Origin of the sequence: Alteromonas sp. MmMcT2-5 (assembly GCF_022348315.1) — a bacterium.
Taxonomy (GTDB): Bacteria; Pseudomonadota; Gammaproteobacteria; order Enterobacterales; family Alteromonadaceae; genus Alteromonas; species Alteromonas macleodii.
On record NZ_JAKRFB010000006.1, the window covers coordinates 1 to 97927 of the forward strand.

Annotated in this window: 73 protein-coding genes, 1 other RNA gene and 1 pseudogene; 24 read left to right on the forward strand and 51 right to left on the reverse strand. The window is 45.2% G+C overall.

Annotated elements, in window-relative coordinates; all coding sequences use genetic code 11:
* Positions 1 to 24 precede the first annotated feature (24 nt).
* The 4 genes and pseudogenes from MHN09_RS05060 to MHN09_RS05075 all read right to left on the reverse strand — a co-directional run.
* Positions 25 to 495: an ABC transporter permease gene (locus MHN09_RS05060; protein WP_239239445.1), complete on the reverse strand. Its 471-nt coding sequence runs from the start codon at positions 493 to 495 to the stop codon at positions 25 to 27.
* 3 nt (positions 496 to 498) lie between these two features.
* Positions 499 to 3231, reverse strand: coding sequence for a ribosome-associated ATPase/putative transporter RbbA (rbbA, locus tag MHN09_RS05065; protein ID WP_239239448.1), 2733 nt, complete (start codon positions 3229 to 3231; stop codon positions 499 to 501).
* Complete coding sequence (locus MHN09_RS05070) at positions 3231 to 4283, reverse strand: HlyD family efflux transporter periplasmic adaptor subunit (RefSeq protein WP_053103809.1); 1053 nt, start codon at positions 4281 to 4283, stop codon at positions 3231 to 3233. Before MHN09_RS05070 ends, rbbA begins: the two co-directional genes overlap by 1 nt.
* 146 nt (positions 4284 to 4429) lie before the next feature.
* Positions 4430 to 4668: pseudogene (locus MHN09_RS05075) on the reverse strand (DUF6444 domain-containing protein); the annotation flags it as partial.
* 312 nt (positions 4669 to 4980) lie between these two features.
* On the opposite strand from MHN09_RS05075, the gene MHN09_RS05080 reads away from it, so the two are divergent.
* The gene (locus MHN09_RS05080; RefSeq protein WP_230962272.1) at positions 4981 to 7302 is read left to right on the forward strand and encodes a TonB-dependent receptor; all 2322 of its coding nucleotides are present in this window, start codon (positions 4981 to 4983) and stop codon (positions 7300 to 7302) included.
* Positions 7303 to 7371: 69 nt separating this feature from the next.
* Here MHN09_RS05080 and MHN09_RS05085 read toward each other — a convergent pair whose 3' ends face one another.
* Positions 7372 to 7758 carry a DMT family transporter gene (locus MHN09_RS05085; protein ID WP_168462645.1) on the reverse strand — a complete coding sequence of 129 codons (387 nt, stop codon included), beginning with the start codon at positions 7756 to 7758 and terminating at the stop codon, positions 7372 to 7374.
* Between MHN09_RS05085 and MHN09_RS05090 the strand changes: the two genes are divergently transcribed.
* Positions 7745 to 8320 (forward strand): outer membrane beta-barrel protein, encoded by a 576-nt coding sequence (locus tag MHN09_RS05090; protein WP_049585932.1) that lies wholly within the window; start codon positions 7745 to 7747, stop codon positions 8318 to 8320. The two genes, MHN09_RS05085 and MHN09_RS05090, sit on opposite strands and share 14 nt — an antisense overlap.
* An 82-nt stretch (positions 8321 to 8402) precedes the next feature.
* Here MHN09_RS05090 and MHN09_RS05095 read toward each other — a convergent pair whose 3' ends face one another.
* From MHN09_RS05095 to MHN09_RS05105, 3 genes are all read right to left on the reverse strand, one after another.
* Entirely contained in the window at positions 8403 to 9506 is a 1104-nt protein-coding gene (locus tag MHN09_RS05095; protein WP_061094348.1) for a mechanosensitive ion channel family protein, read from the reverse strand.
* Positions 9507 to 9820: 314 nt separating this feature from the next.
* Entirely contained in the window at positions 9821 to 10750 is a 930-nt protein-coding gene (locus tag MHN09_RS05100; RefSeq protein ID WP_049585930.1) for a PA2778 family cysteine peptidase, read from the reverse strand.
* A 4-nt stretch (positions 10751 to 10754) separates the two neighbouring features.
* Positions 10755 to 11135 (reverse strand): PA2779 family protein, encoded by a 381-nt coding sequence (locus MHN09_RS05105; RefSeq protein WP_239239451.1) that lies wholly within the window; start codon positions 11133 to 11135, stop codon positions 10755 to 10757.
* 656 nt (positions 11136 to 11791) lie between these two features.
* Here MHN09_RS05105 and MHN09_RS05110 point away from each other — a divergent pair.
* The gene (locus MHN09_RS05110) at positions 11792 to 13384 is read left to right on the forward strand and encodes an ABC-F family ATPase (RefSeq protein ID WP_014951404.1); all 1593 of its coding nucleotides are present in this window, start codon (positions 11792 to 11794) and stop codon (positions 13382 to 13384) included.
* A gap of 96 nt (positions 13385 to 13480) precedes the next feature.
* On the opposite strand, the gene MHN09_RS05115 is transcribed toward MHN09_RS05110, so the two are convergent.
* From MHN09_RS05115 to MHN09_RS05130, 4 genes are all read right to left on the reverse strand, one after another.
* Complete coding sequence (locus MHN09_RS05115) at positions 13481 to 14386, reverse strand: hypothetical protein (protein WP_239239454.1); 906 nt, start codon at positions 14384 to 14386, stop codon at positions 13481 to 13483.
* 47 nt (positions 14387 to 14433) lie between these two features.
* Positions 14434 to 15576 (reverse strand): N-acetylglucosamine-6-phosphate deacetylase, encoded by a 1143-nt coding sequence (nagA, locus tag MHN09_RS05120; RefSeq protein WP_239239457.1) that lies wholly within the window; start codon positions 15574 to 15576, stop codon positions 14434 to 14436.
* Positions 15573 to 16448, reverse strand: a complete 876-nt coding sequence (locus MHN09_RS05125; RefSeq protein WP_239239460.1) for a BadF/BadG/BcrA/BcrD ATPase family protein — start codon at positions 16446 to 16448, stop codon at positions 15573 to 15575. Before MHN09_RS05125 ends, nagA begins: the two co-directional genes overlap by 4 nt.
* A 408-nt stretch (positions 16449 to 16856) precedes the next feature.
* Positions 16857 to 17891, reverse strand: coding sequence for an IS110 family transposase (locus MHN09_RS05130; RefSeq protein WP_049589228.1), 1035 nt, complete (start codon positions 17889 to 17891; stop codon positions 16857 to 16859).
* A gap of 212 nt (positions 17892 to 18103) precedes the next feature.
* Here MHN09_RS05130 and MHN09_RS05135 point away from each other — a divergent pair, with 212 nt between their 5' ends.
* Positions 18104 to 18868 (forward strand): MipA/OmpV family protein, encoded by a 765-nt coding sequence (locus MHN09_RS05135; protein ID WP_239239463.1) that lies wholly within the window; start codon positions 18104 to 18106, stop codon positions 18866 to 18868.
* A 112-nt stretch (positions 18869 to 18980) separates the two neighbouring features.
* Here MHN09_RS05135 and MHN09_RS05140 read toward each other — a convergent pair whose 3' ends face one another.
* From MHN09_RS05140 to MHN09_RS05155, 4 genes are all read right to left on the reverse strand, one after another.
* Complete coding sequence (locus tag MHN09_RS05140) at positions 18981 to 19475, reverse strand: CreA family protein (RefSeq protein WP_230962271.1); 495 nt, start codon at positions 19473 to 19475, stop codon at positions 18981 to 18983.
* A gap of 131 nt (positions 19476 to 19606) precedes the next feature.
* Positions 19607 to 21190 (reverse strand): histidine ammonia-lyase, encoded by a 1584-nt coding sequence (gene hutH, locus MHN09_RS05145; protein WP_049589036.1) that lies wholly within the window; start codon positions 21188 to 21190, stop codon positions 19607 to 19609.
* Between the two features lie 2 nt (positions 21191 to 21192).
* Positions 21193 to 22932 (reverse strand): urocanate hydratase, encoded by a 1740-nt coding sequence (gene hutU, locus MHN09_RS05150; protein ID WP_239239466.1) that lies wholly within the window; start codon positions 22930 to 22932, stop codon positions 21193 to 21195.
* Between the two features lie 105 nt (positions 22933 to 23037).
* A complete protein-coding gene (locus MHN09_RS05155; RefSeq protein WP_239239469.1) occupies positions 23038 to 23862 on the reverse strand; it encodes a UTRA domain-containing protein in 825 nt (274 codons plus the stop codon).
* A gap of 192 nt (positions 23863 to 24054) precedes the next feature.
* Between MHN09_RS05155 and hutI the strand changes: the two genes are divergently transcribed.
* Together hutI and hutG are read left to right on the forward strand one after the other, a co-directional pair.
* Positions 24055 to 25314, forward strand: coding sequence for an imidazolonepropionase (gene hutI / locus MHN09_RS05160; RefSeq protein ID WP_187447136.1), 1260 nt, complete (start codon positions 24055 to 24057; stop codon positions 25312 to 25314).
* On the forward strand, positions 25307 to 26275 hold the full coding sequence (gene hutG, locus MHN09_RS05165; RefSeq protein ID WP_239239472.1) for a formimidoylglutamase: 969 nt from the start codon (positions 25307 to 25309) through the stop codon (positions 26273 to 26275). The genes hutI and hutG overlap by 8 nt, the downstream gene beginning before the upstream one ends.
* 34 nt (positions 26276 to 26309) lie before the next feature.
* Here hutG and sstT read toward each other — a convergent pair whose 3' ends face one another.
* From sstT to MHN09_RS05190, 5 genes are all read right to left on the reverse strand, one after another.
* Entirely contained in the window at positions 26310 to 27530 is a 1221-nt protein-coding gene (gene sstT, locus MHN09_RS05170) for a serine/threonine transporter SstT (RefSeq protein WP_187447128.1), read from the reverse strand.
* A gap of 114 nt (positions 27531 to 27644) precedes the next feature.
* Entirely contained in the window at positions 27645 to 29066 is a 1422-nt protein-coding gene (locus MHN09_RS21570) for a S41 family peptidase (RefSeq protein WP_187447129.1), read from the reverse strand.
* Positions 29067 to 29191: 125 nt separating this feature from the next.
* Complete coding sequence (locus MHN09_RS05180; RefSeq protein ID WP_049589031.1) at positions 29192 to 32929, reverse strand: AAA family ATPase; 3738 nt, start codon at positions 32927 to 32929, stop codon at positions 29192 to 29194.
* Between the two features lie 4 nt (positions 32930 to 32933).
* Positions 32934 to 34499, reverse strand: coding sequence for an exonuclease subunit SbcD (sbcD, locus tag MHN09_RS05185; RefSeq protein ID WP_239239475.1), 1566 nt, complete (start codon positions 34497 to 34499; stop codon positions 32934 to 32936).
* Between the two features lie 262 nt (positions 34500 to 34761).
* Complete coding sequence (locus MHN09_RS05190) at positions 34762 to 36054, reverse strand: TMEM143 family protein (protein WP_187447132.1); 1293 nt, start codon at positions 36052 to 36054, stop codon at positions 34762 to 34764.
* Positions 36055 to 36263: 209 nt separating this feature from the next.
* On the opposite strand from MHN09_RS05190, the gene MHN09_RS05195 reads away from it, so the two are divergent.
* The gene (locus tag MHN09_RS05195) at positions 36264 to 37562 is read left to right on the forward strand and encodes a PAS domain-containing methyl-accepting chemotaxis protein (protein ID WP_187447133.1); all 1299 of its coding nucleotides are present in this window, start codon (positions 36264 to 36266) and stop codon (positions 37560 to 37562) included.
* Between the two features lie 125 nt (positions 37563 to 37687).
* Here the strand turns inward: MHN09_RS05195 and MHN09_RS05200 are convergent, their stop codons facing one another.
* Positions 37688 to 38011 carry a DUF3718 domain-containing protein gene (locus MHN09_RS05200; RefSeq protein ID WP_187447134.1) on the reverse strand — a complete coding sequence of 108 codons (324 nt, stop codon included), beginning with the start codon at positions 38009 to 38011 and terminating at the stop codon, positions 37688 to 37690.
* A 322-nt stretch (positions 38012 to 38333) separates the two neighbouring features.
* Between MHN09_RS05200 and MHN09_RS05205 the strand changes: the two genes are divergently transcribed.
* Positions 38334 to 38936, forward strand: a complete 603-nt coding sequence (locus MHN09_RS05205; protein ID WP_187447135.1) for a YigZ family protein — start codon at positions 38334 to 38336, stop codon at positions 38934 to 38936.
* A 130-nt stretch (positions 38937 to 39066) separates the two neighbouring features.
* On the opposite strand, the gene MHN09_RS05210 is transcribed toward MHN09_RS05205, so the two are convergent.
* The 3 genes from MHN09_RS05210 to MHN09_RS05220 all read right to left on the reverse strand — a co-directional run bounded on the left by MHN09_RS05210 (position 39067) and on the right by MHN09_RS05220 (position 42504).
* Positions 39067 to 39603 (reverse strand): redoxin domain-containing protein, encoded by a 537-nt coding sequence (locus MHN09_RS05210; protein WP_014975770.1) that lies wholly within the window; start codon positions 39601 to 39603, stop codon positions 39067 to 39069.
* A gap of 320 nt (positions 39604 to 39923) precedes the next feature.
* On the reverse strand, positions 39924 to 41855 hold the full coding sequence (locus tag MHN09_RS05215) for a M1 family metallopeptidase (RefSeq protein ID WP_187446889.1): 1932 nt from the start codon (positions 41853 to 41855) through the stop codon (positions 39924 to 39926).
* A 220-nt stretch (positions 41856 to 42075) separates the two neighbouring features.
* Positions 42076 to 42504, reverse strand: a complete 429-nt coding sequence (locus MHN09_RS05220) for an organic hydroperoxide resistance protein (protein ID WP_014948414.1) — start codon at positions 42502 to 42504, stop codon at positions 42076 to 42078.
* Positions 42505 to 42642: 138 nt separating this feature from the next.
* Between MHN09_RS05220 and MHN09_RS05225 the strand changes: the two genes are divergently transcribed.
* The 3 genes from MHN09_RS05225 to MHN09_RS05235 all read left to right on the forward strand — a co-directional run bounded on the left by MHN09_RS05225 (position 42643) and on the right by MHN09_RS05235 (position 44683).
* Positions 42643 to 43086: a MarR family transcriptional regulator gene (locus tag MHN09_RS05225; protein ID WP_131135990.1), complete on the forward strand. Its 444-nt coding sequence runs from the start codon at positions 42643 to 42645 to the stop codon at positions 43084 to 43086.
* A 348-nt stretch (positions 43087 to 43434) separates the two neighbouring features.
* Positions 43435 to 44109, forward strand: coding sequence for a hemolysin III family protein (locus MHN09_RS05230; RefSeq protein WP_187446890.1), 675 nt, complete (start codon positions 43435 to 43437; stop codon positions 44107 to 44109).
* A 46-nt stretch (positions 44110 to 44155) separates the two neighbouring features.
* On the forward strand, positions 44156 to 44683 hold the full coding sequence (locus tag MHN09_RS05235) for a hypothetical protein (protein ID WP_039224611.1): 528 nt from the start codon (positions 44156 to 44158) through the stop codon (positions 44681 to 44683).
* A gap of 100 nt (positions 44684 to 44783) precedes the next feature.
* Here the strand turns inward: MHN09_RS05235 and MHN09_RS05240 are convergent, their stop codons facing one another.
* The 4 genes from MHN09_RS05240 to MHN09_RS05255 all read right to left on the reverse strand — a co-directional run bounded on the left by MHN09_RS05240 (position 44784) and on the right by MHN09_RS05255 (position 48197).
* Positions 44784 to 45725, reverse strand: coding sequence for a hypothetical protein (locus MHN09_RS05240; protein WP_014975764.1), 942 nt, complete (start codon positions 45723 to 45725; stop codon positions 44784 to 44786).
* Between the two features lie 17 nt (positions 45726 to 45742).
* Positions 45743 to 46501, reverse strand: coding sequence for a hypothetical protein (locus MHN09_RS05245; RefSeq protein WP_168462779.1), 759 nt, complete (start codon positions 46499 to 46501; stop codon positions 45743 to 45745).
* Entirely contained in the window at positions 46501 to 47031 is a 531-nt protein-coding gene (locus tag MHN09_RS05250; protein WP_049586206.1) for an RNA polymerase sigma factor, read from the reverse strand. The genes MHN09_RS05245 and MHN09_RS05250 overlap by 1 nt, the downstream gene beginning before the upstream one ends.
* A 257-nt stretch (positions 47032 to 47288) precedes the next feature.
* Positions 47289 to 48197 (reverse strand): hydrogen peroxide-inducible genes activator, encoded by a 909-nt coding sequence (locus MHN09_RS05255; protein ID WP_014948406.1) that lies wholly within the window; start codon positions 48195 to 48197, stop codon positions 47289 to 47291.
* A gap of 334 nt (positions 48198 to 48531) precedes the next feature.
* Here MHN09_RS05255 and MHN09_RS05260 point away from each other — a divergent pair, with 334 nt between their 5' ends.
* Positions 48532 to 49509 carry a universal stress protein gene (locus MHN09_RS05260; RefSeq protein ID WP_239239478.1) on the forward strand — a complete coding sequence of 326 codons (978 nt, stop codon included), beginning with the start codon at positions 48532 to 48534 and terminating at the stop codon, positions 49507 to 49509.
* 96 nt (positions 49510 to 49605) lie between these two features.
* Here the strand turns inward: MHN09_RS05260 and MHN09_RS05265 are convergent, their stop codons facing one another.
* From MHN09_RS05265 to MHN09_RS05285, 5 genes are all read right to left on the reverse strand, one after another.
* Positions 49606 to 50877 (reverse strand): inorganic phosphate transporter, encoded by a 1272-nt coding sequence (locus tag MHN09_RS05265; RefSeq protein WP_039224609.1) that lies wholly within the window; start codon positions 50875 to 50877, stop codon positions 49606 to 49608.
* Positions 50878 to 51217: 340 nt separating this feature from the next.
* The gene (phoU, locus tag MHN09_RS05270; protein ID WP_014948403.1) at positions 51218 to 51934 is read right to left on the reverse strand and encodes a phosphate signaling complex protein PhoU; all 717 of its coding nucleotides are present in this window, start codon (positions 51932 to 51934) and stop codon (positions 51218 to 51220) included.
* Positions 51935 to 52084: 150 nt separating this feature from the next.
* On the reverse strand, positions 52085 to 52891 hold the full coding sequence (gene pstB, locus MHN09_RS05275) for a phosphate ABC transporter ATP-binding protein PstB (RefSeq protein WP_014948402.1): 807 nt from the start codon (positions 52889 to 52891) through the stop codon (positions 52085 to 52087).
* 15 nt (positions 52892 to 52906) lie between these two features.
* Complete coding sequence (gene pstA, locus MHN09_RS05280) at positions 52907 to 54466, reverse strand: phosphate ABC transporter permease PstA (protein WP_049586204.1); 1560 nt, start codon at positions 54464 to 54466, stop codon at positions 52907 to 52909.
* Complete coding sequence (locus tag MHN09_RS05285; RefSeq protein ID WP_049586203.1) at positions 54459 to 56636, reverse strand: ABC transporter permease subunit; 2178 nt, start codon at positions 56634 to 56636, stop codon at positions 54459 to 54461. Before MHN09_RS05285 ends, pstA begins: the two co-directional genes overlap by 8 nt.
* 209 nt (positions 56637 to 56845) lie before the next feature.
* On the opposite strand from MHN09_RS05285, the gene MHN09_RS05290 reads away from it, so the two are divergent.
* From MHN09_RS05290 to ppx, 3 genes are all read left to right on the forward strand, one after another.
* Positions 56846 to 57352: an ACT domain-containing protein gene (locus tag MHN09_RS05290; RefSeq protein WP_014975755.1), complete on the forward strand. Its 507-nt coding sequence runs from the start codon at positions 56846 to 56848 to the stop codon at positions 57350 to 57352.
* 187 nt (positions 57353 to 57539) lie between these two features.
* Entirely contained in the window at positions 57540 to 59612 is a 2073-nt protein-coding gene (ppk1, locus tag MHN09_RS05295; protein ID WP_239239481.1) for a polyphosphate kinase 1, read from the forward strand.
* Between the two features lie 16 nt (positions 59613 to 59628).
* Positions 59629 to 61191, forward strand: coding sequence for an exopolyphosphatase (ppx, locus tag MHN09_RS05300; RefSeq protein WP_039224606.1), 1563 nt, complete (start codon positions 59629 to 59631; stop codon positions 61189 to 61191).
* A 130-nt stretch (positions 61192 to 61321) separates the two neighbouring features.
* On the opposite strand, the gene MHN09_RS05305 is transcribed toward ppx, so the two are convergent.
* Entirely contained in the window at positions 61322 to 63448 is a 2127-nt protein-coding gene (locus MHN09_RS05305; protein ID WP_156085978.1) for a S9 family peptidase, read from the reverse strand.
* A gap of 234 nt (positions 63449 to 63682) precedes the next feature.
* Here MHN09_RS05305 and MHN09_RS05310 point away from each other — a divergent pair, with 234 nt between their 5' ends.
* Complete coding sequence (locus MHN09_RS05310; RefSeq protein ID WP_039230797.1) at positions 63683 to 64132, forward strand: hypothetical protein; 450 nt, start codon at positions 63683 to 63685, stop codon at positions 64130 to 64132.
* 107 nt (positions 64133 to 64239) lie between these two features.
* Here the strand turns inward: MHN09_RS05310 and MHN09_RS05315 are convergent, their stop codons facing one another.
* From MHN09_RS05315 to MHN09_RS05340, 6 genes are all read right to left on the reverse strand, one after another.
* Positions 64240 to 65718 carry an efflux transporter outer membrane subunit gene (locus MHN09_RS05315; protein ID WP_239239484.1) on the reverse strand — a complete coding sequence of 493 codons (1479 nt, stop codon included), beginning with the start codon at positions 65716 to 65718 and terminating at the stop codon, positions 64240 to 64242.
* Positions 65708 to 68893: an efflux RND transporter permease subunit gene (locus tag MHN09_RS05320; protein ID WP_168533320.1), complete on the reverse strand. Its 3186-nt coding sequence runs from the start codon at positions 68891 to 68893 to the stop codon at positions 65708 to 65710. The genes MHN09_RS05315 and MHN09_RS05320 overlap by 11 nt, the downstream gene beginning before the upstream one ends.
* 9 nt (positions 68894 to 68902) lie before the next feature.
* On the reverse strand, positions 68903 to 69988 hold the full coding sequence (locus tag MHN09_RS05325) for an efflux RND transporter periplasmic adaptor subunit (protein WP_239239487.1): 1086 nt from the start codon (positions 69986 to 69988) through the stop codon (positions 68903 to 68905).
* 196 nt (positions 69989 to 70184) lie between these two features.
* The gene (locus tag MHN09_RS05330; RefSeq protein WP_061094315.1) at positions 70185 to 70481 is read right to left on the reverse strand and encodes a hypothetical protein; all 297 of its coding nucleotides are present in this window, start codon (positions 70479 to 70481) and stop codon (positions 70185 to 70187) included.
* 231 nt (positions 70482 to 70712) lie between these two features.
* Positions 70713 to 72137, reverse strand: coding sequence for a HAMP domain-containing sensor histidine kinase (locus MHN09_RS05335; RefSeq protein WP_039219540.1), 1425 nt, complete (start codon positions 72135 to 72137; stop codon positions 70713 to 70715).
* The gene (locus tag MHN09_RS05340; RefSeq protein ID WP_014997429.1) at positions 72121 to 72810 is read right to left on the reverse strand and encodes a response regulator transcription factor; all 690 of its coding nucleotides are present in this window, start codon (positions 72808 to 72810) and stop codon (positions 72121 to 72123) included. Before MHN09_RS05340 ends, MHN09_RS05335 begins: the two co-directional genes overlap by 17 nt.
* A gap of 293 nt (positions 72811 to 73103) precedes the next feature.
* Here MHN09_RS05340 and MHN09_RS05345 point away from each other — a divergent pair, with 293 nt between their 5' ends.
* The gene (locus MHN09_RS05345) at positions 73104 to 74711 is read left to right on the forward strand and encodes a phosphoethanolamine--lipid A transferase (protein ID WP_168462784.1); all 1608 of its coding nucleotides are present in this window, start codon (positions 73104 to 73106) and stop codon (positions 74709 to 74711) included.
* Positions 74699 to 75118 carry a diacylglycerol kinase gene (locus tag MHN09_RS05350; protein ID WP_168462785.1) on the forward strand — a complete coding sequence of 140 codons (420 nt, stop codon included), beginning with the start codon at positions 74699 to 74701 and terminating at the stop codon, positions 75116 to 75118. Before MHN09_RS05345 ends, MHN09_RS05350 begins: the two co-directional genes overlap by 13 nt.
* A 156-nt stretch (positions 75119 to 75274) precedes the next feature.
* Here the strand turns inward: MHN09_RS05350 and MHN09_RS05355 are convergent, their stop codons facing one another.
* The 4 genes from MHN09_RS05355 to tkt all read right to left on the reverse strand — a co-directional run bounded on the left by MHN09_RS05355 (position 75275) and on the right by tkt (position 80788).
* Positions 75275 to 76174, reverse strand: coding sequence for a fructose bisphosphate aldolase (locus tag MHN09_RS05355; RefSeq protein ID WP_014948386.1), 900 nt, complete (start codon positions 76172 to 76174; stop codon positions 75275 to 75277).
* Between the two features lie 301 nt (positions 76175 to 76475).
* On the reverse strand, positions 76476 to 77651 hold the full coding sequence (locus MHN09_RS05360) for a phosphoglycerate kinase (protein ID WP_168462786.1): 1176 nt from the start codon (positions 77649 to 77651) through the stop codon (positions 76476 to 76478).
* Between the two features lie 116 nt (positions 77652 to 77767).
* Positions 77768 to 78778 carry an erythrose-4-phosphate dehydrogenase gene (gene epd / locus MHN09_RS05365; RefSeq protein ID WP_239239489.1) on the reverse strand — a complete coding sequence of 337 codons (1011 nt, stop codon included), beginning with the start codon at positions 78776 to 78778 and terminating at the stop codon, positions 77768 to 77770.
* Between the two features lie 18 nt (positions 78779 to 78796).
* A complete protein-coding gene (tkt, locus tag MHN09_RS05370; RefSeq protein WP_239239491.1) occupies positions 78797 to 80788 on the reverse strand; it encodes a transketolase in 1992 nt (663 codons plus the stop codon).
* A 427-nt stretch (positions 80789 to 81215) separates the two neighbouring features.
* On the opposite strand from tkt, the gene metK reads away from it, so the two are divergent.
* Both metK and MHN09_RS05380 read left to right on the forward strand, forming a co-directional pair.
* On the forward strand, positions 81216 to 82361 hold the full coding sequence (gene metK, locus MHN09_RS05375; RefSeq protein WP_076011293.1) for a methionine adenosyltransferase: 1146 nt from the start codon (positions 81216 to 81218) through the stop codon (positions 82359 to 82361).
* Between the two features lie 250 nt (positions 82362 to 82611).
* Positions 82612 to 83082, forward strand: coding sequence for a hypothetical protein (locus MHN09_RS05380; protein ID WP_239239493.1), 471 nt, complete (start codon positions 82612 to 82614; stop codon positions 83080 to 83082).
* A 92-nt stretch (positions 83083 to 83174) separates the two neighbouring features.
* Here MHN09_RS05380 and MHN09_RS05385 read toward each other — a convergent pair whose 3' ends face one another.
* Positions 83175 to 83669, reverse strand: coding sequence for an exonuclease domain-containing protein (locus tag MHN09_RS05385; protein WP_239239495.1), 495 nt, complete (start codon positions 83667 to 83669; stop codon positions 83175 to 83177).
* Between the two features lie 335 nt (positions 83670 to 84004).
* Between MHN09_RS05385 and MHN09_RS05390 the strand changes: the two genes are divergently transcribed.
* The 3 genes from MHN09_RS05390 to MHN09_RS05400 are packed head-to-tail and all read left to right on the forward strand — an operon-like array spanning position 84005 to position 88847.
* Complete coding sequence (locus MHN09_RS05390; protein WP_239239497.1) at positions 84005 to 85183, forward strand: ABC transporter substrate-binding protein; 1179 nt, start codon at positions 84005 to 84007, stop codon at positions 85181 to 85183.
* The gene (locus MHN09_RS05395) at positions 85180 to 88059 is read left to right on the forward strand and encodes an ATP-binding protein (RefSeq protein ID WP_239239499.1); all 2880 of its coding nucleotides are present in this window, start codon (positions 85180 to 85182) and stop codon (positions 88057 to 88059) included. Before MHN09_RS05390 ends, MHN09_RS05395 begins: the two co-directional genes overlap by 4 nt.
* Before the next feature lie 23 nt (positions 88060 to 88082).
* Positions 88083 to 88847, forward strand: a complete 765-nt coding sequence (locus MHN09_RS05400) for a transporter substrate-binding domain-containing protein (RefSeq protein WP_110288453.1) — start codon at positions 88083 to 88085, stop codon at positions 88845 to 88847.
* A 19-nt stretch (positions 88848 to 88866) separates the two neighbouring features.
* On the opposite strand, the gene MHN09_RS05405 is transcribed toward MHN09_RS05400, so the two are convergent.
* Entirely contained in the window at positions 88867 to 89811 is a 945-nt protein-coding gene (locus MHN09_RS05405; RefSeq protein ID WP_239239501.1) for an EamA family transporter, read from the reverse strand.
* A 400-nt stretch (positions 89812 to 90211) separates the two neighbouring features.
* Here MHN09_RS05405 and MHN09_RS05410 point away from each other — a divergent pair, with 400 nt between their 5' ends.
* Positions 90212 to 92608: a TonB-dependent receptor gene (locus tag MHN09_RS05410; protein WP_239239503.1), complete on the forward strand. Its 2397-nt coding sequence runs from the start codon at positions 90212 to 90214 to the stop codon at positions 92606 to 92608.
* 68 nt (positions 92609 to 92676) lie between these two features.
* On the opposite strand, the gene rnpB is transcribed toward MHN09_RS05410, so the two are convergent.
* The 4 genes from rnpB to MHN09_RS05430 form a co-directional block, all read right to left on the reverse strand.
* Positions 92677 to 93027, reverse strand: an RNA gene (gene rnpB / locus MHN09_RS05415) — RNase P RNA component class A.
* Positions 93028 to 93064: 37 nt separating this feature from the next.
* Positions 93065 to 94528 carry a potassium/proton antiporter gene (locus MHN09_RS05420; protein WP_187446901.1) on the reverse strand — a complete coding sequence of 488 codons (1464 nt, stop codon included), beginning with the start codon at positions 94526 to 94528 and terminating at the stop codon, positions 93065 to 93067.
* Positions 94529 to 94689: 161 nt separating this feature from the next.
* A complete protein-coding gene (gene secD, locus MHN09_RS05425; protein ID WP_239239505.1) occupies positions 94690 to 97257 on the reverse strand; it encodes a protein translocase subunit SecD in 2568 nt (855 codons plus the stop codon).
* An 85-nt stretch (positions 97258 to 97342) separates the two neighbouring features.
* Complete coding sequence (locus MHN09_RS05430) at positions 97343 to 97720, reverse strand: hypothetical protein (protein ID WP_239239508.1); 378 nt, start codon at positions 97718 to 97720, stop codon at positions 97343 to 97345.
* Between the last annotated feature and the right edge of the window lie 207 nt (positions 97721 to 97927).

The following is a 97927-nucleotide window of genomic DNA, read 5'->3' on the forward strand; positions in this document are numbered from 1 at the left end:
TTGAACACTTAAGGTAAAAATCGACTAGCCAACGATGCGTTGATCTGAGGTGTTCAAATAAAACCGGAATGGGTGTTCAAGTAAATCGGAATACGCACCATTACCAGTAAACGCCTGGCTAATACGTGTTGCATCAACGTTTACCTGAACATCGGGCTGCAGCCCGGCCATAATATCTTTTTCAAATTCAGGGGGAATGGTCACAACAAAGGTGTACTTACCCGTGTCTAAATACGTGTCGGCCTCATTACTTTCAATAATATCTGGCGTTAAAAAATAAGGGGGGTAAAAGGCATCTATTATACGCTTAGACATCTGCGAATTGTCGTGATCGACAAAGGCAATGGGCGCGTTGTGCAAAGGTTCAGGTACCGCAGTGGCCGCCGTGTATATGTTTACCGTAAACACATAAAAAATAAGAATAAGCATGGCTGGGTCGCGCCATAAGCTCCAAAGTTCTTTTACACCTAGCTGGCCTAGATTTTTAATATCCACGGTTCAGCGCTCCTGCTTGCGTAACAAAACAGTGGCAAGCCACAGTGTAATTGGTATAGAAATAGCTATGGCAAACACAGCAAAATCAAGGGTTTCAAAACCTAAACCTTTGCTAAATATTCCCCTGCTAGCAGTTAAAAAATAACTAATAGGGTGAAGCTCTCCTATTACGCGCCCCGCCCCTTCTAATGCAGAAACCGGTGTTATCATGCCCGCAAACTGTATGGCAGGTACCATAGTGCCAATAGTAGTAAGCAAAATAGCGGCAATTTGACTATTAGTAAAAACCGATGCCAACAAACCAAAGCTAGTGGAAAAAGTAACGAATAACAACGTTATAAGGCATAGCACTATCACATCCCCCTTCAGTGGGATATTGAATAGCCACACCGCCATTGCAACCAACAGCAAGAAGCTAACAAACGAGGTAGCGATATAAGGAAGTTGCTTACCCAACAAAAACTCTATGCGTGTAACTGGCGTAACATATAAGTTGATTATCGAACCCAGCTCTTTTTCGCGCACCACCGCCAACGACGTTAAAAGCGCAGGTATCATCAACAGCAACATGGGCATTACCGCAGGTACAATGGCCACCAAGCTGCGAACATCTGGGTTATACAAATAGCGTGACTCAACATTAATACTACTGGTCGACTGCACTTGGCTAGCTTGTGAGGCTTGCTGCAAAAGCCATTTCAGGTGAATACCTGTTACATAGCCCTGTATAGTTTCGGCTCTTGAAGGCATAGCCCCATCAATCCATGCCCCTATTTCCACTTGTTCGCCTTTATGCAGTTTTTGGCTAAATTCGGGAGGAATTTCCACAGCCAATGAAAGTTCTCCGCTTTTCATTCGCCTGTCCATATCGGCATAACTGGTAATAACTGGCTGTTCATTGAAATAGCGCGAACCCGATAACGCATTGCGATAGTTAAGACTAGTGGAAGTTTGATCGCGGTCGAATACCGCATAGCTTAAGTCGTCGACATCCATAGTGATGCCATAGCCAATAACTACCATTAACACCATGCTGCCTAAGAACGACATGGTTAAGCGAATGGGATCGCGGATAAGCTCAAGGGTTTCACGCGAGGCGTAGCTTAACAATCGCCGTAAGCCTTTTGCTCGTTTATTCGGTGGCGTGGCTTTATCTGCGCTAACACCTTCTGGTGCGCTTTGCTCTGTGTTTTGTGTTTGGTTCTCAGGCGTTTGCGCCTCAACTAAATAATCGATAAACGCTTGCTCTAACGTATCTGCAGATTTAGACGCTTTTATGGCCTGCGGTGTATCGGTTACCAGCACTTCGCCTGCATGCATTAGGGAAATTCTATCGCAGCGTACTGCCTCGTTCATAAAGTGCGTAGAGATAAAAATGGTTACGCCGTCTTTTCGCGCCAGAGAAATAAGTAACTGCCAAAAGTTATCTCGGGCAACTGGATCGACGCCAGAAGTGGGTTCATCGAGTATTAACACTTCAGGTCTATGCACCATGGCCACAGCCAAAGACAGACGCTGGCGAATACCCAAAGGAAGGTCGTTGGGCAAGCTGTGTTGGTGATGACTTAATGCAAAGCGGTTAAGCATTTCGTCAACGCGGGAATTTAATACGCTGCTTGCTACTTTGAAGAGTTTGGCATGAAGCGTAAGGTTTTGCCGAACGGTTAATTCGGTATACAAAGAAAAGCTTTGCGACATATAACCTACGCGGTAGCGGGTGTTAATATCGTTAGCAACAAGAGGGCTGCCCAGCAACCATGCCTCGCCAGAGGTTTGCGGCAGCAGGCCAGTAAGCATTTTCATGGTGGTAGACTTACCACAGCCGTTCGACCCTAAAAACCCGAAAATCTCTCCTTTACCAATCGTGAAGCTAACGTTATTTACTGCCGTAAAATCGCCGAACTTCATAGTAAGGTTTTTAGCTTCAATCGCGGTTTGCATATGCTCACTAGCCTTATAAGGCTGCACAACTACGCTGCGATGTTCATGCTTTGCGTCTGCCGGCAAAAGCGCAATAAATGCCGCTTCTAAATTACTGGTTTGTGTTTCACTAAGCAGTGACCTCGGTGAGCCGCTCGCCATTATCTCACCTGCATTTAACGCTAATAGATGATCGAACTGTTGGGCTTCATCCATATAGGCAGTCGCTACCAATACGGTAATATTTGGCTGTGTTTTCCGTATATCTTTAATAAGTGACCAAAATTGACTTCGGGCAAGGGGGTCTACCCCTGTAGTGGGTTCATCTAAAATAAGCAAGCGGGGATCGTGTATTAGGGCACAGCATAACCCCAGTTTTTGCTTCATACCACCCGACAACTTGCCAGCTGGGCGCGATAAAAATGGATAAAGTCCGGTTCGTTTGGTAAGGATATCTATTCGTGCACGACGCTGAGCACGATTGTGCCCAAAAAGTTTGGCAAAAAACTGTAAGTTTTCTTCTACAGACAGCGTGGGATATAAGTTTTTGCCTAAGCCTTGTGGCATGTATGCAATATCAGAACATATCGCGGCGCGGTGTTTTTCATCACGCATATCGCCACCAAGAACCTGCAACTGCCCCTTTTGCATAACTCGCTCACCAGCTATAAGCGACAGCAACGTAGATTTGCCCACTCCATCAGGGCCAATTACACCTACCGTTAGGCCCGCTGGAATAGAAAGCGCAAGATTGTGAATAGCTGTGGTGCTTTTGTAGCGAACCGTTAGCGAATTGCATTCAATAATGTTGCCCATTAGTCGACAAGCTCAGGTAGGTCGCTAGGCCATTCAGCGGTATCGTTTAGCTTAACCCATACTTCACCCGGCAACCCTGTTTTCACTTTTTCAATGTGCTGCTTTAATAAGTTTTCAGGAATTTGCGCTTTAACCCTGAACATAAGTTTTTCTCGCTCACTTTGGGTTTCAACCGACTTAGGAGTAAATTGCGCTACGTCGGCAACGTAAGAAATGGTGGCCGGAATAGCGATGTCGGGCGCGGCATCTAGCACAATAAGGGCTTCGCCGCCCATAGTAAGCTTGCCCACCTGCGAGGCAGGCAAAAAGAATGTCATGTATACGTTTGTTAGGTCGACCAAACTAAGTACACGCCCACCTGCACCAACAACTTCGCCAGGCTCTACTACGCGGTATTGAATACGCCCATTACGAGGTGCTTTTAACACCATATCGTTAATTTCAGATTGGATTTGCGCAATAGTGGCATTGGCAGCGCTGACCGCTGCTTGTGCCGAGTAGTATTGCGCGCGTGAAGCTTCAATGGTGGCGTCAGCCGCTGTCAAACGAGCCTTAGCTGCATTTACCGCCGCCTTTGCGCTTTCAACATTGGTAAGGTTATCTTCTGCTAATTGTTTAGACACTGCGCCCGTTTTTGCCAATTCATTAGTACGGGCAGCATGAGCTTCAGCTGCTTTTAGCTCGGCTTTAGTTTGCAGCAGCGCGGCTTCAAGCGCTGACTTTTCACTTTGGCGCTGTGCAACAGCCATATTTGCAGCTTCTACCGCACTTTTGGCTTGCTGGTGCTGTGCCTTGGCCTGCTGAAGCTGGCTATTAATGGTGGTGGTATCAAGTTTGGCGACCACATCGCCCGCCGTTACTCTGTCACCTTCGCTGACATAAATCTCTTCTACACGCCCTGCTACTTTTGCAGAAATGCCAATTTCAGTAGCTTCAATGCGGCCATTCCCTGACACCACATCGACATTTTCAGGGCCACTGAAAACAGTACTAAAAACCACAATTAAAAACACAACGAACATAATGGATAGAATAAACGGCGTTTTTTTCACAGTGACGCTCCCTGTGGTTTATCAATAAAGGTGAAAAGTGGCGAAAGCGCCAAGGTTAATAGCTAATGTATACTGGGTGGTGTACTTTAAGCTTTGCGCTGGATCAAAGTTCTGGTAGGTTGACTATTTTGCCTATTGGCGTGTATGTCAATACTACCAGCGAACATGCGTTTACTGCCTTTGTGACCAGATTGCGCACCGCGCTTTCGACCCGAAGCCTTTGCAGCCGGTTAAAAGGAGGACATACCTGTACCATTAGAAAAGGAGGGACGTGAGGAATTACGACTGGTCTTATTCAGTCGGGTTTCGAGGTCGTTAGCTGGCCCGCCTACGCCCCGATTGGCTCGTTAGCCTCAGCTAGGGTCGTTACGACGGGTAGCTTTGATGTTTATTTCTAGCTTGAGATAAAGTCACTTTGGCAGGCTGCCGGGAGCAATTAATAGGAACCGCTAGATCATTGAAAAAATATAATTAACTGTTATTAGGGCCCTAGCTAACGGTTGCCTTTCAGGTAGTGCTATCAAATATCGCTAACATTTTTCATCTTATAATGCAAACCATTCTCATTAGCGTTGACATAATCTTTACAAAAGTTATTATGTACGCCGATTTAAAACACTAATATAAAACACACTCACACAGGGACATCTCAATGAGAATGCGCCATTCAACTCTAGCCATCGTCGTTAATATAGGCATGGTATCTATGGTTTCTGCCAATGCAATTCCAGACTCCGATAACATCGAACACGTAGTTGTGACAGCCACTGGATACGAACAAAAATTGACTCAGGCTCCTGCCAGTATTTCAGTGATTACAGCAGAAGACCTCAAAGCGCGTTCGTTTACTTCTCTTTTGGACGCGGTGCAATTTCAGGAAGGGATTGATATAGGTACAACGCGAGACAAAACAGGGCAAGGCAGCGTCAGTATGCGTGGCCTAACGGGTGAATATACCCTGCTACTCATAGATGGTCGTCGCCAAAATAACCATGGTGACATTTACCCCAACAACTTCGGTGGTAACGCCTTTAATCACATGCCGCCACTGGATACCATTGAGCGAATCGAAGTCATTCGCGGGCCAGCTTCTACTTTGTATGGCGCTGACGCACTCGGCGGTGTTATCAATGTCATTACCAAAAAACATCGCAGCGAATGGGGCGGTAATATTACCTTCGGGCGCAGCCTGCAAACTAACAACGACTTCGGCAACGACATCACCACTGACTTTTCGGTAACAGGCCCGCTGATTGATAACGTATTGAGCTTGGGCATTCGTGGAAGTTTATACGAACAACAAGCGTCAACACCACAGTTGGCACCAGCGATTGATCCCAATGGTGTAGAGCACATACGATCGCTGGGCTTTGGCGGTGGCGGCCGCACCGTTGACAATAACAGCGAACACTATGGATTCAGCTTAAACTATACCGCAGCAGAAGGTCATGAATTTGGCTTCGACTACGACAACTCACACCAAGAGTATGACAATACGCCAGAATTCAACCTTGAAACTGGCGAAATCATTTACCCACTGGGTACTCGCGATAGCATTGAAAGTATCTGGCAGAGTCGTCGAGGCCAAGTGAATCCACGTGCTGGCTATGCGGCTGAACAAGAGTTTGACCGTGAATGGTGGGCCTTAACTTATGATGGAAAATGGGACTTTGGTACCCTTGCCGCCTCACTGTCTTTTGTCGACACCCAAAACAATGGACGTACTTTGCCGCTTAGCGTGTCAGAACGTCAATTGCTGCAACAAATGTACGATGGTACAGGCGATTATGAGGGCATAACTGAAGAGGCGCGTCGCGACCTCGCTGAAGATACTTTCTTACCTCGCCCTGCTCGCCCACTCGAAAGTCAACAATATACGTTTGATTTGCGTTTAGATATCCCTATTCAGGACGTTGTGGGCGATCACAACTTGGTATTGGGTACACAAGTTATTGACGGTGAGTTAAAAGACGGTGTGTTCGGTCTGGAGTCTGGCTCGCCTGGCGCAGTGCAGGAACAAAAGATGTACTCATTGTTCCTTGAAGATAACTGGAGTTTCATCGACGATATGACAGTGACCGCTGGTTTCCGTTATGACAATCACGATGTATTCGGTAGCCAGACTTCCCCTCGTATCTACGCGGTTTACAATATTTCAGATTATTGGACAGTGAAAGGCGGTGTTAGTACGGGTTATAAAACACCAGAAACTACCGATTTATACGATGGCATTACCGGTTTCGGTGGTCAAGGTACCAGCCCATTTGCAGGTAACCCTGAGCTCACGCCTGAAACGAGTGTTAACTCAGAGATCGCGCTGTATTGGAGTCGCGATGCCCACAGTTTCAATATTACCTACTTCAAAACTGATTTTGACGACAAGATCGCACGTGGTGATACGGTACAAAGTTGTGCGACAACCGGTGGCGTTCGCCCTTGCGTAAACTTAGGGGAATATGATGAGTTGGGTTATGACACCTATAGCCAAAACATCAATATCGACAAAGTAGAACTGCAAGGTGTGGAAATTGCGGGCCGGTATGGCATTACTGAAGATTGGTCGCTGTATGCCAACTATACGTGGACTGACAGCGAGCAAAAGAGCGGCTCTCAAATTGGCCTACCACTTACCAATACCGCAGAGCACATGGCCAATGCCAACCTTACTTGGGATATTAACGCCGACTTGAATGTTTATCTGCAAGCAGAGGTTCGTTCAGATAGATACCGTGGCTACGACTCTACGTTAGATCGCGAGCTCTATTTTAAAAGTTACACCATGCTGCATTTAGGTGCTCGCTGGCAACTCAATGAATACGTAGTCGTAAATTTACGAGTAAACAACTTACTCGATAGAGACTTTACCACTTACTCTGTGACCTATGACGATCTCAATGGCGATGGCCAATTTGAATATCTCACAGGCCGAGGCGTGACCAGTGAAGTGAACTTTACTGACGACTATAACGTTAAGGACAAGGCCAGAAACTTTTGGGCTGGTGTGACTGTGAGTTTTTAATTCATTGAATTAACAAAGCTTGCCAAAAGCGGTCGTGGAAAACACGGCCGCTTTTTCATTTTACGCCGGCTATTCAACAGCCTCTTGAGCAGCGTTTAATGGTGCTTTACGACGACGAGATTGCCCCAGCACCACACCAGACAAAATTAAACCACACGCCATCAACTGACTACTTGTCAGGCTCTCATCCAGCAACCAAAAAGCAAATCCAATGGTATAAACAGGAATGAGATTGCTAAAAATAGTCGCCTTGGTCAGGTCCATTTTGGTAATCGCGATGTTGTATAGCAATGCCGTTGTAATGATAAAACATACAACACTTAAGGTGTCGAATAGTGAAAATCGAGTCGTGTTGCCCATTTGATTTCTAAAATCCATCCCCATAATGATGAGGCTCCCGAAGTGGTTGGGAGTAATTATTGTTAAAAGGATATTAAAAACAATGAAACGTACCATTCTCGCCAGTATCTTTGGCGCGCTTTCTTTAAATGCTTTCGCAGCTTCGCCTTCATATGACTTTGTTAAAGCTGGATACGTACAAGCAGATATTGAAGACGCAGGCGACTTCGAGCCTAGCGGTTTTCAAATTCAAGGCTTCAAATCACTTAACGAAAATGTATACCTGACAGGTCGTTATGGTCAGTTAGGTGAAGATGTATCTGGTGTTGATATTGATTTGGACTACGCGTCTGCAGGTGTCGGCTATAGATATGGTCTAACTCAGAATACTGACTTCTTTGGTGAAGTTACTTACGAATATGTAAATATCGATGTCGAACTAGACTCTATTTCGGGTGAAGACGACAATGGCTATGGCATTACTGCCGGTATTCGTTCAATGCTGTCAGAGCAATTTGAGCTTCGCGGTGCTATCCGCTATATCGACATTGAAGACGACGAAACAGCTTTTGAAATTGGCGCAGACTATTTCTTTACACCGCAATTCTCTTTCGGTGCGACTTACGTTATCGCTGATGATGTTGACCTTCTAGGCGTATCTGCACGTTACACCTTCTAACACCTTTGATGGGTTAACGTACTCGCAACAAAGCCACGTTACACAACGTGGCTTTTTTATTGAGCTACGCAAACCAGTCTCTTTAGCCTTTTGGCTTAATGTGTTCGGGCGCTGTCGGCAGGTTAGCTGCTCCTTCCTGCTCAAGATTGAGCGCAGTAATTGGAAATGGAATGACAATCCCTTCTTCATCAAAACGCTTTTTAAGCATTTTTATGAAGGCGCTCTTTATGAAGAAGCGATTGAAGTACTCACGGGTTCTCAGCATTACTGTTAAGTTGATACTAGAATTGTCGAAAGTGTGAAACAGAACAAAAGGTTGATAAGTTTCAACACCAAACTCGTGCTGCTCTAGAATTGTATTGGCAACCTCTAAACATACGTTTTCAACATGCTCTAAATCAGAGCTATAATGCACGCCAACTTCAACAGGCACCGACAGTTCGCGTTCAGGGTAGTAGTAGTTAATCAACTTTGAATTAGACAACTTACTGTTAGGCATGATCACGATGTTGTTAGGTAGCATTCTAACCCACGTTGAGCGCCATCCTATTTTCTCAACAAAACCTTGTTCTCCAGAATCCAGCTCGATGAAATCGCCTATACGAATGGGTTTATCCATTACCAACTGAATACCCGAGAAGAAGTTTTCAAGCGTTGGCTGTAGCGCTAGTGCTACTGCGAGCGAAGTAATGCCTAACGATGCAACAATGGGTGTTACCGACACCCCCATGGTGCTTAATATAATCAAAATTGCTAATACAGCAAAAAGCGCTCTAACTGCTCCACCAGCAATTGCGCTAGTATTTTTAACTATGGTTGACTGGTCGCGATAACGGCTCAACGAGTAAGTGACAAAACGCTCGAAGAAGAGAAATAAAGTAATGATGAGGCCAGCTTCGATAACAATGGTTAGCGCTTTAATCGCCCCTTCATCTTCTATCTGAAATACTGAAACAATACTTTTAACCAACAGCAGGAAAATAACCCAGATAAGCAAATTAAGTGGGGCATTTAACGACAGCACAAGCACGCGATAGATATCAGACATACTGCTGTTTTCTGAACGCGCTTTAGCTTTCAAACGCACCAAAATAAGTCGTTTAACAATGAAGAGCACAATAACAACGCCTACTAATCCGGCTATTGCTATTGCCTGCTGGTTTTCAAGAAGTTGAGTGCTGTCCACGGCTGACGGGGCTCCTGCATATATAAGTAGGCACTTTTTATTTTAAGCTACACCTTAGTACGAGAAAGAAGAGGCAAAAGGTGCACCAATTGTTTGCTCGTATTACAAAGTCCATTGTACAAACCAGGCCTCAGGAGTTGCACCTTCAACTTGGCTAATATCTGCCACAAGGGAAAAGGGTCGTTGATTCAGTCCTATGACTAGTTTAAAAAGACGATCGCTGTAGTCTTCCGCACTTTTTTCATTAAACGCGTCACAGAGTCGAGCGGTGACTACTCCGTTTACGTAAATGCGAATACTCTTAAAGTTGAGGTTTATTTTTCAGCCAATGTTAACAGCGCTTCGTTATCGGGAAAGCGTTCAAGCCCCTGTTTTAGAATTATATTTGCCTTCTCGGGCATGTTGTTTTCGCGTAAAGCTAATACGTAGTTGTGAACATAAACATGTTGGTTCTGCCCTACTTCATAGCCTTTCTTAAACCAAGCCACAGCTTGGCTGTCGTTTTGCTCTAAGTAATAATTGGCAACCAAGAAATAACTTAACCAGTACGTTGGCCATGTATGCGACGCGGTTTTCAAAAACGCCAATGAACGCGCTTTATCTCCCACTTTAAGCATGTCGTAAGCCGCACTTACATAAGTGAACGGTGTCATCTCAGGCGAGGTTACATTAGGAGGAACGGGTGCCAAATACCAGTAATTTCCTCTTCCCCACGTTCTTTCAAAAAGCTCAAGCGACATTTCGTGATTAGGCGTAAGGCCGGTATGTAAAGTAACCGTCCCCTTATCACTATCGAACCCAATAACAACAGCGTAGTGCCATTGGGGTAATAACTGGATGGACAAATTTTGAAAAACAATCACTGGGATATCGTCTTTAACTAACGACATAATTGACGTTAACGTGCCTCGCTCAGTATATGGCAAGAAACCAAATTGTCGGGTAGCGCTCACCATTTCGAGTTGTAAACTCCCTTCTTTACTGGGAATGAATAACTTAGGCGCAATGTCATTTGGAGAGGTGCTTTCACCATAGTAACCAAACACTTCAGATAGTGTGGTAGGCCCGCAATAAAACTGTTCTTGGGAAAAAAACGGAACAGATTGAATAGTGTGAGATTCAGGTAAAGAGGCAAGTCCCTCTTGCCGCAGCTTGTCAGCTTGAGGTGTGGACTGACAGCCTGAAAGCAAAAATAGAAGCGAAAGGCCTGCTAACGCGCAGGCCTTTTTAACTGAATTGATCATTCAATTAGCTGTTCACTGGACGAATAAATGGGTAAACGTCAGTTACACCAATTAGGTCCAAAATTGCGATAATAGCAAGTACTGTAAGCACTGCGCCCACAACACCACCCGCTGGCGCTTGATTAATTTCATCATTTAATTGGGCAATTTCGCTGTCGGTCATGCCGTTGATTCTGGCGATAGCCTGGTTGCTATCTACACCTAAGCTAACCAATTTACTCTGCACGTCTGCACGATTAACCATGTCAATTAGCTGCTGCTTATTGTAGTAAGCGGCTTGAGTTTGCATTACGGAATCTGAGCTAATTGCTTCTGCATGTACGCTGCCTGACATTAAAACCGTTGCCGAAAAGCAACCAATCGCAATTTTTTTCAAAAATTTCATGATGTTTCCCTCTTTAAAATGCCCAGTTTTATTCTTCTTTTGCGTTACCTAACTCACGATAAACTAGAGTGAAATAAAACTTCGCACTGATTCAGCAGACGCATTTGCGCTCTGCGGTTTATTTTCAGTAGATAGGCACAGCAAGATTAAGACCAACTAAAAATGCCTTTTTTTCATAATAGACAAGATTCCATTTTTTCTCTTTAAAATAAAGATTTAAGTAACCTTTATACTAAAAATGCTGATCAAAGCTTTGTTCGTTAATTCTGCATTGATGCATCACCGCGCGCTGACTTTTATGTAATATTTTCTTTATGCTGGAATTATTTGCTTGCCGCTAATTTAAAAAGAGCAACAAACAATAAGAGTCAATCTGTGGAATGAGCGGGTGTTTCGCAACGCCTATTTCACGCCTCATACTATACGGAATTAAGTTTCAGCTGCAATTTTTGACAAAAACACGCTATAAAAGACAGCATCGGGGTTAATACTTTCTTTAGCGTTTGGATAAAAAGCACATCAGCGCAAAAACTGTTCAAAATTCCCTCGACATGTAGCCCTCAATTCCTTATAGTGCGCGCGCTTTTATATATTAGTGAAGTGACAACCGCTTTCACTACTATCTCTTCTCATCGTTTTACCCCTGGATACCTGTTTTGATTACCACCGCAAATATCACAATGCAGTTTGGCTCTAAGCCATTATTTGAAAATATTTCCGCAAAATTCGGCAACGGCAACCGATACGGCCTAATTGGTGCAAACGGTTGTGGCAAGTCTACCTTTATGAAAATTCTAAGCGGTAAACTTACTCCATCGTCGGGCAACGTTTCTATGGCGCCAGGTACAAAGCTAGGTATCTTGAGTCAGGACCAGTTTGCGTTTGAAGAGTTTAGCGTAGTCGATACCGTTATCATGGGTGACCGTGAACTATGGGAAGTTAAACAAGAGCGCGACGCCATTTACAGCAAGGCTGAAATGAGCGAAGAAGATGGCATGCGCGTGGCGGACTTGGAAACCCAATTTGCCGAGATGGATGGTTACACTGCTGAAGCACGCGCTGGCGATATCTTAAACTCTGCAGGCATCGACGAAAGCTATCATTTTGGTCTTATGAAAGAAGTCGCGCCCGGTAAAAAAGTACGTGTGCTTTTGGCGCAGGCGTTATTTGCCGAGCCTGACATTCTGCTTCTAGACGAACCAACCAACAACTTGGATATCTACACCATCAGTTGGCTAGCTGAAGAGCTGAACAAACGTAAATCGACCATGCTTATTATTTCGCACGACAGACACTTTCTAAACTCTGTATGCACGCACATGGCCGATATCGACTATGGTGAGCTGCGCGTTTATCCGGGTAACTACGACGACTACATTCAAGCTGCCATGCTCGTTCAAGAACAGCTTCATGCAGAGAATGCTAAGAAGTCAGCGGAAATTGAAGAGCTACAGAGCTTCGTAGCGCGATTCTCTGCCAACGCATCGAAAGCGAAACAAGCCACCTCGCGTGCCCGCCGTCTTGAGAAAATTGAATTAGCTGAGGTAAAAGCGTCTAGCCGTCGTAAGCCTTATATTGTGTTTAACCAACATAAGAAACTTCACCGACTTGCTATTACTCTTGAAGAGCTAGGCCATAGCTACCCAGATCTTCCGCTATTCGACAATGCTAACTTGCTATTAGAAGCAGGTCAGCGCTTGGCGATCATTGGTGAGAACGGGGCCGGCAAAACCACGCTTTTGAAGTGTTTGGTTAATGACATTGAACCTACCGCAGGTAGCTATAAGTGGGCTGAAAACGCTGCGATTGGTTACATTCCGCAGGATAACGCTAAATACTTTGCCGAAGATATCACTATGTTTGAGTGGATGAGCCAATGGCGTAGCCCCAAACACGATGACCTGCAAATAAAAGGTATGTTAGGACGTTTGCTATTTACGTCTGACGACTTCAACAAACGCGTGCAGGTATGTTCTGGTGGTGAGAAAAACCGTTTGCTGTTTGGAAAGCTAATGCTTCAAGACATCAACGTATTGGTAATGGATGAACCCACTAACCACATGGACATGGAGTCGATTGAAGCCTTGAACAATGCGCTATACAAGTTTGATGGCACTGTTATTTTTGTTAGTCACGACCGTGAATTCGTTTCGTCACTGGCGACGCAAATCATCGAAATTAAAGACAAGAAACTGAATCACTTCGATGGAAACTACGAAGAGTTTTTGGCGCATAAAGAAAACGCGTAATTATATATCGATGCCTTCATCAATAGATGAAGTGAGCCACATAACAAAACGGGCACTTATTTAAGTGCCCGTTTTTTGTTTCAGTATATTAAAAGCTTACTGACCAGATAAATACTTGCCAACCGCTGTCGCTAAGCGGTCAAAGTAGTTAACAATCGTATTTTTAATTGGCGCTAACTCTTGTTCCGTTATTTCATCAAAGTTATCTGGCGGTGTGAAATCTTCAACACGCTCATTTTTTAGCGCATCATCTTGAAATTCGGTAAACACTGGCAGCGTTAAGATATCAACTGGCTTGTCTAAACGCTCAATACTAACGTTAAAGCTTGCCGAAGCAATATAGTGATCGGTACCCAAAAAACTACGCGTAAACAGTCCGAACCCTTTGCTTTGATGCTCTGAACATCCATAAGTACCGCACTCGGTAATAGCCACCGTCGGCGCTTCTTCAACAATAATCACAGTGGCAATGCCTTTGTCTAACAACGATTTTCTTAACGTGTTTTGTTTGTCATTGAACGTCCCGTTATTTCCTTCACCCATCACGAAATCAAGGGCGCCTGCATCGTCAACCAAAGAAGAGATATCCACCGCAGTGAAACGACTGTTTTGCTCAATGGCTTTTTTGAATGTGCTATACAGCGTGTTGTTCAATTGCCAGTCGTAGCTATATTCTTTCGTAAAATTGTTAAATTTAGTGGTACCGATATGCGTGTGAGTGGGAAACGTTTTAGCGCTAACCCATACGCCAACTTTTGGTTTTGGTGGAGCAACTGGCTTGCTAACTGGCTCTTTAGTCGATTCGCCTTTCGTGGTTCCATCATTTACGCTGTCGCCATCTTGCACCACATCTTCTTGCTCTGTGCTTTCAGTTGGCGTGGCTTCCTCGCTCTTAGGTTGAGAAGGAACGCTTTCGCCAGAATCCATACCTCGTTGCGTAACACACCCTGCAGCCAACATTAATACGGCTAACAGAACAGTAAACTTTGTCACAAACTTCATAACACTTCCTTATTTCAAAGCCATTTAAGTTAATACTAAATTTCTACCTAAAAGACCATTCTCATATTACTGAAAACGTGGGTCAGTGCATTGGCGGAATTAAGCAGTAAAAAGTCTGCGCGCTGACCTTCGGTAATGCTGCCTATGTCACTCGCTAGCCCCATAAATTGAGCCGGCGTGGCACTCGCCATTTTGCTCGCATCTTCTAACGTTACACCGCAATCATTGTGCGTATTCAAAACTGCACTATGCATATCTAAGCACGAGCCAGCCAGTGTTTTGCCGTCTGGCGTAGTAAGTTTATCGCCATGCCTAACGATCTCGGTATTAAAAAAGTGAAGACGCTCAATATCACTGCCCACATGCGCCATGGCATCGGTAACCAACATGGCGCGGTTGGCAGTTTTCACGTTTAATGCCAACTCAGCACTTTTGCGGTGTAAGTGGTGATGATCGATAATAAAACCACAATATACTCTATCATTAAGCAACGCGGCACCAACGGCCCCTGGCTCCCGGGAGGTTAATGCAGACATAGCGTTGTACAAATGCGTAAAGCCTGTAGCTCCCGCGTCGATAGCCGCCTGAACTTGCTCATAGCTGGCATTGGTGTGCCCAATTGCAACCACAACTCCTTCAGCAACCATTTCTTTTATGAAGCTAGTACTCACCGTTTCTGGTGCGACAGTAAGTAAGACTTTACCAATATCTTTGCGACATAAGGTTGCAAGCTCTGCGTCAGAAGGCGTTCTTATAAATTGTGCTTCGTGCACGCCCTTTTTTGCTTTACTCAAAAAGGGCCCCTCAAAGTGAATCCCTTTTATTAACGCTTTAATGCACTCTGGGCCGCCCGCCATTACTTCCGCAATGGCATCCGCCGCCTGAGCCATTGTTGAAGCATTATCGGTAATGATAGTTGGCAACATGGACGTTGTGCCGAAACGAAGATGAGCCAGCGCCATGGTTTCTACTATAGCGGCAGAAGGGCTATGGTTAAAAAGCACACCACCACCGCCGTTCACTTGCGTGTCGAAATAACCGGGAATGAGCTTTCCGTTGTAAATACTATTGAGCTCTGCTGAGGTCGCATCGCTAATACTGACTATCTTGCCGCTATCAGCAGTAATGGTTTGGTTTTCAAGCCAACCTTTTGGCGTTAAAACCTGCTCGACAGTAATTGATTCTATCATTCGCTTTTTACTCTTTTGGCAAAGCTGATAGCGCCATATTCAGCACTTTTTAGCGGCGCTGTTAAATTAGAGGAGATAGAAGACGAAAGTAAAGGCGTGTAAACATCAGCGAGACCGCCAACCAAACATAGCGGCAATGTAGAAGCCTGATTAATCAATGCTTCACCCAACTGATTGAGGTAATTTGCTCCCTTTCGAATAAGAGAGGTCGCGGCGGCACACTGGTCTCGATAAGCCTGTATAACCACTGGGGCAATATCACCAAAATCTGCAGCGTTGTAATTTGCCACCAAGGTCACTAATTGCTGAGGTGACGCTAAATTAAGGTGTTCACAAACTCGGTTCTTTAGTTCACTAACGGGCTCTACGCCGTCATAAGAAAGCAGTACATGCTTTATAGCTGATAAGCCCAACCACGCACCACTTGCATCATCGCCAACTTGCAGGCCGTAACCACCTTTGTCAGTGAACACACCCTTGTCGTAATGGGTTGCCGCTGAACCTGTACCGCAAATAATAAGGGCTCCAGACTGATTATCGTGCGCGCCCAAACAAGCGGCGTGTAAATCACTTATTACCACGGTATCGGCAAATGGGTTGTCTAACTCCAAAAAAGACTGCTTTGCTTGAGGAATATTCGCCCCTGCCAATCCGGCAGCTAGCAACACTTCTTCGCATGTAATCGGCAACGCAGCACTTTCTATTGCGTCTAACGTTGCATCTATTACCGACCCCATTGCTTGTTCGGGGTTGGTCATTATATTTGCAGGGCCTGCCGCCCCTTCACCTAATGTATTGCCATCAATATCTTGCAACAATGCACGGCACCGGGTGCCACCACCGTCAATACCCACTACATATTTGTAACTCACGGGTTACCTGCTTCTCTAAACTATTCAATACAACTTGTTGTATGAACTTTACCACACCGATTTCACAGAATAACTTGCTTTCTTGCCAGTAATGCAGCTTTTCACGTTACCTGAAGGCCCTTATACCATATATGACCCTCTCCGATTGCAAGACACCGTGTTGATTTATTAACGTGATTCATTGCTGCCATATATTCGGCTTTTTCGTGAAGTCAATTGACTTCTAGCCTTGATGGTTGTTCGCATCTTGTTGTCTCATCAATCCGGCGGCCTCGAAGGCCCTTGGTATAAACTGATTTGAACAAGATGGTTATGAACCGTTAATCATCAGTACGTTGTCTTTTTGCAATATGTTGATAGGCTTCCTGTTTTAGTTTATTTACTTATCTTTGGTTTGGGTTTCATCGGCTAAGCCGCTGCTTTATTTATCAGTCCTGGCTGGTAGTCCTGTTGATAGTGCAGCATAGCCCAGGCCATTCTTACCATTTTATTAGCCAGTGCGACGCACGCTTTGTTAAAGCTCATGCGTGCTAAACAAGCCCGACACCACTCGCTCACCTTATCGGTTTTATCACCAATATGGCGCAAGGCGGCCCTGGCGCCGTTAATTATCTGGGTCCGTAAATACGTGTTCCCTCGCTTGCTAATACCCAACAATCTCGGGTTATCTCCCGTTGTATGTTGTTTGGGCACTACACCTAACCAAGCGGCTAAATGTCGGCCGCTATTAAAAGCCTGACCTTGTCCAATGCCTGCATATAAGGCGGTAGCAATCAAAGGCCCAATTCCTGTCATGCTCATTAAACGCTCGCATACAGGCTGGCTTTGTGAGAACGCTTTCAACTCCTTATCCATTTCTTTTATGTGCTCTCGCAGTTCCCGCAAATCATTGAGTAAGCCTTGAAACTGTCGCCGAGCTAACATACTCAATCCATTGTCAGCTTCTTCCAGGGTTAAAGGCAGCTCTTTCACCAAAGTCGCTACACCCCGTGCATACACAATACCGTATTCGCTCAACAAGCCTCTTATCTGATTACTCAACGCCGTTTGCTGCGCTATCATACGCTCTCTAATCCGATGCATAAGCTGGATGTCTTGTTGGTCCTGAGACTTAAACGGCACAAATCGCATCCCTTCGCGTTGTGATGCCTCGGCTATCGCCTCTGCATCATTGTAATCGTGTTTATTGCCTTTTCGGTATGCTACAACGTATTGCGGTGCTATTGCTTTGACTTCATGCCCGGCTTTCGTCAATTCCCTACACCAGTAATGGCAACTTCCACAGGCTTCCATCACTACAATGCATGGCTCCAGTTGACTAAAATAGGACAACATCTGGTGACGCCTTAATTTCTTCTTTCTGAGCACTCTGCCTGACTGATTCATAAAAACTAAATGAAAAACAGACTTGGCGATATCGAGACCTATTGTTACCTTACTCATGTGACCTTCTCCTTCTTGATAGTGATTTGAACAACCCTATCTTGGCTCATTTGAAGCCTTTATGGGAGGAGAGGGTCCATACCATTAATCCGCATAGATAATTGCCCACTCAGAAGCCGCTGCAAAAACGTACAGGTTAGCTCAATAGGCACAAGCGAATATGATCGAAGAACACAGCAGAGCAGTATCTTGATTAAAAAGGAAATTTACCTATGAACTTAAAAACCGTTATTGGCGCAATAGCTCTAGCTTGTGTAGGTGTTAGTTCTACTCCTGCTTTTGCACAACAAGCTGGCGCTCAACAGCCTCAGGGTTGGATGTGGGGGTTTGGCGTCGCAGCATCGCAAGATGTATATACCGACTTTGATAATCGCGTTGTTCCTATTCCTATTATCGGCTACACCGGTGAAAAGTTACGCGTTTACGGACCATTTATTGGCTATGAACTTTTTCGCGAAAGTGGCTTTACTCTTGACGCTCAGCTTGTCCCGATATTTGCAGGTTATGAAGAAGATGACAGTGCCGTATTTACAGGTATGGACGACAGAGATTTTAGCTACGCGGCCGGAGTTGGGCTTAACTACAACACGGGTAGCTGGGTTTATTCGTTGTCAACCAATGCCGATATTCTTGGTAAGTTTGATGGCTACCAAGCGTCCGCCCGTATCGGGAAAAGGTTTAGAATAAATAACGTCATGATCGAGCCGTCTATAGGCGTAAACTACCAAGACAGCAATTACGTCGACTATTACTACGGCGTGCGCCCTGAAGAAGCCACAGCATTTCGAAGTGCATATAACGGCGATAGTGCGCTCAATACGGAAGTACGCGTTGCCATCTCAACCCGACAGTTTCTGGGCGGCATGACCCGTTTAGAAGTTGGCGCCACCTTCTTTGACGATAGCATCAGCGATAGCCCGCTGACAGACGATGATACCGCGCTTAACGCCATGCTGGTTTATACACGCTTTTTCTAGACTATTGCTAATAGCCTACTCTACAACTGGGGGGATAGATTAAATACAAGGTGTTAGCATCAAAGAAGCCCTCTTGTAAGAGGGCTTTTTAATATTGAGTTAATGCGTTTCGCTACGCGGGCTTTTTAAACGCTAGCGTTTCCCACAGTGGTACCGTAGACAAACTATGTTTGTAACTACCAGACGTCTCTTTGGTACTGTAAGACAAATAAATCAGCGTTTTTGAGTCGGCATCGTAAATTCTTCGAAGCTTCATGTTTTTGAAAAACACGCTCTTAGATTTTTTAAAAATTACTTCACCTGAATCTGACTTATCAATGGCGTTTAACATCTCAGCCGTAATAGGGCCGGTTTGTCTGCACGCGATTGAACTGTCTGATGGATCCGACAAATCAAGGTTCGCTTCAATACTTGAAATATGGCAGGTTACACCTGTCACTATGGGGTCTTGAAGCGCATCAATTTTAATGTCTTTTGTGGTAAAAAGACCAAGAGACACATCGCCCACTTCGCTGTCGCTACAGCCTGCCAACGTAAACACCGACGCGGCGAGTAAACCCAACACAGTGCTTTTCGCAAAAGAGCCGCTCTTAAATCTGCCTTTCATAGAAGTATGATTCATAGAAGTACGAGCCTCGTATGAACTTAACCAACGTCCATTTGTTTTCATATCATTCCCACCTCTACTCTATTGATGATCTTTATTTGTTTACTCGAAATACCGAGCCTGTGATCATTTTAGCCTAACAGGTTTAACTGTGTCTTATCCATAAGGTCGTGCTGCTTAATAAGTTGCTTTGCCTTTTCAATGTCTGGCGCAAAATAACGGTCTTTGTCGTAAAACGGCACTTGGTCTCTTAGTAGCTGCATCAACACTTGGAGCTTTTCGCTGGTTTTAAACGGCTTCCTGAAATCTAACCCTTGGCAGGCCGCTAACCACTCAATGGCCAATATACCTGCCACGTTATCGAAAATATCTCGTAAACGCCTCGCGGCGAAGGTAGCCATAGACACGTGGTCTTCTTGGTTCGCAGACGTAGGCAACGAATCGATAGATGCGGGGTGCGCCAGGGTTTTGTTTTCACTAGCAAGCGCCGCACAGGTAACCTGCGCAATCATGAAGCCCGAGTTTACCCCACCATTTTCAACTAGAAACGGTGGCAAACCACTTAAATGCGTATCAATCATTAACGACATTCTGCGCTCCGACAGTGCGCCAATTTCAGATAGTGCAATAGCCAGCATATCTGCCGCCATCGCCACGGTTTCCGCATGAAAGTTTCCGCCAGATAGAATATCGCCAGTTGACGTATCATCGTCATCATTATTTTCAACAAAAACCAACGGGTTGTCGCTTACCCCATTAGCTTCCACCACCAAAATCTCTTGGGCATAGCGCATTTGCTGTAAACACGCTCCCATCACCTGTGGCTGGCAACGCAGAGAGTACGGGTCTTGTACTTTTTCACATCGTTGATGTGAATGACCAATCTCTGAGGTGTCTAGCAATGTTCTAAACGCAGTGGCCACATCGCTCTGGCTTTTGTGGCCACGCACTTCGTGGATCCGCGCGTCGAACGGCACGCGGGAACCTAACGCGGCCTCAACAGTAAGCGCACCAATACCAATAGCACTATGAAGCGCATTTTCAGTATAAAACAACCCCTGAAGTGCAAACGCTGTCGAGGCTTGCGTGCCGTTTAACAGTGCTAAGCCTTCTTTGGGTGCCAGCGCAATTGGCTGCATACCCGCAATTTCAAGGGCTTGGGCTGCACTAATTCTCTCTCCTTTATAAAACGCTTCCCCTTCCCCTAACAGCACCACACTCATGTGTGCTAAAGGCGCTAAGTCGCCGCTGGCGCCTACCGAGCCTTTTTCAGGAATGGCGGGATAAACCTGTGCATTAAACAAGGTAATGAGCGCTTCTATTACGCTGAGGCGAATGCCAGAGTAGCCACGGGCCAAGGAGTTAATTTTTAACAGCATGAGCAGGCGCACAGTATCTTCTTGCATAAAGTCGCCCGTACCGGCCGCGTGCGATAACACAATACTGCGCTGTAATAGCTCTAACTCATCAACATTAATACGGGTATTAGCCAACAAACCAAAGCCAGTATTGATACCATAGACCGTACGGTTCTCTTTAATAACGTTAAGCACCACACGCTCAGCGGCATTTATAGCGGGTATAGCACTTTCATCTAACGATAAATGAACGTGGCTTCGATGTACTTCCCGTAACTGATCTAACGTCAATGTACCTGGCACAAGATTAAGTTGCTTAACACCACCGTTTTCAGTAAAAAAAGACGAATGCGACATGACTATTTCTCCCCGCCAAAGCTTTTGTTCGAGCTTGAATGAGTGCCTGTTCTATCGGGGATTTGGTTATTAGCCACGCTATTGACCATGGGAAGATCCAAGCTGTGCTTGGCAGCACAGTCTTTTGCAATGTCGTAGCCTGCATCTGCATGACGCATTACGCCCGTGGCAGGGTCGTTATGAAGAACCCGAGCAATACGCTCAGCCGCTTCGTCCGTACCGTCACAAACAATCACTACACCCGAGTGTTGGCTAAAACCCATTCCTACACCGCCACCATGATGAAGGCTTACCCAGGTTGCACCACCCGCTGTATTTAATAGGGCGTTCAGCAGCGGCCAGTCCGAAACGGCATCTGAACCATCGAGCATGGCCTCTGTTTCTCTATTGGGTGAAGCTACCGAACCAGAGTCGAGATGATCCCGCCCAATCACAACTGGCGCGCTTAGCTCGCCACTGCGAACCATTTCATTAAAGGCAAGCCCCAGCTTTTGTCTTTCACCCAGCCCCACCCAGCAAATACGCGCGGGCAGGCCTTGGAATTGAATGCGTTCTTTGGCCATATCTAGCCAGTTATGTAGATGGGGGTTGTCGGGTATAAGCTCTTTAACTTTAGCGTCCGTTTTATAGATATCTTCCGGATCGCCTGACAGCGCAGCCCATCTGAAAGGCCCTATGCCCTGACAAAAAAGCGGTCGTATATAGGCAGGAACGAAACCTGGGAAATCGAACGCATGCTCAATACCCTCTTCTAGCGCCATTTGTCTAATGTTGTTGCCATAATCAAGAGTAGCAGCGCCAGCTTGTTGGAAACCAAGCATTGCTTTAACTTGCAGCGCCATCGACTGTTTAGCACTTTTCACAACACCCGCTTCGTCTTTTTTACGCTGCGCCTCTGCTTGATCTAGCGTCCACCCCACTGGTAGATAGCCATTCAACGGATCGTGCGCACTGGTTTGGTCGGTCACAACGTCGGGAATAATCCCTTTCGCTAGCATATCGGGAAAGACTTCAGCAGCATTGCCTAATAGGCCAATTGATACAGGCTTCCCAGCTTTTTTGGCTTCCTCAAGTAGTTGCATGGCTTCTTCTAACGATTGCGCTTTTTTGTCCAAATAGCCCGTGCGAATTCTGAAATCTATGCGAGTTTCATCTACCTCCACAGCTACCATTGAAAAGCCAGCCATGGTTGCAGCTAAAGGCTGTGCTCCGCCCATACCGCCCAAGCCACCAGTCAAAATCCAGCGTCCTTCAGCGCTTCCTTCAAAATGCGTTTTGGCCACACTAACAAACGTTTCATAAGTACCCTGGACAATGCCTTGCGAGCCTATGTATATCCATGACCCTGCGGTCATTTGCCCGTACATCATCAAACCTTCTTTATCCAGAGCGTTAAAGTGCTCCCAGTTTGCCCAATGCGGTACAAGGTTAGAGTTAGCAATTAACACACGAGGTGCATTTTCGTGAGTGGGAAATACCCCAACAGGTTTGCCTGATTGAACCAGCAACGTCTCATCAGTATTTAAACGCTTGAGTACTTCGACAATTTTGTCGTAAGACGCCCAGTCACGGGCCGCACGCCCAATACCGCCGTAAACCACCAGATTTTGCGGATGCTCCGCAACGTCTGGATCCAGGTTATTCATTAACATGCGAAGCGGCGCTTCCGTTTGCCAGCTCTTCGCATTTAGCGTACTGCCTCTTGGGGCACGTATTTTTCTTGTAGGGTCGAGGCGTTTCATAAACTTCTCCTAGGCATATTCTTACGTTTGCCGATTTGTTTTTTATTAGGAAGTGTCATCTTTTTAGAAAGTAGTGAGTTGCTAGCGCCTTTGGCGCGATGACACTTAGAACTCCAAGTGTCCTCCCAAGCGGTATCGACTGCCTGGGTGATACAGCACCGCGTGGCTAACCACTGCGCTTGAACTCGCTTTTGGACTATTATTTAAGGATGTATCTGACGTAGCCTTCAAACCGTTCTTTAACTCGGCATTCGCCGTTGAGGGCTCGCCAATATTGCTCTCATCACTCGTTATTGCGCTGGGCACTCGAGAGAAGGTTCGTCGAGTAATCTTCAGGCACGGCTCTTTAGGCTTAATCAATAGTGCTTGTGCAATATCTTTTTCAACAATCACAGCTTCTACGCTATGGTCGGCTTGTGAAAGGGGCGCGACCTGATTCAAATAAAAGTTTGCAGTTTGAGCTTTAAAATCTTTATCTAAATAGTCGTTAATCCACGCTGGGTTAACCCACCTATCTTCATACTGCACGGGTAGATTGTTCTCGCAGTGTACGATAATGCTATGAAATACTGGCTCTCCCACATCGATACCCAGTCGTTGAGCAATAGCATCACTGGCTGGCGAGGTTTCCAACACTAATATCTCGTTAGTGTACCTATGCCCCCGCTGCTCTATTTCATCGCGAATGCTTTTGATCTCAAGCATTGAGCTCATAGGGCGACTATCTGACACAAACGTGCCTATCCCCTGGCTGCGCATTAAAATGCCCTCGTCCACCATTTCACTTAGCGCTCTTCGCGCAGTCATTCGGCTTACACCGTGCTGCTGGGCAAGTTGGTTTTCTGAAGGCACTTGGCTACCCGGCTTCATCTCACCACTTTCGATGGCATCCAAAATTGCTGTCTTAATTACTCTGTACCGAGGTTGCATATCGTGGCCATTCACAATTAAATTGTTAATAATATGCTAACAGCATACTTGTATATACAAGTATGCACAAGTACACTGAACTCAAAATTTACACTGCGTTTCAGTAAAGATTCTGGTCAAAGCCAGACAAAGAACAAGACAACCAGTTAGACGAAAAAACCAGACAAGAGGTGGCTTAGAGTGGAGCACGATATGGGTTATCAGTACGACACGCTTATTTACAATGTTCGCATTGCGTCTATGCAAGACAACAAGTTGCCCTATGGCGAATTACCGCCACACGCCATTGCCATAAAAGACGGCAAAATTGCTGCGTTACTTCCTTGCGATGACTCATTAGACAACGTGTTTGAGCAGGCCAAAAGCGTAATAGATGCCACTACCCTAATTCCCCAAAATGAAGGTTCAACGCCCAAACACCCGTGGCTATTGCCTGGCTTCATCGATTGTCATACGCATCTGGTGTATGGCGGCAATCGCGCCGAAGAATTCGAAATGCGATTGCAAGGCGCAAGTTATGTAGACATTGCGCAGCGCGGCGGTGGTATTAAAGGGACGGTTGAAAAAACTCGACGCTCTGACGAAAACACCCTGCTTCACACTGCGATAAAACGCGCAAAGCGACTGTGCGAAGAAGGTGTTACCACCATTGAAGTCAAATCAGGTTACGGGCTGGATTTAGACACTGAAGTGCGCATGTTACGCGTGGCTAAATCCCTTGAGCAGCATCTTCCTGTGAGTATTAAAACTACCTATTTAGGCGCTCACGCCCTGCCCAATGAATTTGCTGACGACTCAGAAGGATATATCGATTTCATTTGCAACAAGGCACTTCCTCATATTGCTTCGCAAAACTTGGCTGACGCCGTTGATGTATTTTGTGAAACTATCGGTTTTTCAACTTCTCAAACAGAACGTGTTTTTAGCTGCGCACAGCAGCACGATTTACCCATTAAAGCTCATGTAGAGCAGCTTAGCGACAGTAAAGGTGCTGTTTTAGCGGCTAAATACGGCGCACTTTCGGTAGACCACATCGAATATTTAGCTGACAGCGATATTCCCTTACTTGCCCAAAGTGGCACCGTTGCCGTACTTTTACCAGGCGCTTTTTATTACCTAAGTGAAGTTCAAAAGCCGCCGGTAGACGCTCTAAGGGCGCACAATGTGCCCATGGCCTTAGCCACTGACTTTAATCCAGGTAGTTCGCCGTTAGCCTCAATCCTTACCGCGATAAATATGGGGTGTGTGCTGTTTCAACTTACGCCAGAAGAAGCGCTACGCGGTGCTACTGCTCACGCGGCTAGCGCACTCGGGCTGCACGACCGAGGTGTTATTGAAGCAGGCAAGCTTGCTGACTTAACGCTGTGGGATATCGAAACGCCGGCAGAGCTCGCCTATTGTATTAATGGGCACCGCCCCGTTGCGGTGTTTAAGGAAGGTAAACATGTTTAAGTGGCAAGGCAGAATAGACAGTGAAGACGGCATTGAGGGCCTACGTTGGCATCAAAAAGTTAACGAACTTGAAGTGGGCGAAGATAATTCATTAGCCAACGCCGTTACCCTTGTTGGTTTTGAAAGTGATTTAGGTGTGGCATTTAACAAAGGCCGCGTAGGTGCAGCGGCTGGTCCAAACGCTATTCGCCAGGCACTGGCAAACTTACCCTGGCACTGGCCAAGCGCAGCATTGGCTGATTTAGGGAATGTTACCGCTAAAGAGAACTTAGCCCAGGCACAAACCCAATATGCCGACGCCATTTGTTATGCGCTCAAGCAAAATGATGGATTGGTCATTGGGCTGGGAGGGGGACATGAAATTGCATGGGGTAGCTATCAAGGGGTTTTCAATGCTAAGCCCGAAAGCGCCCGCATTGGAATTATTAATTTCGACGCCCATTTTGATTTAAGAAAGCCTTCACCAAACACCAGTTCAGGTACGCCGTTCAGGCAAGTGTATGATCACTGCCAGCTACACGACACACCGTTTCATTACGCTTGTTTGGGCGTATCGAAAGCAGCCAATACACCAGCGCTGTTTAACTTTGCCAATACGTCCAACACGCGCTATTTAACCGATGTGGCGTTAAATGATGAATCACTGTGTATGCAGCGAATAGATGAGCTACTATCTCCGATGCTAAAAGACATCGATGAGCTTTACGTCACTGTATGTTTAGATGCATTTCCAGCAGCACAAGCACCTGGCGTTAGCGCGCCCAGTGCATTGGGAATATCCCCCACACTTGTTATCAACACGCTACACTTTTTAGCACAGCACCAAAGTACTTATGGGTATCAATGGAGACTGTGTGACGTTGCGGAAATGAACCCCAATTATGATATTGATAGCCGCACAGCAAAGCTGGCTGCACGGCTAATTTTTGAAGCAGTAGATGCAATAAACTCGCACATTTAACGAGTTAACGCTTTAACGTTTGACGCTTTTATGTTTACTGGCCGCCTGCCCTTTCACATGCAGCGGCGGTAAACAAGACATCAGTGGAACTATTTAATGCTGTTTCAGCAGAGTCTTGCAGTACGCCAACAATAAAGCCCACCGCAACCACCTGCATAGCCACTTCATTGGGTATATTGAACAGGCTACAGGCAAGCGGAATAAGCAGTAGCGAACCACCTGCAACACCTGAACTTCCACATGCTGATACCGCAGCGATAACGCTTAACAATACAGCAGTAGGGAAATCTACAGAAATTCCCAAGGTATTAACCGCAGCTAGCGTCAACACGGTTATTGTGATTGCAGCCCCAGCCATATTAATCGTGGCGCCTAACGGAATAGATACCGAATAGGTGTCTTCATCAAGCTTTAAGCGTTTACACAGCGCCATGTTTACCGGAATATTCGCCGCCGAACTACGGGTGAAAAACGCCGTAATACCGCTTTCTTTCAGGCATTTGAACACCAAAGGATAGGGATTCTTTTTGGTTGCCAGAAATACTAACAAGGGGTTGGTCACAAGTGCGATAAATAGCATCGCGCCAATCAATACCGTTAGTAAATGAGAGTAGCCAAGCAATGCTTCAAAGCCCGTTGTAGCAATGGTATTAGCTACCAAGCCGAAAATACCGAAGGGCGCGAGTTTAATAACAAAACCCACCACAGTTGTTACGCTATCTGCCATATTTTGAAGTAGCGCTTTCGTTGCCTCGCTAGCATGACGAAGACCTAAACCTAGACCTACAGCCCACGTGAGAATACCAATGTAATTTCCATTTACTAATGCATTTACCGGATTATCTACCATGTTATAAAGCAAAGTAGTAAGGACTTCCGATACACCTTTCGGCGCAGCTTGGCTAACTTCTGAAGTCACTAAGCTTAAGCTTGTAGGAAAAGCAAAGCTTGCCAACACGGCGGTGAGCGCGGCCAGTAGTGTGCCCAACAAATAAAGCACAAGCACGGGTTTGATAAAGGTTTGCTCGTTTTGCTTATGGTTGGCAATGGATGCCATGACCAAAACAAAAACCAATAAAGGAGCTATTGCTTTTAAGGCTTTTACAAATAAGTTACCCAATAGCCCTGCTGATTGAGCAGCTGAAGGTGAAAAACTCGCTATCGCAATACCGCATACGATACCAATGATAATTTGCAGTACCAAACTGCCATTCATGTAGCGCTGAAACAAGCTGGGGCGTGCCGTTGAATCCATAAATGTTGGTCCATTATTATTTTGACGACGCACCATAAAGGATAACGTTACACAAATGAACCTGTTTGGTCTTAGTTACTCGCAAATAACCGTATGCTTGCCGTTTATAAGGGTTTACATGCCTTCAAGTATCTTTTGCGTATAAGACGTCCACTGGTAAAGAGGAAGTTCTCCATCAATATAATAGTCTGGCTGAATGCCTACCCCATCAATGGCCATATGCGGAATGCGTAAACTTTTAGTCAGGCTGTAATACAAAGTAAAAGTACCGCTCGGCGAATCAGTTTGATACATGTTAGAAATATCGAGTACACCTGCGGTAGTTTGCCCAAACAACTTTACTTTTTTGCTTTGTTTAGCCGCCAGTAAGAACTGCTCAGCGGTGCTGCCATTACTTGAATCAACAAGTACGCCAATACTCTTCGGCAAGGGTTCAATTTTATCGAATGTCTCTACCGTTACGTCTTCATCAATATTGATGTAGCTGCCGATGTGTTGATTAAGAATGTCGTACCCGTCTTTTGCCCATTGCTTTTCTTCTTCACTAAAATGAGGGTTTTGCAAAAAGCCAAGCATTCTAGAGTTGTTAAGCTCAGTAGATAAATATTCCATGCCTACAGTGCGAATAGGGTTGGTGTATAAAATAGGGAGTAAAGACGCATAGCTTACGTCACTACCACCACCGTTTCCTCGGATGTCGATAATGAGGTGTTCAGTTTTTAAAATTGTGTCTAGGTGCTCAGCGATAACCGCATCGATGTCTTTTTTGAAGGCGTGATCGAAAGCCGGTATGCGAACTAATACCGTGTTCTCTGAAATTTTTTCGAATAGCGGAGCTTTTGTACTAAGCAGGCGCACATAGCGTGTTATTTCAGGGGATGATTCTTGTCGCGGTTCCTCACGTGACATAACGATAAAGCTATTGCCCAACACCACTTCATTGTTACCCAAGAGTGTAATGGTATCGATTTGTCGGGCGGAGTGATCGCCCATAAAAAACGTCACTTCTGCGGTATTGTTGTCAGCAGGGTCGTTAACGATGAACTTTACTTGTCCCGCCTTCCATGAAGGGTTGGTACTTTTAACGATATAAGCTTTATGGACATTGCCCTCTTTTTTTAAGGCAACCGTATAGCTTGAGAATTGCCAAATCCCCTCAAGAGTTTCGTCACGTTGGCTTTTCAAATGTTGTTTAAATGCCGATAAGTCGAAATCATGCACTACCGATTCGCGTACCGCTTTCTCTGAGCCATTCGTATTTAGCGCAAGACCAATGTGCCCCTTGCGAAAAAATGTAAGCCAGTCGCTAAGCACTGTGTGGCATTGCGCTTCGCTTTTGGCGCTTTGTACTCGCGCCAAAATCGCACTATTGTGGGCGGAATAAAGGTCCAGCCCTTTATTCTCTACGGTATATTGAAAACCGGCATCGTTGTTTTCAAACGTGCTTTTTAGCCATGCAAACTCACTTTCACACTGAAAGGTACTACCAAACGAACAGAAAGAGGCAAAAAGAGGGAATATCGCAAATCGTTTCACTAAATATGATGTCCATATCTACTTTTAATACCGATAAAGTATCATAAAACCATGATCTTGCGAGCATTTACCAAGCACATACTTGTAAGCAAACGTTTTAACTACTAATTCCTAAAGCGGTGAGTTCACCCCACCGCATAAGGTTTTTCTAGTGCGCTTAAGCCTACACCGTTGCGTTTAATCACTTTAAGCTGGGTAGGAATACGCTCTTTCATGGCTTCAATATGGCTTATCACACCAATCATTTTTCCGCTGGCATTTAGGTTGTCTAGTGCATCAAGGGCCACATCCAAAGTTTCAGCATCAAGGGTGCCAAAGCCTTCATCCAAAAACAGTGAATCGATACTGGTCTTGTGACTGACCAAGTCAGATAAAGCTAAAGCCAGCGCTAGGCTCACTAAGAAACTTTCTCCACCAGACAGGGTTTTGGTATCTCGCACTACGTCACCTTGCCAGGTGTCTAATACACTTAAACCCAACCCTTCGTTTTCTTTTCGAATTAACTGATAGCGACCGTGTAATTTATCAAGCTGCTGATTTGCAAGCTGCACTAAGTTGTCCAGAGTAAGCCCTTGTGCAAAACGTCTGAATTTGTCGCCGCTGGCCGAGCCAATTAACGAGTGTAGGTAAGTAATATCGTCGTAATAGGCCTCAAACGCAGCCATCTCATCCACAAGCTGTTGCTGCCTTTCGCGGGCTTGATTGTTAGCGCTTAGCTGCTGTTCAATTTGCCCTAAAGACGATAACAGGGTGTCACGCTGCTGAGCTTGCTGAGTAATTTTCGAATCGAGCCACTGTGCACCGTGCTCTTCTAACTCGCTCTGCCACTGTGCTGCGTTAGCATGGGCTTTTAGCGATTGTTCGGTAGCTATCGCGTTTTCTAGCTTTAAGTCCGCTTGTTGTTTTTGCTGAGTTAATCGCTTTTGCAGTTCAAGCAAGGTGTTGCGGGTATCTTCGTCTAAAAGGGCATTGCTAAACGCGTGCTCATCGGCAAATGGGCTGCTCGCCAACTGACGGCTAAAGTGCTCTGTTGCCTCTGAAAGTGCCTGCTCTTTTTCGCGCATTTGCTCATTAAGCTGGGCAATTTCTGCTTCTAAACGAGACAAAATAGTGTCCGTTTGTTGCAGGCGAGATTTGCATTCATTTACATTTCGCTCAGCGTGTTCTTGGGCAGCGCTTGCCTTATTTCTGGTTTCAGCAATATTGCCTTCAGGGAATACGGTTGAGCGCGAGTCTCGCAGCGCCTTTAGGCTATTATCTAGCTGCACAAGCTCTTCGCATACGCCCTTAAGCTGATTCTCGGCGCTCTCGATATCACGATTAACCACAAGCAAGGTGCTACTTACCCCTTGCAACTCATCTTTAAGTTTGGCGTGTAGCTGATGATTGTGTTTATAAGCTTTTAGCGCTTCGGCTTTTTCATTTAACCACGTGGCAATTCCATCAATAGCCAAGTTGTGAATATCAGCACCGTGCGCCGTCATAGTTTCGCTGAGCGCTAAAATACCATCGTTAACCCTTTTTGTTTTACTCTCTAACTCTGTATTACGTTCGTTAAATTGCTTTTCCAAGGTTTCGCGCTGCTGCAGAGAAACTGCAAGTTCTGACTGCTTGCCTTGTAATGCCTGTTGCGCTTCATTTTTAGCCTGCAGTGCAGCATTTAGAGCTTGCTCGCACTCTTCTAAACGGGTTAATTGAGCACTAATATCATCGAGACGAGTTTTAAACTGCTGGGTAAATTGAGAGACGCTTTGCGATGTATTAATGTCGACCTTTTCAAAGCTCGGTATATCAGCGCTAAGTACGCTTGAAATCTGCTGCCACTTTTCTAGCAGCGTATCTCGTTGCCCGCTTGCCTGTTCTAGCTGCTTATTAACCTGAGCAAGAGTGAATTCAGTTTGTGTAACACTTTCTTTTGCCCGCGCCCCTTGCTGCTCAATATCATCTAACTGCTGCTTTAAGCTATCTCGCTTTTGGATAGTTTCAGGTACATCAATAACCACGGTAGACGTGGTGTGCTCGTTTGCCCCACAGACAGGGCATGGCTCGCCACTTTTTAACTGTGCGCGAAGGTGCGCCACTTCAGCATCCAAGGCGATAAGCGCCTCTATGTCTTTTAAATTACTACGAGTTTGCTTGTAAGCATCAACCAAGGCTTGGCGGTCAGATTGCTGCTGAGCTAGTTTCTTCGCTAAGTCTTCCTTTTGCGCACCCAGCGATACTTTCTCTTGTTCTAGTGCCAAATATTGCTGTTGAATATGCCCTATCTGTAATACGTTATCCCAATGATGAAGCTTGGTATCACGCTCTTGCTGAAGACTTGCTTTACTGGTTGCATTAGCACTATTAGTATCACTTGGTTTGTCAGATAGCGCGGCCTGAAGTGCCTTTTCACACTTGGCTACTTGCGCGTTTTTGTCATCGAGGGTCTGCGTTAACGCGCTTAACGACTCATTTGTTTTTGCGATAGCGTCATCTAGGGATGAAAGCGCCTGACGATGATTATTTACGCTTTGTGTCAGTGTTTCTAACTGCTTTTTATCATGTTCAATATGGCGCGCCGTTTCACTCCAACCACTTATAAATTCCGCTATGCCGCTAAGTGAGTGATGTTCACGTAAGTAGGTTTCCAGTTCACCAAGCTTGGTCTTGTTATCTGCCGAAGCGTTTTCGATTTCTGTGCGCTTTAGCGTTAACGCGTTTATTGACTGCCTTAAACGTGCTGCGTTTTCGTTAGCTTTTTGCTGTTCAGTAGTGAGCTGCGCTATTTGGTTATCTAGCGGAACTACCTGCTCATTTATGCGCTTTTCAAGCTCACGGCTTTGTTGCTTTGTAAGAACTAACGCTTGTTCGGCATGGGTGACTTCTGAACTACGTTGTGCCTTTTGCGTCTTTAAATCGGGAAGCTGAGCCGCCTTCTCATCGAGCCTTTCTTTATAACGGGTTACGTCTTGCTGAAGCCCATTTCTTTGCAAGAATGGCAGGCGAAGCTTTTCAGCTGGCTCACTTTGGGTTAAAAGATCAAGTTCTTGTCTCGCCTCATTGATGGCGTTATTCGCGGTCTGCTGCGCTTCACTGGCTTCTTTTATGGTTAGCTCATTGGCGTTAAACGCTTGTTGCCACTGCTGTTGCTTTTGTAACTGAACAAGTGTTTGGTTAGACGTCGCGACTTGGCTCTTGGTTTGTGCTTGCTCTTCTTCAAGCTGGGTGATTTGTTCGTCGCTAAGTAAGGTTACGCCTTCTAGCTTTATCGCAAACTCTTTTTTCTTTTGTTTAGCGTCACTAAATTGCTGATGTACTGCCTGTGATATCTGTCCGTAAATTTCGGTGCCAGTTAACTCTTCAAGCAGTTCGGCTCGGTCGGCCTCGTTAGCATTTAAAAACGCAGCAAAATCCCCTTGCGACAACATCATAGACTTGGTGAAACGGGCAAAATTAAGGCCAGCCAGCTTTTCAATCTCTTCGCTTTTCGGCCTAACTTGGGTAGCCAGTACCTTGCCGCTTTCAACTTCGGCCAGCTCAACATCAGCACTTTGCAGGTTACCGTCAACTTTCCCTCTGGCCCGACGCATACTCCAAAACGCACGATATGCTTTCCCCTTAATATCAAACTCAACCTCCGCCAAACACTCCGCCGTGCCGCGGGTCATGATGTCATTGTTAGACGTTGAAATTGGCCCCAAGCGAGGGGTTTGGTGATAAAGCGCTAAACAAATGGCATCAAGTAGCGTGGTTTTACCTGCCCCTGTTGGGCCAGTTATGGCAAATAGGCCATTGTCGATAAACGGCGATTGGGTGAAATCTATCTTCCACTCCCCTTTTAAGGCGTTTAGATTTTTAAGGCGTAAGGTCAGTATTCTCATTGTATTACTCGCCTTTATTTTCTGTTGTGTTTGCCAATGGTGCCTTTACTGATACTTCAGCATCTTCATCATTGGTATGCACCCGCTCTAGCGCTTCATTAAACAGCGGCCTTATCCGGTTTATGCGTGAAGCGCTTTTTTCTGAACCGGCTTGTTTCATTGCTCGAGGGCTTTGGTCGTCATCTAGCAGGGTTTCTCGTACCGACTCAGTTGGTGCCGACTCATTTGGTGCCGACTCACTTGTTGGATTATCTTTTATGCTCTCCAATGCCAAACGCGCTTCAAATACATCGTTTACCGATAGTTCACTAAGCTGAACGTTTTGCTTTTCCGTTAAGCTATTTACTGTGCGCTTACGCTTGCGTTTCAACTGTAAAATCTCAGCGTTTTTCCCTTCTAACAAGCCCTGAATACGCTGCTGTAGATCAGTCAGATAGTCTTCTGTTTCAACTTCAATGCATAACCACACAGGGTCTTTAGAGCTAATGGCGTTATCCGTTGCGCTAATGGCTTTATTAAACTCGCTAAGGGGTTTATTAACCTCGCTAAGGGGGTTATTAACCTCGCTAAGGGCTTTATCCACTTCGCTAACGGCATCATCTGTTTGAGAAGCTAACGTGATGGCATCGCTCTTATTAATGGCCGCCTCAATCGCTTTTAAGTCGCCTTTTATTACTTCCATGGCCTGAAAGCGCGGTACCGGAAGCGTTGAGATAGTAGGCGTTGTGCTTTCAGATTCAAACGTTATCAACACTACTTGCTTTTGTGTGTTTAGTTCATCAAAACTTAGCGGTATGGGTGAGCCTGAATAGCGAATGTGTTCTGTCTTAGCGACTTTCTGTGGCCTGTGAATATGCCCAAGTGCAATGTAATCGGCAGGCGGAAACCCTTTGGCGTCAAAGCCTTCAAGGGTACCAATGTAAATATCACGTACACTTTCTGACTGACTCACGCCTAAAGCGGTTAAGTGCCCTGTAGCAATAATAGGAATGGCAGCGCTGTTTTCACTGCCGTCTTTTATTCGCTTTTCTTCCATTGAAGCGCGCAGTGACAAGGCTTCATTATAAAGCGTCCCATAATGCTGCTTTATCGCATCGCCAAGCGCTTGACGCTTGTCAGTGCCGCTTTGCCCTGCCTCACTAACAAGCACATCGCGTGGGCGAATAAAGGGTACGGCACACAGTACGGCACTGGGCTGCCCATTGCGATCGTTAAGCGTAATGACTTGTTCACTCAATTCGCCGTATGTACTGGCAATTACGTGGCTATTTAAGTATTTAAGTAGCGCCTTACTTTCGTTCAATACCGATACTGAATCGTGATTTCCCCCCAGCACCACCAATGTACACTGCATCCCCTGAAGTTCACCGATAAACGCATGGTAGAGCTCTCTGGCGTAGCTAGGCGGCGTGCCCGTGTCAAACACATCACCCGCGACAATAATCGCATCTATTTGATGCACTTCTACTTGTTGAAGAAGCCATTTAAGGAAAGCGGCGTGTTCGTTTTTGCGACTTTTCGTAAAAAAACTCTGACCTAGGTGCCAGTCAGATGTATGCAATATTTTCATGTAGAAGTGAACCAGGCTTGTTGCATTGGAGATAGAGAAACGCATTCGGCGCAATGGCGCTGCTGCTATGGAGTGTCGAGGTTGGTCAACGCACCGTACAGCAACTATAGAGATTTTGTGGTTTTATGACAATGGATTGATAGCGTAATTGTTCGTTTGAAATAGTTATTTCTGCGTACTGCTCATCGAGAAAACTGATGTCATAAAGCGCGCATTGTGGAATATGCTAACTTGCTCTAAATAAGGGCGACGTAAGCGCACATTAAACAGGCTGATAAATATTATCCCAGTAGTCATCAAGTATCTTCACAGCATCGTTAAGCGGCCGCGCTACAAAAACATCGCCGTCTTGTTCGACTAGTTCCATGTCCACCAGCTTATTAATAGCGTCAGTAACGTCGAAATCGAGCGCACAATCAAGCTCTTCTGAAAAGTAACTTTCTATCACACTATCAAGAGATGCTAATGTCATGCCGCCCGCGGCAATCTCTTTTTCTGAACGTGATGCGCTAAATGCGGCGGAGTTTTCAGAAAAGGCTTCACTACACTTCAGCAAAAATGTGTAGGCCAACAATGCTTCCTTGCAGTCTTCTTCCTCTGCAGCATCAATTAATGTATGAAACACGCCTGCGTTATTGTCTAAATTTTTAAAATAGAGATTGTCAGACAAGGCTTTCATAAACCTGATTTTTCTGTTTTTAAACTTTGTCCATTCCTTAAAGATAAAGCTGCCGAATACACCCATGCCAATACCAAAAGTGATTAGGCTTTGCTTAGTCAATTCCACTTCATCGTCTTTAAAGCCAAGCCAAAAGGCCAGAAAAGATGCCATGAGAAGTAACGACGCGCCTAACTTAGTCACTAGCACCACGGTGCCACCTATTGCCGCCGATGCACTAATGATCAACTTATCTAGCGGACGCATTTTGACTTCGCTATTGGGAAACAGCATCTCCAAGTCTGCTTTAGGTACGTTTTGGAAAAGCTTTACTATGGTGGAGCCAGGTTTAAAGGTGACTGGCGTTTGCCCTTTCTCTTTGAAGTAGGCTTCATCTTTAAATGTGATATAAACAGCCACTTTGTCGTAGTTGGTAAATGACACCTGCTTTTTTCGCAACCCGAAAAAAGTACGCAGCGTTTCAGTTTTTACCGACTCACCCCGTCGATAAAACACCACATCTTCAAAGTCTTCGAAGCTAACCGCAAGGCGCACTTTAAACAGCGACTCTTCGTTTAATGCTGCTTCTAAATCTTCGTTTGTGACTTTTTCAAAATTGGCTGCGTTTAATAGATTGGCAAACGCACTCGAAAACGCCTTTTGGCTTTGCTTTCTCGTAGCTTCACTTGAAGGTGTAAGATCGCGGGTGTCTTTGTTTGGATCAAAGTCGTTATAGCTATCTTTCAGATCCTCAAGTTGCTCATGATATTGATAGTGTATGCGATTAACGAGCAATGTTGAGAGCGTACGAAAAAGAGTCCTCTCTTGCACAATTACGTTTTCACACAATCTACTAACATCATGTTTGCGAAATGGGATAAAGCGTTCTAATGGCATCGAGTGGTCTTATTAGTTCGTATGTTTCTTGTTAGATGGAAATAGTTACCGTACTGTAACAATGAAAACAACCACTTATAGATAAATTAAGTCTAATTGATAATGCCTTAGACATAGGCTTCGCCTAATGTCTAAACGACATAAATGTTAAATATAGTTAACATAGACTACACTAATTCTTAATTATACTTGTAAGTTTCGGAGACGTTATGTTCGTATCAAGTTCTCGATACAATAATGACATTTCGGCTCTTAGGGACGAGAGCCAAGGCTTGCTTGGTACGCTGGATGCGTTCAAAAACACAATGGCCTATGCCATTTATAGTACCGGTGGACAGTGCACATTTGCCTCTCCCGTATTACTTTCCATTTTGGATTACCCAAATTCAACCGCAACGTCGTTTTCCCATGCGGCAATGCGCGTTGAAGGTGTTGAACCTGAGTCACAGTACAAATCGTTTTGGCAACACTTGGTCAATGGCGGCAGCTTTAGCGACACGGTTGCAAGAAAATCGGCGTTAGGTGAAACGAAGTGGCTTAAGGCAAGCTACGTAGCGGTGAATAAGCATGGCGTTACAGAAATTCATGCCATTTACCACGATATCACTGAACATGAAAACGCCTATTTTGCCGGTAAAGCAGTGACTGACGCACTAAACAAGTCGATGGCGGTGATTGAGTTTCATCCTGATGGAACAATTATCACGGCAAATGAGAATTTTACTGCAACAGTGAAATACAGTTTGGCCGACATTCAAGGTAAACACCATCGCATGTTCTGTCGCGATAAGTTTTATCAAGAAAATCCTAATTTTTGGGATAACCTTGCCCGCGGTAATTTCTCTTCAGGCCAGTTTGAGCGCGTAGATGCGCACGGTAACGCATTGTGGTTGGAAGCAACGTACAACCCCGTGTTTGACGCTTCGGGCCGAGTAGTAAAAGTTATTAAATTTGCATCTAACATTACCGATGCAATTAACGAAAAGAATGCAATCGCACAGGCGGCGGAACTCGCAGTATCAACGGCAGAAGAGACGTCTCAAATTGCCCATGAAGGTGCCTCGTCACTTCAACGAAGCGTTGAGATTTTCAATACAGCCATGTTAGAAGTTGAGCAAACCAATCAACTTATGCACGAACTGAGTGAGCAATCGCTAAAAATTGAAACCATTGTGACAACGATTAGTGGCATTGCTGAGCAAACCAACCTTTTAGCACTAAATGCCGCTATTGAAGCTGCACGTGCAGGCGATCAAGGTAGAGGATTTGCTGTAGTAGCAGATGAAGTGAGGCAGCTAGCGCAACGTACCAGCGATTCGACTGTGGAGATTGAAAGTGTAGTGGCAGAGAACAGAAAGCTTGCTGACAAATCCACGAAGAAAATGGCAGGCGTTAAAGACAGTGTTGACCAAAATAGTCAACAGATTGCGCAAGTGCAAAGCATTATTGATGAAATTCAAAAAGGCGCATTGAATGTATCTGAAACTGTATCAGGTATTCTACGCTAGCAGTCATGTTAAATTAGTAAAAAGGGCTGTTGTATCATCAACAGCCCTTTTTTAATCCGCTTTTTCACACAAACGATTTTTCGCGTACGCATACGTACAAGCCTAGCACCGTTTAATTGTAGGGGTTATTTTGCGTGCACCACGCTAGCAATCTGCTTCTGTTGAATATTGAGGTACTTCTTGATGCTGTCCCCGTTCTTGCCATATTGATCAACAAACGCAGCGACAGATAGTCCGTTACACGTCATGTCCTGTGCTACGTACTTTTTATCTAGTGCAGATTCTTTAATTTGTTCATGAAGCTTCCACCTGTTCCCGGTAGCGGCAGCAACGCAAAGGTTAGAGGTGACCGAATCGTCGGTAGGCTTAAATTCTACAGAAGCTAAAGCACTTCCGGTGAACACAGAGGTAAGAGCAACAATAGCGATAGCAGTAATACGTGATTTCATAGCATGATTTCCTTATTGGGACGAAGTTACGTTGTTGTGGCGTTACGCCTTGGCCACACTCATATTCACTATTACAATCACTGCGCCAACTTTATAAAAACATTTAAATTCAGATGCTTAACTTTAAATACAGAAATAAGGACTCGCTAGAACGGTAAACGAAATACGACCTTTCAAGATAATTCGCCAAATAGTAGTATTTTTGACCACTGCGTTCTATCTGAGCCTATCGTCGTCTAAAATTTCGTTTTATTAAGCGATAAAACACACTGCTTACCTTATTTGGCTTAAATAAAAAATTGTCTTAGCTTACAATGCGCTGATGACTTATCCCGTTCCAGCTAAACAGGTTGAAACCCTGTACGAAATTAAGAAAAGCAAATTCATTGCTTGTGCCGGCTTTGCAAATTCTCGTGAAAGTGCAATGGCGCTTTTAGATAGTGTGAAACAACGGTATCCCGACGCCAGACACCATTGCTGGGCTTATGTTTTTGGCAACCCTAACTCGCCAAGTAGCGCGGCGATGGCTGATGACGGCGAGCCTAGCGGCACTGCCGGTAAACCCATATTAAATGTACTCCAGCACAAAGATATCGGCGACATCATGATTATTGTCACGCGTTATTTTGGCGGAATTAAATTGGGTGCGGGGGGATTGGTAAGGGCTTACTCGGCTGCAGCACAGCAAGCCGTAGATGCTCTTGAGGTAAGACAAGAGATAAAGCTGGAAGCGCTTAGCGTAGACATCGATTTCAAACACGAGCAGTTTGTACGTCACTTGGTAGAGCAAGCTCAAGGTAAAATTGCGAACTGTAACTATGGAAGCAGTGTGGTAATAAATGTTGAGCTACCTTTAGATGCACTGGAAGACTTTAAAAAGCAGATGGCCCCCATTGCTTTTTCAGTGTCAGTTGAAAACGAGTAAGCCCTAGAAAACAATAAGCAAGCGATAAAATTAGGGCTAGCTTTTGATGGTTTCTATATGTAAATAAAAAAGGCTCTGAAAACCACCAGAGCCTTACCTTTTAATCACACATAACTAGGGCCTGTTAACCTTATCCTTTAAAGGTGCCTCGAATGGGGTAGTTGTTATCTGGGTTACGTATAAACTCCAAGCCTGATACAAGTTGCTCTAAGTCAGGGCGCACAAACGGCGCGTTTGCTATTTCAGCAATATGAATGTCGTTTTTTTCATTCACTACAAATAGCGCAGGTTCAGCAAAATTGTGGTCGGTTTCTTTATCTGAACGCGGCTTGGAGATGTATAGCCCAAGTTTTTCCATATCTTCTTGCGAGAGACCGTAAGCAATAGGGAACGTAATCGACAGGTCGTCTAGATGCTCATCGAGCTGTGCTTTGCTGTCACCACTTACAGCCACCAAATCAATATTGAGCTCACGTAGACGACCTTTATAATCTTCTAATTTGTTCAGGAATTTAGTACATATTGGGCAGTGTTTACCGCGATAAACGACCACCATTTTCCAATCACATCCCTCTTCTTTATTGGTAAGCGACACCGTTTCCCCTGTGGATAGGGTTGCTGAGACATCGGGAAATGTCGTTGCTGGATGCATTTTTTGCGTATACATAAAAACTCCTTAAAGTCGGTTTAATCCTTCAAAGTACAAGCGAGATCGCGATAAACTGCTTTGTACAGATACACATCAAAGTAAAATTCTATACGTTGTACCCAACTTTCAGATCGTTTATTTGAACAATTGTTCAAATTTTTATTATCTTTCCTCTCGCGTTTTCTATACCAGCGACAGACACAAAAAAAGCAGCTCAATTGAGCTGCTTTTATTTTTTAGCCAAGTAACGGAAACCTACAAACGTAGACCTTTACTGTCGTTATCACAAAAACGAAGGTCTTCTTATCGAGACCGGTTCGCATGAGTCTAATAAAGTCTTAGTTCACATAGCCTTCATTAGCTTTCACTGTAAGTGGGTGATAGCCCGGTTTCGCTTCTTCAAATGCGCGTTTAGCAAACGCCTTGCCTTCAGGTGTTTTTGATAGCTCGCGATAAAGGGGCTTAACAAGCTTATTGCGCCCTATCGACACCAAGTAGCTATACAAACGATCATAGGCAGGCTGATAGTTATTCTCTACTGCGATCATCAACCAGCTATGAGCAATTTCGTTGTTTTTAGTCGAGGTGAGTGAAAACGCTGAATCTAGCTCAGCCAGCTGTGCGCTGCTTAGCGATTCGGGCATGTTGTTTAGAAAATATAGCCACTCGTGTACAGTCCACTGCGCGGTTTCAATATCCGCCGCTTTCACGTCGCCAGAAAGCCAAGCGCTTCGTGTGTCATCGATTTTAGTGAACGCATCAGATTCTGGCTGTGGCGCTCCCTCGGGAATGCCTGGTTCAAAAATCCACGTTTGGATGCGCTCCGCGTCTAGCTTATCTGGATACTGCTTTAACAAGGTATCATCTAAATAAGCAATAAACGTGTCGGTAGTAATGCTCTTAAAAGCAAAGTCTTTAAAGTACTGCATTAAGAAAGCATCAAAGTTTTCTCGACCAATCTTTTGTTCAATTTCACGTAAAAACAGTGCACCTTTTTCGTACGGAATATTTGAGAAAACATCATCTGGATTACGACCACGAAGGTCGATCGCCAGGATTTCATCATCCTCTTCTAGGGCTGCAACATCGTTCTCCAGGTCTTGATAACCTAGTACTGCTTCTTTTTTGAAACGATCGTGACCGTAGATCATTTCCATAATTCGGTAGGTTAAATAGGTCGTAAAACCTTCGTTTAACCACAGATCGCGCCATGTAGCGTTTGTTACTGTGTTACCAGACCAGCTGTGTGCAAGTTCATGAGCAATCAGAGACACCAAGCTTTTATCACCGGCGATAACTGTAGGTGTAATAAACGACAAGCGAGGGTTTTCCATGCCGCCAAAAGGGAATGAGGGCGGTAGAATTAGCAGGTCGTAACGATCCCATTGGTAAGGTCCATAGGTTTCTTCCGTTACCTCTAACATTGCCTCGGTATCTTCGAATTCCTTCGCCGCACTTTCAAGTAGCGCAGGCTCAGCATACACACCAGTACGCTCACCCATAGCTTTAAACTCCAAATCACCTATGGCTAACGCAATAAGGTAAGAAGGAATAGGCTGCGGCATATTGAACTCATATTCGCCATCGCGCTCGGTGGTTGGGTCGTTAGACGCACTCATTACCGCTAATAACGATTCAGGTGTTTTTATGGTTGCGTCATAGGTTACGCGCACTTGTGGCGAGTCTTGAAGCGGAATAAAGCTTCGTGCGTGAACTGCTTGCGCCTGTGTAAACAGGAATGGGTGCTTCTTACCTGCCGTTTGCGCTGGCGTTAACCATTGTACGCCAGAGGCTTCGGGTGAAGTTGAATACGCTACCGTTACTGAGTTTGCCGCACTTGGTAGAGTAATCGTAAGAGGCGTGCCTAAATCAGGGTCAGTCTCTCCCATTTCAAAGGGAACACTTTCTCCCTCTACGCTAACACGCTCAATCTCTAACGCTCGCGTGTCCAATACTAGCGTATTGTTTTCAGGCTTCGTACGCTCAACATCGAGGGTCACTTCACCAACGAGCTGCTTCGACTCAAAGTTTGCGGTTAAATCTAAGCTTAGGTGCGTAACCCGAATTTCATTAGGGTTAGCAAATGAGTGGTAATCTACACCAGAAGCAATACCTGCATCGGTGTGCTTAGCCGCATCTGCACTAGACTCCGAAGTAGACGCAACGGCTTGCTCGTTTTCTGTATTTGGTGAACTTGAACTGGTGTTATCACTGCACGCGAGCAACACGGGCGCGCATACGAATGTAGCCAGTAATCCGTATTTTTTCATATAACTTCCTAAAGGATGATTGATACGATCTCAGTGTATCAATCTGTTATATGACTGGCGACTCTAATTCGAAGAGCTGCGTTGTAACTGCGCTATATTTCGAAAAGCAGTAAGGGTTGACGTGAATAAGTGCAGGATAGCTACGCCATCTGACGAAGGCGCAGCTATCCGACAAGGGCATTAACTATTTGCGTTAACCGCTGACTCGTTTGCCGTTTAATTAAGCAAGGCTAATATCTACTTCAATGTTACCGCGGGTCGCATTTGAGTATGGGCATACTTGATGCGCAGTTTCCACCAAGCCTTGCGCTTGTGCTTTGTCCATATCGCCCAAATCTACCGTCAGTTTTACTGCAATAGCAAAGCCTTGTTCAATAGGTCCAATTGCAACGTTGCCAGTTACACTAATGTCATCGGCCAGCTTAATTTTTTGCGATGCAGCCACATGCTTAAGTGCACCGATAAAGCACGCCGAATAGCCCGCTGCGAACATTTGTTCAGGGTTCGTGCCTTCTCCACCTGCACCGCCCAATTCTTTAGGTGTAGAGAGTTTAAGGTCTAGCTTACCATCACTTGATTTCGCTGTTCCTTCACGACCACCCGTTGCTGTTGCACTTCCGGTATAAACGACTTGTTGAAGTTTATGCATGTTACTCTCCTCATAGGTTTATTTAAACAACTACTTTGCATGCAAAATAAATTATCACCAAACCAACTTGCAGATCAAGTGTTTTGTATGCAAAATATTATTGTTAAGAAAAAGCCTTACCGATAAGGGTTAAGCATCATGTCAGAATTATTGAAGTTGGAAAATCAGCTTTGCCACCGTTTTTATACGCTGTCGAATGCATTCACTCGTGCTTACCGCCCCCTTCTTAAAGCGCTGGATATCACCTATCCTCAATATGTGACTTTAATGGCGCTATGGGAAAACGATGGCATTACTATTGCCGAGCTTCTGGAGAGAACGGCCATAGACGGTGGTGCTATGTCGCTGATTCTCAAAAAGCTACAAGACAAAGGCTTTTTAGTTGTCACTAAAGATAAAGCCGACAAACGCGTTAAGCGCGTTCAACTCACTGAAACGGGCAAGAAGAAGAAAGCCATAGCAGAAGACGTGCCTGTGCAAATGCTCTGCAAGCTTAATGGCATGACTGCAGATGAAAGCCGTACGTTAAAAGTCCTACTGGACAAATTAGGCGGCTGTTTTGAGAATGCAGATTTAAACTAGTCCGGATAGATAATCACCACTCAGCCCTACATTCCCAAGCATTGCTAGGAAACTTGCCAGCGCCTTGTGAGTAGGCAATTATCTATGCGTATTGGTATTTTAACCTCTTTTTGTAATCTGATTGTCATCAGATTTTTGACGTTTTCTGTTATTATTTTCGCATTGAGCGAACAAGTGTGCGCTATAATTGTCCTAATGGACGTAGTAGGGAAAATGCTGAGCTGCACGTTTCAATTGAAAGCGTTAGTCGCTGAAATGATCGCATGTCTTATCGAGAAAGTGCGACAAGAGGCTTTAAGGGCATTTACTACCCATTATTCTTAGAAAGAAAAAAAAACAGGAGCTGTGATGATCCAAGAACAGATTCAGACACAGGCTGTGCCGCAATCAAAAAGCATTCCTGCAAAAGCCTACTCTGTACTGGAAGAGTGGCTGAACAGTATTAGTCATGGGGTTGGCTTTATTGCTGCTATCGTGGGTTTAGTATTTATGTTGTATCGAGCGGAGGATACGCTCGCGTTAACCACTGCGGCTATTTACGGCTCTACCCTCATTTTAGTGTTCTTAAGTTCAACCCTTTATCACGCCATTTCTCATCAAAAGGCAAAGGGGTGGCTTAAGCTATTTGACCATAGCGCGATATATTTGTTGATAGCGGGTACTTACACACCTTTATTGCTGGTTTCAATTGGTGGCGTATTGGGTATCACAATGACGGCTATTGTTTGGAGCTTGGCAATAGGTGGCGTGGCGTTTAAGCTCGTCGCGCAGCATCGCTTTCCCAAGGTATCCGTGATGACTTACTTGCTTATGGGCTGGATTGCACTAGGTCTTATCTACCCTCTTTATGTTGCGCTTCCCGGTGCTGGCCTTTGGTTATTGGTAGCAGGCGGGCTGTGTTTCAGCGTAGGTGTGTGCTTTTACGTGGCAAAAAAGGTAAAGTACACCCATGCAATTTGGCACATGTTCGTGATTGGCGGATGTAGCTGCCACTACTTTTCAATTTATTATTTTGTCGTTTAACAAAAGGCCCAAATTAAGCTGCTATGCCAAAACCATGTAAAAACTTATGCTAACAAACAAGCAAGACGCCGAGAAAAAGGAAAACAGCACTACGTTGACACCAGGTATTGCGTGGTTTTCACTACACGCAGGACAAATATGCTTGGGTAAAAAGCCCGTTGAAAGTGACTTTGAACGCCTTAAGTCACTGGGTGTTACCCATATTGCAACGGTTCAGACCAGTGAAGAACATGCGCCAGTTATACGCGACAATTCTGTTGCAGCTGGGCTAGAGTGGCTATGGGTTCCCTTTGTACATCCATCGTCAGAATCGCCTACTGAGGATACGCATCTTCATCAATACCTTCATGAACTATCTCAAATGTTGACCGAAGGAGCGAAGATATATTTACACTGCGACGGTTCACAGCACCGCTGTAGTTTATTGTTTTACGCCCTTTGCCACTATTGCCGCGTTCCATCCAATAGTGCATATAACGCTCTGCATAGCTTTGGCGCTAGTGCGGCAAATAACCTTAAGAGATCTGAACTCACATGGGCAGCAGAATTAGGGCATATTGCACCTAAAATGTAGGCCAATAAAAAGCGCGCCTTCGTTATCAACGTTCATTAACGAAGGCGCGCGTGCTGTTTTAACAAAGCAAAGCGTTTATAAGTGCGCCGAGCTTATTTATTTAAAACTGATAAATATTAGCGTTGGTGAGAAGTTTATTCGCGTCTATTTTTTCTTGAACACAGCGCACTATATCAGCACGAGTAAATACATAAATTCGGTCTTTGCGCTCGCGGCTCTCGTCCATCTCAAAATCTTTCAGCACCATGCTGATATGTTCATTTTCCGGCAGACCGCGTAAGCCTGACCCAAATCTGCATAAGGTCTCGCTCATGCCCGACTCAAAACCGGCCAGAAACGTTTTGTAAGCTTGCTGCTGCTGCGCTTTACGCGCCTCCATTTGTTTAGTCTGCTCTTTTTCAATTGCTTTAAGCTCATCCTTCATGCTTTTTTCTTTCGCTTCTAATTGCTTAAGCTGCTCTCCAGACTGCTCTTTTTGCACGAGTAATTCTTTTTTTCGCGCCTCGTCAGCGTGACGCAATTCGAAGGTAATATCTCGCAGTTCACGCTCTACTTCTCTTGCTTCCCAGGCAAGTTCACGCTGCATGTTGCGCAAGTCGCGTAAGCGACTATTGTTGTCAGCAAACGCCTGAGAAAAACGATGGCTGGTTTCTTCTGCGTAAGCTTCCCACTCTCTGGCTGCTTCAAACACAATGTCATCAACATCACTAAACGAATTTGCAGACGGAACTGGTGGTGCAGGCGGTGCAGGTGGTACGGTGGCAACTAATCCTTCTACCAGCGTTTCTATCTCTCGTACCCAGTTACCGCTTTGGCCTCTTACTGAAAAAGTAAATACCGCCCCCTGCCCAGCAAGATAGCTGGTTTCAATTTGACTCACTCTCCAAGAATCAGTTGCGGCATTTTGTCGTAAGGACGTTTTGAGTACCCCAGACATTATTTCTAATTCATTCGATAGCGTGTCATATTTTTGCGCACTTTGTGCGTTCGCAAGACCACCAGCAGCAGAGCAAAGTAGTAAAGCAGTTAATAAACGTTTCATAATTTCACCTAATTACATTAATCATCTAGCGACGACTGTGGATTGTTTGTTTCATATGGCATGGTTAATGGCACTTCAGAACGGCTGTTAGATAAACTTACCGCGCTGTACCCTATTTCAATGTCATCAATTTCATCCTGGAGACGCGTAAATTGGCGTGCATAGAATCTTTGATCGTCAATACGCTGCTCGTTGATAAATTTAATAAGCTCGGCAAAGTCGTGTTTGCGTTCTTCTCTACTCGACGCTAACAAATACTTAGTAAGCTCTGCACTGCTTTGTTGCTGCTGTGTAGATAGCGCCTGAGCGTATTCTTTGAATAGTGTTTGGTTTGCTTGTTGATAGAAATCACGTTGCTCACCTAAAGCTTTAGCGACTTCTTGTGTCACGCGCTGCTCAACCATTTCATCCACTGTGTTGGCGCTTTTGTTTGAAAACGTAAGCGCTATACCGTTATCGCTATACGACAGCTTTGCGCCGGTGAGTACGGCTAACAGCGCACACGCCGACATGGCCATGGCACACGCTGGCAAGCTAAACCAAGACGACAGCGAACGTGGTTCATCTTTCTTAAAAAAGGTCTGTTCTTTGTCCCACTGGGGAAGTGCCGGAGCAACGAAGCTTGAGCTTGCGCTGTTCAAACGGGCGCTATTTTCTACCGCCTGCGCGAACTCAGCATCTGAATCACACAACGCGTTAAACTGCTTTTCTTGCTCGCTATCAAGCGAGTTGTCCAGATAAGCTGAGAATAAGGCTTCTTTGTCATATAAGGTCATTATTCCAACTCCAACTTCAACTTTGCTAAGGCTGCGTAAAGTCGCGACTTAGCGGTATTTACTGAGATATCCATTTGCTGTGCAATTTCTTCGAACGTGAAGTGGCCGAAGAACTTCAATTCCACCACCGCCTTTTGGCACAAAGGTAGGGTCTGCATAGCCTGCGTTAATGCTCTACTCTCTCTGTCGCTATAAAGCTGCATTTCAGGGCATGGCGCACCGCAAAGTGGCGCCTGTATATCGTCAATGTCAGAATGCGGCTTTCGCTTGCGATACAGTTCAACGCAGCGACAGTGGGCAATGCGATAGAGCCAACTTTTAAAACTGCCCTCACCTTTAAAACAAGCAAGACTGCGAAACACAGAGATAAAAATCTCCTGCATTAAATCTGCTGCATCATGGCTATTCCCTGTCATTCGAATACCGTATTGATACATAGCGGTTTCGTAGCGAGATATAAGCGTAAACCACGCTTTTTTATTACCCCTTAATGCCTGTTCCACGAGTTTTTCATCTCGTTTATTAAACACGCCGTTCCCCGTTTTTACGCTCTGTTTTTTTACTTAACCATTAAGTCGATAAGCTTTGCAAAAAAGTTTGTTTAATTGATAAATAAATTGTCATTTAGGGAATAACGCCAATGAAACTGTGCTTTAAGCGAAGGCTGAAGAACTTCTTTGGGGTTGGTGCACAAGACAATACTTGATGTCAGCAATAAAAAAGCGGCTGAACCTATAGGCTCAACCGCTTTAGCTAACTATGAAGGGAAGCGCGCTCAGCGCCAAGCTTATTTTAACGTGGGAATAGGTAGCAGTGGCGAGATAATTTCACCAATACGACGAAACAGCTGCATACGTGTCGTGCCTGAACGCCATACTAAGCCAATCTCACGAAACCCCTGCTCTTCAGCGGGGAAGCTCTTAAGACCTGTATGCTCAAGAATAGACTGGTTTATCGCAAGTTCAGGTAAGAAGGTGTAGCCCATTTTGCTATTCGCTAATTGCACCAAGGTATATAAGCTGCTTGCCGCTACGCTGCTAATTTGGTCGCTGTGCTGAAGATTGCACGCGCTTACCGCATGCCCGGTCATACAGTGTTCTTGCTGTAGTAAGAAAATACTTTTTTTGGGCAAGGTTGAAATGTCGACAGGATTAGGTAGTTGCTCAGCCATATCTTTGTGCGCAATAAGATGGAACGGGTCATGCCCTAAGACCATCTGTTTACACCCTGGTGTTTCCATTGGCAACGCTAGAATAAGTAAGTCTAATCTGCCGTCGGTCAATTGCTGTAGCAACTTCTCCGTTGTGTCTTCCTGCATTTCTAAGTTGATCTCGGGTAAAAATGCAGAAAACGCCCCCATCATGCCTTCAAAAAGAAACGGCGCAATGGTTGGAATAACACCTAGTTTTAAAGTGCCTCGCTGCCAATTGCCCGCGTTTTGCGCATACTCAACCAGCTCTCCCGCTTCCTGAAGCAGTACTTTACTGCGTTCAACAATATCTAGTCCCAACGATGTAAACACAAAGGTTTTATGTTCACGCTCAAGAAGTTGGCTTCCGAAGTGCTCTTCAAGGTTCTGAATGGCCGTACTCAATGTTGACTGACTTACGTTACAGCGCTGTGCAGCACGGTGAAAATGTTGCTCTTGATGTAGCGTCACCAAATAGTGCAGGTGCTTAAGATTAGGCCATTTCATGGGCATCTCACAATTATTTAAAAAGGGATTAAAAAATATTGGATTAATCTAACATAAAGATTAAATAGCGCCTAGGATTGATGCCCATGGTTAACGAGAGCGATCTTCTATTATTTGCAGCTGTACGTATACAACACCCTAAAAAAGAGGTAGATAATTCTGTTTATTGTGCAATCTATAAGAAGCTTTTGAGAATTTGACATTTCCCGCTGGAAAGCCCCCATAAGTAGCGTTAGGATTAAATTAAAGCGTTATACGCAACATATTTTTACAGCGAAGTAAGACCCGCTCTTGTATCATTCAGTCAATAGAGCGATTAACTATTGAGGGCAGTATGAAAGGACATTATAAGAACATTTTATGTGTATTGAGCGACTCTCATCGTCAAGATGATACGGTAGCCCAAGCACTGCATATCGCCAAAGCGCATCAAGCCTCGCTTACCATTATGCTTTCGTTAGAATCTTTGCCGCCCAACGCCAGTATGGTCATGGAGTCTTTCTCTTATGTTGATTCTCAGCAAACCATGGAAACCCAAGCCCAGCATTGGTTAAAAGAACAAGCGGAAAGCTGGGGAAAACACTATCCTGTGTCTACTGCGGTAACGGTAGGTCAGCCGCTTATTGACGTTGTGCGTTATGTAAAAAAGAACAATATCGATCTAGTAATTAAACGGGCAGAAGAGAGCTTTCTAGATAAGCTATTCGGAAGCTTAGATATGCGTTTATTCCGCAAATGCCCTTGTCCGGTTTGGATCATTAACCACAAGCCTCGCAGTCAGTACAAAAACGTAGTTGCAGCACTGGATTTGAACTATCACTATCCACAGCATGAAGTGTCTATTAGGCGCGATCTTAATCGCGACATTTTGCGTCACGCAAGCCAAATAGCCTTGTTAGAGTTTGCACAGCTACACATTGTTCACGTTTTTGATGCGGTTCCTGAGAACATAGCAAGAGACGGTTTCATATCGGTTGATAACGATAGAATGGAAACCGATCTTGCAAAAATCCATGCCGAGCGTGAATCGGAACTAGACAAATTGCTTGAAGAACTAGGCAATGAATTGGATGACAATGTATTAGAGTATTTGAAACCTCAGAAGCACATTGTTCACGGTTACCCTCGAAAAGAAATTGCAGCCACAACCACATCCCTTGATACCGACATTATTGTTATGGGCACAGTGGCACGTTTAGGTGTGCCTGGCTACATCATGGGCGACACCGCAGAAGAAACTATCCATCAGCTTAAGTGTGCCGTTGTGGGTGTTAAACCCCGTGGCTTTGAAACGCCTATCTCCATTGATTAAAGAAAACATTCCACAAACAAAAAGGCCGTGCTTCACTTCAAGCACGGCCTTTTTTAATTCTTTTCGCTTAATACGAACGTTTGTAAGCGCTGTGTTTTACGCTACGCCAAACGACGCTTTAAGAATGTAGAAGAAAATAATCGAGAGGATTGCGCCTGCAGGCAACGTAACAATCCACGATACGACGATATTTCTCACAATGCCTAGGTTAAGCGCTGATACACCACGCGCCAGACCTACACCTAGTACCGCTCCTACAAGCGTTTGGGTAGTCGAAATAGGTAAACCCGTACCTGATGCGATAACTACCGTACACGCTGCAGCGAGTTCTGCTGCAAAACCGCGGCTTGGTGTTAAGTGTGTAATACCTTGACCAATGGTCTTGATAACGCGATGTCCAAATAGCGCAAGACCCGCAACAATACCTAAACCACCAAGAGGAAGGATCCAAGGTGCAAGCGTAGTGCTAGAGTTAATTTCGCCGCCACTACTTACTACGCTAACTACCGCAGCCAATGGTCCAATAGCGTTAGCTACATCATTTGAACCGTGGGCAAACGCCATACAACAGGCTGTTACTACCATTAGAAGTGCGAATACTTTCTCAACGTTAGCCGCCTGTAGGTCTGCATCTTCAGAACCGCTGAACTTCATACGGCCGATAAACCATTTACCCAAGAAGCCCAACGCTACGGCAATAGCAATCGCCAGCACATATCCGTTAACAGCGCTTAGCTCTAAACCAACGTGCTTAAGGCCTTTCTTGATAGTAACAAGCGACATCACAAAGCCCGCTAATGCCATATAGAACGGCACATAACGCTTAGCATTTGCAAACGGAGAGGCAGTTTGGAAGATGAGCTTGTGCGCGCTCATGAAAATAAGATAAGCAATGATGCCTGAAATAGCTGGGGTTACTACCCAACTACCAACAATACCACCCACTTTGTCCCATGCTACTGCGTCCATGCTGACGCCAGTGGCAGTAAAACCGATGATTGCACCGATAATTGAGTGAGTGGTAGATACAGGCCACCCCAACCATGACGCTACCGCAAGCCAGATTCCAGCTGCAAGTAGTGATGAGATCATGCCTAATACAAGGTATTCAGGTATGTCTATAAAATAGGTTGAGTCGATAATCCCTTTTCGAATGGTAGACGTTACTTCGCCACCTGCTAGGTAGGCGCCAGCAAACTCAAATATCATAGCAATGATAATGGCTTGTTTTATGGTTAAAGCTTTAGAACCTACTGACGTACCCATTGCGTTGGCAACGTCATTCGCTCCAATACCCCATGCCATGACGAAACCAACGCCGGCGGCAAGGATTATAAGAATTAGGCCATAACTTTCAAAAAATTCCACGGATAATCGCTCCCGATCTAAACGCGATTTAGGCTGGACGCTACTTGAGTAAGTAGCATGATCTCTTCACCACAAAGGCTAGAGAATGAAGTTAAAGACAAATTGTGTTTTATCATAAGGTTCGATTAAATTTTGCACGATCTGTTCTTGGCTGCGGCGCATGATAACGTAATCATGTTAGAAGCCATAGCGAAAATCACTGAAAAACGATAAAAGTATGCGGAATTATTTGAATGCGATGATAAAACCACCAAATATTTCAGTTTTATGACAAATAAATTTCACGAACTTTCATATTTGAATATTACTACGCAAAATAACACTGACCATTTGGACAGGTTTACGTCAAATCTTCCAGCTTTTGCTGCATATTTTCCAGCGGTGTATGTCTAACATCGGTACCGCGAGTGAGATAAACCACATATTCACACACGTTTTTACATCTATCACCAATTCGCTCTAACGAGCGCATTGCCCACAACACATCCAGCCAATCCTGCATGTCGTCAGTGCTTTTCTGCATTTCGGAGGTGGTATACGACAGCAGCCGTTTGTACTCACTGTCAATGCGGTTGTCTTGGTCATACACTTCTAACGCCGCAGCCTCATCCTGACGAGCAAAAGCGTCGAATGTGCCGCGCATCATGGCGGCCACGCGCTCGCCAATAAGTAACATGCTGCTCTTAATGGTATCTGAGCTCGGCAACTTATTGCGCGTTACTAGTTTGGCAATACGCTCGATTTCATCGCCCATTCGCTCTATATCGGTAATGGCTTTGGAAATGGTCATAATTAAACGCAGATCGCTGGCGGTAGGATGACGTTTTGCAATAATGCGCAAGCACTCTTCGTCAATTTGAATTTCCATGGAGTTAATTTTTAAGTCGTTCAACACCACTTTTTCAGCCAGAGCGGCATGATTGTGCTTTACCGCTTTTAACGTATCCACCAGCTGCTGTTCAACTTCGCCCCCCATGGTTAATACCGAGTTACGCAAGTTTTCCAACTCGATATTAAACGTACCCGAAATATGCGTGTTTAAGGCTACCTGTCGCATGGTGTTTTCTCCTCGCGGCGTAAGCATAACGAATAACGACAATCAATCGTGCCGCTACCTGTGGCAGAACTATCGTGACAAACCGCTACATCTTGCCAAATTGAAGCATTACGGCGCAAACCCATGTTAGAACACACACCTACTGCTACGTTATCCATATCGCCCCGTTATGTAGTCTTCGGTTTGCTTCTTCTCTGGCATAGTAAACAGCGTATCGCTGTCTGCATATTCTATCAGCCTGCCCTGATGGAAAAAGGCGGTGTAGTCGCTTACCCTAGCCGCTTGCTGCATGTTGTGCGTCACGATAATAATGGTGCATTGTTTCTTTAATGCATCCATCAGTTCTTCGATAAAAAGCGTGGTCAGAGGGTCAAGGGCCGAGGTGGGTTCATCAAGAAGTAGAATGTCAGGCTTCAACGCTAGTGCTCTTGCAATCACCAAACGCTGCTGCTGACCGCCAGATAAAACATGAGCGGATTCAAATAAACGATCTTTAACCTCGTCCCACAGCGCCGCCTGTTTCAGTGCGCTTTCCACCGCGTCGTCTAAGTGTCGACGAATTTTAACGCCTTGAAGCTTAAGCCCGTAGCACACGTTCTCATAAATGCTCATAGGAAAGGGGTTGGGTCGCTGAAAAACCATGCCCACGTTCGTTCTTAGGCGTGACACATTTACTTTGCGGCTATTGATGTTTTGCCCATCAATAATAATTTCACCATCGTATTTGCAACCGTCATACAAATCGTTAAGGCGATTGAAACAGCTAATGAGTGTAGATTTACCGCAACCACTTTGACCAATTAACGCTGTGATTTTGTTTTTTGGGATCCGCATACTGATGTCGTTTAACACATGCTTGTTGCCAAACCACAGGTTGAGGTTTTTAACCTCTACCGCAGTTTGTTCTTCACCAATGTCGTTAACGTTCAGCGTATTGTGTTCAAACAACTTCAACATGTTACAAAACCTGTATTATCCTTTGAGATAGCGTTTGCGCAGGCGCGCTCTAAGTACAACTGCCAGAATATTTAATACAAACACCACCACGAGTAAAAGCAAGCAAGCGGCAAACATCATGCTTGCGCTCTTTCCATCAGTTTGGCTGTGAAACGCTCCGTCATAAATAAGCACGCCCAAATGCATAAACTGCCTATCAAGGTGGAGATAAGGAAACTCTCCATCTATAGGCAAGGTTGGCGCAAACTTGACCGCCCCCACTAACATAAGTGGCGCTACTTCACCTGCCGCCCTCGCAATCGCCAAAATTACGCCAGTCATAATACCCGGAGACGCAATAGGCAATACGGTACGCACTATAGTCTCAATTTTGGTAGCTCCTAATGCGTAACTGCCCGCTTTCAATCCTTCCGGCACCCTGCGCAAGCCTTCTTCAGTCGCCACAATCACTACAGGTAAGGTCAAAATTGCCATGGTTAAGGCAGCCCAGAAAACGCCAGGGCTTCCCATTGTGGGTGCTGGCAGTGTGTCACTAAACAATAGCTCATCAATACTGCCGCCCAAGGTATAAACAAAGAAACCAAGGCCGAATACGCCGTAAACAATAGAAGGTACACCTGCCATGTTGCTTACACTGACACGAATAATAGTGGTAAGCGCCGTGTTAGGTGCATACTCGCTCAAGTAAATAGCGGCTAATACACCAAAGGGCGTTACGATGATGGTCATTAAAAATACCATGAGTACAGTACCAAACAACGCAGGGAAGACGCCACCTGAGGTATTCGCTTGTTTAGGGGAATCGGTGAGAAAAACACCGATTTCCGAAAACGCCACCTGCCACTTTTCCCATGTACTTAGACGACTGACAAAATCCACATCTTGAATACTAGATATGGGAATAACAAACGGCGTTTCGTCAGCAAAACTTACCAATAAGGTATACTCGGCTCGTGTTGCTTCTAACGCTTCCACACGCTTTTGGTATTCGTCAAACGATGCCACTAAACGCTCTCTTGCTGGCGCGTCGGCAACAACATTACGTTTATCAAATTGAGATAGCGCTTCGTGAATAGGTGCAAGGTGTTGCGTATTTAAATCTTCAATTTGAGCGCTTATTTGGGCCACTTCCTCTAGCACAATGTCAATGTTACCAAGAGGTTGAGGCGGTTTAGATGGCACGACGATGTATTCAGGAATTGCCAACACACGCCTGCCGTCTAACAGTTTTATTTCTGCGCTTTGGTTTGCAAGTAGAGAAGTCTCTATTTCCTCTCGAGATAACTGGACTTGAAAGCCATAAGGATGCTGAGCATCTGAGAACTTAAGTGTCACATCCTCATTTGTCGATTCATCAAATAGGTTCGCAAGCACCGAAAACCTTGTGCCGTCTTGATGCGTACCGGTAACCGTATAGATGGGCTCTGGCCAAAAATATGCCGTACCTCGAAAACTAATAAGTATAAGAATGCTAACTAGCGCAATAAGCAGCAGGCTGGTGAAAAAAGCCGTTAAGCTAATGACTAACGATTGACGCTGTACCGCACTTAACCCAAACGTTGTTCGATTAACCATAGTACGCCCTACTTCTTATACGCTGTCGCAATAGCTCTGCCATGGTGTTTACCAAGAAGGTAAACAGGAACAAAATACACGCGGTGAAAAATAGAATTTGATAGTGCGCCGATGATACATCTGCTTCTGGAAGTTCAATTGCCAAGTTAGCAGTAAGTGCTCGCAAACCTTCTATCAAGCCCCAGCTGGAGATTGGCGTATTCCCCGTCACCATAAGGACTATCATGGTTTCACCAAACGCGCGGCCGAAACCTAGCATAATCGCGGCAACAATACCCGGTAGTGCAACGTGAAGAACAACATGAAGTAAGGTCTGTAATCGTGTGGCGCCTAAAGCAAAAGAGGCGTGTTTTAAATCATTTGGAACGCCGTTTATGGCATCTTCAGCAAGGGAATAGATACTAGGTGATATGGCCACACCTAACGCTAACGCTACCACTATAGTCGTTTTCCCGATGGGACTATCGGACTCGGCCGCAAGCATTGTAAACCCGTCTCCCCCCATTATCGAGAAAATAAGCGAAGGCGCATACTCCACGCTAATAAAACCTAAAAGGAACACTCCGCTTATAGCAAATAGTAGCTCTGCTCCGTGTCTTAGCTTCTTTGGTAAGTATTCCGCAACAGGACGCTGCACCAGGGCAACGACAATAAGCACAAAAGGGATAACGATTAGGAAAAAGGCAAAGGAAAATAAAAACTGCTCAGCTTTTGGCGACAACCAAATAGCCGCGATGAAGCCGATGAGTACACTGGGAATCGCTTCGAGCAATTCGATAGCCGGCTTAATAACGTTGCGAAGGCGGCTTTTAGCAAAAAACGCGGTGTAAATTGCGGCACCGATAGCAACCGGAATAGCAATAAGCAGCGCTAAAAGAGAGGCTTTAATACTGCCTATTAATAGCGGTGTTAAGCTAAACTTTGCCTCTTGAAAATCAGAGGCACTGGTGGTTTGCCATACGGTTTCTTCCGTTTCATACCCTTCGTAGTGCTGCGGTTCAAACAGAGAGGCCCATGTAGTAACGCCGCTTAAGTGCCTGCCTTCCCATACTGATAAGGTGCTATCTGAATAGCCATAAAGCTTATTGCCGTACCAAATGATATTCTCAGCAGAACGCTCTATCTGTTGTGATGCCACTACATCGCCTGATACACGGTTTACCAACAACACTCTTGCTTTATCGGTCAGCACAGCCACCAAGTTCATACTGGCATGTTCTGCCACATCCTTAACGTTCTCTCCTGGTAGCGCTACTTGGTAGGTTTGTTCAAAGGTAAGGCCTTTATCGCTTTTGCTCAGCACCCAGCGAGTAAGTGCCTGTGTATTGCTGTTCATTAGGAAAAAGGTGCGGTCTTTAGCAAGTGGGAATACAATCTTCTCATCTAATGACGCTGTGATGTTTCCTGCTATTGGCAGTAGTGACGCCCCTTCATCCGTGAGCCTATTTAGGTAAAGCGCATCATCCACTTGGAGTAACACGCTCTGACTGCCGGGTAACAATACGAGTCTGTCTATATTATGAAACCGTTTATCCACAACCTGTGTAGGACGAAGCCGATTTACCCAACGGATAAACACTTTATTGTCTTGAACGATAGAAACCACTGCCCATTTTGAGGACAGTGCAATGCTCCAGTCACTGCGTATCTCCCACTCACCTTTGGGAAGCGCGAACGTAATGCTGTTCGACAACGCTGCTTGCGGTGTACTTGTGGCAATATCCTCTGCGCTACCGTCGGTCATATTGAACGATCTGACCGGTAAAACTCTCACTTGGGCGTTGGGAGAAACGTCTACGATATAGTTCTCTCCCATCACACTGTGGGAAGACAGCCTATGCTCGCAAGGACGGATATAATCGTGATTACTTACCAGAGCATCGCCTTTAAGCAACTTTAATCCCAATCGACAGTCAGACTTCCTAACCAGCATTGGCTGACTGTTAATGATGTCGCCTGCGCTGATAATTTTTTCATTATCTGACGTTTTCAAGCTCAACAGATGATTTAAGCTAGGGGTATATGCCAACGGCAGAGCTTGGCTGATTAGATGGGTAATAAGAATAACTAACGTCAACAAAACAAGGCCGCCGAAGCCGGTCACTACATAGCGTGACCACCTGTCGCTTCGCTGGCGTTTTTTGTTTGTGCTGTTGCTGTCGAAAGTCATGCGGCTGTTTAGTAATTCTTATTTTCGAAATTCTTCATTTTTAAGAAGAATAACCCTAAATTGCACTGGTGAGCAGTGTAAGTTTTGTTATGCTAATAGCAAGTGAAAGTTTAAAGCATTACCTTCGCGCAACCTACTCTGCGCCTATGGTATTACCCAACAGGAAGACGATCAAAGTTTTTCTCTACACGCCCAATAAGGAGCATCGTATGCAATCATTGGTTATAAGCATTATGGGTAAAGACAAGCCGGGTTTAGTAGACGCACTGGCTAAGTGTGTATACAAACATGAGGGCAACTGGCAAGGGTCGAGCTTTGCGCATATGGCGGGAATGTTCACCGGTTTTGTAGAAGTACATGTTGCCGATGAGAACAAACAGGGCTTAATCGATGCGCTAGACGCCATTAAAGATTTGTCGGTGCAATCTGTAGCGGTAGCTAGCAGTGAAAATAACAACACCACCAAATTGACGGTTGATGTAATGGGCAATGACAAAACCGGTATTGTCCAAGAGCTTACCTCTGTTTTAAACCAGTTCAATTTGAATATTCTCACCTTTGCTTCACACTGTGAAAGCGCGCCTAACTGGGGCAGCCTGATTTTCAAAGCAAAAGCAGAAATTGCGGTGCCAGAAGATTTTGACGACGGCGCATTGCAAGACTCACTGGAGTCGTTGGCTAACGATTTGGTGGTGGATATTACCGCGAAGCGATAAAAACAAGGGCGTATTTGTGGTGCCATACACTATCCGCGCATCACAATTACGAACTTATCATATTGAAAGTTAATGGAATAACCACAACGCAATGCGTGCGCACTTGCACCAGAATACGTGTTGTCACAGTAGTGTCACTGACTGATGGCAGTCTTTGACCATTTTTATGAACGTGAATTGAGACATTATGGATAACGACGTTTTATATTATCCCAAAGAATTAAGCTGGCTTGCGTTTAACGAACGCGTATTGCAAGAAGCCGCAGATAAAAACAATCCCGCCGTGGAGCGAATTCGTTTTCTTGGTATTTACTCAAATAACCTAGATGAGTTTTATCGCGTGCGCGCCGCTGACGTGAAACGACAAATTACCATTGCGCAAAATGACGGCAATGAAGAAGAAGCTGAACGCCAAACCGCTCTTATGGCACTTATTCAGAAAAAGGTAGTCCAGCTTTCTGAAAAGTTCGACCAAATTCATAAGGATGTGGTTAAGTCCCTAGCTCGCTACAACATACATATTCTTCGAAAAGACGATTTAGACGATTATCAAAAGCAGTGGGTACGCAACTTCTTCGTCAACAAAGCACTGCGTCACATTGCACCAATTTTAATAGATAAGAAGACCGACCTACTTAGCCGTTTGAACGGTACGTCGGTGTATTTATATGTGGCGCTTAGAAGGAAAGACCGCAATCCTAAATTTGCGGTTATTCAGGTTCCTACCTCTGAAATGTCGCGCTTTATGCTGATCCCACCGCAAAAAAGCCGCAAGAAGAAGAGCATTATTATGCTCGATGACATGATTCAGCTGTGTATCGAAGACATTTTCCGCGGTTTCGTGAAGTTCGACGAAATTGAAGCATTCTCGTTTAAAATGACGCGTGATGCGGAATATTCTATCAACGAAGAAATTGACGAAAGCTTCGTTGAAAAGATGTCTGAAAGTATGAAGCAGCGCCTTATCGCTGAGCCTGTGCGTGTTATCTACGACACGAACATGCCAGAGGACATGAAATCTGACTTGCGCAAGCGACTTAAGATAACCAAGCTAGATACCATGCACGCTGCTGGGCACTATCGTAACTTTAAAGACTTTATTGGCTTCCCTAATGTGGGTCGGGAATATTTAGAGCATACGCCGCTGCCTGCTATCGACAGCAAGGCATTCTCTAAGTACAACACCGTTTTCGATGCCATTACTGCACGAGACATACTACTGTACTACCCGTACCACCGCTTCCTACACTTCACCGAGTTTTTGCGTCAGGCGGCTTTCGACCCGAATGTTAAGACCATACGTATTAATATTTATCGTGTTGCCAGTAATTCACGCATTGTAAACTCGTTGATTGACGCGGTAGACAACGGCAAAAAAGTAACCGTTGTGGTAGAACTTCGCGCCCGTTTTGACGAAGAGGCAAATATCGAATGGTCTAAGCGCATGACCGATGCAGGTATACGCGTTGTACTTGGCGTGCCTACCCTTAAAATTCACTCTAAACTTTGTATTGTGACCCGTGAAGAACGGGGCAGTTTGGTGAACTATGCGCATTTCGGTACGGGTAACTTCAACGAGAAAACAGCAAAGATCTATACCGACTACAGCTTATTCACCCGTAATCAAGAACTCGCCGATGAAGGCGTGGCGGTATTCGATCTTATTCAGTACCCTTACCGACGCTACAAGTTCCAGCATCTTCAAATATCGCCATTAAACGCCAGAACCAAAATTCAGTCGTTAATTCGTCAAGAAATTCAGCATTTGAACCAAGGCCAAAAGGCACAAATCACTTTCAAAATTAACAACCTTGTTGATAAAGAACTCATTGATGATTTGTACCGGGCTAGCCAGGCGGGGGTTAAGATCCGCGGTATAGTGCGCGGTATGTGCTCACTTAATCCGGGGATAAAAGGAATAAGCGAAAACATCGAAATTATCTCTATTGTTGATAGATTTCTCGAACACCCTCGCGTGATGATTTTTGAAGGTGGCGGCGATAGAAAAGTGTATATCTCTTCTGCTGACTGGATGACCCGTAACATGGACAACCGCATTGAAGTAGGTTGTCCAGTGTATGATAAAGGTCTTCAACAGCGCATTGTTGATATAATGGAGCTACAATTTAAAGATACCCTGAAGGCTCGAGTGATTGACAAGGATCAGAGCAACAAGTACGTTCGCAGGGGAAATCGTAAAAAACTTCGTTCTCAGATAGAAATTTGTGACTATTTGAAGAAGCTAGAAGACACTTTGTAGGATAGAAAATTAGTACATGACCCAGCACGAATCAGTTTTTAATGACGTGGAAACCCGCGAAGTCAATAAAGTCGCAGCACTAGACATTGGCTCAAATAGTTTTCACTTAGTAGTAGCACGCATTGTTGCTGGGTCTGTGCAGATTCTGCATAGAGTTAAACAAAAAGTACGCTTGGCCGAAGGTCTCAACGACGACGATATCTTGTCTGATGAAGCGATGGAGCGTGGGCTTGCTATGCTAAAAGTAGTAGCAGAGAGCCTTAAAGGTTTTGAGCCCGACTCCGTGAGAATTGTCGCCACCCATACGTTGCGCAGAGCGCGTAACGCCCGCGATTTTATCAGCGCAGCAAAAGATATCCTTCCCTACCCTATCGAAGTCATTTCTGGTGTAGAAGAAGCGCGACTTATTTATTCAGGCGTTGCACATACTAACCACTCCGACGGCCAACAGCTGGTTATTGATATAGGCGGTGGCTCTACTGAGTTCGTTATTGGCGAAGGTTTTACGCCTTTACTTTGCCGCAGCCTTCAAATGGGCTGCGTAAGCTATACCAAACGGTTTTTCCCTGACGGTGAGCTAAAGCCAAAAGCCTTTGATCGTGCTATCACGGCTGCACAGCAAGAGCTTGAGTTAATAGATAATAAATATCGCAGACTGGGCTGGGTCCAGTGTATCGGTACGTCTGGTACCATTCGTTCGCTGTTTACACTTTGTCAGCAAGACAGACCCAATGGCCACGATATTCCGGTGACACTTAAAAGTTTGCGCAATTTAATGAAGCAATTCATAAGCGCAGGGCATATAGACAAATTAAGCTACCCAGATTTAAGTGAAGATCGTCGTGTGGTTATTGCTGGCGGCCTCGCTATTCTTATCGCCGTTTTCAAAGCGCTAGAGATTGAAGGCTTGGTGTACTCGCCTGCCGCCTTGCGCGAAGGCGTGCTTTATCAGATGGAAGATGAGCTTCATCACGCTGATATTCGCGGCAGAACCGCGAGTAGTTTGGCAACGCGCTACGATGTAGATACGTCCCAAGCCACTATGGTGCTTAATACAACCCTTTCACTTTTCAACGATGTTGAAAAAGCATGGAAACTTAAAGGGCGTGACTTTAAAAGCATGCTCGGCTGGGCAGCTTTACTTCACGAAGTCGGCATGCAAATTAACTCTCGAGGCATACAAAAACACAGCGCCTATATTCTTGGTAATGTGGACATGCCTGGGTTTACGCAGGAACAACAATTACTGCTAGCTACGCTCGTGCGATTCCATAGAAAGAAAATTCGAACCAATGAATTGCCCGCATTTAATCTTTTCGATGAGCAGTCGGTTAAGCATTTAATCGCGTTACTGCGTTTGGGTGTACTGCTTAATATTAAACGCCAAGAGGGTTTTGTACCTGACCTCGTTGTTAATGTAGAAAAGAACGAACTGACCATTACCTTCCCCGATGGCTGGTTAGATGAAAAACCTATTATCTCAGCTGACCTGCTACGAGAAAGCCACTACTGGAAAGCGCTTGATTTAAAACTCACAGTTGTTCCTGATATCGAGCAATTACATCCCGCGGTGGAATAGACAAACAGCGCCACTCACAATCGCGCTTTCGATTTTAAAAGCGAATGGCGAATATACTCGAATACTAAAAAAATGGGGCCTTGAACCGATTGAGTCGGCGCATTAGCCCCACTTAGTCTCAGCACACTAATTATTGAGCTTCAACTTGCGTACTTTGTGACTGCACGCTGTCGTATTTTTTAAACCACGCCAAGATATTTTCAACTTTACCAATCATTCTAGATGGCTTAGAAGCAATCCCGTGGGGCGATCCAGGTACTTTTACCAGCACGCTATCAACCTTTTGAATCTTTAACGCTTGATAGAACTGCTCGGTCTCAGACATTGGCGTGCGCTTGTCCTCCACTCCCGTGATCAGCATGGTGGGGGTCGTTACATTGCCTACTAGCGATAGCGGTGAGCGCTTCCAGTAGTGCTCTACATTATCCCAAGGCATACCCGGAAATTGGAAAGGGATTTGATATAGACCTGAATCGGCAGTCAGCACTTTCGATAACCAGTTGATAACGGGTTTAGCGACTACGGCTGCTTTAAATCGGTTAGTAAGGCCAATAGCATAGGCTGATGCAATGCCGCCTGCTGAACCACCAGTAATAAACAGTCGCTCTGGATCAGCGATGCCTTTTTCAATAAGCGCATCTACGCCCGACATATGGTCTGAGAAGTCATATTCCGAACTGTATTTCCCTTGAAGTAGCAATGCAAAGCGTTCTCCATAACCTGTACTACCTCTGTGATTATCATAAAACACCACGTAGCCCTCTGCAGCCATGCGCTGCAGCTCAGCCGTGAAGACAGGGCCATAAGCGAGATTAGGTCCGCCGTGAATTTCCAAGATAAGCGGATACGTTTTCGAGCTGTCATAGTTTGGCGGCAGAATGTACCACCCCTGGATTTCTTCGCCATCAATAGAAGACGGATAGACAATTTCTTTTACTTCGCCAAGTTGCTTATGACCTAGAACGTCTTCGTTTAGTGCAGTAAGCTGTCGCTCGTTTCGCGTAGTGACATATAAATCAGCGGGGCGATCGGTACGTCCTTTGGTATACGCCACTACATCATCAACAGCGTGATAGGTGCCAAACACATAAGGCCGTCCTAACGTAGTACCGCCCAGCCCATTAGCTACGGCTTTAACTCTGCCCGATAGCGATACCACATCTACCTGCGCTAAACCGCGAACCGACTGCTGAAAATAAACGTGCTTATTATCTTTCCAGTGAAAGTTAGACACTGAATTATCAATGTCTTTTGTTAAATTTTGAGCATCTGTACCATCGCTCTTCATCACATACAAATAGCTATTTTTGTACATCACTTTTTCGTCATCGCGGCGTGCGTAAGCAATGTGCTTTCCGTCAGGCGATACGACAGGCGATGATTCAAGGCCTTTGTCGTTGGTAAGCTGTGCGATATTACCCATCATATCCACAGAAAAGATGTCCCCCTCAACAGGCTCATACTCCCAATTGTCACTGCGGTTGGCAGAGAAATAGATTTTGTCGCTATCAGGAGAGAAACTTAAGCGCCCATTGTGGTGATAGTTCCCTGAAGTAAGCTGTCGTGCTGTGCCTCCGTCAGCAGGAACAATAAAAATATGGGTGTAAGCAGGTTCAAGAATGCCTCGGCCGTCGGCTTGATAGCGCGCTTTGGTAATATATTGAAAGCTAGGAGACCACTTTGCACCGTCAGGCTTTTTAGGCATTTTAATGTCTAGCGGCTTTTCCTTGGCATCAACGCTCATAGTGAAAGCAATGTGCTTACCATCTGGCGACCAAGTGATGTTACTTGGGTTTGAGGTGACATTTGTTACGAGTGCCGTTTGCCCTGTATCCATCCAGCGCACATACAATTGCGGTTTACCTTCTTCATTAGAAAGGTAAGCCAATCGGCTACCGTCTGGTGACCAGCGAATAGAATAGTAACTCTTTTTCGACGACAGTAAGGGGCGGTGTGACTTTCCATCAACCGACGCTAGCCAGACGTTCGCTCGACTGCTATCCGACATAATGTCGTTTGAACGGCGCACATACGCAACATATTTACCGTTTGGCGACACCTGAACTTCGCTCACGTATTCCAAATTAAAAATATCTTCCGATTTAAAATAGCGTTCAGAGTCGGTAGTAAGAGATTCTCTCTCATTGCTTGCAAGCGCTGTGGATGGCATAGCTAGCGTGCCTACGCTAAATAGTGCAGCCCATATAGCAAACCGTTTTTTGACTGACGGGTACCTGTGATTTCTCGTAAAAGACATATCTCACCTTAATCTATTTGTTCTTATCCGTTCTTTTTTATGGGGTGATCACGTTGTAGTGATGCATTTATCGTCTCCATATTACTGAATATATTCAGCCAATAAAGATTAAACGTTGAGCGACATCGCTAGGCGATTAAGCGCAGTACACAGGGGCGCTGGCTTTAGCCGAATGGTTAGTTGCGTGATAGCAGTAAAGTGCTAACTTCTATATAAGGCTTAAAGGTAATGCCCATGAATAATCCACACGGCGAGTTTGAATGTAGCGTAAGCGGTCAGTTGCTGCTCTTCTCAGCGCGCGGACCGTGGAATGACGAAACCATGAGAAATGGCGTAGTAAAGATGTCTTCTGACATTTCAAAATTCGAAAAGGGCACTAAATGGGCACAAGTAAGCTGTCTTTACGGTGAAAGCCTGATGCCCCCTTCCACCTTTGATATTTTTGTAAAACAAACTCGGGTAAGAAAAACCCGCGGCCTGTCGTTTCTTGCCGTGGTCATATTAGATACCGACATTATGCTGACAACTAAGCATCAGATTTCTCAGTGCTACGACGCTGCCGAGGTTCCTTATGGCTTTTACGAAACGGTAGAAGATGCTTTAGAAGCGATGACGAATAATGGCTATGATTTTGATAGTGACGAAGCTGAGCGCTTTTTTGCCCGCTTTAACTTTACGCGTTAACATTTAACACCGCATGCGTTCTGCTTTTGTCACACGTTGAGTCTGAAATTCACCGCCAGCTTTTGATAAAGGCGAAAAAAAGGAGAGCGAGCGCTCTCCTTTTTATTTTAAGACTGCCATCCGCCTCCGAGTGCCTGATACAAATCGACCAGTGCGGCCATTTGCTGCTGACGAGTTTCTATAAACTCGCTACGCGCTTCCAGTGCTTCTCGTTGCGCAAGCAGCACCTCTAAATATTCACCATGAGCTGACGAAAAAAGCCTATTGGCAATATCAATCGACTGTTCGAGTGAAGCAATTTGATGACGCCGTGCTTCAGCACTTTTCTCCAAATTATCGAGCTTCGACAAACTGTTTGTTACTTCAGCTACCGCCGTTAAAACGGTCAGTTCATATTCGTAAGCCGCTTCAATTTGTTCGGCGCTGGCATTTTGATAAACCGCCTCAATCGCCCTGCGGTTTATTAATGGCGCAAAAACATCTCCAGATAAAGAATATGCCAATGACTCAGGCACATTAAACAAGTAGCGACTATCAAACGCCGATAAACCTACCCCTGCTTTTAGCTCAAAAGAAGGGTAGAAGTTGGCTTTAGCCACATCGATATTTAACTCTGCTGCTTGGAGCGTGAGTGCAGCTTGTTTTATATCAGGGCGATTGTCTAATAGCGCAGAGGGTACACCCACCTGCGGGCTTTTTAGCTCGGCGCTGAGCAACACGTTACTGTCCCTTTGAATGGGCTGTGGAGTGCGTCCTAATAACAGATTGAGCGTGTTCTCTTTCTCTAGGATTTCCTGCTCAATCAAGTAACGCTCGCTCTCGTTTTTCTTCACTTCCGCGTTAAAGCGCGCAACAGGTAGCGATGACGCCCGCCCGTATTCTTTCAACGCATTAATAGTGTGAATAACATTACGCTGTAGCGAAATGGTTGAGTCAAGATTCTCTAGCTTGTTATCTAGCGCCAGCAGTTCATAGTAAGTACGCGCAACTTCAGATACTAACTGGGTAACGAAAAATTTCTTACTTTCAACCGATGCCAAGTATTCAAGCGAGGCCACTTTAGACGCATCTCTCAGCTTATGCCAAACGTCAATTTCCCACGACGCATTAAGGCCTAGCTTTAAGTTTGCCAGCGGGTCGGGAAATTCTTTATCCTCCTTGATATTTAACTGTTCTTCTACTGCGCCTTCCCGGGTATATTCGCCTACCTTTTCGGTTTCAGCGGCTACCCCCGCAGAGAGTCGAGGCAAATATTCCCCTTCCCGTGCATACACTTCATTCGACGCCATATTAATGCGTTGAATTAATATAGACACCTCTTGGTTGTTCTTAACCGCCGTATCCACCAGCGCAGAAAGCGTAGGGTCGTTAAACCACTCACTCCATTGAATATTTGCTTGTGTACTCTGGTTAATCCCTTGACCAGCCTGAGTATCCACTTGCGAAACTTTCGCGTTAAACTGCTCTGGCAAATCTAGATTAGGGTTTCGCGTTTCAATGGTAGGGATGGCACATGCCTGTACTAACAACGCACTACTAAGCGCTAACCACAGCGGCTTATAAGTAAATCGCTTTTTATTTATCATCGCTTAGCACCTCATCGTTATAGTGGTAAGTTTCAGTAAGAGGGACATGATCTTCGTTTTTGATTAATGACTTACCTTCTTCAAGTTTGGCGAACAAGTAGTAAAGCCCAGGAATAACCAGCACACCAAAAACAGTGCCGAACAAAGTACCGCCTAAGGCAGAAGCACCAATAGTTCTATTTCCCACTGCGCCTGCCCCCGTTGCAATAACAAGCGGAATTAGCCCTGCTACAAACGAGAAAGATGTCATTAAGATTGGACGGAAGCGCTGTTTGGCCGCTTCAACAGCTGCGTCAGCAATCGATAAGCCCTGCTGATTTTTTTGCACTGCGTATTCCACAATAAGCACGGCATTTTTACCGAGTAAACCAACCAGCATAACTAAGCCGAGCTGCGCATAAACATCGTTGGCCAGCCCCATACCTTTTAGAAACAGGAATGAGCCGAGAATACCGGTAGGTAGTGAAAGAATAACCGCAAAAGGTAGAAGCAGACTCTCGTACTGTGATGCCAGTACGATATATACAAACAACAATACTACGGCAAAGATAACAATGGCTTCATTACCTCGTTTAGCCTCGTCAAATGACAGGCCTTCCCAACCAATGTCGTATCCTTTTGGCAAGGTTGCAGCCGCTACTTCTTCAACTGCTTTTATCGCTTGCGCCGAGGTATACCCTGCTGCCGGCTCTGCCCGAATAGCTGCCGAGGTATAAAGGTTGTAGCGCGTAATTTCATTAGGGCCTTGGGTTTTAATCAGCTTCATAAAGGCCGAGTAAGGCACCATTTCACCCTCTTCGTTTTTCACGTAGTAATCCATTAAGTCACTGGGATAACGGCGATATTCCGGTGCACTTTGCGTGTACACCTTGAAGAAGTTATTAAAACGCGTGAAACCTTGCTCGTAAGTACTACCGATAAGAATATTCAAATTCTCCATGGCCGCGCCAATAGATACCCCTTTCTGCATTGCAGCTTGGTTATCTATCTCAATTTTGTATTGAGGATAATCGGCCGCGTAAAACGTGAATAAACCTTTTAGCTCATCACGTTTACCGAGCTCTTCCATGAAGGCTTTGTTGATTTGGTCGAACTCTTGATAGTCGGTTGTGTTGGTTTTATCGAGTAAACGAAATGATAACCCCGACGACGCGCCATAACCCGGCACAACAGGCGGTTCGAAATACTCAATCACTGCACCTAAGTGGTGTGTTTTGGCTTCTAGTTCTTCAATAATGTCACGTACCGACTGTTCGCGATTAGCCCAATCTTCAAGGTTAATCAAGCAGGTACCAGCATTTGAACCTCGTCCTTCCGTGAGAATTTCATAGCCAGCAAGCGAAGACACCGAGGAGACGCCTTCAACGTCCAGCGCCAAGCTTTGCAGCTCTCGCGCTACTGTATTCGTCGCTTCAAGGGTACTGCCTGGCGGTGTTTGAATAATGGCATAGATTTGCCCCTGGTCTTCACCGGGAATAAAGCCTGTAGGTAATGCCTGATTAATGCCAAAGGTACTTACCACAAAGCCTGCAAGCAGCACTACAGTAACACTGCGGCGTGTAACGATAGCTTTGATAATGCCTGTATAACGACCGGTTAACTTATTGAAATAATGGTTAAATCCATCAATAAACTTGCTTAATGGCGTTGCCTTTCTTGTGTGTGAATGAGGGTTTTTAAGCAACATTGCACACAGCACTGGGGTTAATGAAAGCGCCACAATACACGAGATGATAATTGACGATGACATGGTAATAGAGAACTGGCGATAGAAGACACCTACCGGGCCCGTCATAAAAATAAGGGGCACAAAAACCGCCGTCATCACCAGTGTAATCGCTATAATAGCTCCCCCCATTTCGCCCAGTACATGTTGGGTCGCCATATAAGGGGTTAGGCTGGCGCTCTCTTCCATTTTTGCGTGAACGGCCTCCACGATAACAATAGCGTTATCCACTACAATCCCTATCGCTAACACCAGTGCGAACAGGGTAATAAGGTTTATGTTCACCCCCGTGGCCTGCATGCAGAAAAACGTCCCCACCAGTGAAACCGGCACAGCCAGAAGCGGGATCAATGTGGAGCGCCAGTCACCCAGAAAGATGAACACCACCAAGGAAACCAAAATAAAGGCTTCAAACAGGGTATGCAGCACTTGTTCAATAGAGGCATCTAGAAACTTGGAAACATCGTAGTTGATTTCGTACTTCATGCCTTCTGGAAACGTTTTTTCTAGTTCAGCCATAGTGGCTTTCACCTGAGAAATCACCTCGTTGGCACTGCTTCCATAGTTCTGCTTTAGCACTATCGCAGCGGAAGGATACCCGTCTTTGTTTGAGTAAATATCGAAAAATTCACTACTTAACTCAACATCAGCAATGTCACCTAATTTGAGCAAGCGACCGTCGGAGTCGGCGCGAATAATGATATTTTTATATTCTTCAGGCTCGTCATAACGCCCCTCGTAAATAAGCACGTATTCCTTTGATTGAGCGGTAATGCCTGAGCTTCTGCCAAGTCGCCCAGGGCGTCCAATCAAGCTTTGCTCGTCTATCGATTCCATGATCTCATCTACAGAAACATTGTAAGCACGCATGCGATCAGGCTTTAACCAAATTCGCATGGCGTACTGGCGACTTCCCAATATTTTTGCACTGGCAATACCGTTTACCCGCTGTATCTCTGGGATAAGGTTGATATTGGAATAGTTGTACAGAAACTTTTCATCAGCCGTTTCGTCCGTGCTATAAACGTTTATGTACATCAACATGCTAGGCTGAACCCGCTCTAGTATCACTCCTTCTAGCTGTACTAACTGGGGCAGACGGTTCATGATCTGATCAAGCCGCGTTTTCACATTAATTAGCGCTTGATTCGGATCCACATCTAAATCGAAGATAACTTGAATAGTAGCTTCACCGGCGCTCGTCGCATCAGACACGATGTACTTCATGCCCGGCACACCGTTGATTGAGCGCTCAATAGTAACCAGCGATGATTTCACCAGTACATCAGCACTCGAACCGGGATATGCCAGAGAAATAAGCACCCGCGGCGGAGCAATATCGGGAAACTGTGACGTGGGTAGGCTAAATACCGACAACACGCCCAAAAATATAATCATCAGCGATAGCATGATGGCCATCACTGGACGTTTAATGAAAACTCCAAACATAGCGCCCCCTTATTCTGCGTGCAGTGACAGTTCAGCTAATGTGTCGCTGGCTGAAATAAATTCAGGCTCTATCTCATCGCCGTTCGAGACTCTTCGCAGTCCTTCAATCAAAATAGTGTCGCTCGGCGCTAGGCCATCAGATACCAGATAGATGTTAGGGAGTTCTGCAGCGATATTAATGTGGCGGGTTGCTAACTTGTTCTCGCTATCCAGCACATACACAAAGCTTTGATCGAGAATTTCGAATGTGGCCTTCTGAGGAATAACCAGCGCATCTGGATAGGCAATATCCACCATGACATTTCCGGTCTGCCCATGTCTTAGCAGCTGGTCTGGGTTAGGGAAAGACGCACGCATTTCTATGGTACCGGTATGATTATCAAAATCGGCTTCAATGGCATCTATCACGCCTTGGTGCTCGTAAATACTGCCATCGGCAAGCTTTAATCGCACTGGCGTTTGTTTGTTTGACGGGTTGTTTTGCGCGTATTTCAAATACTCAGATTCAGGTACATTGAAATACACCCACATGGTGCTGATATCAGATAGCGTGGTAAGCAACTCACCCTCATCAAGCAGACTTCCCGTGCGAGCTTCCAGTCGGTCCATTTTCCCTGTGAACGGTGCTTTAACGTCAGTAAACGCTAGGTGGGTCTTCGCCAGTTCAACTTCTGCCTGTGCTTTTTGAAGCTGCGCTTCAATCACGGCGAGTTCGTTAGGAGAAACAATGTTTTGCTCAACAAGCGACTTTGTATTTTTGTACTCCATCTCGACTGCTTTAGCCTCGGCTTCAGCGCGGTGTAGCTCAGCTTCATACACGTTCGGCATTATTTTAAACATGGGCTGACCACGTTCTACCGTTTGTCCCTCATCAACAAAAGTCGATTGAAGATAGCCTTTTTCCATAGCTCTAACTTCAATATGTTGAATGGCACGTATCTGACTGACGTACTCTTTTACCAGCGTTGTGTCTTGTACGATGGGATGAGTAACGTTGAATTGAAGTTTTTCGTGATGCGCAGCATGTTCTTCATGGCCACACCCACCTAATAGTGCGGTAACAATGCTTACTGCAAGAAGTGCTTTTTTGCTCATAATGTAAATTCGTAATAAAAGGCTAATCGTGACGTACCTCGTAAAAAGGCAGCACGCCACTAGCGCGCGTTCAGCAATAAAATTCAGTGCTGAAAATTAAGCGCGCAAAAACATCCAGCGAAAAGGGCTGGCGCTATGTAATGAATATCGAATTAACGTATTTCTAGGTAAGCAGCTAACTGCTAAGCCTAAGAAACTAAGCAATAGGCGGCGCTCGTGTTAACGGCGTTGCGTAGTTAAGGGATGTTTTGAAATGCCAGCGCGGACGTGGCTTTGCGGTTTCAGTGAAGGAGTCCGTAAGGTAATCCAGCACAACATATTGTGGTGGAGCGGGCTCTTCCGGCGCACTTTCCTCTGTATCAAACTCGAAGGAATATTCGGAAATAGAAGCATCGAAATGATGCTTGAACGTGATTGGCTTGTAATCCTGTTTGAGTCCAGATAAGCAAGTAAACAACAACGCTATTAATGCGTATATAGTGTACTGCTTCATGTACTGCTGATTATGCACCGGTTAATATTCCAGAAATTCAAATATATAAGGAAAATTGCGGCGCTATGCTACACAGCCAACCACGCTTTGACAAGAACCAGTATTGCCACTAAACGCAGGCAATAACCGGTTGCACGTATTTGTTACAAACAAACTCAGAATTCCTGAGTGTGGCAGTATACGTCATATCTTTTTACTGCAAGCAAAAACACATTTTAACAGCACGTATTTTTAAGAGGCCTTTTTGAAAGTCACAGAAAAAGAGATGTGGTTGTGATCCAACTTATAAACCGACACGTCTGCTCCAATCGCACCGCACAATGCACTCACTATTGATAGCCCTAGGCCAAAGTTGTCCTCTGATGTACGTGATGCATCCTTTTGCCACAGGGGTTCAAACATATGTCTTAAGTCACGTTCATCAATTTCAGTATGCGTTGTATTTGTCACTTCTATTTGAGCTTGCCCTGATTGCGTTTTGCCTATATACACGCTGATCGGCTCACAATGCTTTCCATGCTCAATAGCGTTGTCTAACAAATTGCTAAATATAGACTCCACCGCAATTCGGTTAGAGTGAATAACCACATCGCCCCTTTCTTTCGCAACCACATTAATATTATCTACCGCTTTGCTTGCGACAACTTGAGCAACGAGCTCTTTAATATTAATAAGGTCGTTTAATTGAGTCTGCTTAGCACTGTGCTTTTGGATTAACATCAAACCGGAAATGATGTTTTTCATTCGCATCCCAATGCGAAGAATCTGCGGTTTAAAATCTTTTTCGAGTCGCTCCTCTCCTGGAAACTTCATGGCAACTTCCGCCAGGTTGATAAGTTCAGAAACCGGCGTTTTAAGTTCGTGAGCAATGTCAGAGGTAAGCCTTTTCTCTCTAAGGTATAGGGCGTAGTTATCGTTTATAAAATGGTTCAAGCTGCTGACGATTGGCTCTAGTTCTGAAACGTTTGTAGAGAATGCTTCGTGCTTGTCTGTGGCAGTAAACCTTAGAGTTCTTATATTGTTGTTTAATGCATCAAGTGGTGCCAACGCGTAAGACACCGTGTTGCGCACGACGAATCTTACCATTAACGGAATTACAATAAGCGCCACTAAAAATGCGATATCGATAAACCAAAGAGTAAAATTCAACAGTTCAGTGGAGGTTGCGTATGCGATAACCATGGGGTCGCGCTGCTCTTCGCCTCTGACGCTATAGAATGCTTCGCGGTCTTCAGAGTCAATTTGAGGCACGTATTTGGTGTGAATAATACGCCCGGAACGACCATCTGGCAGCGTAATGTCGTTAATCACCGCCTCGTTTAAACTTAAGTTTTCAAACGGCAGCTCGTCGACAGTGTACAGTGCAAGGGATTCCGACTTTTCGAAAACCTGCCCTTTGTACCACAATTGAAAGTATTCTGGAGAAGAAGCACCCTCGAACTCAGGGAAATACTCGCCGGCAAACTCAAACTCAACGCCGTCTAAATCTTCATTGACTAAGCTTTGAAGCATGCCAACTTTGGCTTTTAAACCTTGGTTAAATTCTCTTTGGACCCAGGTATCAACTCCGATATCTGCGGCGAGTAAAACGACAATCACCAGCAAAGAAATAGTGATAGAAAGGCGTCGCGTTAAGGTTTTACGTATTGACTTCATCGCCTTCCACCACGACGTAGCCAAATCCTCGCTTACTTTTAATGGGGAGTGTAGCGCCACACGCCCTTACTTTTTTTCGCGCTGAAGAGAGGTGCGCTTCAATTGCATTTTTTGAGATATGGTCATAACTACCGGAAATAAATTCACTTAATTTTTCTGATGTGACGACCTTGCCTTTGTTTAGGAACATGCACTCTACTATGCGATATTCATTCGGCGTTAAACTAATCGCCTGCTCTCCAAATAAAAAAGACTTGGCCTGAATATCCAATATCAATCCATTAATAGTAATTTGATCGTTAATACAGTTTGTTACGCCCCGTCTCATCAAACTGAGAAGTCGCGCTGACAACTCTTCAAATGAAAAAGGCTTAGATAGATAATCATCAGCGCCTGCTAACAAGCCTTCAACTTTCTCTTCAGGTTCGGCACGTGCAGACAAAATGAGCACCTTGGTCTCTACCCGTCTTTTTCTTAGCGTTTTCAGGATAGCCATCCCGTCGAGTTCTGGCAGCATGCGGTCTAATACAATAATGTCGTAGCTACCAAGAAGCGCCATACTCAAACCATCGGGCCCTGTGGCAGCTAAATCAACTGAATGGCCAAGTTTTTCTAGACCTAAGCTCAGGCTATTTCTCAAAGACAATGAATCTTCTATAAGGAGTATTCTCATGTTTCATTGGTCGATTTTTATTCCTCGCTAAGGTTATGATCTCAATCTTAAGATAAACTGAAGGCGAGAATAATATTGAATTAATTAACGATAGAAAGTGACGGCCTAGGAAGCTTTTTGTGCAACTGCACGCCGTTTCTCTATGTATAACAAGTGGTTGCAATGGGAAACCATTTGGAATTGTTGGTTCTAGATAAAAATTCCCATTAACGCTAATCCCAAAGTTTTGCTTAAGCTTTATTTAAGTTTTGAAAGTTATCTTGTGCTGCAAGTAGTACACAAGAGAACTGACTTTGAAATTTCCACGTTCGTTAAATTTAAACCCTTCATTAGCCAATTTTGTTTTTATAGCATCAGTCTTAATAACGCTGGTTTTCAACTTCCCTTTTATTTCAAATGTCTATCACGCTGTGTCGCCAACTACAGTAGGCCAGTGGATATTTTTTCTGTCCGTTCCATTGTTGCTTACCTTTTTCAATATCATCGCCCTTAGCCTATTAGGCGCCATTCTTTTGCCTAGATTGACCGTGGCAGTGACACTGTTAGTCAGTTCACTTCTTTTATACGGTACGGTCGCTTACGGCGTGATATTTGATAAGAGTATGATTCAAAATGTGATGGAGACCAATTCTGGTGAAGCATTTGCCTATCTAAACTCAACGCTTTTACTCTTTTTCTTCTTGTTAGGATTGGTGCCCGTTGTTGCCGTCTTTAATCAGGAAATTAATGGAAAATTAGTTGCTAGAGTTAAGCACTTACTTAAGCTCAACGTATTAGCAGTGGTTGGAATAATCGTTATCGCTGCTGGCCTTTATAAAGACTATGCTGCGGTGGGTAGAAATAATAAAGATTTGGCCAAGTATATTATCCCTTATGCATTTTACGATTCTGGCTACAAATATCTCAGAGACACCTACTTTTATCCGCCACTTCCTTACAAGGTACTGGACAAGACACCTTCTCTAATAAATAGAAATAACGCTTTGCCTTCTACGACTGTACTGGTTGTTGGAGAAACAGCAAGGGCAGACAAGTTTGCCAGTAATGGCTATAGCAGAAACACCACGCCCTTTATGAACGACATAGGCGCGGTAAGTTTCAACGACGTGACCTCATGCGGGACAGCTACTGCGGTGTCAGTACCCTGTATGTTTTCTCGACTTTCGAGGCAAAGCTATGATGTTCGCATTGCGGAAAGTCAGGATAATGTGCTTGATATCATACATCGGGCTGGCGCTGATGTGACATGGATAGACAATAATAGTAGCTGCAAGGGGGTGTGCAAAAGAGTTGAAACTATTGCATTTGACCCATCCCGAGATCCTAGTTTATGTGACGGTGATTTTTGCTACGATGTTTTACTCAACGAGCTTTTGAAGGACGTTTTGTCATCACCTGCGACAACTAACAGGGTTATTGTTCTTCATATGATAGGCTCTCATGGCCCTACCTACTATCGAAGATACCCCGCTGAATTTGCCAAATTCTCTCCCGACTGTCCTAGAAGTGATATTCAAAACTGTGATTCGCAGGCGCTTATCAACACGTATGACAATACCATTGCGTACACTGACTATGTACTTGGAGAGATTGTTAATACATTAAAAAATGTGCCAAACGCTTCCATGCTATACCTGTCTGACCACGGTGAATCTTTGGGTGAAAAAGGACTCTATCTACATGGATTCCCTTATCAAATTGCACCGCAAGAACAGACTCACATTCCTATGCTTTTTTGGGCGTCGAAGTTTGAAGATTCAGGCTACCGAAATTGTATTAAGAACCTGGCCAACCACCCTTACTCTCAAGACAACTTGTTTGACACGTTACTTGGTTTATCAAGTGTAAAGAGTATTACTTACCAACCTACTATGGATATCTTTAAACAATGCGAAGCCTAAATGAATCAAACCCTGTGGTTAGTACCACCTCGCACTTCGACCCAAGTAACAAACCAAAAGGCCTGCGTCGAGTATTTAAGGCTCTAAAGAATTCACTTCGAGCGTTTAGCTGGCTTACTAAGAACGAAGCTGCATTTAAACAAGAACTCAGTCTAGCCGCTGTGGCATTCGTGGTTCTTGCTTTTTGGTCAATTCCTTTTCTTGAACGTGCAATTTTAATGTCTTCCATTTTTTTCATTTTATTTGCGGAAATCATCAATACGGCAATTGAAGTCACCGTCGACAGAATAGGTACAGAGTTTCATGCCCTATCAGGGTTAGCAAAAGACTTAGCATCAGCAGGCGTTTTTCTATCCATCGTTATTGCATGTGTGTTGTGGGCGGGCGTATTTTATAGCCACATATAAAGGTATTAGTTAAGACTTTAATTCCCCAGAGGCATCCCTTTAGCAAGGTTATAAAGATGAGCTTATTAAGTTGAAGGGGTCACAATACTTCGAAAGAACTAGTAACGAAAAAGAGCGCCATTAGGCGCTCTTTAGAAGTGCTGACAAAAGAGAAGATTACGCCTTAGAGGCCTGGTAAATATCTTCAATCGCTTTATCTAGCGTTGCCTCGAATTCTTCTTGAGACTGCTTTGCAGAAACGCCTTCGGTCAATGCTCGAGAGAAACTCGCAATCATACCTTGGTTTTCTGCCAGTTTCGCATTCGCTTCTTCACGGCTATAGCCGCCAGAAAGCGCTACAACTTTAAGCACGCGAGGGTGATCAACAAGCTCTTTGTAGAAATTAGCTTCTGTTGGAAGCGTTAGCTTAAGCATAACTTCCTGGCCTTCGTTTAGAAGGTTTAGCTGCGTTAGGATCTCTAATTTAAGAAGAGCTTCAGCTTCCGCTTTTTGTGGGCTGTGGATGTCTACTTCTGGCTCGATAATCGGAACAAGACCTGCGGCTAAGATTTGCTTACCCACTTCAAATTGCTGAGCAACAACATCTTTAATACCTTGGTGATTCGCAAGCTTAACAACACTACGCATCTTAGTGCCAAACACGTCTTGCGCTACCGCTTTAGCTAGCAGTGCATCAAGACCAGGCATTGGCTTCATTACTTGAACGCCATTGCTTTCTTCAGCTAGACCTTTATCTACCTTTAAGAAAGGAATAACACGCTTTTTCTGCCACAGGTAGTGTGCAGAAGACATGCCTTCAATTTCTCTATCAAGGGTGTTTTCAAACAAGATTGCGCCAAGAACGCGCTCGCCGCTAAAAGGGGTGCTGGTGATAATGCGCGTACGCATTTCGTGAACAAGATTAAACATCTCTTCGTCTGAGCTGTACTCTGACTCTTCGATGCCATATAAGCGTAACGCTTTAGGGGTACTACCGCCGCTTTGATCTAACGCTGCAATAAAACCGGTTTGCGTCTTCAGTTTATCCAGCATTGCCTGCTGAGCTTGTGATGCCATTGCAACACTCCTTTTGTATATTACTGCCTTAATAGACAGGTGTAGGGTTTATTGTTATACCAATTCTATTAAAGATCTGTTTGTCTCAGACGCGGCATGCCAGCACCTTAAGTAAACACATCTGTAATAAAATTGGTATTTATGCCTGCGTACTTCACTGTTTCGCAGGTGTAATCGTTTCCGATTAAAAGGTCACGCTCAAAAATGCTGTTACTGAGCGTGACTCCTATGGGGTAACGTTTGTACTAGGCCTTAGCTATCTTGAGCTTTAAAACGCTGCGTTTACAAGCAGCGCTTAGGCTTATTTATTTTTTTCTTCTAGTACTGCTACCGCTGGTAATGTTTTGCCTTCCAAGAATTCTAGGAACGCGCCACCACCTGTTGAAATATAAGAAACCTTATCGGCAATCCCGTATTTATCAACTGCCGCTAGTGTATCACCACCACCTGCAATTGAGAATGCGTCGCTAGCCGCAATCGCCTCAGACAGCGCCTTTGTACCCGCACTGAACTGTTCAAATTCAAATACACCTACGGGACCATTCCATACTATAGTACCCGCGTTTTTGATGATATCTTCTAGCGCTTTTGACGAGTCTGGACCGATATCAAAAATCATGTCGTCGTCGGCAACTTCACTGACAAGTTTAAGCGTAGCTTCGGTGTTTTCATCAAACGCTTTACCCACTACTACGTCTGTCGGTACTGGAATATTTCCGCCATTCGCCTGCGCTTCGTTCATAAGCTGCGTGGCTTGTTCGGTTAAGTCCATTTCTACCAACGATTTACCTACATTGTGGCCCTGTGCCGCGATAAAGGTATTGGCGATACCACCGCCCACAATTAGCTGGTCTACTTTTTCGGCCAATGTTTTTAGCACGGTCAACTTGGTTGATACTTTAGAGCCACCGACAATAGCAACCATTGGGCGTTTAGGGTTATCCAGCGCCTTGCCTAGTGCATCTAGTTCCGCAGCAAGTAATGGGCCAGCACAGGCTTTTGGTGCGAATTTAGCAACGCCATGGGTAGACGCTTGTGCACGGTGAGCAGTCCCGAAGGCATCCATTACAAAGATATCGCATAGTGCAGCGTACTGCTTTGCCAGTGTCTCGTCGTCTTTCTTTTCGCCATTATTGAAGCGAACGTTTTCAAGAATGACGAGCTCACCTTCGCTAAGCTCAACACCGTCTAGGTAATCTTTTACTAGCTTTACCGGCACATCTAGGGCGTCGTTAAGGTAATCAACAACAGGTTGAAGAGAGAACTCATCAGCAGACTCGCCTTCAGTAGGGCGACCAAGGTGAGACATCACCATAACCGCTGCACCTGCGTCTAGCGCTGCTTTAATAGTAGGAATAGATGCTTTGATACGCGCATCAGAAGTTACTTTGCCGTCTTTTACCGGCACGTTTAAATCTTGTCTAATTAATACGCGCTGACCTTTAAGGGCCATATCGCTCATGCTTGGAATTGCCATCGTCTTTCCTATGTTAATTTAAATTCAGAAGAGCGTGTTTTAAAGGTAAGACACGCTCAAATTAACGGTGAAAGCTGCGCGGGCTGGTGCTACCAACCCTTGGCAGCATCAATGCTTTACTTTGCGTCGAACATCACTTTTGCTGTGTCGAGCATACGGTTTGCAAAACCCCATTCGTTGTCACACCACACCAGTGTTTTAACCAGTTGTTTGTGACTGACTCTTGTTTGTGTGCCATCTACAATACACGAGTGTGGGTCGTGATTGAAATCTACCGATACCAATGGCTCTTCGGTGTAATCCAAAATACCCTGTAAACGCCCGGCTTTTGCATTGCGAAGGGCTTGGTTTACTTGCTCAATAGTTACCTTAGATTGAAGCGTTACGCTCAAGTCCATGGCAGTAACATTGATGGTAGGAACCCGAACCGCAATGGCTTCGAACTTACCCGCAAACTTAGGCAGGATGCGCTCTATACCGGCAGCAAGTCGTGTATCAACGGGAATAATTGACTGACTTGCAGCGCGCGTTCTGCGCAAGTCTTCATGATAGGCGTCGATAACTTGCTGGTCATGCATAGACGCGTGAATAGTTGTGATCGTACCACTTTCCACACCGAACGCAGCGTCTAGTGCTTGGATAACAGGAACAATGCAGTTTGTGGTGCAAGAGCCGTTAGAGACTAATTTTTGTTCACTGGTCAACGTGTCTTCGTTGGTTCCGAAGATGACCGTATTGTCTAAATCTGGTGACCCGGGTGACGAGAAAAGCACTTTGCCAGCGCCTGCATCTAAATGTGCTTGCCCCGACGCTCTGTCATCAAACTTGCCCGTACACTCAAGCACAATATCAATGCTCAAGTCTTTCCAGGGTAGGTCTTTAATATCGCTTATCGCGAGCAGTGTAATATCGTCGCCTGCGACATTTAGCGTGTTATTTTCTAAGGCCACATCAAAACGGAACCGCCCGTGGGCGGTATCGTATTTAAGTAAATGTGCTATGCCTTCGGGTTTAGCAATGTCGTTAATGGCCACCACGTTAAATTCGTTGTTGCGCCCACTTTCATACAGCGCGCGCAACACGTTACGACCAATACGACCAAACCCATTTATGGCAATATTTACCATAGGCTTATCTATTACCTCTTACAGAGACAGTGCAGCCTCTACTACAGCGTCAGTGGTAATGTTGAAGTGCTTAAACAGGTCGCCAGCAGGCGCAGACTCACCAAAGGTGTCCATACCCACGATAGCGCCATTAAAGCCAACGTACTTGTACCAGCTATCTTTAGACAGCGCTTCAACCGCTACGCGTTTAACAACGCTAGAAGGCAGTACGCTTTCACGGTAATCAGCAGACTGACGGTCAAATACGTCAGTTGATGGCATAGACACCACGCGAACGGCTTTGCCTTGCTCGGTCAGTTTCGCTGCGGCTTCAACGGCTAGCTGAACCTCAGAACCGGTAGCAATAAGAATAAGCTCTGGCGTACCTTCGCAGTCTTTAAGTACGTAACCACCTTTCGCGATATCAGCAACTTGCTGAGTTGTTCTTTCTTGCTGCGTTAAGCCTTGGCGTGTGAAGATTAGTGTTGTTGGGCCGTCAGTGCGCTCAATAGCAGACTTCCACGACACAGCAGACTCAACCTGATCACAAGGGCGCCAGTTATCAAGGTTAGGCGTTGCTCTTAGCGCAACCACCTGCTCCACCGGCTGGTGAGTTGGGCCGTCTTCACCTAGACCAATTGAATCGTGGGTGTAAACGAAAATTGCAGGCTGCTTCATTAGCGCTGCCATACGTACCGCGTTGCGTGCATATTCCATAAACATTAGGAAGGTTGCACCGTATGCCTTAAAGCCACCGTGAAGAGCAATACCATTCATCATGGCCGACATACCAAACTCACGTACACCGTAATAAATGTAGTTACCTGACGCATCGTTCGCTTCAACGCCTTTGCTGCCTTCCCAAATAGTGAGGTTAGAACCAGCAAGGTCAGCAGAGCCGCCTAATAGCTCAGGAAGTAGTGGACCAAATGCGTTTAATGCATTTTGCGACGCTTTACGTGAAGCAATATTTTGTGGGTTAGCTTGAAGCTCAGCAATAATTGCATCTGCTTTTTCGCTGAAATCTGCTGGCAACTCGCCATTTACGCGGCGTTTGAACTCTGCCGCAAGCTCTGGGTAGGCGGCTTCATATGCTGCGAAAGCGTCATTCCACGCGCTCTCCGCGTTTGAACCTTTCTCTTTAGCATCCCAACCCGCGTAAATATCGTCTGGAATTTCGAACGCGCCATGGCTCCAGCCAAGCTTTTCGCGAGTGGCTACAATTTCATCTTCACCTAGTGGTGCACCGTGACAAGACTCGGTACCTTCTTTATTAGGTGAACCGAAGCCAATAGTGGTTTTACAACAAATAAGCGTAGGCTGCGCGGTGTTCGCTTGCGCCTTTTCAATGGCGGCTTTTACTTGCTCTGCATCGTGACCGTCAACGCCATCGATCACTTCCCAACCGTAGCTCTTAAAGCGTGCTGGTGTATCGTCAGTGAACCAGCCTTCAACTTCGCCATCAATTGAAATGCCGTTGTCATCCCAGAACGCGATAAGCTTACCAAGGCCTAGTGTACCGGCTAGTGAACATGTCTCGTGTGAGATACCTTCCATCAAGCAGCCGTCGCCTAAGAATGCGTAGGTGTGGTGATCAACAATATTGTGACCGTCACGGTTAAATTGTGCCGCTAGCACTTTCTCGGCAAGTGCCATACCCACAGCATTACTGATGCCTTGACCTAGTGGGCCTGTGGTCGTTTCAACACCTGGCGCATAACCATATTCTGGATGGCCTGGCGTCTTTGAATGCAATTGACGGAAGTTCTTTAACTCTTCAATAGGCAGTTCGTAGCCTGAAAGGTGAAGAAGAGAGTACAACAGCATCGAGCCGTGACCATTTGAAAGCACAAAGCGATCGCGGTTAGCCCAAGATGGGTTTGCAGGGTTGTGTGATAAGAAATCACCCCATAGTACCTGTGCGATATCAGCCATCCCCATTGGGGCACCTGGGTGACCAGATTTAGCTTGTTGAACGGCATCCATGCTTAATGCACGGATTGCATTGGCGAGTTCACGACGAGAGGGCATGTTGTCTCCTGATTTATTTTGTATCTTTTGTTTCGTATCTTAGCGGGCTAGGCAAGCTAGACGAGCGTAGAGGTAAGGCGTTCGCTCTACTTCTTTATACGAATGAATGTGGCGTTATTCTTACCTATGCCACCTTACAGTTCAATGGGTTTTGATTGCCAATAGTGAAAGTCTTAGTAAAAAATGGTCTATACCTTATCCATCACGTATTCCCAATACATCAAAAACGGTTATATCTAACGTCTGGTTTTACTAGTACATCATTCGCTTTACCAATTTCGTCCTGAATAACCCCATTAGTGATCGGGTTGTGTCAACTATTCGTAACGAAGAGACTTTTAGACGTCTAGAAGTAAAGACTGGTATTTATAACTTGTTTTAGTACAATATACGACTATTTTGATAATTTAACGCTTACGGAGCATTTATGGCCACGCATTTATTCACATCCGAGTCAGTGTCTGAAGGACATCCGGACAAAATTGCTGATCAGATCTCAGATGCGGTTCTTGACGCTATTTTAGAACAAGATCCTCGCGCTCGGGTGGCCTGCGAAACGTATGTAAAAACCGGTATGGTTTTGGTAGGTGGTGAAGTTACCACTTCTGCATGGGTAGACATTGAAGAGCTTACTCGTAAAACAGTCAAAGAAATTGGCTATACGCACTCAGATATGGGCTTCGACGCTGATTCATGTGCGGTATTAAATGCTATTGGCAAACAGTCACCTGACATCAATCAAGGTGTTGATCGTGAAAGCCTTGAAGAACAAGGTGCGGGTGACCAAGGTCTAATGTTTGGCTACGCTAGCGACGAAACTGACGTGCTAATGCCAGCGCCAATCACTTACTCTCACCGCCTTGTTCAAAAACAAGCTGAAGTGCGTAAGTCTGGTAAGCTAGACTGGTTGCGCCCAGACGCGAAAAGCCAAATTACTTTCAAGTATGAAAACGACAAGCCTGTAGGCATCGACGCGGTTGTGCTTTCAACTCAGCACTGCGATTCAGTAAGCACGGAAACAGTTCGCGAAGCGGTAATGGAAGAAATCATCAAGCCTGTGCTTCCAAGCGAGTGGATTGATGCCAATACACGCTTTCACATTAACCCAACGGGACGATTCGTTATCGGTGGTCCAATGGGCGACTGTGGCTTAACCGGGCGTAAAATCATTGTTGATACTTACGGTGGTATGGCGCGTCACGGCGGTGGTGCATTCTCTGGTAAAGATCCATCAAAAGTAGACCGCAGTGCAGCATACGCGGGTCGTTACGTTGCTAAGAACATTGTTGCAGCAGGTCTTGCCAAGCGTTGCGAAATCCAAGTGTCTTATGCAATCGGTGTGGCAGAGCCAACATCTATCAGTATCGATACCTTTGGCACTGGCGTAGTCGATGAGAAAACACTCGTTGCACTAGTGCGCGAACATTTCGACTTGCGTCCTTATGGCCTTATCCAAATGCTAGACCTTGAGCGCCCAATTTATCGCCCAACGGCTGCATACGGTCACTTTGGTCGTGACGAATTCCCTTGGGAAGCAACAGATAAAGCAGAAGCGTTAAAAGCATCGATTTAATTCGATATTAAAAAGCGCTTGTTGAAAACGCCGCTGAGTTTTTGTAACACTTTGATTTAAAGCTGTTATATGAACTCGCGGCGTTTTTTATTGGGGGATGGCGAGCAAGCCAAATTAATTTGGCATATAAAAAGTGGTGAAGAATATTTTCATCATTTATTTTTTGCGGCTATGCTTATCAAACGAACACACTGTTGCTTGTATTTCCTAGTTATTTACGAGCTATGATAACAACAACTTGGGCCCTTCCATGAATGTGGTTACTGGTATTCTTCTGGCACTTACTTTGGCTGCGTCTATGACGGCTGCTCCTGTAATCGCGGACACGAATGATATCAACTACAGTCCTATTCAGTTCAAAAGCAAGAAAATAGCCCGGTGGCAGCTAAATAGTATGTACCGCGTTCAATCTACTACCGAAACTTATTTATACGACAACAGCTATACGTATCCAGCTGGCTCCCAAGGCATGTTCAGCGCTAGCCGTCGTTTCGATACTTGGGTTCCGCAAAAGGTCTATGCAACCTACAAAACAAATAATACCGCCTTTCTGCATTATGCTGAGTGGCTCTATTTGCCTCATGATGTTGGCACGTTCACCCGGCTTGGCTGGCTTCTAGGAAAAAGTGAAGGGTTAAACATGGCGGTAGAAATTGAGCACCGACAAGTTGGGGATGAAGAAAATATGGCCCTTTCTTTGGGTGTGAATTACTTATTTTAGGTAAGGCCTGCTTTTAATTGAGTCATGCGCTGCAGGTGCACATGTCGAACTCATACTTCACTTGTTAAACGTGCCAAATAGCTTCGACGCTATTATTGAGATTGAGTTTTCGCGTAAGTCTGTTGAATAACCAATGCATCAGAACTTGCTCTATGACGCTTAACATCAAGTTGCCTTGCAAGGCGATTTTTAACATCATGCCATTGATTCATTTGGGCTTCGGACAGAATATATTCAAGGGCTCTACAGGTAAAAGACATCTCTATCTGCGCTGCGGCGTAAAGCTTAATTAGCCAAGGATTATCTACCACCCAACCGTCACTATAAACCACCGTATTTCCCAGCAAGTGGTTTAGCTCAATACATACTTTACGCGGGTCTTCCCCCCGCGTTTGCAGCATTTGTTGCGTTATGCCGTGCAGTGACTCCGCTTTTCGATCCCAGTGGACCCACGAATCAAAGGGCCGAAGTAGCTTACACCACTTTGCACCATCATAGCGCACGATACCTATTTCAATAGGGTAACTCGCTGCGCCAAATCCACTTGCTTCAATGTCTATTATTGTTGGCAGGGTATTTTTTCGCACTCACGCTCCAAACCGCTGTTTATCCTTGCTTGCAACATCCGCAAACCATTTTTATCAGGCGGTTTTACTGCTACCTCGTCACCAGAGGAACAACTAAACAGCGTCGAACACCGTTTAGCAAACGTACAACCACTCTTCTCGAAATATAAGCTAATAGTAGAATCGTGCCACAATTAATGCGCTCTTGTTTAGTACACCACCCCGTAGCCAGCGCTCAAAAATCTCGTAAAAGCTCTAAAAAAGCATCAAACTTATACTAAAGGATAAGATGTTTACGCTAAAAGACTGAACACATTGCTATACACTTTTAAGGTTAACATTTAGGTAGCCTATTCATGCGTGCACTTTCTATCTTTCTCTCGCTGGCTTGTGTCTTTTCATTTTTTACTGCAAGTAAAGCATTAAGTTCAACGGAGCCTCTGGTGATTGGTATTGATGCCGATCTTTCAGCGTTAGCTGTTGAAGGTGGCATCGCTATTACAAGAGGGGTCGAGCTTGCCGTCGACGAAATAAATGCCGCTGGTGGGATTCTAGGTCGTCAAATAAAAGTTATTGCGAAAGACCATCGCGGCAACCCAGCTCGAGGTGTATATAACATTGAGCAATTTTCCCAAACTCCCAATTTACTTGCGGTAGTAGGCGGCGTTCATACACCTGTAGTTCTCGCTGAAGTCGACCCAATACACGAAAAAAACATTTTGATGTTGGTTCCTTGGGCAGCGGGGACGCCTATTATCGACAACGGGCACTCACCGAATAACATATTTCGCGTGTCGGTACGCGACGCTGAAGCAGCGTCGGTCCTGATTAATCACGTCAAATATATGGGGCTATCAAACATCGCGTTGGTATTGGAAAGAACAGGATGGGGACGCTCAAACCTTGAATCATTAACACAAGCTGCGAGTAATAATGATATTGATATAACAGCAACCCATTGGATAAATTGGCAGCAGAAAGACTTTTCTGAGGATATCGCGGCAATAAAAAGCGCGAAAGCGGAAGCGATTATTCTTGTTACTAACGTTCCTGAAGGTGTTGTGGTACTCGATGAGATGGCAAAACAAGGCATCGCCTCTCTCCCTGTTGTGTCGCATTGGGGAGTCGCGTCGGGTCAGTTCGCCTCTTTACTTGCTAAGCCCATCGCTAACTACAATGTGTCAGTACTTCAAACCTTCCACTTCAACCACCAGAAAAATACCAAGGCAAAAAGCTTGTTAGAAGCCTATTATAGTAAGTATGGCTTGGTGAATGCGACTGCGATTGGTGGTGTGACAGGTTTGGCTCATGCTTATGATTTAACTCATTTAATCGCGGCAGCTGCCGCGAAAGCTGGTAGTATAGAAGTAAACGCATTACGCGCTGCGCTAGAGTCTCTTCAAAATGTGCAAGGTGCAGTGAAGCACTACACAGCTCCATTTTCAGAGGACAGACACGATGCACTCTGGGCAAAGGATTATTTTATGGCTACGTTTAACGAAAAAGGTCACTTGGTAACAACGGGCGTGCAATGATGCAGCAGCCCCCAAGGTTACGCGCTCTTCTGCTTTCAAGCATGCTACCGCGACTGGTTTTACTCGTCGCGGTGCTGTCTATCATACTATTTGCACTTTCATTTCATTTCATTGTTAAGCAAACCGATCAGCTTCAACAGCAGTCTGTAGATGGTTTAGAACAAGACATCAATTACATCGTCAGTGACACCACAAGGCAGTTGGCAGATTTGGCAGCCAATGACATTATTATTAATTCGCTGGTAGATTTTGAGCAGCGGGATAATTATTTACCCATGTTTTTCCGCTCGCTAAACCTAACGCAGGCAAAAAGTGTAGAATTTGCGCTGTTTGATTTCGCTGGAAACCGGGTAATAGATAAAAACTGGAATGCGGTTATTCCTGAATCGCTCAGCAGCGCTTGGCGTCAGCAAACGCTGGGCTCGTCAAATACTTTTTTTTCGGTGTCTCAGTATGGCGTGTTAATAAGCGTTCCGGTGTTATTAAGAGGCGTCGCTGAAGGCGCACTTGTTATGTATGTGGACAGCTTACAGTCTTTGCTAGCGCCCTACCCTCGACTTACTAATCAACTTGTTACTGACTCTAGCGGTCATGTGCTTTTTAGCAGTGAGCCGTCACTCATTGCACCAAACTCGTCCTTTTCTGATTTTGATGACAGCGGTTACTCAATAAAACAGGCTGATTGGCAAAATCTTACGTTGTACAGTGTTAAACCTACCATCACCGCATACAGAGAAGCCGCGTGGACGGGAATTGTATTGTTGGCAATGATTGTTGGCGTTGTGTTTATCATCTTGCATATGGTTAGCATGACGGGAACGCTTGCCGAACGCACACTTTCGACCTTGTACAATGACATTAAGAATCGACTAAACAGCGATGAATCGACTTCACTTCGCCTTGATAATGAAGTTGAAGCACAAGAGCTAGCGGATATTAGAGAAGCTTTCGACAAATTGATTTGGGATTTGACTGAAGTGTCGCTGTCGAACGAACAGTTTTCCAATGTATTAGAATCAATGGGCGACATGCTTGTTGTGGTCGACCAGGACAAGCAAATTTTGCTTTCTAACAAGCGCTTCGACGATTTTTGTCATGACCAGTACGGTGAAAAGAACGGTATTTTGAAGTTCATTATGCAAAAGCTTGCTTCTTCACAGAGCAATGAACTTACACACTTTTCGGTATCAACCGGCCAAGAGCGGTTTGTTCATTGGACTAAAACATCACTGGCCGATGCTAATGGTAATATTCGTGGTGATATCTATGTTGGTAGCGACGAAACTGAACAACGCTCTCTTGAAAGTCACGTTAAAGTGCTCACTCACGCTATGGATGAAGCAACGGTGTCGATCATCATTTCGGACATTAAGCGCGTCGGCCAACCAATAATATACGTAAACAGTGCCTTTGAAGAGCTTACAGGCTACAGTCGTGAAGAAATAATCGGTCATAACTGCAGGTCGATGCAGGGCGATGAAACCAGCAAGCAGACAGTTGACCAAATCCGCAAGGCTATTGCAGTGCGCGAGCCTATTGAAACGACGCTGCTCAACTATAAAAAAGACGGCAGCGCCTTTTATAATCGTTTGAATTTAACGCCGGTAAAAATAAATGGTGAAGTCACTCACTATATCGGGTTTCAACAGGACGTTACTCAACAACGACAAACCGAACAGTATCTTCAGGATGCGCGAGAAAAAGCGGAAGAGTCTGCCCGTCTTAAATCGAGCTTCCTCGCTAGTATGAGCCATGAAATACGCACGCCAATACACGGTATTTCTGGTGTTTTGCAGTTAATGGCTAGCTCTGAACTCACTGAGGAGCAAAAGCACTACCTGTCTCTTGCTAAGTTTAGTATCCAAGGCCTTTTACATATCGTAAATGATATTTTGGACTTCTCTAAAATTGAGGCAGGCCAACTGCAAATTGAAGAAAACCCATTCGACATTTTAGAGTCGCTTGAAAACCTTCAAAGTCAGTACGCGATTATGTGCCAAGAAAAAGGGTTAGCGCTACATTTTCACTTTGATTTACAAGGCTTTCACGTTGTACAAGGCGATGATGTACGCTTTAGACAAATACTCTCGAACTTGTTAGGTAATGCCGTGAAGTTCACCGACAGTGGATGCATTGAAGTCACCACCAGCATTCAGCAAAACGCAGATAACAGCCTTAAGCTTTTATGTAGCGTAAAAGACACCGGCATTGGTATCGCACAAGATAAGCAAAGTACAATCTTTGATGTCTTTACCCAAGAAGACCTTTCTACAACTCGCAAATTCGGCGGAACAGGCCTTGGCCTTTCTATTAGCAAACAATTATGCGAACTCATGGGCGGCGATATAAAACTCGAGAGCGTTAAAGGTCACGGAAGCACGTTCTCTTTCACTATTATGCTTGAACAAGCCGACGAAGCCCTGCTTAAGCCAGTTCACCACTCCTCAGGAGTGAAGCGGGAAAAAGGGAAAAAACGCAAAGTATTAATTGTCGAAGACAACGACATTAATCAGGTTATTGTTAAACAGCACCTAAATAACCACACTACATTGAGTGCCAAATCAGGCCTAGAGGCACTTGAAGCGTTGAACAAAATGAAAGTGACCTTTGATGTTGTCTTGATGGACTGTCAAATGCCGGAAATGGACGGCTTTGAAGCAACTAAACGCATAAGAAATGGTGAGGCCGGAGAACGCTATTTAAACGTGCCGATCATCGCACTAACCGCCAATGCCATGAAAGGTGACAAAGAGCGCTGCGTTAACGCCGGAATGGACGATTACCTAAGTAAACCTTTTGATGCTATTGACCTCATCGACAAAGTTGAGCATTGGGCAAGCATTGAAAGAAATAGTGAAGAAAGCGCCGTTCATTAATCTATTGAAGTGGAACATCTTGAGTGAACGCCTTAGCGAGACTAGCCCAACACATCAAAAAAGTTGTTTCGTTTATCTTATTGATTAACGTTTCGCTTTTTGGCGGTGGCGCGACTGCCGATGAAGTACTGCGATATAATCTTGGAACGTCAGGCAGCTCTATCCCGTACGAAAATGCTGTCGACGCAGATAGGGCCGGTATTCTAGTTGAAATCCTTCCCCTTATTATGAATAGAGCAGGTATTAAGACAGAAAAAGTCATGCTCTCTACCAAACGTGCCATGCTTGCATTTAAAACAGGCGCTCTTGATTTCGACTTTTTCAGTCCAAGCTGGCTGTCTAAAGATGAGCCCGCGGGCGACTTCACTTTCTCAGATCCCATTATAGACATCACAGAATACTTTATTACTCTGCCTGAAAACCATAGCCGATACCAAACCGTCGCCTCTATCTACGGTGAAACCGTAGGGATGATCTCCGGCTATGTGTATTTTGATTCTGATAAGTTCGTCAGAATGGACTTTCAAGCCGAGAGTAACCTTATCTTAGCCCTTGGCATGAAACGGATAGATGTCATCATAATGGAGGAAGCAGCGGCGCGTTACTGGTCTTCAATGCACAACGTAAAAATAGCGCTGGGCCCCATCCATACGGCAGGCCAAATGGCGTTGCGTGTTCACAATCGACATAAAGATAAGCTCCCCGCCATTAACCGCGCCATTGCTGAATTAAAACAAACGGGTCAAATTGATAGAATACTTAACAAGTATTCTGACTTTTCATTATAAGCCACACGCGGTTTCAACATTACGCCGTTGCTTTTTTGCCATAGCGCTTTAAAGCAAATGGAAATTTTATCGATTGGATTAAAAGGCAAAGACACACCAGCGTCATGCCAACCCATCCCACCGGCTTGAATACTTCACCAATCAGAAAAATAGCGAAAAGTGTCGCAACCAGTGGCTCAATTAACGTAATAAGCGTAGCTTTACTCGCTTCGGTGGTGCGAAGACCATAGCCAAATAGCAAATAACCAAGAAACATTGGCACCACAGCCATATAGAGTGAAACGCTAATGTGGATAGTGTTAGTAAACAAGTTTTGACCGGTAAACCAGAGGGAAGGCAACAGAGCAACGGCAGCGCAACCGAAAAGTCCGGCCATGGCAGATTTTGAATTTGCGCCAGCGTCAATGTGTTGCTTCGCAGCCCATGAGTACCCAGCGTAAGTTAAACCTGCAATTAAACCCAATAGAACGCCGAACACCTGATCATCTTTAGATGCTGACAACGCCATTGCGTCGTGTGCCTTACCCATGGCTAACATGCCAATCCCGAACGCACCAAACACAAAACTAATAAACCATTTTAAAGACACGGGCTTTTTACTTAAAAAGTACTCTAAAAGCGCAGCGAATAGTGGTGCACTGGCGATAGAAACCACGGTGCCTATGGCAACGCCTGACAAACGCATTGAGCTGTAAAAGGCCAGCGGATAAATTGCAACACATGCACTGCCAAACAGAAAGGTCAGTGGTGTAGAAAAAAGAATAGGTGCATCCTTTACCAGTGATTTTCGGGCACTAACACAAAGCAATACACCACCTATACCCATTGCAAAGGCACCGATTGCCAGAGGACTGATTTCTGGAGCGAACTGAGCGGCAGTGCCTGTTGTCCCCCACAGAAAGCTTGCGATAACAATTGCTAATATCCCTTTTACTACATCGCTTGTATTCACTGCTTTCTCCACTCTATTACTCACCTTTTTAGCTTTAACTGTTGAACAATGCTTTCATGTTGTACTTTCTAATTAACCCATCAGCTTTTATTGTGACGCTGATATAAACCGCTTGCTGCCGCTTGCTTTTATCGCCCAGTCATTTTTGCTCTTAGGGTCAACACCTCTCTCATAAAGATGATACTTAGATTATTGCTTTTGTAATTAGCCAGATAGACGCTTCGTTTGACCTTTTAGACGCACATTCCCCACACATTTACAATTAACACTAAATTAACAAGAAAAACGTACCGCATTAGATACAACAAAAAATGAAATATTTGTTTCGCAAGTTATGGAAATAACCCAACTTTTTTGCCACATTACGCCCTTACCTGATAACAAAATAGAAACAACCAACCTGGATGGACTTATGTTTAAAATAGAAAAATCGTCGTTTAGACGAAGCACACTTAGCGTTGCGGTTATGGGGCTGCTTAGCTCCGGTGCAATGGCGCAGGACACACAACAAAAGGATGACGATGACTTTGAGCAGATCATAGTAACTGCAACAAAGCGTGCAGAATCCATTGAAGACATTCCTTTTTCAATCAACGCACAAACGCAGCGAGACTTTGAACGCAGCGGTGCAGGAAACTTAGAAGACGTCGTAAGAAACGTGGCGAGCGTATCAATTCAGAACTTAGGACCAGGCCAAAGCCAAGTATCTATGCGTGGCGTTTCAGCGGGTCAAATTGTACGAGACCAACCAGGCGTTAAGGAGCAGGTCGGCGTATACCTCGATGAAAGCGTGATCTCGCTGTCTTTATTTACTCCAGATCTCGACCTTTTCGACCTTAACCGCATTGAAACCCTGCGCGGTCCGCAAGGTACGCTTTTTGGATCTGGCTCTATCGGCGGAACCCTTCGCTACATCACCAATCAGCCCGAGTTAGATACCTTTGAAGGTAAGTTTGAAGCTAATCTTAATAGTGTGACAGACGGTGGCGTGGGCGGTCACGTTAAGGGCATGGTAAATGTACCTATTTCCGACACCATTGCCATGCGCGCGGTGGTATACCGCACTGATTACGCAGGCTTTATAGATGCGTTAGGTGAAAACGGCGCGTTTAGCGAAGACGTTAACGACGGCGATAGAACTGGCGGACGCGTAGCTTTCATTATCGCACCCAACGATAAGCTCACGATTACACCACGACTTATCTTCCAAGAATTGGAAATGAACGGGTTTAACAGACAGGAAGTGTATAATGTGTTTGCTAACCCTTACACAACGACCCGCCCAGCTATTCAATTGGGTGAACGAGAACAGTACCTGCTGCTTGAAGAAGGCTTCTCTGACGATACCTTGATTGCTGACGTAACTGCTGAATATCAAGCCGACGTTGCTGATTTTACCTTTGTTTATAGCTATACCGACCGCGATATTCTTGTAAGTCGTGATGCCAGCGCGCTTTCGGGCTCAGTAAGTATCGACTTAGGTTTTCCTGATGAAGCCGTACTATTACCGTCGAACTTATTAGACAGAACGGAAGTAGAGCAAGATACCTTTGAGCTTCGCGCCGCATCCAATGGCGATGGCGCGCTAGACTGGCTAGTTGGCGCTTTCTACTCTTCTACAGAGCGTGTTTACGACCAATCACTCCCTACCCCTGGGTACGACGCATTTACCGACGCCACCTTAGGTGAAGGCACGTCAGCAGCGGTTGCCAATGGTTTTGAAGCTGATTCTCCCTACAACGCCTATTTACCATACGACTTGAAGCAGCTTGCTGTGTTTGGTGAAGTGAACTATCAAGTGAACGATGACTTTAAAATGACCGTGGGCTCTCGTTTTTACGATTATGAAGAAGAGCGTCAGTTTATCTCTGGGGGCTTATTTGCCAACGGCGACAACCAGACCGATTCTACAGAATCAGATGGCTTTACTTCTCGCGTTATCGGCCAGTATAGCGTAAACGAAAACGTGAACTTAAATGCTCAGGTGTCTCAAGGATTTAGACTTGGCGGTGTAAATGACCCGCTAAATAGAAGCCTGTGTACCGACCAAGATGAAGCAATCTTTGGTTCGTTCCAAGACTATGACGATGAAAAGCTCACCAACTATGAGATCGGTATGAAATCATCAGGTCGTGGATGGTCAGCTAACATCTCGGCTTTCTATAACGATATTGAAGATCTTCAGGTTACATTGGATGCTGGTTCTTGCTCGTCACGTGTATCATTTAACGTGCCGGACGCCCACACCCAAGGTATTGAATTTGAGCTTACGCGTCAGTTTACTGACCAGCTCTTTTTCTCATTAACGGGTAGTATCATTGAAGCCGAGTTCGATTCAACCGTTGTTGATGGTGATGGTGCGGTACTAGGTGGCGTAGAAGACGGTAACCGCCTAGCTTCAGTACCTGAAGAGAGCTTTGCCATCGCATTTACCTACGATTTAGCGCAGCCTTTATTCTCTTCAAACAGCACCTATTTCCAAGGCTCTTACCAGTACGTGGGAGACCGTATAACCCAGCCTAGTGACCAAGTTGCAGGCGCAGGTATATTCACTTCAGGCCTTGCCTTTGGCGGTGCCACTGGCGCAGAAACAACGGAATTAGACTTGTTGTTAGACGACTACGGCACGCTTAATATGAGCTTCGGTCTTACCTACGATGACTATGAAATATTACTGTATGCAAACAACCTGTTCGACGAAAACGCCCAGCTATCCTTTGATAGAGAACGTGGTGGACGAGCTCGACTTGGATTTACGGTAAACCAGCCACGCACCATTGGTGCGACGTTCCGCTATTTCTTTCAGTAAAGAGTGATAAATGTCTCTGCCTGAGGAAATATCCCTTCAGGTAGAGGCTTCACTTTCTTTTAGGAAAAGAGTGGAGTTGGCCGTAAGCCGGGTTCTGTCGTGGGCAACCATTCCTCTAGATCAGCAATCGCTCACTGATTCAAGCAACCTACCCGATCCCCATGCGGGCCACACGTTGAGGGATCCTATTTGGTCTTGCTCCGGGTGGAGTTTACCTTGCCACACTCTGTTACCAGAGGTGCGGTGCGCTCTTACCGCACCCTTTCACCCTTACCGGCATGTAAACATGCTTAGGCGGTCTTCTCTCTGCTGCACTTGTCGTCGGCTCACGCCGCCCAGACGTTATCTGGCACCCTGCCCTTTGGAGCCCGGACTTTCCTCCCCTTTCTTACGAAAGCGGCGATTGCCTGGCCAACTCCGCGGCGCATTCTACATGAAGTACCCTACAATAGCACCCTATTCCTGCTCGCTGTAAAAGCAGTGCTCAACGGCACTTTTATCGAGCAGTTTGGTGATAATGAAAATTTGATCGCCCATTTCTATTTTGGTACTTCCTTTAGGTATAAGGGTTTCTTCACCACGGGCAATCATCGCCACTACCGTATTATCGGGAAGAGCTAATTCGCTAATGGTTTTATGTAGTGCTGGCGATAACTTCGAAACCTCTATTTCTATAAGCTCGCGCTTGCTCTTAGCGACTTTTACAATCTCCAGCGTGCTCGATTCCTTTACTTCATCGTCCAACACTAAGCCTAACTTACGCGCCGCATAAGGTAAGGTGGAACCTTGCAACAAGGCAGAAATAAGCACGATAAAGAACACCACATTAAAAATGAGCTCGGCGTATGGCATGCCGAATATTAGCGGAAATATAGCGAGTATAATTGGCACCGAACCGCGTAAACCCACCCATGATATAAGCAGCGATGCGTTGAACGAGAATTTTGAAAGCAATAAAATAGGCATAACCACCAGCGGACGTGCAATAAAAATAAGCACAAACGCAATTAAAAGGCCTTCTTTCCAATTAACAAACAGCTCGGTGGGCGTTACCAACAAACCTAAGATAACGAACATAGCAATTTGCCCAAGCCAGGCCAGCCCATCCAGAAACACAAACGTATTACGCTGATAAGCAAAGCGGCTGTTACCCACGATAACACCCGTAATAAAGGTAGCGAGAAAGCCGCTGCCATTTAAGTTCGCAGCAAGGCCAAAAGACAATACACCAAACAACATCACAAATACCGGGTACAAACCGATGGCCATTAAGGTGACGCGTCTGAAAAGCCATACTGCAATACCGCCGATGGCAAGGCCCACTATCGCTCCCACTCCCATTTGACTGGCAAACAGCGAAAGTAAGTCAACTGGCTTAGTGGTGCTGTCTTGAATAAGCGTAATAAGGCCGATTGTGAGGAATATGGCCATTGGATCATTCGACGCACTTTCCAGCTCTAGTGTGGATTTTATTTTTGAAGGAATGCGTATACCAGCGTTGCGCAGAACAGAAAATACTGCTGCGGCGTCTGTCGACCCTACAATAGCACCAAGCAATAAGCCCTTATAAAGCGGTAAATCGAGAATAACCATAGCGGCGATACCGGTGACCACTGCCGTACCAATTACGCCAAAAGTGGCGAGCAACGCGGCGGGTTTCCACGCCTGCGCTATGGACTTTTTTGACGTTTGTAGACCGCCATCAAATAGGATGAGAATAAGCGCAAATGTACCAATGGCATGCGCAGCATCAGCATTATCGAAGAAGATTCGGCCGATACCATCTTCTCCAGCCAACATACCTACACCAAGGAATAAAACTAAAACAGGTACGCCAAAGCGCGGGGACAATTTACTGGCCAGTACGCCCAAAATGGCAAGCACTGCACTGAGTAAAATAATGTGATCAACTGCAAACATTATACGTTCCTTATTGCCCTTGATGCTCTCACGCAAATTATTCGGGTATGCGTGAGAGCATCAAGGGTTCCTGTTAATACTGCTACCTTACCGCGTTTTTGCACCAATGTATTGAGGTACAAGAGCCCGCTGAGGTATTGGGGTTAAGGAACTTGTGCCGCCTAAGGGATGTGCGACAACGAAGCCTTAATCTCTTCTGCAGTAGGCTTTAACTGCGCTTTACCTTGTTTCTCTCTTCTGCTGCCCAACAAATACAGCAGCGTAGAGGTGATAAACAAGGTCGATGACGTGCCAATCACGACAGCAAAAACCATAGGGACTGCAAAACTTTCTACTGCATCACCGCCAAAAATAGCCATTGGTAACAACGCCAACAGCGTGGTAACGGAAGTGAACACCGTGCGGCTTAGCGTGCTGTTCACGGCCTCATTAATAGTATCTGCCAATGGCTTGTTTGGGTCTAAACGCAATAATTCACGGATGCGATCAAGCACCACCACCTTATCGTTTATAGAGTAACCAATGAGCGCCAAAAGTGCTGCGACAGCCGTTAAGTTAAATTCGATGCCCGTAAGCGCGAAAAAGCCTATGGTTTTGGTTAAATCGAGTATCACGGTTAGCAGCGCTGCGCTCGCAAAATGCGCTTCAAAGCGTGCCCACAGATACACCAACATGCCGCCACCTGCGATAAGCAATGCTAGAATGGATAGCTCGGCAAAGCCTCCGCTGACCTTGGGTCCAACCATATCAATTTTATCAAAACTTACCTCACTGTCGGCTTGCGAAATCGCACGCTTTAGTGCGTCAGTCTGCTTTGCGTTGCTATTTTCAAGCTCGCCACTGCTATCTAGAACAGGTGCTCGCAATAAATAGTGATGTTCACTGCCATATTCTTGAATTGCTATCTGATCAAAGCCATTGCTTTCAATCACATTCCTTAGCTCATCGGTAGTAAGGGTTGGTGCGGTCAACTCAATCATGGTGCCACCGGTAAAGTCGACACCATAATGTAAGCCAGGTTTAGCAAACAAGCCGATTGAAAGCACTGTTAGCACTACCGAAACAGCGAGTGCAATTTTACGCTTTGCCAGAAAATTAATACCGCTAAGCTTATCGCTTAACCGCAAAAGCGGTGATGAAAAGCGCAAAGGAACGCGCTGCTGCGCGCGATCTTGCGTATTCTTGTGCTTCGACTTAACCACTCTTAGCATTAACATTTTAGTTAGGGCTACAGCAGTAAATACCGAAGACACCAGACCAAGGGCAATTGTAATTGCAAACCCTTTAATAGGGCCGCTTCCAAACATAAACAACAAACTTACCGCTATTAGTGTGGTGAAGTTTGAATCCACAATAGTCGCGAACGCTTTATCAAAACCCACTTCTATTGCACTGGCTGCCGGACGACCTTTTTTACTTTCTTCACGAATACGTTCATTAATCAAAATGTTGGCATCGACCGCCATGCCCATGGTTAGGATCAAACCTGCAATGCCCGGTAACGTCAGTGTTGCGCCAAACAGGGTTAATGCGCCAAACACCAACGCCATATTGATACAAAGAGCAAAACTTGCGATAGCGCCCCACCTGCCGTAAATCGCTACCATAAATGCCAATACCAGTAACGCGCCTGCCACGCCGCTTTCCACTCCGGTTTGAATTGCATCGCTGCCTAAATCTGGCCCCACCGTGCGTTCTTCTATAATGGTAAGTGGCACAGGTAACGCACCAGTGCGAAGCATTAATGCGGTGTTGCCCGCCTCGGGCAATGTAAAGTTACCGGTTATTTCGCCACGACCACCTGGGATCACGCTATTAATAACGGGGGCTGTAACCACTTTGTCGTCAAGGACGATAGCAAGCACACGGCCGATGTTGTCACGTGTCATAGTGGCAAACTGCTTGGCACCTGCACTGTCTAATCGGAACGTCACTACTGGCTGGCCATTTTCACTACTTAAGACACCTGCCGCATCAGTAATATGCTCACCTTCTAGCGCCACTTTTTGCTCTAAGCGATAGGTATTACCCGCCGCATCTTGCTTATTCATAACCTGCTCAGACTGGCTATTCGCGGCCCAGTGAAAAGTCATTTGTGCGGTAGTGCCCAATAATTTTTTAACTTGAGTGGGCTCAGACATACCCGGCATCTGAACTAAAATGGCGTCTTTACCTTGTAGCGTAACGCTAGGCTCAGTAAGCCCCGTTTCGTTCAAACGCTTTCGAACTACTTCAACACTTCGGCTTAACGTGTCTTTAACCAGTTGTTCGGTATATAGCTCGTTAAGCGTAAGGGTAACGGTGCTTTGCTTTATCTCTACATCAAGTGCACTTGAACCATTTGGCTGAGCGGAAATTTGATATGCGGTGTCTTTTACCTTTCTCGCATCATCTGCACTACGCAATGTAAAGACGATACTTCCAGAACGACTATCTTTATGAGTGAGTGAATGAGACGTCTTTGTATAGCGCACGTTTTGACTGCGCAATTCGCTAAGTAAGTCACTCGAAAAGCTATTGAGTTGCTTTTCAAACAAGGCGTTGGTGTCTGCGGCTAATAGCAGATGCGAACCACCTTGCAAATCTAAGCCTAAAGATAGTGTGGAAGTGGTGTACCACGTAGGTAACTGCTGTTTAATTGATTGTGGCAATATGTTGGGCGCAGCGCTCAGTAAACCGAGCATAACGATGAGCACATACACAAAGCCACGAAATGAAAATCGTGCCATTTTAGAATCCTGAATAATAATGTTTTTAAGGTCGCCAAATTTAAGAACACAACAGGTGTGCCCCCACGTTGACGCATATGAGTTGTTAAATCAGGATAGAGGGTGGTGCGCGAGGGCTTGGTTTAACCCACTTTTGTGACTGAAAAGGAACGTCTGCTGAACGTGTATTGACAGCAAAAAGGCCGGTATAAACCGAGTGCAACGAAGCAGGTATTAACCCTAAGAGATCGGCATCGGTAGGCTGCTCACTGTTGTTGTCCGTCAGCTTGCTGGCGTTAAATCGCAGAGAGTAGCTTTGCGAGTTATGAACAAACTTAGCAAGTGGTGACTGTGATGTTACCTCGGCATTACTCGCTACATCAGGTGGCTGAAACCCGGTACTAACAACCAGATACGACAATACCCACGCCATGAGGAAAGGCGCAAATGTAGAGGGGTAAAAGCGTTTAAAGGTTGTATTCACCAGAGTTCCATTCGCAGTAAGAAGCAGTGATTGTTGTCTGTAAGCAAAGTACAGTGGGGGCTAAAAAAGCAAATTCAATTGCTGTAGTAAAAAGAGCCCATGCTAAGGTAATGCCGATCAGTTAAGAATTTAATGATCGGTTGACCGATCTTTTCAAGGCTTCAAAATCCGGTATCAGGTAACTGATATCGGATTTTTTTATGGACG

Excerpts from the sequence above, each read along its gene's own strand:
- nagA (WP_239239457.1), bottom strand. The coding sequence starts at position 15,576 with ATGATAGAATCAATTACTGTCGAGCAGGTTTTAACGCCAAAAGGTTGG.
- metK (WP_076011293.1), top strand. The coding sequence starts at position 81,216 with ATGGCCACGCATTTATTCACATCCGAGTCAGTGTCTGAAGGACATCCG.
- MHN09_RS05135 (WP_239239463.1), top strand. The coding sequence starts at position 18,104 with ATGAACTTAAAAACCGTTATTGGCGCAATAGCTCTAGCTTGTGTAGGT.
- pstB (WP_014948402.1), bottom strand. The coding sequence starts at position 52,891 with ATGTTGAAGTTGTTTGAACACAATACGCTGAACGTTAACGACATTGGT.
- MHN09_RS05315 (WP_239239484.1), bottom strand. The coding sequence starts at position 65,718 with ATGATAAATAAAAAGCGATTTACTTATAAGCCGCTGTGGTTAGCGCTT.
- MHN09_RS05140 (WP_230962271.1), bottom strand. The coding sequence starts at position 19,475 with ATGAAAGGCAGATTTAAGAGCGGCTCTTTTGCGAAAAGCACTGTGTTG.
- MHN09_RS05330 (WP_061094315.1), bottom strand. The coding sequence starts at position 70,481 with ATGAAGCAGTACACTATATACGCATTAATAGCGTTGTTGTTTACTTGC.
- MHN09_RS05180 (WP_049589031.1), bottom strand. The coding sequence starts at position 32,929 with ATGAGAATACTGACCTTACGCCTTAAAAATCTAAACGCCTTAAAAGGG.
- MHN09_RS05320 (WP_168533320.1), bottom strand. The coding sequence starts at position 68,893 with ATGTTTGGAGTTTTCATTAAACGTCCAGTGATGGCCATCATGCTATCG.
- MHN09_RS05420 (WP_187446901.1), bottom strand. The coding sequence starts at position 94,528 with ATGTTTGCAGTTGATCACATTATTTTACTCAGTGCAGTGCTTGCCATT.
- MHN09_RS05190 (WP_187447132.1), bottom strand. The coding sequence starts at position 36,054 with ATGCCATTAGAACGCTTTATCCCATTTCGCAAACATGATGTTAGTAGA.
- MHN09_RS05335 (WP_039219540.1), bottom strand. The coding sequence starts at position 72,137 with ATGAAGTCAATACGTAAAACCTTAACGCGACGCCTTTCTATCACTATT.
- rbbA (WP_239239448.1), bottom strand. The coding sequence starts at position 3,231 with ATGGGCAACATTATTGAATGCAATTCGCTAACGGTTCGCTACAAAAGC.
- hutU (WP_239239466.1), bottom strand. The coding sequence starts at position 22,932 with ATGAAACGCCTCGACCCTACAAGAAAAATACGTGCCCCAAGAGGCAGT.
- hutH (WP_049589036.1), bottom strand. The coding sequence starts at position 21,190 with ATGTCGCATTCGTCTTTTTTTACTGAAAACGGTGGTGTTAAGCAACTT.
- hutG (WP_239239472.1), top strand. The coding sequence starts at position 25,307 with ATGTTTAAGTGGCAAGGCAGAATAGACAGTGAAGACGGCATTGAGGGC.
- pstA (WP_049586204.1), bottom strand. The coding sequence starts at position 54,466 with ATGGTTAATCGAACAACGTTTGGGTTAAGTGCGGTACAGCGTCAATCG.
- sstT (WP_187447128.1), bottom strand. The coding sequence starts at position 27,530 with ATGGATTCAACGGCACGCCCCAGCTTGTTTCAGCGCTACATGAATGGC.
- MHN09_RS05260 (WP_239239478.1), top strand. The coding sequence starts at position 48,532 with ATGAAAGGACATTATAAGAACATTTTATGTGTATTGAGCGACTCTCAT.
- MHN09_RS05220 (WP_014948414.1), bottom strand. The coding sequence starts at position 42,504 with ATGCATAAACTTCAACAAGTCGTTTATACCGGAAGTGCAACAGCAACG.
- ppk1 (WP_239239481.1), top strand. The coding sequence starts at position 57,540 with ATGGATAACGACGTTTTATATTATCCCAAAGAATTAAGCTGGCTTGCG.
- MHN09_RS05340 (WP_014997429.1), bottom strand. The coding sequence starts at position 72,810 with ATGAGAATACTCCTTATAGAAGATTCATTGTCTTTGAGAAATAGCCTG.
- MHN09_RS05085 (WP_168462645.1), bottom strand. The coding sequence starts at position 7,758 with ATGGTACGTTTCATTGTTTTTAATATCCTTTTAACAATAATTACTCCC.
- MHN09_RS05360 (WP_168462786.1), bottom strand. The coding sequence starts at position 77,651 with ATGGCAATTCCAAGCATGAGCGATATGGCCCTTAAAGGTCAGCGCGTA.
- MHN09_RS05230 (WP_187446890.1), top strand. The coding sequence starts at position 43,435 with ATGATCCAAGAACAGATTCAGACACAGGCTGTGCCGCAATCAAAAAGC.
- MHN09_RS05310 (WP_039230797.1), top strand. The coding sequence starts at position 63,683 with ATGAATAATCCACACGGCGAGTTTGAATGTAGCGTAAGCGGTCAGTTG.
- MHN09_RS05210 (WP_014975770.1), bottom strand. The coding sequence starts at position 39,603 with ATGTATACGCAAAAAATGCATCCAGCAACGACATTTCCCGATGTCTCA.
- MHN09_RS05235 (WP_039224611.1), top strand. The coding sequence starts at position 44,156 with ATGCTAACAAACAAGCAAGACGCCGAGAAAAAGGAAAACAGCACTACG.
- MHN09_RS05105 (WP_239239451.1), bottom strand. The coding sequence starts at position 11,135 with ATGAAATTTTTGAAAAAAATTGCGATTGGTTGCTTTTCGGCAACGGTT.
- MHN09_RS05285 (WP_049586203.1), bottom strand. The coding sequence starts at position 56,636 with ATGACTTTCGACAGCAACAGCACAAACAAAAAACGCCAGCGAAGCGAC.
- MHN09_RS05355 (WP_014948386.1), bottom strand. The coding sequence starts at position 76,174 with ATGGCATCACAAGCTCAGCAGGCAATGCTGGATAAACTGAAGACGCAA.
- MHN09_RS05115 (WP_239239454.1), bottom strand. The coding sequence starts at position 14,386 with ATGAAGTTTGTGACAAAGTTTACTGTTCTGTTAGCCGTATTAATGTTG.
- hutI (WP_187447136.1), top strand. The coding sequence starts at position 24,055 with ATGGGTTATCAGTACGACACGCTTATTTACAATGTTCGCATTGCGTCT.
- MHN09_RS05100 (WP_049585930.1), bottom strand. The coding sequence starts at position 10,750 with ATGATCAATTCAGTTAAAAAGGCCTGCGCGTTAGCAGGCCTTTCGCTT.
- MHN09_RS05395 (WP_239239499.1), top strand. The coding sequence starts at position 85,180 with ATGATGCAGCAGCCCCCAAGGTTACGCGCTCTTCTGCTTTCAAGCATG.
- MHN09_RS05195 (WP_187447133.1), top strand. The coding sequence starts at position 36,264 with ATGTTCGTATCAAGTTCTCGATACAATAATGACATTTCGGCTCTTAGG.
- MHN09_RS05305 (WP_156085978.1), bottom strand. The coding sequence starts at position 63,448 with ATGTCTTTTACGAGAAATCACAGGTACCCGTCAGTCAAAAAACGGTTT.
- MHN09_RS05200 (WP_187447134.1), bottom strand. The coding sequence starts at position 38,011 with ATGAAATCACGTATTACTGCTATCGCTATTGTTGCTCTTACCTCTGTG.
- phoU (WP_014948403.1), bottom strand. The coding sequence starts at position 51,934 with ATGCGACAGGTAGCCTTAAACACGCATATTTCGGGTACGTTTAATATC.
- epd (WP_239239489.1), bottom strand. The coding sequence starts at position 78,778 with ATGGTAAATATTGCCATAAATGGGTTTGGTCGTATTGGTCGTAACGTG.
- secD (WP_239239505.1), bottom strand. The coding sequence starts at position 97,257 with ATGGCACGATTTTCATTTCGTGGCTTTGTGTATGTGCTCATCGTTATG.
- MHN09_RS05080 (WP_230962272.1), top strand. The coding sequence starts at position 4,981 with ATGGTATCTATGGTTTCTGCCAATGCAATTCCAGACTCCGATAACATC.
- tkt (WP_239239491.1), bottom strand. The coding sequence starts at position 80,788 with ATGCCCTCTCGTCGTGAACTCGCCAATGCAATCCGTGCATTAAGCATG.
- MHN09_RS05325 (WP_239239487.1), bottom strand. The coding sequence starts at position 69,988 with ATGAGCAAAAAAGCACTTCTTGCAGTAAGCATTGTTACCGCACTATTA.
- MHN09_RS05240 (WP_014975764.1), bottom strand. The coding sequence starts at position 45,725 with ATGAAACGTTTATTAACTGCTTTACTACTTTGCTCTGCTGCTGGTGGT.
- MHN09_RS05215 (WP_187446889.1), bottom strand. The coding sequence starts at position 41,855 with ATGAAAAAATACGGATTACTGGCTACATTCGTATGCGCGCCCGTGTTG.
- MHN09_RS05225 (WP_131135990.1), top strand. The coding sequence starts at position 42,643 with ATGTCAGAATTATTGAAGTTGGAAAATCAGCTTTGCCACCGTTTTTAT.
- MHN09_RS05290 (WP_014975755.1), top strand. The coding sequence starts at position 56,846 with ATGCAATCATTGGTTATAAGCATTATGGGTAAAGACAAGCCGGGTTTA.
- MHN09_RS05350 (WP_168462785.1), top strand. The coding sequence starts at position 74,699 with ATGCGAAGCCTAAATGAATCAAACCCTGTGGTTAGTACCACCTCGCAC.
- MHN09_RS05130 (WP_049589228.1), bottom strand. The coding sequence starts at position 17,891 with ATGAGTAAGGTAACAATAGGTCTCGATATCGCCAAGTCTGTTTTTCAT.
- sbcD (WP_239239475.1), bottom strand. The coding sequence starts at position 34,499 with ATGAAAATATTGCATACATCTGACTGGCACCTAGGTCAGAGTTTTTTT.
- MHN09_RS05410 (WP_239239503.1), top strand. The coding sequence starts at position 90,212 with ATGTTTAAAATAGAAAAATCGTCGTTTAGACGAAGCACACTTAGCGTT.
- MHN09_RS05390 (WP_239239497.1), top strand. The coding sequence starts at position 84,005 with ATGCGTGCACTTTCTATCTTTCTCTCGCTGGCTTGTGTCTTTTCATTT.
- MHN09_RS05245 (WP_168462779.1), bottom strand. The coding sequence starts at position 46,501 with ATGACCTTATATGACAAAGAAGCCTTATTCTCAGCTTATCTGGACAAC.
- MHN09_RS05155 (WP_239239469.1), bottom strand. The coding sequence starts at position 23,862 with ATGCAACCTCGGTACAGAGTAATTAAGACAGCAATTTTGGATGCCATC.
- MHN09_RS05090 (WP_049585932.1), top strand. The coding sequence starts at position 7,745 with ATGAAACGTACCATTCTCGCCAGTATCTTTGGCGCGCTTTCTTTAAAT.
- MHN09_RS05205 (WP_187447135.1), top strand. The coding sequence starts at position 38,334 with ATGACTTATCCCGTTCCAGCTAAACAGGTTGAAACCCTGTACGAAATT.
- MHN09_RS05380 (WP_239239493.1), top strand. The coding sequence starts at position 82,612 with ATGAATGTGGTTACTGGTATTCTTCTGGCACTTACTTTGGCTGCGTCT.
- ppx (WP_039224606.1), top strand. The coding sequence starts at position 59,629 with ATGACCCAGCACGAATCAGTTTTTAATGACGTGGAAACCCGCGAAGTC.
- MHN09_RS05255 (WP_014948406.1), bottom strand. The coding sequence starts at position 48,197 with ATGAAATGGCCTAATCTTAAGCACCTGCACTATTTGGTGACGCTACAT.